This is a genomic window from Roseococcus sp. YIM B11640 (assembly GCF_049727625.1).
GTDB lineage: Bacteria > Pseudomonadota > Alphaproteobacteria > Acetobacterales > Acetobacteraceae > Roseococcus.
This window is the reverse complement of the sequence record NZ_JBBJOZ010000002.1, coordinates 1,161,378-1,274,296: the sequence shown is the minus strand read 5'-3', so window position 1 is coordinate 1,274,296 and position 112,919 is coordinate 1,161,378. Positions and strand designations below refer to the sequence as shown.

Genomic DNA, 112,919 nt, shown 5'->3' with positions numbered 1-112,919 from the left:
AAATGGCGACCGGCGAGGACCACCTCGCGCAGGCCCGCATCCTGCGGTCCCGGATCCGGCAACATGGCGCCGAGTTCCGCCACATCGCCTCCTTTCGAACCAGCCTCAGGCCTTCTGCGGGATACGCGCGACCATCCGCATGGAGGTCGTGAGCTCTTCCAGCTGCAGCCAGGGGCGCAGATAGGCGACCGCGTTGTAGGAGCCGGGGCGGCCCGGAATCTCCTTCACCTCGATCTTGGCCTCGCGCAGCGGGTACTTCGCACGCGCTTCCTGGCCCGCGCCCTCCATCGGGTTCACGTAGTTCTGGATCCAGCGATTCAGCCACTGCTCGCAATCCGTCGCCTCCATGAAGGAGCCGATCTTGTCGCGCGCCATCACCTTGAGGAAATGGGCGAAGCGGCTGGTCGCCATGATGTAGGGCAGGCGGGCCGAGATGGCGGCGTTGGCCGTTGCCTCGGGGCGGTCGTACTTCTTCGGCTTCTGGGTGGTCTGCGCGCCGAAGAAGACCGAGTAGTCGGTGTTCTTGTAATGGCAGAGCGGCAGGAAGCCGTTGTTGGACAACTCGGCCTCGCGGCGGTCGGTGATGCCGATCTCCGTGGGGCACTTGGTGTCCATGTCGCCGTCGTCCGAGGTGAAGACGTGCGTTGGCAGGTTGGTCACCATGCCGCCGCCCTCGGCGCCGCGGATGGCGGTGCACCAGCCGTACTGGGCGAAGGCGTCCGTCAGGCGCGTGGCGTGCACGTAGGCCGCGTTCATCCAGCAGTACTCGTTGTGCTCCATCGCCTTGGCGCTGCCGTCGGCGTTGAAGGGCGCTTCCTCATAGGCGAACTCGTCGATCGGCTTCGTGTTCGCGCCATAGGGCAGGCGGGCGATCACGCGCGGCAGGACGAGGGTGACGAAACGGCTGTCCTCGCTGTCGCGGAAGGAGCGCCACTTGGCGTATTCCTGCGTCTCGAAGATCTTCGAGAGGTCGCGCGGCTTCGACAGCTCCCGGTAGTCGGAGAAGCCGAACATGCCGGGGCCGGCTGCCGAGATGAAGGGGGCAAAGGCCGCCGCCGCCACGTTGGAGACGAGGCGGAGCGTCTCGACGTCATCGGGGTGGTTGGTCCACTCGTAGTCGCCGATGAGCGCGCCGTAGGGCTCGCCGCCCGGGGTGCCGAACTCGTTCTCGTAGATCTTCTTGAAGAGGCCGCTCTGGTCGAACTCCACCGCGCGGGTCAGGTCGCGGTTCAGCTCGCGCTTGGAGGCCTGCAGCAGGCGGATCTTCAGACTGGTACCCGTCTCGCTGTTCATGACGAGATGGTTCAGCCCGCGCCAGGAGCCCTCGAGCTTGAGGAACTTCTCGTTGTGGATGATTGCGTTCAGCTGCTCGGACAGCTTGCGGTCGATCTCGGCGATGGCGCGGTTGAAGGTCTGCGTCAGGTTGCGGCTGTAGGTGACGGTGCCCTTCAGCGCTTCCTCGGTCAGGGCCTTGATGAGGTCCTGCGCGCGGTCGCGCTCGGTCTGGCGGGTGGCGCCGATCACCTGGTCGAGGAAGGAAGCCTCGCCTTCGGTGGTCGTCGTGCTGCCGGCGGCGCCGGGCTGGGTCTGGGTTCCGCTCATCGCTCAGCCCTCCTTGCCGATGCCAAGCTGTTCGGAGAGGGCCTTGAGCTTGGCCTCGTCCTGCAGGACCTCGTCCAGCAGCTCCTCCAGCTTGTCGGAATTGTCCACCTTGCTCATCAGGTCGCGCAGCTTGGCGCGGGTTTCCATCAGGGCCTTCAGCGCGGGCACCTGCTCGGCCACCTTGGCCGGGTCGAAATCGTCCATGCTGCGGAACTTGAGGTTGACCGCCATCTGGCTGCCGTCGCCGGCCAGGGTGTTGTCCACCTTCATGTTCAGGCCCGGGGCGATGCGGGCCATGACGTCGTTGAAGTTGTCACGGTCGATCTGGGTGAACTTGCGCTCCGCCAGCGGCTTCAGGGGCTCGCTGGGGTCGCCGGCGAAATCGCCCATGACGCCGACGATGAAGGGCAGCTCTCGCTCGATCGCCGCGCCTTCGGTCTCGACCTCATAAGTGATATGGACCCGCGGCTTCCGCACGCGGTTCAGTTTGTCATGAACGCTGGCCATATCTTCTCTCCCAGGCGCGTCAGCGCCAAATGAAACGGCGCGCGAGCGCCCAATAAACCGAGTAATCCTCGGAGCTTGTTCTGCTCCGTTCGGGGCCGGAGCCTATGCCGGGCCCAAATGGAGCGTCAACGCGACAGGGTCATCATCTCAATCAAAAGTTGTATTCCTTGGAATTTTCCATGTCATTGCTCATCCAGCCCGCCGGGCCTGATCCCGAGGGCCGTCAGCATCGCCGTCCGGGCCGTCTCGTCCTGGAGCACCTCCGCCAGCAATTCAGGCAGCGGCATGCGTCCGCGGCGAGCTGCATCGGATAAGGTATAGGCCAGGAACGAGTGCGGCTCGGTCTTCTGGAAGAATTCCGCAAGATTTTCCAGTGTCTTGAGCGCCTGCTCCCGCGTCGCGATCGCATTTGCCGGAATCGCGATGCCCGCGGCCCCAGCCGCCGGGGCCACGCCAGCTGCAGGCGCCATGCCTGTGGTCTCGGCCACCCCGGGGACGGCGGCATCCTCGGCGGAGGCCGGGGCGCCGCCCAGCAGGGTCGCGACCTGGGCCATGCGGTCCAGGACCTCGGCCACACGGCGGGTGGGGGGTGAATCCATGCCGAAGCGGGCGTCGAGCTGATCCTGGAATTCCTGCCACGCAGAGCGGGCGGCCAGGGCCGCCGCGGCCACCTGCTGCAGGCTCGCCCGGTCGAACTTCGCCTCGGTTTCGAGCGTTTCCAGCGGGATCACGCCCTGGCCGTAGCGCTGCTCCTTCCGGGTCTCATCGGCTAGGCCCGCCGTGTCGGAAGACGCTTCATACTGATAAAGGCTGACCGTTTCCCCCGAGGGGCGGCGGAACAGCGCGGTCCGCCGCAGCGGCTGCATGATCGTGCCGTCGCTGTCCCCGCCGGCCAGGCCGCCGAGCGGGGCTGCGCGGTCCTCCAGGCCTTCGTCCTCGAGTTGAGGAAAGCCCGCATCCCAATGATTTTCCAGCAGTCCGGCCAGAGTTCGGGAGCCGGCGGCGAGGCCGGAGAGCCCTTCCTGACGGACCAGCGCCTCGACCAGCCAGGCCGCGATCTCGAAATCCTTGCTGCGATCGGAAAGGGCTTCGACGGCCAGTCGCCGGACCTGGCGCCAACCTTCGACGGGGGGGCCTTCGCTGTCGCCCTGGCTATCGCGCGCGCGTTCCTCGGCCCGGGCCTCGGCACGGGCGTCGCGCAGGCGCTGATAGATCGAGGTCGCGGAATAATCCTGTCGCAGATCCTCGCCGGCTCCATTCTCGCCGACGGCTGCCACCAGGGCTCCCACATCCACCACGTCGTCCGCCATCAGTCCCCCAGATCGCTTCCCGGCCCGTCTGCACGGGAAGAATGATGATAGAACATGAACATCCGCCTACGGAACGCCAGCGCATTTTCGTCGCGTGTGTCTCACTCGATGTTCTCGCATCAATTTGTCGAGATTGTTGAAATTATGAATTTCAGTGTGAAATTTGAGGCGCGTGCCTGCCTTGCTTAGGAATTATTCACCGGTTTCATGGTTCTCCGCTGGACAGTCGGCGAAGGCCCCCCCTAGCTTCCCGGCCAAGAAAATCCTGGTCCTTTTGAGCAGTGTCGGAGGCGTCGGCTACATGGTCGCTATTGATCTGAAATCCCTCGTGGCCCGCATGACCGAACTCGGACGGCGGCAACTGGAAGCGGCAGCGGGCCTGACCTTGTCCCGAAGCCATTACAACGTCGAAATCGAGCATCTTCTTGTGAAGCTGATCGAGACGCCGGGTTCCGATGTCTCGATGATTCTTCGCCATGCCGAGGTCGATGCTGGGCGAGTACTTTCCGAACTGACGCGTGCGCTCGACAAGATGCGCACCGGCAACGCCCGCGCCCCCGGCCTCTCGCCCGATATCGTGACCTGGCTGCGCGAGGCCTGGCTGATCGCGAGCCTCGAGGGCAACCAGGGCAAGATCCGCACGGGTCACCTGCTGGCAGCCCTGCTGAGCGACGAGGCGCTGGGCCGCACCGTGAAGGAGAGCGCGCCCACCCTGCTCAACATTCCCATCGACGGGCTGCGGAAGAATCTCGAAGGCCTGACCAAGGGCAGCGAGGAGGAGGCGCAGGCCTCCGTCGCGCCCGCGCCGGGCGGCGCCGCCGCGGCGGCCGAAGGCGGCGCGCCCCGCGCGGGCGGCCCGCTGGACCAGTTCTGCACGGACCTCACGGCCCAGGCCAAGGCGGGCAAGATCGACCCCATCCTCGGCCGCGATGCCGAGATCCGGCAGATGATCGACATCCTGACGCGCCGCCGCCAGAACAACCCGATCCTCACGGGCGAAGCGGGCGTGGGCAAGACGGCCGTCGTCGAGGGCCTCGCGCTGCGAATCGCCTCGGGCGACGTGCCGGAAGCCCTCGCGAAAGTCCGCCTCATGTCGCTCGACCTCGGCATGCTGCAGGCGGGCGCCGGCATGAAGGGCGAGTTTGAGAATCGCCTCAAGGGGGTGATCGACGGCGCCAAGGCCTCGCCCCAGCCCGTCGTCATGTTCATCGACGAGGCGCATACGCTCATCGGCGCCGGCGGTCAGGCCGGGCAGAACGATGCCGCCAACCTGCTCAAGCCCGCGCTGGCGCGCGGCGAGCTGCGCTGCATCGCGGCCACCACCTGGGCCGAGTACAAGAAGTACTTCGAGAAGGACGCGGCCCTCACCCGCCGCTTCCAGGTCGTGAAGGTCGAGGAGCCGGCGCTGCCGCTGGCCAATGCCATGCTGCGCGGCTTGGTCGCGACGCTGGAGAAGCACCACGGCGTGCGAATCCTCGATGAGGCGGTGACGGAGACGGTGCGCCTTTCGGCTCGCTACATCCCGGCGCGCCAGCTTCCCGACAAGGGCGTCTCCCTGCTCGATACCGCCTGCGCGCGCGTCTCGATGAGCCAGGCCGCGATTCCCGCGCCCATCGAGGACCGCACGCGTCGTCTCGCGCTCATCGAAACCGAGCTGGCGGCGCTGGGCCGCGAGGCGGCGACCGGCGGCGACCATGAGAAGCGCACCGGCGCGCTGGTCATGGAGAAGGCCGAGGTCGAGGCGGAGCTCGCCAAGCTCAAGGAGCGCTGGGAGCAGGAGAAGGGCTTCGTCACCCAGATCCGCGAGCTGCGCGAGAAGCTGGAGAATCCGCCCGAAGGCCAGGACACGGTCGCCGCTCTCGCCGAATTGACGAAGGCCACGGCCGATCTGCGCGCGCTTCAGGGCGAGGAGCCGCTGGTGCATCCCGTGGTGGACGGGCAGGCCGTCGCAGAGGTCGTGGCCACCTGGACCGGCATTCCGCTCGGCCGCATGGCGGGCGACGAGATCAAGGCGGTGATGCAGCTCCAGGAACGGCTGGAGGAGCGCGTCGTGGGCCAGAGCCACGCGCTCGCGGCCATCGCGCAGGCCATCCGCACGAATCGCGCGGGCCTTGCCGATCCGCGCAAGCCGATCGGCGTCTTCATGATGGCCGGCACCTCCGGCGTCGGTAAGACGGAGACGGCGCTGGCAGTTGCGGACCTGCTGTATGGCGGCGAGCAGAACCTCACCACCATCAACATGAGCGAGTTCAAGGAGGAGCATAAGGTCGCGACGCTGATGGGCAGCCCGCCCGGCTATGTCGGCTACGGCGAGGGCGGCGTCCTGACGGAAGCGGTGCGCCGGCGTCCCTATTCGGTGATCCTGCTCGACGAGATGGAGAAGGCGCATCCCGGCGTCCAGGACGTGTTCTACCAGGTCTTCGACAAGGGCAACATGAAGGACGGCGAAGGCCGCGACATCGACTTCAAGAACTGCGTCATCATCATGACGTCGAACGCGGGCACCGACACCATCGCGAAGCTCTGCGCCGATCCCGACACGGCACCCGACCCGGAGGCGCTGGCGGAAGCGCTGCGGCCGGATCTGCTGAAATCCTTCAAGCCGGCCTTCCTCGGCCGCTGCAACGTCGTGATCTACTACCCGCTCGCCGACCATGTGCTGAAGCAGATCATCGGGCTGAAGCTTCGCAGCATTGGCAAGCGCGTGCGCGAATCCTATGACGCGGCGTTCGAGGTGGATTCCTCTGTGATCGACGCGATCGTGGAGCGCTGCCGCGAGGTGGAAAGTGGTGCGCGCAATATCGAGAACATCCTCAACAGGACGCTGCTGCCGGAGCTTTCCGCGCTGGTTCTCGAGCGGCTCTCCGAAGGTCAACCGATCAGCAATGTGCGCGTGAGTATGAACGATGAGGGCGCGTTCAGTTACGCGCTTTCGTGAACGCGACAGACGCGAACAATATGCCGTTGCAGGGAAGCCGCTTGGACGTGCATGAAATACTCGGAAACGGGCCTTCGACCTGACTTTCAGCCCCATCGAGGGTGCGTCGGAGGAGGCTCCAATTTGGCGGCGGGGTGGTCCCGCCGTCACCCAAACCGGCCAGGCCGCCGCCGCGGCGCCAGGTTGGACATAGTCCGCGGCAGTGGAGTGGAGAAGCGATGGCCATCTTCCTGAAATACGGCTCGATCAAGGGTGAGACGACCCAGCAGGCCCACAAGGACTGGATCGAGATCAACTCCATGCAGTTCGGCATGGGCCGCAGCATCACCGCGTCGCAGGGCGGTGCGTCCAAGCGCGAGTCCACGGCGCCTTCGATCAGCGAGATCGTGCTGACGAAGTCCATGGACATCTCCTCGCCGCTTCTCTTCAAGGAGGCGCTCGGCGGCAAGGCGGTCGAAGTGAAGATCGAGCTGACCCAGACCGACAACAACGGCAAGCACATCCCCTATCAGAAGTACGTGCTGAGCGATGCCGTGATCGCGAGCTACAGCATCTCCAGCGGCGGCGACCGCCCGATGGAGAGCCTGAGCCTCAACTTCATGAAGGTCGACAGCGAATATCTGAACATCGACGACAAGTTCGCGTCGAAGACGACCGGCCACGTGGTCTACGACGTGGGCGAGCAGAAGCTCACCTGAGAACCGGTTCACGGTTCCACACGGCAGGCCGGGCGCGCATGGCGCGCCCGGCTTTTTTATTGCCCCCAGATGCCGGGTGCGCGCTTCGCGCGCCTGCCTTCGCGCCTTGCCCTGGCGTGCTGGGTCGGATCGGCATCTGGGGCGCGGCCGCGCTTCGCGCTCGCGGCCTGCGGCTAACCTCTGGCCGGACTGTACGGCGGGATGCCGGCCTAGCCGTCGACCAGCACCACGCTCACATTGTCGCGGCCGCCGGCTTCCACGGCGCAGCGCACGAGCTCCGCCGCATCCGCGCCGCCGGCCAGCAGCTCCGCGATCCGCGCTTCCGGCAGCTCCTTGAACACGCCGTCGCTGCACAGCATGAAACGGTCGCCCGGCAGCATGCGGTCGGCCGCCTTGTCGAGCTCCAGCTCGCCCTCGGCGCCCACGGCGCGCGTGATGATGTTGGCTTGTGGATGAGCCTCCGCGGCCTCGGGGTCGAGGTCCCCGGCGTCCACCATTTCCTGCACCAGGCTGTGGTCGCGCGTCAGGCGCAGCAGTTGGCGATCGCGCAGCAGGTAGATCCGGCTGTCGCCCGCCCAGAGCGCGGCGTAGTACCCGCCGCGCGCTAACAGCACGACGATGGTGGAGGCGATGACGCCTCCCGTCCCCCGGGCCAGCGCCTTGGCCTTCAGCTCGCCATGCACGCCCGCGAGCCGCAGGCGGACCTGGGCCAGCATCTCCGCCGCGTTCAGGCCGGGCGGGATGCTGCCCAGCGCATCGGCGATGGCCGCGCTCGCGACGTCGCCGGAGCCATGGCCGCCCGCGCCGTCCGCAACGGCCCAGAGGCCGAGGTCGGGCCGGTCGACGAGGTTGTCTTCATTGCGGGGGCGAACGGCGCCGGGATGAGTCGCGGCGCTTGAGCGGAGGATAGTCGCGCTCATGGCTCCTCGGGCTCCAGCAGGAAGCGGAAATCGGCGGCGGCCGGCATGCCGCGCGGCGGACGGCCCGCGGCCCAGAAGATGCTGCGGCCGTCCAGGGTCGCGTCTGTCTCGTCGGGGGGCGGCTCAGGCAGGGCGGCCGCCAAGGCATCCGCGTCGAGGTCGCCGGCGCGGCCCTGAAGCACGGCGGCCTCGAGCGCATCGTACCATTCGGGCGGTGGAGCGAGCCCGGCCATGGGCATCACCACCGCGGCCGTCAGCGGAAAGCGGCGGCCCACCGTATCGGCCGAGGTCGCGACCACGCCGAAGGCGGCATCCGGTCCGCAGGCGCCCGGCGCGAGGCGGAAGCGCCAGACCGGCGCGGCGGCCCAGGCGGTCTCCCAGGCCTCGTCGCCCAGGCTCTCTCGGGCCTGGGCCATTCCCTCGCTCAGCCAGGCGTCCCACGGGGCGACGAAGCTGCGGGGCAGGGCACGCCGGACGAAGTCCCCATGGGCGGGGAGCTTGCCGAAGAGCCCGGGGCGGACTTCGTCCATGGCGTTAGTTCTGCGGCGGCTGGAAGGTCGGGCAGCGGAACTCCAGAAGCTCCCTCAGGCCGAAGGGATTGATGCTGCTTCCCGCCTGCACCAGGAACTCGGCCGTGCGGTCGCCCTGCGTCACCGTGAGCCGGAAGCGGTCCGGCTGGTTGGTGCCGAGAAGGCGGTGCAGGAAGACGAGCCGGAGCGTCGCCCAGGCGCCGTCATAGGCGAGGTCTCCCCGGCTGGAGGGCGGGTCGAAGCTCAGCGTCACCGGCTGCAATGCGGGCCAGGTCACGTCGATCGGCCGCCCGCCGCCGCCCGGCGTCAGCGCATTGCGCGCGCCCGAGGCCTCCAGCGTGCCGGAGGAAGCGGCGGCGGAGATGCCCTGCGGGATGAGCTGGAAGCGGAAGCCATTGGCCACGCCCGCGGGGAAGAAGGCCTCGCGGATCGCCTGGGCCCGCTGGAACTGCAGCAGGTCCGAGGCCGAGATGGGCGGGGGCAGCCCTTCGGTCGCGACCGGGCGCCAGGGGCGCTGAGTCGTATCGGCGTAGGGGCGCAGGTGCTGCGTGAAGAAACTGTCGAACACGCCGCCCGGCGCGAAGAGGCGGATGAAGTCGTCCACCGGCATGTCGGGCGCGTTCTGCTGGCGCCGGAATGGGAAGCGCGTCTCGATGCTGCGGCAGAGCGAGAGCAGCGCACCGCCGCCACCCCCACCACCACCGCCGCCGCCGCCCCCGCCCGCGGCCGCCGCGATGGCCGCCTGGGCGCCACCGGCGCGGGCGCGGCCCGTGGCCTGGGCGAGGGCCGTCATCCAGCTCCGCAGGGGCTCCGGCTGGCGCTGGGCCTCCGCCAGCAGGCGCTGGCCGGGGTCGAGGCCGGCCGTCTGGGGCATCACCGTGCCGGGCGGGGCGTTGGCCAGCCGCGCCACCTGCACATAGAGGTCGTTGAGGATGGCGAGCACGCCGTCCAGCGGCTGGCCTGACGCCTCGCGAAGCCCCTGGAAGTGGCGTTCGACGGCCTCGGCGACCGGGGCCGCGCTGTTGCCGCCCGTGGCGCCCACGGCCGCCGCCACGCGGCTCGCCGCCGCCGCGGTGGCCGAGCCCGTGGCCTGTGCCACCGCCGCCACCGCGCCGGCCGCCGCGCTGCCCACCGTCTCCGGTGCCGTGCCCGGCGAGAGCTGGCGCGCGATGGAGCGCAGCAGGTCCTTCATGGGCGAGTTGGGGGCGCCGAGGAGGTTCAACGCCTCGGCCGAGGCGTTGAGGCCCACCACCGGCGGCAGCACCAGGTCGTTCAGCATCGCCTCCCAGGCGCGGATGTAGTCGGCCGCGTAGAGGGCGAGAACGTCCGCCTCCAGCCGGCGCGGATCGCCCGCGGCAGTGGCGGCCTCGGGGCCCAGCACCCAGGATTCGCTGGCCGCTTCCAGCGCGGCCTGCGGCAGGCGCGGCAGCACGGCGCGGTAGAGCCCTTCCACGGTGAAGAAGCCGGGCACGCCCTCGGTCATGGGCCGCCCGCTGGCGCGGGCGAAGTAGCGCTGCCCGGCGGCGCCGAGCGGCTGCCCCGGCGTCCAGGCCGGCGTGTTGTCCGCCAGCGAGCGCAGGCGGGCATAGACGCGCTGCGCCATGGGCAGGCGCGAGAAGACGCGCCGCGCCTGGTCCACCAGCGCGCCATCCAGCGGATAGGTGGCGAGCGACCCCGCCAGCAGCGCTTCGAGATGCCGGCCCAGCGCCTCGCGGCCCGGCTGGTTCACGGCGCCCGGGAAGGCGGCCTGCCAGTCGAGCGCGAACCACTCCTTGATCAGGTTGCGGTCCAGCGGCCCCTGCTTGCCGAGCATCAGGTAGACGCGCACGGCCTCGTAGAGATAGTCGGGCCGCTGGATGCCCTCCCGGATCTGCACTTCCAGCCGGGCGAGCAGGCGCGGCAGCAGCACGCGGTTGAGCGCGCGGCTGTAGGCGCTTTCGGCGCCCTGCTTCAGCATCTCCTCCTGGCTCAGCCCGAAGCCGGGGCCCTCGCCGGCGGCTGCCGGCGGCAGCGCGCGCGCAGCCTCCAGATAGCCGAGCACGGGCGCCAGATCGGGGCTGCGGACGCGGTCGAGCGGGGTGGCGCCGCCCGCCTGTTCCGCGCCCGTGACGGCGGCGGCGAGGCGCTCGCTGCGCCCGGCCTCGCTGTTGAGCGCGGACCAGCCCAGCGCGCCGCCGGCCAGAACCAGCAGCAGCGCCGCGGCCCAGGAGCCGATCTGCACGATGCGCTGGCGCGATTCCAGGCCGCGGTCATTTGCCGCCAGCCGTGCCTCGTTGAACACCACGTCCTTCAGGACGCGCGCCAGGAAGTAGGCGCGGCCCTTCTGGCCCATGACGTTCGCCGGCCGGCTCGGATCCAGCCCGAAGGAGCGCGAGAGCGCGCCGGCCAGGCGGTCGAGCGGCGTGCCCTCCTGCGTGCCGGAGGTGAAGTAGACGCCGCGCAGGAAGGGCGCGGGGTCGAGCTTGGAGCCGCCGAAGGCCGCCTGCGCGAATTCCTGCAGCGGCGCCTGCAGCGAGGCGAACTGCGCCGGGAAGCCCGCGATGGCGGCGCGCTGGGCGGGGCCGCGCTCCGTCTGCAGGCGCTCGAACTCGCGGTCCAGCAGGCGGGCCTTCAGGGCGTCGAACTCGGCGTTGAACTGCGTGACGCTGCCTTCCGGCGCCGCCTTCACGGGGAAGGTGAAGCCCCAGGCCTGCTCGCGCTGGTTCTTGTCGAGATCGTCGAAGAATTCCAGGAAGCCGGGCAGCAGGTCCGCCTTGGTGACGAGGAAATAGACCGGCAGCTTCTGCCCGAGCCGCGTCTCCAGCTCCTTGATTCGGCGGCGGACGTTGCGCGCATGCGCCTCCCGCTGCGTCGCATCGAGCCGCGAGAGCATGTCCACGCCGAAGGCCACCAGCACGCCGTTCAGCGGCTGGCGCGGGCGGTTCTTCTTCAGCAGGTCGAGGAAGCGCTCCCACCCCGCCTTGTCCGTTTCCGCGTCGCTGTCCTGTGTCGTGTAGCGGCCGGCGGTGTCGATCAGCACCGCGCGCTCGGTCAGCCACCAGTCGCAGAAGCGCGTGCCGCCGACGCCCGCCACGCGGCCCTCGGCCAGCGGGAACTCCAGGCCGGAATTGAGCAGGGCCGTCGTCTTGCCCGAGCCGGGCGGGCCGATGATCGCGTACCAGGGCAGGTCGTAGAGGTAGGTGCCCTTGCCGCCGGTCGCGGATTTCAGCTTGGCCAGCGCATCCGTGAGCTTGGCGCGCAGCTCGGCCTCCTCCTCGGCCGCGGCCTCGTCCTTCTTGACCTGCGGGTCGGGCGCGGCGGCGGCTTCGACCAATCCCGCGTCACGTGCCTCGCGCTTGCGGCCGATCAGGAAGAAGACGAGGAACCAGATGAGCACCGGGATGGCGACGAGGATCCCGCGCATCCACAGGGGATCGAACATCTCGCCCAGCAGCGGCGCGAAGATCCAGAAGACGACGTCCAGCAGCAGGACGCCCAGCAGGGCGCCCAGCGCGGGGATGGTGAAGAGGCCGCGCATCACGAACCCTCCCGGTTCAGGATCACCTCGATGCGGCGATTCTGCTCGCGGCCTTCGGGGGTGGTGTTGGGGGCGATGGGCTCGGCGTCGGCGCGGCCCTCGACGGCGAAGCGCGCGGGCATGCCGTTGGCGGCGATGATCATGTTCGCCGCCTCCTGCGCCCGCGCCTGGGACAGCGCGAAGTTGGACGGGAAGCGCACGGTGCGGATGGGCTGGTTGTCCGAGTGGCCCTGCACCTGCACGCGCCCGGGCTCGATCTTCAGTGCCTCGCCGATACGGCGCATCAGGTCGTTGTACCGGGGGTCCAGCGTCGCGGAGCCCGAGGGGAACATGCCGCGATTGCGGATGCGGACCAGGATGCGCTGCGCGTCGCCTTCCACGGTCACCAGGCCCTCGCGGATCTCGGGTGCGAGGAATTGCCGCAGGCTCGGCAGCGCATCCGGCTTGGGCGGGACGTTGGGCGGCGGCGGCGGCGGCGGGGCGGGCGGCACGGGCGGCGCCGTGCGGTCGATGGAGGGCAGGGCGCCGGGCGGAAGCGCGGCCATGCGCTCATAGAGCCCATCGGCCTGCGCGCCGAGATTGTTGGAGACGTAGTACCAGCCACCCCCCAGCAGCGCGAGCGCCAGCGCGAAGGCGACCCAGGCCGGGACGCTGCGGCTCATGCCGCGATGCGGCGCGTCCACGCCGCGCCAATGCGGCGAGAGTTCGCGCTCGTAATTGCCGCGCAACTGCACCAGCAGCTGGTAGAGCCCCTCGCGCACGCGATCCAGCTCGGCCGTGCCGCGCGGCATGAGGCGGTACTTGCCCTGCAGGCCGAGCGAGAGGGCGAGGTAGGTGATCTCCAGCGCGCCCTTGTAGCGGCCGGGATCCTTCTGCATGCCCGAGAGCAGGTCGAAGACGCGCTCGCCCGAGCGGACCTCCTGGTGGAAGGTGGAGACGAGCGACTTCTGCGCCCAGGAGGATTGCGCCCCCCAGGGCATGCTCAGCACCACATCGTCGAGCGCGGAGCAGAGCACGTAATGCGCGGCGCGGATTTCCTCGGCCGTCGCGCCGATGTCGCGCGCATCGGCCTCGAAGGTCCGCAGCGCGCGCAGCGAGCGCTCGCGCAGCTCCTCCACCGGCGGCTGGCTCGCGATGCCGGCATTGGCGAGGCGCGCGAGGATTTCCAGCAGCGGCGAGGCGGCCGCCGCCAGCGGGCCGGGCCCGACCTTGGGCAAGGCCTCCGCCTCGCCCGCCAGGCGCGGGGCCGCGCCGCCGGAGGAGGCTGGCGGCGCGGAGACCGGCTGCATCGGGGCGCTGGCCACGGGCCGCGGCTGCGCGCCCCGGCCGACCACCGTGCGGTCGGCATCGTCGGGTTCGCCGAAAGGATTGTCGCTCATGCTCGTATCGCCCACAGGCTGAGACGCAGGTTCGGGAAATCACCGGAGACGTGGATCGCGAAGCCGCCGCTGCTCTGCATCTGCTGCCAATGCGGCGAGCCGCGATCGAGCTCGAAATAGACGGCGCCCGCGTGGAACGGGATCTGGCGCGGGGCGACGGGAAGCGGGCGCACGATGATGCCGGGCAGCGCCACGTTCACCAGCTCGCGGATATGCTCCACGGCGCCGATCTTCACCTGGTTGGGGAACTGGCGGCGGACGGTCTCGCCCGGCATGTCCGCCATCACGGTCATCACGAACTGGCCGGCGCGCAGCAGGTTGCGGTCCAGGATGGGGCCGACGCGCACGCCGTGGCTGCGCTCCTGCAGCGGGATCTCGACGGCATTGGTCTCCAGCACCGCGGAGAGGCTGCGGCGGAGGTCCGCGATCACGGGCGCGAAGCTGCGCTGCAGGTCGTCATGCCGGTAGGCGGGATAGGTGCTGGCCTTCTTGTCGGGCGCCGTGAAGGTCGCGAGCTCGCCCGCGATCTGCACCAACGTCGCGAAGAGCGCCTCGGGGTGGATGTTCCCCGCATCGGCGAAATGCGCGAGCAGCGGCAGGCAGCGGTTCACCGTCTGCAGCAGCAGGAAGTCCGCGACCTCGGCGACGCCCCGCGCGCCAGGCTGCGAGAGGCGGGCGCCCAGCGCCTCGGCGCGCTGGTTCAGCATGCCCACCAGCTCGCCCAGCACGTTCGACAGCGGGGAGACGGCGGAGACGCGCAGGCAGGGCGGGATGTAGCGCTCGTCGATCACGACGCGTCGGTCGGCCTGCACCTCCACGATGCGGGCGAGGCCGAGGCAGGAGAAGCCCGCGCGCTCCTCGCTTTCCAGCATGTAGCGCAGTCGCGGGCGGCCGACGGCGATCTCGGCCGGGAGCGTGGCGTCCGAATGCGTGTCATAGGCCTCGAAGGCGCGCAGGCCGTAGCGCGCGGCGGCGCCTTCGGGCCCATCGGTCGCCGTCACCTCTGGGCTGCCGGGCTGGCGGACGGGCAGGGCCAGGTAAACGATCTGGTTGCGCGTGCCCTCCAGCAGATCGAGCGGGGTGGGCTGGTCCGCCGTGCCGGGGATGGAGAAGGGCGTGCCGTCCTCCATCACGCCCGCGATGTTGGAGAGCGCGAACTTGCCCGCGCCCAGCAGGTCCCGGTCGAGGCTGATGTCGGTCACGCCCCAGGGATGCGGGCGCAGCGGCGCGGTCCTCGCCTGGAGCAGGGTTTCGAAATAGCGGTCCTGCTGCTGGTAGTGCTGGGCGCGAAGGAACATGCCTTCCTGCCAGACGACCTTGTCGTTCCAAGCCATGCCGCTTTCTGTCTCCCAAAAACCGTGAGCGCCGTTCAGCCGCCCTTGCGTGCCGCGTCCTCGTAGGCACGGGCGAAGGCCTTGCCGAAGGCACTGTCGAAATCATCCTCGAACTGGTCGCTGACCTGCTGGTGGAGGCGCCGGTAGGCGTCCCACAGCTTCTTCTCTCGCGCGCCGGGCATCAGGCCGCCGCTCGTGATCTCGGTCTCCAGCGGCACGGGCGAAAGCCGCGTGAGCAGGGCCTTGGCGGCCGCCTGCGTCGCTGCCAGCGTCGCCACCTGATGCGCGGTGAGGTCCTGCACCGTCTCCTGGATCGCGGCCGGGCCGCCGCCCTGGGGGCCGAGCATGGCCAGCACCGCCTGGTCGTCGGTGGCGGCGAACTTCACGGGGTTGTTGCCGGCGGCGCGCAGCATGGTCTGCTCGATGCGGAACTCGCGCTTCACATCCGCGCGGGCGATGAGCAGCGCGCGCATGCCCGAGACAGCGGCGCGCAGCGCGGCGCCGGCGGCGGCCAGGGCCGCGGCGGGGTCGGTGCCGGGCGGCGGCGCGGGCAGGCCGGCGGCCTGGAAGAGCAGCGCGACGGCGCTCTGCATGTCGCCCGAAGGCGCGGGTGCTGCCGCGGGCGTCACCGCGACTGCGACGCTGACCACCGGCGGAGGCGGTGCCGCGGGCGGGGGCGCCGGAACGTCGAGGAAGGGATCGCGCGCGGCAGGCGCCACCGGCGCCACTGGCGGCGGCGAAAAGGCGGGCGGCGGCACGGGCGCCAGATCGGCGAAGGGATCGGGCGTGGCGGCGGCCGGGGTTTGCGGCGCGGCCGGCGGCGCGAAATCCGCGAAGGGGTCGAGCCCAGCGGCGGGCGGGGGCGCGGCCGGGGGCGCCGGAGGCGACGCGGCGAAGGCCTGGCCGGGCGGCGCATCCGCGAAGGGATCCGGCAGATGCGCGAAGGGATCGGCCGAGGGCGCGGATGGGGCAGCGGGCTTCGGCGCGGGCGCCGCGTTCCAGTCGCCCGGCAGCAGGTCCGGCATGGTGGCACGCGGCGGGGTGAAGACGTCGTTCGTGCTCGGTTGGTGGTCCGGCATCACGGGGCCGGGGTCCTCGGGCGCGAAGGGGTCGAAATCGGCCGGCAACAGGGGAGCGGCCCCGCCGGGCGGGCCACCCGCCGGCGAGAGGCCGGGCAGGGGAGCCGAGAAGATGTCCGAGGCCGGGGCGGCAGGGGGCGCCATCGGGTCGGGGATGGCGCTGGCCGATTGCCATCGCCCGCTGCCGATCGATTCCTCCTCGACCCGGCATTCGATCTCGTAGGCGCCGAGCCGCAAGCGGTCGCCGTCGCGCAGGACGCGCACCTGGTCGCGCCCCACGGGGTCGGAGGCGCCGTTGACGAAGGTGCCGTTGGTCGAGAGGTCGCGCACCTGCCAGGCGCCGGAGAGGTATTCGACGGCGCAATGCCGCTTGGAGAGCACGCGGTCGGGATCCATCAGCGGCCAGCTGCAATCCGCTCCGCGGCCCAGCACATACTCGCCGCCGGGCACGCGCCGCTGTTCAGGGATCGCCTGTTCAGGACAACGCAGCACGGACAGCACCAGGACCATTGCGACTTCTCACCCCGCCGGTGCGCCCCCGGATGGGGCGCTTCTCTCAGGACCGCCGCAGCATGGGCGGTCCGCCTTTCCAACGCGTCAAGCGCGCGTCACCCGCCGATCATCACGGTCGGCATCCCCACGATCAGCACGCCGCCATGCGCCGTGTTGTCGCCGATGCGCGCCGCCGGCAGGCCACCGACCAGCACCGTCGTGCTGCCCTTCACGATCACGTCGGGCGGGCCCACGCAGGTGCACATGTCCGTCACGCGCGCCTGCGGGATGCCGCCGGTCAGCACGGTGGGCATGCCCATCACCACCGGCCCGCCGACATGCGGGATGGGCGGCAGGCCGGGCGTGACGAAGGGGCAGAGGTGCATGTCGCCGATGCGCGAGGCCGGGGGCATGTCAGGGCTCCTCCGGCGGCAGGCGTCCCGCGCCGCCGCTCGCGATGTCGCGTGCCGAGGCGAGGAAGTTCATGAAGCGCTGGTCGGCGCGCTGCGGCAGATGGCGCGCGGCGGCGAGCATGATGGCGCCCGCGACGGCGACGCCGGTCAGGTGCTCGGCGGGCGGCACGACGGGCTGGCCCTCGGGCGCCATGCTGCCGCCGGACCAGAAGGCCGCGACGGCGGCCCAGGCCTCGGGGCTGCGGAAGCCGCCGCGCTGCGCGACCTCCATGGCGCCGCGGCGCGTGGCCTCGTCCGGCTTGCGGACCCAGGCCTCCGCGGCGTTCAGCGCCTCGAGGTCGAGCGGCACGGGCTCCAGCGCAGGGACCGCGCGGGCGCACATGCAGGCCCACCAGACGGCCTCGCGCTTCGGCAGGGCGTGGGCGAGGAGGCGCATGGCATCCGGCATGCGGCCGGCCTCGGCCAGGCGCGCGACGCCGCCGCCGGCATCGGCGAGGCCCGTGAGCAGCGCCGCGCAATCGGAGTCGAGCTCCAGGCGCGGAAGGAGCGGTTCGAGCGCCGCACTGAGTTTGTTGGCTTGCGCGCTCATCAGTTGATCATCACCAGGCCGCCCTTCACGACCATCATGGCGTTGCCCTTATGCGTGCTCATCAGGCCCTCGGTGTTGAGCGCGAGCTGGGCCTTCACGTCGATCTGCATCGCCTCGAGGCTGATGCCGACCGGCGTGATGTGCAGCTTGCTCGTACCCACCGTGAGGGTGATCGACTGCATGGCTTCGATTTCGATCTTTCCCAGCGAGGCCTTCTCGGTGATGTTCCCGAGCTTCACCAGGGTATCCATGTTGCCCATTTCTACCGTGAGCTTCTCGTTACCTTGGCTCACCGTGGCGGTCCGGTCCAGCTTCACCGTCTCGGTGTGCTTGCCGTCCACCGTCTCCGTGCGGTTGTTGCGAACCGTCTCCGTCCGGTCGTTCTTGATGAGAAGGGTCATGTCCTTCTCGGCCTGGATATGGATCTCCTCGCTGCCCTTCTTGTCCTCGAAGCGGAGCTCGTTGAAGTTCGACGCGCCGCCGCCCTTGCTGGACCGCGTCTTGATGCCGGACTGCGTCTTGTTGGCGGGGAGCTGGTAGATCGGCTTCTGCTCGGAATTGTAGACGCTGCCGATGATGACCGGGCGGTCCGGATCGCCGTCCACGAAGGCGACCAGCACCTCGTCGCCCACGCGAGGCAGCGTCCAGGAACCGCCCCACTTGCCCGAGAAGCTCTGCCCCACCCGCACCCAGCAGGAGGAAGTGTCGTCCCGCTTGCCCGCGCGGTCCCAGAGGAAATGGACCTTGACGCGGCCATACTCGTCGCAGTGGATCTCCTCGCCGTTCGGGCCCGTCACGATCGCGCTGTGCACGCCGTTCATCGGCGGGCGCGGCCGTGGCTCGGGCGGGCGCCAGGGGCGATCGGCCGCGATGAGCATCAGCGCATTGGTGTAGCCGGCGCTGCCGCCGCGCACGAGGTGCGTCTCGTCATAAGCCTCGTGCCGCACGGAGCTCACGAGCCAGGTGACGGGCGGCGGATTGTCCAGGCCCGGTCGCACCTTGAGCCGCCCGCCAGCGAAGATCGTGGGATCGTTGCCCGTGGCCTGCACGCGGTCGGCGCCGGCCTCGAAGCCTTCCATGTTCAGCTTGGAGAGATCGCCCTCAGGCCGCACGGTCTGGCCCGAGGGCCAGTGGAAGACCTCGTAGGCCGAGGCGTTGGGCGTGCCCAGGATGGTGCTCGACTGCTTGTTCAGCAGGGTGTTCGGCTTCAGCCCGTCGAAATCCTGCGAGACGATCTTGCCCGGCTGCAGCGCCGTCACAGGCTGCCATTCGGTGAGCGAGCCGTGGATGTCGCGCTCGTTGCGCACCACCTGCGGCTCGCCCGGGATCTGCGGGTAATCGGCATTGGCGCCGCAGATGACCATCGTATGGTCGTTCTGCTTGTGCTCGAAATAGTAGCCGCTGCCGATCTCGTCGAGCAGGCGCTGGGTGAACTCCAGGTCGGTCTCGTTGAACTGGACGCAGTAGGTGCGCTGGCCGCTGGCGACGGAGCCGCCCCAGCGCACCGGCGCGACACCACCCTCCTGCAGCACGGTCGAGACGATGTCCTTGACCGATTTCTCCTGGAAGATGCGGCAATCGGCCGTGCGCGAGAGTTGCCAGAGCCGCGGCACCGCTTCCAGCCGGTAGGCCGCGAAGCCGCGCCCATAGGGACCGATCCGGGTGAAGGCGCGCACGATGCCGTGGAAGTAGCGCGGCTCCACATGGCCCGTGCGGATCGCGCAGGTGATGGGCTTGCCGATGAGCGCCGACGGCTTCAGGTCCATCTCCGCGCTCAGCACTTCCGCCGTGATGGCGAAAGGACGGCCGATGGCCTCCTGCACCGAGAGCCGCCGAAGGACGAGGACGCCATCACCCAGTGGTGACGAGATGTCCAGCAGCCGCTCCGTTTGCGCGAGATTTAGCGACTCACTCAACTGCGTTCCCCGAAACCTGAAGCGCGAACCTAGGCGCCGTCCCGCCGCTTCGGAAGAAGTTCCGTGTCATGTTCATCGCGCGATGGCCCCGAGCGGGAAGGAGCGCAGATCGCGTTGCGCCGTGCGGAACACGGCATCCTGCTGATGGTGCTTCTGTGCCGCGAGCTGCGGCACGCGGCGCGTGACCCACTCGCCGAGCGCGAGCGCCGAAACCCGGCCCTCGCCATCCGTCGCGGCGCGGCCGCCCATGCCCTCGCGCACCGCATAGGCGAAGACGCCGTTGCGGTCGTCGTAGCTGTCCAGCGCCTCCTGCACGCTGGTGCTGGCGGCGAGCAGGAAGCGCCCCGTCTCGTTGCCGAGCGCGGCCAGGCTGTCGATCGTGACCTGCCCCGCATGGCAGGTATCGATGAAGAGGAAGCCGTCGCGCGCGCGGATGCGCGCGAGCGCGGCGACCAGCGTGCCCTCGTCCAGCGCGCTGCGGCGCAGCGCGTCCCAATTCGTGGTGCTCGCCTCGTGCGGCAGGAAGAGGAAGCGCCGGTCACCCTCGGCCCGCACGCCATGGCCGGCGAGGTAGAGGACGAAGGTATCCTCGGGCCGCGTCACCTGTGCCGCCTGGTTCAGCGCGGCGATGATGTTGGCGCGCGTCGCCTCGCGATTGGTGAGCACGGTCGTGATCACCTCGCGGAAGACGCGGTCGGCGCGGCTGCGCAGGGATTCGGCGACGGTGCGCGCGTCGGCCACGGCGTAGCGCAGGCTGAGATCGGTCTGTGCGTACTGATCCACGCCGATCGCCACGATGACGAGGCGCCCAGCACCCGGCGGCGGCGGTGCCTCGCCCGGCCGGCGCAGGTCGAGCGAGGGGGCCTCGGCGAAGAGGCTCCGGTCGTCGGCGTAGAGGCGCGCGGAAATGCGGTTGGCGCCGGGGTCGAGCGGCACCTCCACTGCATTGGCGCCCGGCACCGCCGCGCCGCGATAGGCGATGCGGTCGTTCACCATGACGTCGAGCGGCCCGAGGCCCAGCCCGCGGTCGGTCGTGTTGAAGGTCAGGCGCAGCGCGCTGGCGCCCTCCGGCAGTTCGGAACTGCCCCAGGCGACGGGGCTGCACGCCCCCTCGATCACGGCGCAGGCCTGGCCGGCCGCCAGCGCGGGCAGGCGGCCGATGCGGCCGCGCACCTCACCCAGCTCGTTCATGCGGGCCTGGGCGGGGCCGTTGTCGCCACGCAGGCGCGCGCGCAGCTCCGCCGGGGCGTAGAGCGCGCGATAGGCCTGCTGGAAGCTGGCCCATTCGGGCGTCTGCGCGCGACCGTTGTTGAGATGGACGCCGACCAGCTCCTGCCCGCCCTGCGGCGAGTGGTCGAAGAGGCCCTGCGGTGTCCAGGACACCCAGCGCCGCGTCTCGGCATGCACGAAGAGCGCGCCCCGCTCCACGAGGCGCGGCTCGGTCTGGTACCAGCGGATGGTGCCGTCACCGAGCGCCGCCACCGCCACCCCGTCGCCCGCCACCACGCCCCAGACCGCACCGGGGGTCGGGACCTGGTCGAGCACCCGGCCGGTCCGGTCGAAGAGGCTGAGCTGGGAATCGCTGCCGAGGAGAAAGCGCTCCTCGCCCGGCAGGATGGCGAGGCTGCGGCTGAACTCGCCCTCGCCGATGCGCAGGGGCTGCCCGTTCACGCGCGGCCGGTCGCGGTTCTGCCAGTCGGTGACGTTGATCCTGGGCGATTGCTGCCGCGCGGAGGCGAGGTCGCGCGCTTCCTCGGCAGAGAGCTGGCCGGTCTGCGCGTCGAAGACCAGCGGCGGCGTGCCGGGCCGCAGCACGAAGCGCACGCGCTGCCCGTCGGCGCTGGCCGCGAGCCATTCGGCGGTGTTGCGGAAATCCCCGCCCGGCGGCGTGGGCGCCTGCACCAGCGAGCCATCGGGCGCGAGGCGTCCCCAGCCCGGGTCGGCGGCCGCGAAGGCCAGCCCGCCCTGGGGCAGGGGCAGAAGCTGGGAAATGGCGTCGCGGGCCGCCGGGATGTCCCGCGCGGGCCCGAGGCCGAAATCCGACCAGCGCCGGATCACGAAATTGGCGGCGCCCGGCGTGCCGCCCTGCCGGCGCGCATAGCCCGAGGCATAGAGCTGCACGCCGCCCCGCCCGTCCGAGGCCCAGGCGACGGCCGGCAGCCCCTCGCCCTGGAGCCAGGTGGCGTCGGGCACCAGCACGGTGCGCAGGTCATTGGCGGCCAGGACCTCGACGCGCAGGCGGTCCTCGAAGCCCACCGCGATCAGGGCGCCATCGGGCGACCAGGCGAGGCCGTAGGGGCGGCCGCCCTGGACCGGGGCGCGCTCCGCCACCTTGCGGCCATTGGCGTCGTAGACGCGGACCCGCCCGTCGGCCGAGGTCGCGGCTAGGCGACCCTGCGCGTCGAAGGCGACCATGCGGGCCGCGCCGGCCCAGCCCTGGCTGTCCTCGGCCACGGGCTTGCCGTCCCGCGCGTCCCAGATGCGGATGCCTGCCCGCCCGCCGAGCGCCGCCGCCAGCCGCGTGCCGTCGGGCGAGATGGCGAGGTGCTGGGCCGGCGCCGGCAGGCCCGGCAGCCGTGCCAGCAGCCGACCCGTCGCCGTCTCGAAGAGGTAGATGGAGAAGCCGTTCTCCCAGCTCCGCCCGGTGAAGCCGGCCGCGAAGGCCCGGCTGCCGTCCGGCGTCAGCGCGACGGCGTAGAGCTCGCCTTCCGAACGGTCCCCGATGGGCGGGCGCAGGACCGCCAGCGGCGTGCCGTCCGGCAGCGACCAGAGGCGGAGCGTCTTGTCGTCCGAGACGCTGGCCAGCACGCGCCCCGCCGCATCGGTGGCGAGGCGCGAGACGGGCGCGATATGCGCCGCCGCCTCGATGCGAAGGATGGGGGCCTGGGGGGGCTCCTGCGCCCTGGCGATGGGCGCCAGGGCCAGCAGGCCGAGCGTCAGAACCAGGCGGCGCAAGCGCCGCACGGCCTCAGCTCGCCAGTTCGAAGCCGCCGCCGCCGGCCTGCGCCAGGCGCTCGGCATTGCTCACGCTCTCCGAGAAATTGTCGCGGCGGGAGATGTTGGTGGCCGCCAGCGAGCGGACATCGCCGCCCGAGGGCGGGGCCGCCGCCTGCTGCCGGGGCGCGCCCTGCAGCGCGTCATTGGGCACGTAGCCGCGCACGCCCGAGGAGGTCTCGACCTGGGCATAGCCGGCTGGGCCGGGCCGGACGGAGACGACGTCGCGCGCGTTGATCTGCGCGATCTCGGCGCTGCCGGCATCCGGGCGGAACTTCACCGCGACGGCGCGGCGCACCGTCGCGCGGGCGGCGGCGGGCGGCCGGTAGGAGGCGACGACGGCATTCTTGCCGCCGGGGATCGTGTTCTCGATCGCCGTGTCGAACTGGGCGCCGCGCTGGCCGATGCTGGCGTTGATGCGCTGGGCGACCTGGATGTCGTTCTGCACGCGCGCGCGGATCTCGGCCATCTGGGCGAGGCCGGTCTGGCGGTCGAGGCGGCCGCTCTTCACAGCCTCGCGCACGCGCTGGGCAACGGAGAGGCGGCAGTCCATCAGCTGGTCCCAGGCGATCTGGGTGCGGTCGAGCTGCGCGTTCTCGCGCGCCAGGTCGCTGCTCATCTGCGCGAAGATGGCCTGCTGGTCGCGGGCCTGGCGCTGGAGGGCGGTGTAGTAGCCGACGGCCGCGCCGGTCGCGCCACCGACCGCCGCGCCGATCAGCGCGCCCTGCCAGTTGCCGCTCGCGAGGCCGCCCACCAGGGCGCCGCCGAGGGCGCCGACGGCGGCGCCGGTCAGGATGTCCTCGCCGTAGAAATCGCCGGTGCTGTCGAGGGCCACCAGCTGCTGGCGGCACACGTCGCGGCCATCATCCGCGCCGATACGGCCGGTCTGCGTTGTCACGCAGCCGGCCAGCATGAGGGATGCCGTCAGGGCGGCGGTCGCGCGATGGAGCGGCCTGCGAGACATGGTCGTATCTTCCCGGAAACTGGACGTAAAGTCATGATAATCCCGGGAATAGAATCGCGGCTAGGCCGATTCTGTCGCGTGTGTCGCGGGAGGGTGGCGAGAGCCCTCAGCCCTTCAGCGGATGCGGCCGGTCCCGGAAATAGGGAACCACCGTTCCCTGCACCTTCATCGTGAGCGGCAGGCCGTTGCGCCCCACGGACTTGCCCATGACGAGCCGCACCCAGCCCTCGCTGACGCAGTACTCGTCCACATTGGTCTTCTCGACGCCCTTGAAGATGATGCCCACCCCGCGTTCCAGCGCGGCGGCATCGTGATAGGGGCTGCGCGGGTCGCTCGCGAGGCGGTCGGGAGGCGTGTCGGGGAGCTGATCTTCGGACATGGGGCGGCTTCCTAGCCCAGATGGCCCGCCGGGGCCAATCGGCGTTGGCGCGGCGCCGATCCCTGTCCATGATCCGCGCTTCAACCATCGGTGCCCCGCATGTCCCAGAGCCGCTTCCGCAATGCCCCCGCCATCCGCGCCCCCCGTGGGCTCGAGATCACCTGCCGGCAATGGACCACCGAGGCGGCGATGCGGATGCTCATGAACAACCTCGACGACGAGGTGGCCGAGAACCCGGGCGAACTCGTGGTCTATGGCGGCATCGGCCGCGCCGCGCGCGACTGGGACAGCTACGAGCGGATCGTGGCCGCGCTGCGGAAGCTGGAGGGCGACCAGACGCTGCTGGTGCAGTCGGGCAAGCCGGTGGGCATCTTCCGCACCCACGGCGACGCGCCGCGCGTGCTGATCGCCAATTCCAATCTCGTGCCGGCCTGGGCGAACTGGCAGCACTTCAACGAGCTCGATCGCAAGGGACTCATGATGTACGGCCAGATGACGGCCGGTTCCTGGATCTACATCGGCAGCCAGGGGATCGTGCAGGGCACCTACGAGACCTTCGCCGAGGCCGGTCGGCAGCATTTCGGCGGCTCGCTGGCCGGGCGCTGGATTCTCACCGGCGGCCTGGGCGGGATGGGCGGCGCGCAGCCGCTGGCGGGCGTCTTCGCGGGCGCCTGCGTGCTGGCGGTGGAATGCCAGCCCAGCCGGATCGAGAAGCGGCTGGAGACGCGCTACCTGGACTATCGCGCCGACGATCTCGACCAGGCGCTGGAGATGATCCGCAAGGCGACGGCCGAAAAGAAGGCCATCAGCGTCGGGCTGCTGGGCAATGCGGCGGAGATCTTCCCCGAGCTGGTGCGCCGCGGCGTGGTGCCGGACATCGTCACCGACCAGACCAGCGCGCACGACCCCGGTAACGGCTACCTGCCCGCCGGCTGGACGCTGGAGGACTGGGCGGCGAAGCGCGAGAGCGACCCCGCGGCCGTGGCCGCCGCCGCGAAGAAGTCCATGGTGGCCCATGTGCAGGCCATGCTGGACTTCCAGAAGATGGGCTCGGCCGTGCTCGACTACGGCAACAACATCCGCCAGATGGCGAAGGACGAGGGGCTGGCCAACGCCTTCGACTTCCCGGGTTTCGTGCCGGCCTATATCCGCCCGCTCTTCTGCCGCGGCGTGGGGCCGTTCCGCTGGGCCGCGCTATCGGGCAATCCGGAAGACATCGCCAAGACCGACGCCAAGGTGCGGGAACTGATGCCCCGCGACACGCATCTTCACCGCTGGCTCGACATGGCGCAGCAGCGCATCGCCTTCCAGGGCCTGCCGGCGCGAATCTGCTGGGTCGGCCTCGGCGACCGGGACCGAATCGGCCTCGCCTTCAACGAGATGGTCGCACGCGGCGAGATCGGCCCGATCGTGATCGGGCGCGACCATCTGGACAGCGGCAGCGTGGCCAGCCCGAACCGCGAGACGGAGGCCATGCAGGATGGCACGGACGCCGTTTCCGACTGGCCGCTGCTCAACGCGCTGCTGAACACGGCGAGTGGCGCGACCTGGGTCTCGCTGCATCATGGCGGCGGGGTGGGCATGGGCTACAGCCAGCATGCCGGCATGGTCATCGTGGCCGACGGCACGCCCGAGGCCGGGGCGCGCCTGGCGCGGGTTCTGTGGAACGACCCGGCCACCGGCGTGATGCGCCACGCCGACGCGGGCTACGACATCGCGCTGGACTGCGCGCGGGAGAAGGGGCTGGAGCTGCCCGCCATCCTGCGCTGAGGCAGGCGGAATCCTGGATTTCCGGGGGATTTCCAGCTAGGATGGCGGGGCCAAGGGGCGAGTTGCGCCCTTTGACCGCCGCGCATCGGTAAGATAGTAAGATAGTAAGGCGGCTGGCGGTCAGGTCGCGGCGGGCAGCGCCCAGATTTCCTCGAGCAACTCGTATCGCGAGGGCTGCGCCACCCCGGCGCGGCGGCGCATGAAGATGCCGGTCAGCTTCACCAACTCCTGCCCGAACCGGCCGGACACCCGCGGATGCTGCGGCGCGGCACGGCGAAGCACCAGCCCCGAGCTGTCGAGCAGGTCCACGATGTCGCCGAGCAGCTTCTGCTTGCGGTAGACGGGGTAGAGATAAAGCTGCGTCTCGACGGCGAGCACCTTGTCCAGCACGTCGCCGAAGCCGCGCAGCGCATTGTATTCCATGCCTTGCGCCTCTAGCCGGATCACGTCGGGCGCGGGCGCGGCGCCCTGCTTCACCAGCGTGTCGTAGCGGCAGGTCTCGACCTTGTGCTCGCCCGTCAGCGCGAAGTCGGCGGCGGCGGGATACGCCTTCAGCCGCGCACCGTCCGGCTTGAGGATGGAGCCATGGCCCGCGACCTTCGTCGTGAGGAAGCTGCTGGTGCCGTTGCGGTCGCTCAGCACCTTCTGCGCCGTGCCCTCGCCCGTGCCGAAGGCGATGACGTTCAGCCCCTCGGCGAAGGGCAGCCAGGCGGGCTCCGCGAGGGTGTTGACCCCGCTCTGGACGATGACGAGCGGATCGGTGGCGGAGGGCGTCCAGCGCGGCTTGATGACCTCGACTTCCAGATCCTTCAGCTCGAACTGGGGCTTGCCCGCGCCGGCGAAGCGGCTGGTCGGCCGTCCGAGGCCCAGGACGATGGACGGCGCGACGTTGAAGTATTCCAGGTCCACCCGCAGCCAGCCCGACCCACCATCCTGCACGGACAGGCTCGTGGCCTTCCCTTCGACAGGCTGCGCTTCGCCCTCGCGGCTGATGCGCGCGACCTCGGCTCCGATCGCCTCATGGATGGAGAAGCTGGTCTCGCCCTCTGCGGCGGGCCGGATGGCGAAACGAAGACGAACGGTGGCGCGGGCCACATCGCGATTGGGCAGTTCGAACACCTGCCAACCGGCAGCGGTGGTATCGGACAGAACGAAGGCTCCATCGGAGCCGGGGGAGAGGCGGGCCCGGTGCCGCTGGAGCGCGGCGCCGATGTCGGATGGGAGCTTCATGAAAGGCCTCCAAAACTCTGACGGGCCACTGAAATCGCCTGTGGTGGTGCCGTCAATTGAATGCCGTTCGATTAATTGTGAATTTTGTCGAAGGCGGGGCACGTCGCCCCGGATCTGCCATCTGAATGGTCAGGTGCTGCGCGAAACGGTCACAAATCCGGAGCCGCCAACGAAAAGCCCGCCGCCGGGACCGGCGACGGGCTTTCCAGAGGACCGGCCGCCGAAGCGGCCGGAACGGGTGGTCATCAGACCGAGTAGTACATCTCGAACTCGACCGGGTGCGGGGTGTGCTCGAAGCGGTACACCTCGCCCCACTTCAGCTCGATGTAGCTCTCGATCTGGTCCTTCGAGAACACGTCGCCGGCCAGCAGGTAGTCGTGGTCGGCCTCGAGCGCGCCCAGCGCCTCGCGGAGCGAGCCGCACACCGTCGGGATGTCCTTCAGCTCCTCGGGCGGCAGGTCGTACAGATCCTTGTCCATCGGGTCGCCCGGGTGGATCTTGTTCTTGATGCCGTCGAGGCCGGCCATCAGCATCGCCGCGAAGGCGAGGTACGGATTGGCAGTCGGGTCGGGGAAGCGGACCTCGACGCGCTTGGCCTTCGGGTTCGTCGCATACGGGATGCGGCAGGAAGCCGAGCGGTTGCGGGCCGAGTAGGCCAGCAGCACGGGGGCCTCGAAGCCGGGGATCAGGCGCTTGTAGGAGTTGGTCGAGGCGTTGGTGAAGGCGTTCAGCGACTTGGCGTGCTTGATGATGCCGCCGATGTAGTAGAGCGCCGTCTCCGACAGGTCCGCATAGCCGTTGCCGGCGAAGACGGGCTTGCCCTCGTTCCAGATCGACTGGTGCACGTGCATGCCCGAGCCGTTGTCGCCGTAGATCGGCTTCGGCATGAACGTGGCCGACTTGCCGTAGCTGTGGGCCACGTTGTGGATCACGTACTTGTAGATCTGCATGTGGTCGGCCTGGGTGACCAGCGTGCCGAACTTCGTGCCGAGCTCATGCTGCGACTGCGCCACCTCGTGGTGGTGCTTCTCGCCGACGACGCCCATCTCGATCATGGTCGAGAGCATTTCGGCGCGCAGATCGACTTCGCTGTCGACCGGGTTCACCGGGAAGTAGCCGCCCTTGACGCCCGGGCGGTGGCCCATGTTGCCCTCGGGGAAGTCCTTCATCGAGGCGCCGGGGCCCTCGATGCTGTCCAGCGAGTAGTGGCCGAAATTGCCGCCCGTGCCGAACTTCACGTTGTCGAACACGAAGAACTCGGCCTCGGGTCCGAAGAAGGCCTTGTCGCCGAGACCCGTGCTCTTCAGGTACTCCTCGGCCTTCTTGGCGGTCGAGCGCGGGTCGCGGTTGTAGCGCTGGCCGGTCGAGGGCTCATAGATGTCGCAGAACAGGATCAGCTGCGGCTTGGCGCTGAACGGGTCCATGCAAGCCGAAGCCGCGTCCGGCATCAGGATCATGTCGGACTCGTTGATCGCCTTCCAGCCGGCGATCGACGAGCCGTCGAACATGATGCCTTCCTCGAAGGTCTCTTCCTCGACCGTCGAGACGTGCTGGGCCGTGTGCTGCCACTTGCCGCGCGGGTCCGTGAACCGGAAGTCCACGTACTCGACGCTGTTCTCCTTGATCATTTCCATGACCTTGGAGACGGCTTCGGGGGAATTCATCGCCATGTCGTTGTCCTGTTGCCTGCGTCCCTATTGAAACTTGCGCGCGGAAGCCGCGCAGCCGCCGGACCGCCAGCCAGGGACGCCCCCAAGGCCAGCGCTCGACGAAACCCGTGGGGCCCTGACGGCCCCTTCTAAATCAGACCGCGTCCTCGCCGCGTTCGCCGGTGCGGATGCGGATGACCTCGGAAATGTCGGAGACGAAGATCTTGCCGTCGCCGATACGGCCCGTGCGGGCGGCGGCCTGAATGGCTTCCACCGCGCGCTCCAGCATGTCGTCGGCGCAGATGACCTCGATCTTCACCTTCGGGAGGAAGTCCACGACGTACTCGGCGCCGCGATAGAGCTCCGTATGGCCCTTCTGGCGCCCGAATCCCTTGGCCTCGAGCACGGTCAGGCCCTGGAGGCCGATCTCGTGCAGGGCGTCCTTCACCTCGTCGAGCTTGAAGGGCTTAATGATGGCCTCGATCTTCTTCATCGTATCCGTCACGTTCTGGCGCGGGCTGGTGGGCTGCCCGCGGCGTTTCCCCGACGGCCTCGGGGCGCCGCAGCTTGCCGCCGATGCCCGTCGAGCCGCCTCTGTTTTGCACGCGCGGCGCCGGGGGCGCAATCGCCACCTGCCCCAGGTTATTGAGGTTTTCCGCGGGGGTGGCGCCTCAAAGGCGGGCATGATGCACGCGTTCCAGGCATGTCATGCCCCGCGCCATTGCACGTCCCGCGACAGGGGCTCATGCTAAATCACGCCCAGCCCAGCAACCCGAAGGTTCCGTTGCCGATGAAGCCCATGAACGACCTCCTCTCCGCCACGGGGACGACGATCTTCACCGTCATGTCCGCCCTTGCGGTGCAGCATGGGGCGATCAACCTCGGTCAGGGCTTTCCGGACTATGACGGCCCGCCGGATGTCGTGAAGGCGGCCGCCGACGCGCTGATGGACGGGCGCAACCAGTATCCGCCCCTGACCGGCGTGCCCGAGCTGCGCCAGGCCGTCGCCGCGGCCAACCAGCGCTTTTATGGGATCGAGGTGGACCCCAACGCCGAGGTCGTCGTCACCTCGGGCGCCACCGAGGCCATCACGGCCGCGCTGATGGCCGTGCTGAACCCCGGCGACGAATGCGTGCTGATCGAGCCGCTCTACGACACCTATCTTCCGGTGGTGAAGCTGCTGGGCGCCGTGCCGAAGCTGGTTCGCCTCAGCCCGCCCAAGTGGGAGCTGCCGCGCGCCGAACTGGCCGCGGCCTTCGGGCCGAAGACCAAGGCGATCCTGTTCAACACGCCGATGAATCCCACGGGCAAGGTCTTCACGGCCGCCGAGCTCGCCTTCATCGCGGATCTGGTTCAGCGCCACGACTGCTACGCCGTCTGCGACGAGGTCTACGAGCACCTGACCTATGACGGTTGGAAGCACATCCCGCTGATGACGCTGCCGGGTATGCGCGAGCGTTGCCTGCGCATCGGGAGCGCCGGCAAGACCTTCAACCTGACGGGCTGGAAGGTCGGCTACGTGACCTGCGACCGCTCTCTGGCTCCCAACGTCGCCAAGGCGCACCAGAACCTCACCTTCACCACGGCCCCCAATCTGCAGCGGGCGGTCGCGGTCGGGCTGGCCAAGGACGACGCCTATTTCGCGTCCCTTTCCGGCGAGCTGGCGGCCAAGCGGGATTTCCTGGCCGCGGGGCTGTCGGAGCTGGGCTTCCAGGTCCTGCCGGCCCAGGGCAGCTATTTCGTGACCGCCGATATCCGCTCGATCGGCTTCACGGGCGATGACGTGGCCTTCTGCCGCACGCTGACCGAGGAAGCGAAGGTCACGGCGATTCCCGTCACCGCCTTCTATGCCGGCGAGAATCCCCCCAGCCACTATGCCCGCTTCGCCTTCTGCAAGAACGAGAGCGTGCTGCGGGAGGCGCTGGGCCGGATCTCGGCCTGGATGGCCGCCCGGAAGGGCACGCAGCGGGAGGCGGGCTGACCCGCTTCCCCCTTGGGTTGACGCCTGAGCGCCGCTGGGACTATCCAGCGCGCCGTGCGGCGGTCGTAGCTCAGATGGTAGAGCGCCAGGTTGTGGTCTTGGATGTCGCGGGTTCGAGTCCCGTCGATCGCCCCACCGCATTTCTTTCAGGACCAATTGACGCGCGGAGTGCTTGACCCGATTCCGGGGCTTGCGGCCAATCTCGGCCGCGGACCGATGGGGTGAGGTTTGTCAGGCGAGGCCCAGCAACGGCAAAGGCGGCCCTACGGCTTGCGCGGGCACCTCGCGCGGCTCGCCCTCGCTATGCTGCTGCCGGGCGTGCTGCTGGGCGGGGGGTTCACCTGGGCCCTCGCCAATCGCGCGTGGGAGACCGCGCTGGGTGAGCTGCGGGCCAATGCCCATTCGGCGGCCCTCAAGATCTGCGCGGAGCTCGAGGCCTCTGTCAGCCTTCTGAACGCGCTGGCGAGCTCCCCCTACCTGGACCCGGAAAACCGGCAGCTCGAAGCTTTCCGCCGGCAGGCGCGCGACGCGGTGGCGCCCATTGAGGGCTATGTCGTCTTCTTCGGGGCCGAGAACCCCCGCTTGCCCCTGGTCAGCACGTCCGTACCCGCCGGGCAGCAGATCGCCGCCCCGCCGCGCGGCGTCGGCATTGAGGCGGCGCTGCAGAGCGGCAAGCCGGTCTTCGTCGGGCCGGTCTACATCCCGTCGCTGGACCGCTCGCTCGCCTCCATCCTGGTCCCGGTGTTGCGCGGCGGCCGGGCGATCGGGGTGCTGGGCATGCCGCTCATGTGGAACCGGCTTCAGGAGCCGTTTCGCTCGGCGCCCGGGACGTTGGGTTCCTCGGCCTTCCTTCTCACGCCCGACAATCGCCTGATCGCCCGCGACCCCGATCCGGAACGCGTCCTGGCGCGGACCGTCACGCCCTGGATCATCCCCGCGATCGGCGACCAGACGCTCGGGATCCTGCGCGGCGAGGGGCTGGATGGCGACCCCGCGGTGATGGCCTTCGAGCGCCTCCCCCTCAGTGGCTGGTTTGTGGTGGTGAGTGCGACGGAGGAAGAGATGCGGGCCCGCTGGCTGCCGGCCCTGCTGGAGGCCGTGGCCCTCATCGCCGCCGTGCTGATCCCGGCCGGCATTCTGGGCTGGGCTATGATCCAGCGGCTGATGCGACCCATGTCCGGTCTTCTCGACGGCGCTGCCGTGCCGGAGACCGGGCCGCGCGTCCTGGAATTCGAGGCCCTGGCCGCCGCCGTGATCGCCGCGCAGAACGCACCGCGCCGCGAGGCCGAGGTGGCGCGCCGCGCGGCGCTGGAGAACCTGCAGCTCGCCAGGGAGGCGGAGGATGAGCGCCGGCTTCTGAAATCGGTCGTGCAATCGGTCCCCGAGGCCATCTTCGTGAAGGACACGGAGCTGCGCTACGTGCTGGTGAACAGGGCAGGGGCCGGCGCCCTCGGCCGTACCGAGGACGAGGTGCTGGGCCGCACCGACGGCGACCTGACCAGCCCCGAACTGGCCCGCGAGCTGGAGATGTCCGACCGCGCCATGATGAATACGGGCATCACCCAGGAATACGAGAACCGCATGATGCTGCCAGGCCATGGCGGGGAGGCGCGGACCTACCTGACCGTGAAGGGGCCCTGGCGCGATTCGATGGGACGCATCGCAGGCCTCGTGAGCGTGGCGCGTGACGTCACGCTGCGGCGCACCACGGAGGAACGGCTGCGCGCGGCCGAGGAGGCGATGCGACGGATCGCCCGTGCCGACACGCTGGCCGCCATGGGCGTGGGCGTGGCGCATGAGCTCAATCAGCCATTGACGGCCATGGCCAACTTCCTGCGTGCCGGCATGCGCTGGCTCCAGGAGGATTCGCCTGACCCCGCCCGAATCGCAGCCGCGCGGGAAGCCATGCAGGAGGCCGCGGCCCAGGCACTGCGCGCGGGCGAGATCGTCCGCCGCCTGCGCGACTTCATCGGCCGCGGCGAGACGGAGCAGAAGATCGTCTCGCTCGGGCCGCTCGTGGCGGACGGCGTCGCGCTCACTTGCGCCGCGCATGGCGAGGAATCCTTGCCGATCGCGCTGGACCTCGCCATCTCGGGTTGCGTGGTGCGGGCGGATGAGGTTCAGCTTCAGCAGGTCTTCGTCAACCTGCTGCGCAACGCGATCGAGGCGACGGAGGGCCAGGAGGATCGTGGCCTGTCCGTGAGCCTGAAGCGCGAAGACGGAAACGCGGTGCTGCTTTTCACCGATGCGGGGCCCGGATTTTCCCCCGAGGTCAGGGAGCGGCTGTTCCAGCCCTTCGTCTCGACCAAGGAGGGTGGCATGGGCATCGGCCTCGCCATCTGCCGCACGATCATCGAGGCCCATTCGGGGCAGATCGAGATCCTGCCGCGCGAAGGCCGGGGCACGGTGATCCGGATCGAGCTTCCGCTGGTTGCGGCGAAGGAGGACGCCTGATGGATAGCACGGTGCATGTGGTGGACGACGACAATGCCGTGCGTCGCTCGCTCGCGATGCTGCTGCGTTCCTCGGGGCATGTCGTGGAGACCTATCCCAATGCCGCGATGCTCCTGCAGGCGGCGGAGAAGCCGGCTGGCCTTACGCCGGGCTGCATCGTGCTCGACGTGCGCATGCCCGGCATGGACGGCCTCTCGCTGATGGAGACGCTGTCGCGCCGCAACGTGCAACTGCCCGTCGTGATCGTCACGGGACACGGCGACATCCCGTTGGCCGTTCGCGCGATGCGCGCCGGAGCGAGCGACTTCGTCGAGAAGCCCTATGCCGAGGACCGCATCCTGGAGGCCGTGAGCGCCGCTCTCCAATCCTCGCGCGACGCGGATCGGCAGCGGCTCCAGTCGGTACAGGCGCAGGCCAAGGTCCAGGCGCTGTCCCCGCGGGAGCGCGAGGTGCTGGGCGCGTTGGTCGAGGGCAAGGCGAACAAGGTGATCGGCTTCGAACTCGGCATCTCGCCGCGCACGGTGGAGGTGCATCGCGCTAATCTCATGGAGAAGCTGGGAGTCAGAAGCCTGCCCGAGGCTGTTCGGATCGGGATCGCGGCGGGATTCGCGCGGCACTGACTTGCCGAGGCGCGGAGCGCGGGTCAGCATCGCCCTACATGAAGGAGAGCCCATGACCGCGACCTTGCCCGCCGCCAGCGGCGGTTTCCGCTTCGTGCCCGGCGTCTATCAATACTCAGCGGGCGTGGCCGCCGAGCCGGGCTTCCGGATCGAGCGCGTGCGCTTCGCCGATCCTCTTTCGATGGCCGAGGGATTTGCCCGCATCGCCGCCGCGCTGGAAGCGGCTGGCCGTCCCAAGGCGGCCTTCTGTGCCTGCGAGCTGCGATCGCCCGCGCCCTTTACCGAGGACGGCTTCGCCGCGTTCAACCGCGAATACGGGGCGGTGCTGACGGAGTGGGGCATCTTCCTCGATGGAAAGAATCCCGTGGCGCGCAGCAATGTCTGTCCGGAGATCGCGCCGCCCGCGACGCCGTCCTTCCACGCCTTCAGCTACACCGTGCCCGACGCGAATGCCGCGCCGAGCTTCGTCGTCGCGGGCAGCGGCGAGTCGGCGGAGGGCAAGTCGAGCTATCGCGAGCATACGGTCGCGCTGGGCGATCTCTCGCCGGCGGGGATGCTCAAGAAGGGGCAGTACGTCCTGGGCGAGATGGAGCGGCGCATGCAGGCGCTGGGCTTTGCGTGGAAGGATACGACTGGCGTGCAGGTCTACACGGTGCACGACCTGTACCCCTTCCTCGGCAGTGAGATCGTGAAGCGCGGCGCCGCCCGCCACGGCCTGACCTGGCAATTCTGCCGCCCGCCCGTGCGCGATCTGGAATACGAGATGGACTGCCGGGGCGTGGCGATCGAACGGGTGCTTCCCGCGGCGTGAGTGTTGCGCGCTTCCTGGGCAAAGCTCGCTTGGATAGCGAATTTCAGGAAGTGTTTTACTCTTGATCCTACGGTGTGCTGGGAGAGCATCGCATCTCCCAAAGCCCAGGAAGACGCGCATGTCCCATCTTCGCCTGACTCGCCGCGCCATGGCCCTCACGCTCGCGGCGCCCGCCCTCGTTCGCGCCCAGACGCGCTGGTCGCCCAGCCAGCCGGTGCGCGTGATCATTCCCTTCACGCCTGGCGGGACGATGGACCCGGTCGTGCGGCTCTCGCAGAACTTCCTGGCGCAGGAGCTCGGGCAGCCGGTGGTGATCGAGTACAAGCCGGGCGGCGCCACGGTGGTGGGCACGCAGGAGCTTGTGAGGGCGCCCGCGGATGGACACAGCATGATCATGGTGGCCAACAGCTTCGCGGCCAATGTCACGCTGCGCCCGAGCATGCCCTACAATCCGGTGCGGGATTTCGCGCCGCTGGTGATGTGCACGGTGGTGCCGCATGTGCTGTGCGTGCATCCCTCCGTGGCGCGCGATTTCGCGGGCTTCCTGGAGGCCGGGCGCAAGCCGGGGGCGGGGCTTTCCTTCGGCTCCTATGGGATCGGCACCTCGAACCATCTGGGCGGCGAGCAATTCCGCGAGCTTTCGCGCATCGACGCCACGCATGTGCCCTATAGCGGCGCGGCCCAGGCCAATACCGACCTTATCGGCGGGCGGTTGCAGTTCATGTTCGCGAACCTGCCCGACATGATCCAGCCGGTGCAGGCCGGCCAGCTCCGCGCCATCGCCATTTCCGCCGAGCAGCGAGCGAAGGAGCTGCCGGACGTGCCGACCATGGCGGAGCTGGGCTTTCCGTTGGTGCTCTCCGACAGCTGGTTCGGCCTGCTCATGCGCGCGAACGTCCCCGATGCGGCGCGGGCGCGGCTGGAGGCGGCCTGGATCGCAGCCCTCAACCGGCCTGAGATCAAGGGACGCCTGGAGGAGACGGGCTTCACCGTTCTGGCAAAGCCGTCGGCGCAGTTCGGCGAGGAGATCAAGCGCTACACCGACACCTACGCGCAGGTGATTCGCGCGAACAACATCCGGGTCGAGTAGCCCGGGATATCAGGAAGGACGATCATGACGCCGCTCGAACACATCTTCCCCGAGGGCCAGTTCAAGGTGAAGGCGCCGCTCTCACCGGCCGTGAAGGTCGGCAACCTGCTCTACGTCTCGGGCATCCCGGCCTATGACGCCGAGGGTAAGCTCGCCGTCGGCGATTTCCCCGCGCAGATGAAGCAGGTGATGGAGACCATCACGGGCATCCTGAAGACCGCCGGCGGCGACTGGAGTCGCGTCGCCAAGGTCAACGTGCTGCTGACCCGCCGAGAGGATTTCGAGGAGATGAACCGCATCTACGCGAGCTACTTCCCCGACGGGAACTACCCCGCGCGCACGACGGCAATCGTCTACTCCCTGCCGCGCCCGAACTTCCTGCTGGAGATCGAGTGCGTGGCGGTGCTCAGCTAGTCACGGCGACCTTGCCTTCCCACCGGCATCGCTTTCCCGAACTGTGGAAGACGATGCCGGAGAGAAGCTCCACCTGGCATGCCGCGTTGCGTGCCAGGATGGGGCCCGTGCCCTCCAGTGCGTTCGGGCCCAGCTCGACCATGAGCCTCGCCTGACCCGAGGCCTCGGGCCGCACGAAGCGGACGGTGCCAGGGCCTCCCGCGCGCACGCGCAATTCGTGCGGGCGGACGAAGAGATCGGCTTCGCCATCCGGCAGGTCCAGCCGCAACTCGCCCAGGCCCTCGATGCGCGCGATGCCGGCTTCGATCCGGATCGGCAGTCGCGTCGCCTCGCCGAGAAAGCCGGCGACGAAGTCTGAGGCCGGCGCATCCAGCAGGCGTTGCGGCGTATCGAACTGGATCAGCCTTCCGCGTTCCAGCACGGCCACACGGTCGGCCATCTCCATGGCCTCCTCCTGGTCATGCGTCACGAGGATGGAGGTGATGCCGAGCTGCTCGTGCAGGTTCCGCACCCAGCGGCGGACGTCCTTGCGCACGAGTGCGTCGAGCGCGCCGAAGGGCTCGTCCAGCAGAAGCAACTGCGGCTCGATCGCCAGCGCGCGGGCGAGCGCTACGCGCTGCCTCTGGCCGCCCGATATCTCGTCTGGATGGCGGGCGGCGAGCTCAGGGATCTGCACGAGCTCCAGCAACTCACGAACCCGGCGCTGGATTTCCGCTTCGTGAGGCCTTTGCGAGCGCCGCCGGACGCGTAGGCCGAAGGCGACGTTCTCGCCCACCGTCATGTGGCGGAACAGCGCATAGTGCTGGAAGACGACGCCGATCCCCCGCTCGCGCGCTGGCACGCCTGCGACGTCGCGGCCGCCGATCCTCACCTGGCCCGCATCGGGGAAGTCGAGCCCGGCGAGGATGCGCAACAGCGTCGTCTTGCCCGAGCCCGAGGGGCCGAGCAGCGCCGCAAATTCTCCGGGACGGAGCGAGAGGTTCACGCCCTCGAGAGCGGCGATGGCGCCGAAGCGGCGCTCTAGGTTCACGACTTCGACCGTCACGCCACATATCCCACCCGGCGCCGGGCCAGGACCTCGAGCATGGTCTTGGCACCGAGCGTGAGGAGGCCGAGCAGCGCGAGGAGCGATGCCACGGCGAAGGCGCCGACGAACATGTATTCGTTGTAGAGGATTTCGACATGCAACGGCATCGTGTTGGTCATTCCCCGGATATGGCCGGAGACGACTGCCACCGCACCGAACTCGCCCATCGCCCGGGCATTGCAGAGCAGGACGCCGCTGAGCAGCGCCCATTTGATGTTGGGAAGCGTCACGCGGCGGAAGATGGACCACCCGCCCGCGCCGAGCGTGGCGGCGGCCTCCTCCTCATCGCGGCCCTGCTCGTCCATGAGCGGGATGAGGGTGCGCGCGACGAAGGGGAAGGTGACGAAGATCGTGGCGAGCACCATGCCCGGCAGCGCGAAGATGATCTGGATGTCGTTCGCCGCGAGCCAGGGACCCAGATAGCCCTGCGCGCCGAAGAGCAGCACGAAGACCAGGCCGGATATGACAGGCGAGACGGAGAACGGCAGCTCGATGAAGGTGACGAGCAGCCGCCGTCCGGGGAAGTCGAACTTCGCGATGGCCCAGGCGGCCGCCACGCCGCCGATGGTGTTCACGGGCACGGCGATGGCGGCGACGAGAAGCGTCAGGCGGATCGCGGCGCGCGTATCCTGGTCTTGCAGGGCTTCCCAGGCGGGTTCCCATCCGCGCCGCAGGGCTTCGGTGAAGACCGCGGCCAGCGGCAGCACCAGGATCAGGACGGCGACCAGGAGCGCGGCCAGGATCGCCAGCCACCGCGCCCAGGCGGGTTCGGTGGTCGCCCTCATCGGGTCTGCCGCCGCAGCCTGCGCTGCCAGAGATTGAGGCCGAGGAGAATCAGGAAGGCCAGGACCAGCATGGCAAGGCCGATGGCCGCGGCGCCGGCATAGTCGAATTCCTCGAGGCGCACAACGATGAGCAGGGGCAGGATCTCGCTGACCATCGGCACGTTGCCGGCGATGAAGATAATGCTGCCGTACTCGCCGACCGCACGCGCGAAGCCGAGGCCGAAGCCCGTCACCAGCGCAGGCGCCAGGGCAGGCAGAACGACGCGCGCCAGGGTCTGTACACGGGTGGCGCCGAGGGTCGCGGCGGCTTCCTCGGCATCGAGCGGCAGGTCGCGCAGCACGGGCTCGACCGTGCGGGCGATGAAGGGGAGTGCGACGAAGATCAGCGCGATGACCACGCCTAAGGGGGTGTAGGCGACCTTGACGTCGAGCTCGTCGAGCGGCGCGCCGAGCCATCCGTTCGGCGCGAAGAGGGCCGTCAGCGCGAGCCCTGCCACTGCCGTCGGTAGCGCGAAAGGCAGATCCACCAGCGCGTCCAGCACGCGCCGGCCCGGAAAACGATATCGCGTGATGACCCAGGCCAGCAGCAGGCCCAGTGGCACGGCGATCGCGGAGGCAAGCAGCGCGGCCCCGAAGGAGAGGCGGAACGCCGCCAACACCCGCGGGTCCATCATCAGCCGACCGATGCCGCCGAGGCCGAGCTCCCAGGGGCGGATCGCCAATGCCGCGAGCGGCACCAGCACGATCAGTCCCAGCCAGGCGAGGGTGAAGCCCAGGGAGAGACCAAAGCCCGGCAGAGCGTGGCGTCGCCGGAAGAAAGGGGCGGCGGCGCTCGCGCTCATCGCTTCATCGCCCAGGCCGGTAGATGCGGTCGAAGACGCCGCCATCGGCGAAATGCGTCCGTTGGGCTTCAGCCCAGCCGTTGAAGACCTGGTCGATGGTCACGAGCTCGATATTCGGGAAGCGCTCGCCCTGGGCGCGGAGGATCGCCTGGTCGCGCGGTCGGTAGAAGTGCTTGGCGGCGATGCTCTGACCCTCCTCGGTGTACAGGTGGCGCAAATAGGCTTCCGACAACGTGCGCGTGCCGCGGCGCTCCACATTCTGGTCCACGACCGCGACCGGCGGTTCGGCCAGGATGGAGAGGGAAGGATAGACGATCTCGAGCCCCGAGCGGCCGAATTCCTGCAGGGCCAGATGCGCCTCGTTCTCCCAGGCCAGCAGCACGTCGCCCTGGGCGCGCTGCACGAAGGTGGTGGTGGATCCGCGCGCACCGGTGTCCAGTACGGGCACCTGACGGAAGAGTTGCGCCACCGTCTCTTCAGCCTTGGCCGCATTGCCGCCGGGCTGCCGCAGCGCCCAGGCCCAAAGCGCGAGGTAGTTCCATCGCGCTCCGCCTGAGGTCTTGGGATTGGGCGTGATGACGGCGACGCCCGGCTTCAGCAGATCGCCCCAGTCGCGGATCTGCTTGGGGTTCCCGCGCCGCACCAGGAAGACGATGGTGCTGGTATAGGGGCTGGAGTTCTGCGGCAGGCGCTGCTGCCAGTCGCGCGCCAGCAATCCCCGCTCGGCGATCGCGTCGATGTCGTAGGCCAGGGCCAGTGTCACCACATCGGCCGCGAGGCCGTCGATGACGCTGCGCGCCTGCCGGCCCGATCCGCCATGGGAGGTGTTGATGGAAGGACGAGGATGGCCTTGTCCGGACCAGTGGCGCGTAAAGGCGGTGTTGAACTCGCGGTAGAACTCACGCGTCGGATCGTAGCTGACGTTGAGCAGGCCGGTGGCGCCCTGCGCCTGCGCCAAGCCCGGAAGGGCCGCGGCGGAACCCGCGGCGAGAAGGGTCCTGCGGGAAAGAGGCACGACGTTCATGTCCGATGTCTCCTATGAATCGAAAGTTGGGGGGATGAGGCCGGGTTGCAACCCATGGAGAGGTTCTAAGCGTCCGGCTTGAGACCGACCGCGCCCGCGACTGCCGCGAACCGCGCAACCGTCTCTTGCAGCAGCGCGCCGAAGGGTGCGGGCCCGAGGCCCGGCGTGGAGAAACCCTGTCCGTTGAGCCGCCTCGTCACGCCCGGTTCGCGCAGGGCGGTGAGGCTCGCGGCATGCAAGGCGGCCAGGATGGGCTCGGGCGTCCCCGCGGGCGCCAGGATACCCATCCAGGTCTCGATGTCGAAGCCGGGTGCGATCGTCTCGGCGAAGGTGGGGATCTCGGGCGCCGCGGGGCTGCGCCCGCCGCCGGTGGTTCCGAGGGCGAGCAGCCGGCCGTCGCGGATGTGGTCGATTGCGGCGTTGAGCGTGACCATGCCGCCATCCAGCGTGCCGGACAGAACATCCACGATGAGCGGACCGCCGCCGCGATAGGCGACATGCTCCGCGCGGCCGCCCAGCGCCTGGCCCAGGAGCTCGCTCGCGAAATGCTGCGCGCTGCCGAGACCCGGCACGCCGATGTTGGGCGGCCTGCCAGAACGCAGCCGCGCCGCGTAGGTGGACGCATCAGGGATGCCGGCGCGCGGATTCACCACGAGCGCATGCGGCGCGGAAACACCGAGCAGGACGGGCGCCAGCCCCGCCACGAGGGATCCCGTTCCGGGGATGGGGAGGGCCTCGACGGCGGCAAGGGTGTCGTTGGTGATGAGGATCGTATGGCCATCGGCCGGGGCCCGCAGAACGGAGACGGTGCCGAGGCGCGAGGATGCGCCCCCCAGATTCTCGATCACCACGCCCTGGCCCAGCGTGGCGGAGAGGGCAGGCGCGACGGCGCGCGCGAAGGCGTCGACGCCGCCACCCGCCGGGAAGGGGACGACCGCGCGGATCGGGCGCGAGGGGTAGCTCTGCGCACGGACCGCGGGTGCCGCGAGGATGGTGGCGGCCAGCAGGCCGCGTCGGGGAATCCGGATCATGGGTTCAACCTCTGGGCGAGCGGTCGGCGATGGCTCGAATGACCGGGGCCGCCTGCGCGCTGGAAAGCGCCGCGCGCTGGCGGAAGGCGTCCGGGGCCAGGGCCGTGATGGCGAAGCCCAGGCCGCGCAGCCGCTCGGCCACGGCGAGTTCCGCGAGCGTAGCCGCGAAGGTCTCGTGCAGCGCGGCTACGATGGGGGAGGGCGTCCGGGCCGGGGCGAGGATGCCCTGCCAGGAATCCACGTCGAAGCCCGGTGCTACGGTCTCGGCGAAGCTCGGCACATCGGGCAGGGCGGGGTCGCGCGAGGCCGTGCTCACGGCCAGCGGCACGATGGTGCCCTGGCGCACATATTCCGTGACCGCGGGGAGCGTGATGACCAGCGCATCGGTGTTGCGGGCGATGAGGTCCGTCGCGGCCGGGCCGCCGCCCCGGTAGGATACGAATTCCACACGAAGGCCGCCGAGCTGGGCTCCCAGCAGCTCATGCACCACCTGCGCGATGCCGGCCTGGGAGGGGATTCCGACATTGAGCCCGCCCGGCCGGGCACGCACGGCGGCGACGTAGGCGCCGACATCCCGGATGCCCGTGCCAGGATGGGTCACGAGGATCTGGGCAGCGCGCACGGCCTGGATGACGGGCGCGAAGCTGTCGAAGGAGATACCGGCTCGCGGCTCCGCCAGGGCGGCGAGAATGATGGCGTCGCCCGTCAGGAGCAGAGTGTGTCCGTCGGGCTCGGCCCGAGCCACCTGCTGCGCGGCGAGGAGCCCGTTCGCACCGCCCTGGTTTTCCACCACGACCGGCTGGCCGAAACGGGCCGAGAGGGATGGGGAGAGGATGCGGGCCAGGGCGTCGAGGCTGGCACCAGGGGCGGAGGAGACGACGAGCCGAATTGGTCGTTGGGGAAAGGCGTCGAGCGCATGGGCGGGGCGGGCGGCGAGCAAGGCGCTGCCGGCCAGGATATGGCGGCGATGAATCACGGGAACGGCTCCGTCGGGGAAGGGAATGAAGGGCTTAGGCAGGAAGGCCTGGAGCCCGACATCGAGCGAAGCCGAGGGAGAAGTTCGCTTGAGACGGAAAGGGTCTGATCCCGTGGGCCATGCCCCGAGTATGGCGCGATAAATGATGGTGAAAAGAGAATTATACATAAACTATCGATATTTTTGCCCCGTCGGCGCCAAGAGCTGCCGCGGCAAACGGCGAGCCTCAAGAAAAGGTCGTTTTAAAATAATATGTTAAGTAGACTCCTCAGAACCACATTCAAAAAATGCTATATAGGTTGACATGCGAATTCTGATCGGGATATAAGATCAGCATGAGCATGTCGCTGAAACCCCCCGCTGTGGGCCAACGGAAGTGTTGTCGGGGCTGATCCGTTTCGACCCGATCCGCCCACCCGTCCGGAATTCGCCATGCCGCTCACCGAAATCGCCCAGATCGCCGGCTTCGCGTCCATTTTTCTGGTCTTCGCCTCTGTCGCGGCGGCCGGAATGGCACTGCAGGTCGCCTATCCGCCCTCCGACCCGGAGATCGAGGAGACGCTGATCGCGGCTCTGCTCGTCTTCTGAACCCTCTCCGCCTGTCGCCGGCGGAGCGGCCATCCCGGCCGTCTCATGGCGATGCCTTGCTGTGCGTTTCCTCCCAAGACTTTGGGGCCGGACCATGGAGTTCCGGCCCCACTTTTTTCAACGAAATGTGAAACTTTTCGGCGTTTGTGAATTCCATGTCTCAAGCCTTGAACTCGGGCGGAGCCGTCCGAGATGCCGGGCAACCGTTCACATCGACGGAGAGAAAACTTATGTGCCAAGTCCACTTCTCCCGCGCCCGCGGGTGTCCTCCCTGTTGCGGCTGACGTTGCGACTTTTTCCGCCTTCAGGAGTTCGACACCGGACGCGCCGCTCCGGCGCAGGAGACCATGATGCGACTTTCCGTTCCTGTGACTGAGCAGGGTTCTTTGATTGCCGTTGCCGCCGAAACCCAGGAGACCGGCTGGTTCCTCATTGCCATCGACACCCGGCTCGGCGAGCTAGATCGCCTCAGCTTCCGTAGTGCCGAGGAAATCGAGCGCGTCGCCCGAGCCCATCTTCGCCGGAAGCAAAGCGACGCGACCCATTGATCGTGAGGCGCCGCGCCCCTAAGGGCGCGGCGTCAGATTTCGGAGTTCACCTTGATGTATCGCCGTTCCCTTCTCGCCCTTCCTGCCCTGCTGTCAAGCGTGAGCCTCGCCCAGCAGGCGGAGCTGGGCACCGCCGCACGCCCCGTCCGCGTCGGCGTGACGCAGGGCGTCCATGCCCAGACCTTCGAGAAGGTGCGTGATATCCTCGCGCGCGATGGCTTCATCGCCCGCTCGATCGAGTTCGGCGATTTCATCCAGCCTAATGCGGCGCTGGCCGGGGGGGACCTCGACGCCAACGCCTATCAGCATCTGCCCTTCCTTGAGGCCCAGATCGCCCAGCGCGGTTTCGACTTCGTCCCGGTCGGCAAGACGGTGTTGACCCTGATGGGTGTTTTCTCGCGCAAGCACCGCAGCCTGGACGCGCTGCCCAACGGCGCGCGCGTCGCCATCCCCAACGATCCGACCAATGGGGGCCGCGCCTTGCTTCTCCTGGCGCAGAGTGGCGTGTTCAAGCTCCGCGATGGCGCCGATCATCGCGCGACCATCGCGGATATCGAGGCGAATCCGAAGCGCGTCCGCATCGTGGAGCTGGAGGCTGCTTCCATCGTGCGCGCGCTGGAGGATGTGGATGCCGCCGCCATCACGGGCAACTTCGCCGTGCCCGCGGGGCTCAACCCGCTGCGCGACGCCCTGGCGCGCGAGACGGAGCAGAGCGTCTACACCTGCCTCGTCGTCGTCCGCCGCGCCAATCGCGAGGCGGCCTGGGCGCGGCGGATCGCCGATGGCTACAAGCACCCCGAGGTACGCGCCTTCGTGGAAAGCACTTTCGGCGGCGCGGTGATCGTCGGAGCCTGACCTCTTAGCGCGCCAGCTCGGCGCTGCGCTCCTGGCGAAGAAGGCCTGGCAGCGGGGTCGCCTCCAGGACTTCCTGGAGGCGGCGTAGCGCGTGGTCGAGCCGGATGCCATCCCCCGTGAGGCTGTAGCGGACCTTTCGGAGCGCGTCGTTCTCTTGGCGGCGCGCGACGAGGCCGAGTGACTGAAGCTCCTTCAGCCTTGCCGTCAGCATGCGCGCGGAAACGCCCGGGGGAAGCGCACGGCGCAGTGCGCCGAAATGCAGTTCCCCCGAATCGCCGAGAGCGCGGATGACGTGCGCGAGCCACTCCCGGGCCAGAAATTTCAGCACCTGCCCCATCGAGCATTTGTCGCGCGAACCGTCCCGGTCCGTGTCGATGCCGACGTCCATCCCTGGGGCTCCCTAGTTACACGGCGATAACGAGTTGCGCCGGACCGTGGTGCGGGCCCAACTGCCGGCCAGGACCCATCATGCCATGAATCGAGGAACGAGATGACGCCGAAAGCCGTGCCTGTCCCCGGGAAGCTGCTTCTGACGCCGGCCGACCATATGCTGATCATGATCGACTTCCAGTCGCAGATGGCTTTCGCGACCAAGTCCATCGACGCCGTCCTGCTGCGCAACAACGCAGCCCTTGTGGCGCATGCCGCCAAGGGCTTCGGCGTTCCCACCATCCTGACGACCGTGGCCGAGAAGACCTTCTCGGGGCCGATGTTCGACGAGATCACCGCGGCTTTTCCCGGCCAGGCGATGCTGGATCGCACCAGCATGAACACCTGGGAGGATACAGCCGTCATCGCTGAGGTGAACCGGATCGCCAAGCCGCGCGTCGTTCTTTGCGGGCTCTGGACCTCGGTCTGCATCGTCGGGCCGGCTCTCTCCGCGCTCGACCAGGGTTTCGAGGTCTATGTCATCGCGGATGCCTGCGGCGATGTCTCCACCGAGGCGCATGAGCGGGCGATGGATCGTATGGTGCAGGCTGGCGCGCGGCCGATGACAGCGGTGCAGTACATGCTGGAGCTGCAGCGCGACTGGGCGCGCGGCGAGACCTATGAGCTCACCACCGGGATCGCCAGGAACTTCGCCGGCGCCTACGGCCTGGGCATCATCTATGCCAAGACCATGTTCGGCGGCGGCGAAGGCCACTGAGGCCATGAGTGAGCCGAGCGCGCCCGACCTCATCCTCACCAACGGCCGCTTCACGACGCTGGACCGGGCCAACCCCCAGCCGGAAGTGGTCGCCATCACAGGCGGCCGCTTCTCCGCGGTGGGGGAGGCACGGGCGATCCTGCCGACGGCGGGGCCCGATACCCAGGTCATCGACCTCAAGGGACGGCGCGCGATTCCGGGGTTGATCGACAGCCACACGCACATCGTCCGCGGCGGCCTTAACTACAATATGGAGCTGCGCTGGGACGGCGTCCGCTCCCTCTCCGACGCGATGGCGATGTTGCGCCGGCAGGTGGAGATCACGCCGCCGCCGCAATGGGTGCGCGTGGTCGGCGGCTTCACCGAGCACCAGTTCGCCGAGAAGCGATTGCCGACCCTCGACGAGCTCAACGCGGTCGCGCCGGATACGCCGGTCTTCATCCTGCATCTCTATGACCGCGCGCTGCTCAACAAGGCCGCACTCCGCGCGGTGGGATACACGAAGGACACGCCCAACCCGCCGGGCGGGGAAATCCTGCGCGATCCGTCGGGCGAGCCGACGGGGCTTCTGCTGGCGCGGCCCAGTGCCGCGATCCTCTACTCGACGCTCTCGCGTGGCCCGAAGCTGCCGCCGGAATACCAGCTCAATTCCACGCGCCACTTCATGCGCGAGTTGAATCGGCTCGGCGTCACCAGCGTCATCGACGCGGGCGGTGGCGCGCAGAACTATCCCGAGGACTACCAGGTCATCGACAAGCTGCATGCGGACGGCAAGATGACGCTTCGCGTCGCCTACAACCTCTTCACGCAGAAGCCAGGCGCGGAGCTCCAGGACTTCACGGACTGGGGCGCGATGGTCCGGCCCGGCCAGGGCGACGATACCTACCGCCACAATGGCGCGGGCGAGATGCTCGTCTACACCGCCGCGGATTTCGAGGATTTCCGCCAGCCGCGCCCCGAGATGCCGCCGGAGATGGAGCCGCAGCTCGAGGCGGTCGTCCGCAAGCTCGCCGAGAACCGCTGGCCCTGGCGCCTGCACGCGACCTATGACGAGACCATAGGCCGAGCGCTGGACGTCTACGAGAAGATCGCGCGCGACATGCCGCTTGCCGGTCTCAACTGGTTCTTCGACCATGCCGAGACGATCAGCGACCGCAACATCGACCGGATCGCGGCACTCGGCGGAGGCATCGCCGTGCAGCACCGCATGACCTACCAGGGCGAATATTTCGTGGAACGGTATGGCGCGCGCGCTGCCGAACGCACGCCACCCATTCGCCGTATGCTTTCGGTCGGCGTGAAGGTGGGCGCGGGGACGGATGCGACGCGCGTCGCCTCCTACAACCCTTGGGTTTCGCTCTCCTGGCTGGTGACCGGCGTGACGGTCGGCGGTCTGCGCATCTATCCCCCGCAGAACCGGCTGGACCGCGAGGAGGCCCTGCGCCTTTGGACCCAAGCCAATACCTGGTTCTCTACGGAGGAAGGCAAGAAGGGACAGATCCAGGAAGGTCAGTTCGCCGACCTGGCCGTGCTGTCGGAGGATTATTTTGCCGTGCCGGAAGACGGGATCCAGGACATCGAGTCCGTGCTGACCTTGCTCGGGGGAAGGGTAGTCTTCGGCGCGGGCGATTTCGGCCCGCTTGCTCCACCCGTGCCGCCCGTTCTGCCGGAATGGTCGCCGGTACGCAGGTTCGGAGGCTACCAGCGCCGTGGCGCGGCTTTCACGGCCGAGGCCGTGACGGAGGCCAGCCGGGTGGCTTGCGGCTGCACCGCCGGTTGCGGCGTCCATGGGCATGACCACGCTTCGGCCTGGGCCGCTTCCCTGCCGGTCTCCGATCTGGCGCGCTTCTGGGGCGGTCTCGGCTGTTCCTGCTGGGCCGTCTGAGGAGCTAACGTCATGAGCACGACCGCACCAGGCCTCAGCCTGACGAATACCGCGCTGCTCGCCGGCATCGCAGGCTTCGTGGACACGGCCACCTTTGTCGCGCTGCATGGGGTTTTTGCCGCGCATGTCACCGGGAACTTCGTGCTGATCGGGGCGGCGCTGGCCCTGGGAACGGGCGGGCTGATCGCCAAGCTCGCGACGTTTCCGGTCTTCATGATCTCGGTCGTGCTCACCCGCCACATGGCGCGGCGCTGGGAAAGGCCTGCGCGAAAGCTGCTCACGGCGAAGCTGGTGCTTCTGGCGGCTTTCTGGCTCGGGACCTGCTACTTCGGCCCCTTCGAGCAGGCCGACAGTCCTGAGCTGATCCTGGTGGCGAGCCTCGCAGTGGCGGCCATGGCGGTCCAGAACGGCATGATGCGGATTGCCTTTCCGTCCGCCACGCCGACCACCATCATGACCGGCAACACCACCGGGGCCATGATCGACACGGCGGATTGGATGGTGGGGCGGCTGGCGCCCGAGGGGCTCGGCCGTCTGAGGCGTGTCGGCCTCGTGCTGCTGGGTTTCGCGGGCGGCTGTGCGGCCGGGGCGGCGGCCCTGACCTGGGTCGGCCCGATGGGCCTGGTCCTGCCCGTCCTGGCGACGGTCTGGCTGCTGTTCCGCCTTCCCTGATTTTCACTTGCGGCCTGCGGATATTTAATGGACTATCCGTCCACTAAATATCCGCAGGAGCTGCCATGGCTGATCCCGAGGTCTTCGAGGCCGGCGATGTCGCGCTGCAATCGGGCGCGGTCTTCCCCGGCATGCGGCTCAGCTACAAGTGCTTCGGCGAGCTCAATGCGGCGGGGGATAACGCGATCCTCTACCCGACCTCCTTCGCCGCACAGCACACGGACATCGAATGGCTTGTGCGGCCGGGTGGCGCGCTGGATCCGGATCGGTACTTCATCGTCATCGCGGATCTGCTGGGGAACGGGCTTTCCTCATCCCCCTCGAACACGCCGGGCACGTTTCCGGCCGTCACCTATCATGACGCGGTGGCGGTCCAGCGCCGCTTGCTGACTGAACAGCTGCGGGTGAAGCGGCTGGCGCTGGTCTATGGCTGGTCGATGGGGGGCATGCAGGCCTATCACTGGGCCGCCTGCCATGCGGACATGGTGGAGCGCGCGGCGGTCGTCTGCGGGAGCGCGCACTGCTCGCCGTACAACCGCGTGTTCCTCGAAGGCGTGAAGACAGCGCTGATGGCGGACCCCGCCTTCCAGAATGGGCGCTTCGTTTGCAAGCCCGAGGCCGGGTTGCGCGCCATGGGGCGTATCTATGCCGGCTGGGCCATGTCGCATGGCTTCTATCGCGACGAGCTCTGGCGGGCGGGCGGCTTCACCTCGCTGGAGGACTATCTGGCGCGTTCCTGGGACGTCGCCTTCGCGCATCGCGACGCGAACAATCTGCTGGCGCAGATCGCGATATGGCAGGCAGGCGACATCAGCGCCTGCGCCGAGTTCGGCGGCGATCTGGACCGCGCACTGGCGGCAGTGCGGGCGCATGTCCTGCTCATGCCAGGTGCGACGGATCGGTACTTCGACCCGCGCGACAACGAGGCGGAGTTGCCTCGGCTCGTGAACGCGAAATCGGCCGTGCTGCGGCCGATCCCGTCGGATTACGGCCACCGCGCCGGCAACCCCTTCGCGATCCCAAAGGATCGCGCGTTCCTGGAGGCCGAGGTCTCGGCCCTGCTCGCGAGGTGACCATGGAAAGCTTTACCGCCAACCGGCGCCCCCTGGATCACGCGGTCCTGCGCGCGCTTTCGGCCAAGTCCGACCTGCCGGGCCTGGTCCGGGCGGGGAGTCATTTCGGCATGATCCTGCTTCTCGGCTGGCTGATCTGGCTCGTGTCCTCGCGCCATGGGCTGCTTTGGGCGCTTCCCCTGATGGTGGCTCAGGGCTTCTTCGTCGCCTTCCTCTTCGTCGCAATGCACGAATGCGCGCACAAGACGGCGTTCCGCACGCGGTGGCTGAACACCGCCTGCGGCCAGCTCGCGGCGGTGCTGATCGCCCAGCCCTTCGAGTACTACATCCTTTTCCATTGGGAGCATCATCGCCACACTCAGGATCCCGACCGCGATCCGGAATTGCTCGTGGCCGTCCCGACCAACTCCGAAACGCGGATCGCGATTGCCTATACGGGGCTGATTCAGGTGGCAGCCCGCCTTCGGCTGATGGCCCGGCATGCGATGGGGGATGTTTTCTTCCCCTGGGTTCCGGCGGGGAAGAAGAAGCTCGTCGTGCGCGAGGCGCGTATCTATCTCGGAATCTACGCACTGGCCCTGCTCGGATCGATTGCAGCGGGCAGCGCTGTCCTTCTCTGGGCCTGGGTTCTTCCCTGGTTGATGGGGCAGTTCATGCTGCGCCCCTATCTCTACGCCGAGCACGTCGGCTGCGAGGAGACGCGCAGCGCCTTCGAGAATACCCGCACGACCCGTACCAACGCCTTCCTGCGCTGGTTCGCCTGGAACATGCCCTACCATGTCGAGCACCATGCCTATCCGTCGGTGCCCTTCCACGCGCTGCCCGCGTTGCACCGCGCGGTGGAGCAAGAGATCACCTTCCACGGGAAGGGCTATCCACAGGTGACGCGCGAAACCTGGTCCTGGTTCCGTTCCCGTCAGCGGGGCGAGAGTGCGAGCTCTGTCAACTCGCGCGCATAAGCCGGCGTGAGAGGCTCGATCGCGAAGGCCGAGCGGTAGAAGAGCGCGCCATAGATCGCATCGTAGAGCGTCTCGGCATCGGCGGTGGCGGCGATGCTGCCTTCCACCTGCCCAGCCGTGATGATGGCGACGATAGCGGTGCGGCGGCGGCCGAGATACCGCGCATTGAACTCCTCGGCCGAACCGCTGGCGGTGATGCATTCGGCGATGACGGCGAGTTGCACGCGTCCAAACTCACCTGCAAGCGCCGTGGCATAGCGCTCCGCATGGGCGCGGATGCGCTGGATGGCGCTGCCGCGTCCTTTCAGCGGCAGCATCGTTTCCGCATGGTGCAGGAAGGCATCGATGAGCAATGCCTCACGCGTCGGCCACCACTTGTAGATGGTCATCTTGGACGCGCCGCAGTCGCGAGCGATGGCCTCGATGCTGGCGGCACCGGCGCCGGATGTCGCCATCAGCCGGTAAGCGCTTTCGAGAATGGCGCGGCTGGCCGTCGCCGAGCGCGGGCGGCCTCGGCGCGCGGGCGCTTCCGGTTCGGTGACCTGATCCTCCATCGCGGTGGATTGTGCCGCCGCGAGGAGCCGCAGGCTAGTCTTTAGGCCGAGGCGCGATCCAGCCAGTCGCGGAACTTGTACCAGGTGCCCACGACCGGAAGGAACCAGGGGTTGCCGAAGTAGAGCGGCTTGGTCGGGAAGTCCTGCCCGTCGAAGGAGGGCACGCGGTTGGCCTGGCCGAGGATCTTCTTGCCGACCTCCGCCCCCAGATACGACAGGATCCCGACGCCCGAGCCATTGCAGCCGAGCGCGTAGTGAAGGCCCTTATCGGTCCGGCCCATATGCGGAAGGTAGTCGAATGCGAAGGCCACATTGCCCGTCCAGGCATGGGTGACGCGCACGCCTTTCAGCTGCGGCCAGCGCTGCAGCATCATTCCATGCAGCAGCGGCGCCGAGACCTCGGGCGAGACCTGGGTGAACTTGGCGCGGCCGCCGAAGAGGACGCGCTTCCCGTCCGGCGACATCCGGTAATAGCAGAGCACCCGCTTGCTGTCGGCCAGCGTCCGCTTCTTCGGGATGAGGCTCGCGGCGAGCTCCGGATCCAGTTCCTCCGTCGCGATGATGTGGGACGCGATCGGCATCATCCGGCGCTTGAGGTCCGGTGTCAGGTCTCCGGTATAGCCATTGGTCGCGATGACCACCTCGCGCGCCTCGATGGGGCCGCGGGTTGTGTCGACGCGCCAGCCATCCGCGATCTTCGTCAGCTTCCCCGCGCGGGTGTGGCCAACTAGGGTGGCGCCGTGACGCTCGGCCGCCTGCATGAGGCCCCAGTGGTAGAGGGCTGGATGGATCTTGCCGGTCCGGTTGATGACCATGCCGCCGTAATAGTAGTCGGAGGCCATCTCCTCTCGCTGCCGCTCGCGCGGAACCATATGGGCATCGGCCATGGCGAGCTCGTTGAGCTGCGCCATCTTCCCTTCCATTCCCTGGTAGTGCTTGGGGGTGAAGGCGCCGATGAAGCGGCCGGTGCGCTCGTAGAAGCAGTCGATCTTCTCGCGAGCGACGATGGCCTCGACGTGGTTCAGCCCTTCGACGGCATCGCCGATCATGGCCTTCACCAGCTCGTCGGCGCTGCCGCCGGAGCGGCCCTTGGCGCCAGAAAGCCCCTTGCCGATGGTATTGCCGCCGGAGACGCCGCCGCCATTGCGGGTCGAGGCGCCATAGCCGAGCTTCTCGCCATCCAGCACCACTGGCCTCGCGCCGCCGCGGCCCAGCTCGATGGCACAGTTCAGCCCCGTGAGGCCGCCGCCGATGATCACCACATCGGCACGCGCCGGCAGTTCGGCCTGGGGCCATTCCTCGTCCGGCAGGGCCTCCCACCAATAGGGCCGCGCCTTGAACTCGGGATGGAAGAGCTTGGTGTCCATGCGTCTATCCTCAGCGCGACATGGTGGTGGCCAGCGCGCCCTTGCCGAAAAGGGTGGTGAGGCCGAGGCAGACTGCGACAAGCAGGATCTGCGTGACCGATACGGCGGCGATGGTGGGGTCGATTTCCATCATGATGTTGTCGAACATCTTCTTCGGCAGGGTCTTTTCCGCGCCGGCGAGAAACATCGCCACCACGAGCTCGTCGAAGGAAGAAATGAAGGCGAGGAATCCGGCCGAGATCAGGCTGGGCCGTAGCTGCGGCAGCGTCACGCGCCAGATTGCCATGGGCCATGAGGCGCCGAGGCCGATGGCCGCCTGCTCCTGCGATTCATCGAACCCACGCAGGCCCGCGCTGACCAGGATCACGACGAAAGGCAGCGCCAGAACGGTATGCGCGATGGCGATGCCGTACCACGCGCCGATCAGCCGGAGCTGCGCGAAGATGCTGTAGATCGCGATCGACAGGATGATGGTCGGCACGATGATCGGCGCGGCCGCCAGCCGGTCCAGGATCCAGATCCCCCGTCGGCGCGAGCGGACCAGCAGGAAGGAGAGCGGCACGCCCAGCGCCATCGAAAGCGCCGTGCAGACGCCGGCGATCTGGAAGCTGCGGATCGTGGCGTCGATCCAGTCCGGATCACCGAAGTAGCGCTCGTACCACTGCCAGGAGAAGCCCGGTGGCGGAAATTGGAGGTAGGACGCCGACGAAAGCGAGATCGGGAAGACTACCAGCAGCGGCAGCATGAGGAAGGCGAAGATGAGCAGGACGAATCCCGTTAGCAGCCAGTGCCCGAGGCGCGGCCCTGTGTTACGGCGAGGCAAGGCGCGACCCCTTTGTCAGCCGATTGATGGCGGCATAGATCGCGAGCGTCACGACGAGCAGCACCAGCGATAGCGCCGCTGCGAAGGGCCAGTCCAGCAGCTCGCGCACCTGCTGTTCGATCAGCATCGAGATCATGATGACGCGGCCGCCGCCCAGGAGCGCCGGGGTGATGAAGAAGCCCAGCGACAGCACGAAGACCAGCGCGCATCCCGCGGCGACGCCGGGCAGGGAGAGCGGAAGCGTCACGCGGCGGAAGATGGCGGTGCGGGAGGCGCCAAGCCCCTCGGCGGCACGGGGCAGGTCAGGATCTATGCGCAGAAGCGAGGCGTAGATCGGGAAGACCATGTAGGCCAGCAGCACATGCACCATGCCGATCAGCACGCCGCCGAGATTATGCAGGAGCGGAAGCGGGTATTCGATCAGGCCCCAGTCCCGCAGCAGGCGGTTGATAACCCCGCTGCGCCCGAGCAGCACCATCCAGGCATAGGTTCGCACCAACACGCTGGTCCAGAAGGGCAACAGCAATGCGAACATCCCGAGCGCAAACCCGAAGCGCCCCGCCCGGGTGAGCCAGAGCGCGAGCGGATAGGCGAGCACAAGGCAGATCGCGGTTACCAAGCCCGCGATCTTCAGGCTCTCGAACAATACCTCGACGTAGAGCTCATCGAGCACCGCGCGGTGGAGATGCTCCAGCGATCCGTCGCTCACTGCCATGGAGAGCAGGCGCAGCACCGGCCAGGCGAAGATGGCGCCGAGCAGCAGCAGCGCGGGCAGGCCCATCAGCGCCAGCGCGGCCTCTCGCCGGCGGGCCGGCTGGACGCGGTCAGCCGCGCGGGACGACATGGATGTCCTCCGGCCGGAAGCCTATGCCGATGCGCGAGCCCTCGGCCGGGGGCGGCGGGTCGGAGGGACGGAGAGGCATGCGAGCCAACATCTCGGGCACGTCCGTGGTTTTCAGCCGGAATTTTACTGAAAGGCCGAGGAAGACAGTTTCCAGGACCGTCGCTTCCGCGCGACAGGGTGTCTGCTCGGCATCCGCGCCAATGCGAAGTGCCTCGGGCCTGAGGAGCAGCGTCACAGGGCCGGGCGGGGCGATGAGCGGGAAATTCCCGAAGCCCGGCAGCGAGACCATGCCACCCGACGCGGTGCCATCAAGCAGGTTCGACTCCCCGATGAAGTTCGCCACGAAGCGCGTCACCGGATAGTCGTAAATCTCGCCCGGCGTGCCGAGCTGCTGGATGCGCCCCTGGTCCATGACCGCGATGCGGTCGGACATGATGAGCGCTTCCTCCTGGTCATGCGTGATGAACAGGGTGGTGAGCTTGAGCCGGCGCTGCAGCCGCCGCACCTCGAGCTGCAGGGTCTCGCGCAGCTTGCGGTCCAGCGCGCCGAAGGGCTCGTCGAGCAGCAGCAGGGAAGGGTTGAAGATGATGGCGCGCGCCAGGGCCACGCGCTGCTGCTGCCCGCCTGAGAGCTGGCGGGGCAGGCGCTCGCTGAAGGTCTCGAGCTCCACCAGGGCGAGGACTTCCTTTACGCGCCGGGCGATCTCGGCCTTGCCGACGCCGCGCATCTCGAGCGGAAAGGCCAAGTTTCCCGCCACCGTCATGTGCGGAAAGAGCGCATAGTTCTGGAAGACCATGCCGACATTGCGGCTGCGTGCGGGGGCCAGCGTCACGTCGCGATCGCCTAGGAGGACGATTCCCTCGTCCGGCACCTCGAAGCCCGCGACGGATTTCAGCAGGGTCGTCTTGCCTGAGCCGGAAGGGCCCAGGATGGTCAGGAACTCGCCTTCCTCGACCGTGAGATCCACGCCGTTCAGGGCGGTGACCGAACCGAAGCGTTTGACGATGCCTTGGACCGAGAGCTTCACGCCATCACCGCCGCAGCATCCAGCGGTTCCAGCGTTCCTGGGCACGCGCGCCATTCTCGGTCCACCAGGCCACGTTCATCCAGAACTGCCTCGCCAGGTTCTCGGGCGCGGCGGGCAGAAGCGGGCGGATGTCCTCCGGCACGTAATTGATGGTGTCGGGATGCAGGCCGGCATAGGAAAGCTCGGTCGCGTAGGCCGCCTGCAGCCTCGGATTGGTGAAGGTCTGGAGGAGCTGCTGGCCCCAATAGGCGTTGCGCGTTCCGCGCGGGATACCCCAGGCGCTGCTGCGCAGCGACCCTTGCGCGAACTCCGTGGCAACCGGCGCGCCGCGGCGCGTGAGCTCGAAGAAGCGGCCGTTCCAGCCGCTGGTCAGCACCACTTCGCGGTCCACGAGCATCTGCGCTGGCTGCGCGCCCGTGCTCCACCATACCGCGATATGGGAACGGATCTCCTCCAGCTTGCGGAACGCGCGGTCCATGTCGAGCGGATAGAGCTGGTCCATCGGCACGCCGTCCGCGAGCAGCGCGAACTCCAGGTTGTCCACCGGGTGGTTCCGCAGTGAGCGGGGGCCGGGGAAGCGGCGCACATTCCAGAAATCGGCCCAACCCTTGGGCTGCGTCCCATCGGGGAACACGTCCGTCCGGTAGCCGAGCGCCGTGGAGGATGTCGCACCGACGAATATGTGCGACTGCCGGCCGATCGCGGGATAACGAGAGAGATCGACAATGCTGGTGTCGATCGGCTCAAGCAGATTGAGCTCCTTCGCACGATCGCCGTCCTGTCCGCCGATTTCCGTCACCGTCCATTCCGGGTTTCCGCTGTTCACCATGGCGCGCAGCTTGCCGAAATCCACGGGGGAGGAATCGATGATGCGGATACCGTGCTCTCTCTCAAACTCATTGAAATAGAAGCGGCGGAGGTTGTTGGTCATGGAGCCGCCCGAAGCGTTGACCACGATGCGGTCAGGTTTCGGCGGCACGGCCCGTTGGGCGAGGGCAGGGCGTGCGAGCGAACCGGTTGCCAGGCCGCTTGCGGCGATGAGGATGTTTCGGCGGCTCGTCGTCATCGCAATGGGCTCCCGTGCTGGCATTGGACGGGAATTTCTGCTTGTCCGAACCGCTTAAACGCGGTGGCCACAGGAAATTCTCGTTTGCCATCCCAAATTGTGCCATATTGTGATCACGAAAAATGAGGCCATGCAAGACGCTCTTGAACCCGGTCAGCCTTCGCTTGAGGAGGCCACGTATCGGCGACTCCGCCTGGGACTGATGGAGGGCGCTTTTGCGCCCGGCCAAAAGCTGTCCATTCGCCGCATCGCGGCGGCCTTGGGAACAAGCCCCATGCCGGCTCGGACCGCGCTGCGCCGATTGGCAACCGAGCAGGCGGTGGATGTGCTGCCGTCTGGCACGGCGATCGTGCCACGCCTGACGCGTGCTGCGTTTCAGGAACTCGGAGCTATTCGTGCCGAACTGGAGCCGCTGGCCGTACGTCTGGCTGCGCCGCATCTGACGCCCGCGCTCCTCGATGAGCTCGAGGCGATCATCCGCTCCAACCGAAAGGCGCGCGAGGAGAACAACGCGGAGGAGGTGCTGCGGGCCGACCGCGATTTCCTGTTCGGACTCTACAGGGCCGCGGCGGCTCCGATGCTGCTCGGCGTCATCGAGGCGCTATGGATGCGGCGTGGCCCGCATTTCTGGGAAGCGCGCTGGATCATCATCGGCCGCGTTCCCGCCGAGAACCGCCATGCGGAAATCCTGGCGTCCCTGCGCGCCGGACGCCACGAGGTGGCATCGCTCGACTTGAAGGGCGAGATCGAAAGCACGACTGCCTATCTGCTCGAGAAGATGCGCTTCCCGGATGACCCGGTCCCGGAGGATGGGGGGCTTGACCGGATCGGGCGCAAGTAGCGGCTAGCGGCGCAACATCCAGCGGTTCCATCGCTCCTGCGCCGCGGCGGCATTGGCCGTCCACCACTCGACGCTGAGCCAGAATTGCTTTTCGATATTGCCGGGCGCCGTGCACATCAGGGGGTGCAACTCACGCGGTACGTGGTTCATCGTATCCCGGTTGAGACCGGGATAGCCCATCTCGGTCGTATAGACGGCCTGCAACTCGGGGCGGGTCATGACCGAGAAGAAGCGCTGCCCCCAATAGGACTGCCGCGTTCCGCGCGGGATGCCGAAGGCACCGCTCTTGAGGCTGCCCTGGGTGAACTCGGTCGCGACCGGGGCGCCCCGGCGCGTGAGCTCGTAGAACCGGCCGTTCCAGCCCGAGGCGAGGATGACCTCCCGGTCCACCAGAAGCTGCGCGGGCTGCGCGCCGGTGCTCCACCAGACGGTGATGTGGGGACGGATGCGGTCCAGGCTGCGAAATGCGCGGTCCATGTCGATGGGGTAGAGCTGGTCCATCGGCACGCCGTCGGCCAGCAAGGCAAATTCCAGATTGTCGGTCGGGTGATTGCGGAGGGACCGCGGCCCCGGAAACCGCCGCACATCCCAGAACTCGGCCCAGCCTTTAGGTTGGCTGTTGTTGGGAAACACATCGGTGCGGTAGCCCAGCGCCGTGGAATAAGCCGAGGCGAGAAGGACGTGAGAATCCTTCGCCACTTCGGGGTAGTTGGATCGATCCACCACGGTGTTGTCGATCGGTTCGAGCAGGTTGAGTTCCTTGGCGCGGACCGCGTCCTGTGCGCCGATCTCAGTACAGGTCCATTCAGGATTCCCGGACTCCACCATCGCGCGCAGCTTTCCGAAATCAACCGGCGAAGTGTCGACGACGCGAATGCCGAACTCGCGCTCGAAGGCGGCGAAATAGCTGCGGCGGAAGATCGAGTTCATCGCGCCGCCAGAAGCGTTGACGACGATGCGGTCCGGCTTCGGGGGTGTGGTCTGCGCGCTGACGATGGCGGGAAGCGCGAGGCCGCCACTGGCGAGCAGGAGGGGGCGACGTCCGGTCACGAGGCTCATGCAGCAGCTCCTTCGTCGCCGCGGCCAGCGCGGCGCCCACATTAAAGTCCACAAGGATTTGCGGGCGCAATCGGGTCGAAGTGCCGGCCGCCGCCGCTAACCCTTGATCCGGCGCTTGCGGATCCATCGGGCCGCGGATCCCCATAGCCTGTGCATCGCGCTTTTTCCCGTGGCAGTAAGGCGCAGCTTGGCGCGGGAGGCCCAGTTCCGTGTGGCGTTCCACGCGGGAATGCGCTGCAGGGTGCTGTGTCCGAGCTCCAAGAGCCAGATCACCGCCCCATAGATGCGCGCGAACCAGCGCACCTGCATCATCTTGGGCTTGGCGATGGCGAAGACGCGCGTCGAGAAGGCGACGCCGATCACCTTGCTCAGCAGAATGAAGGCCACGGCCGAGACGTAGTGACGATTGGCCAGCAACCACAGTTCCACCAACTTAAGGAGCGGCACCAGCGGCACGAACGGAATCATGAAGACGGCCACTACCCAGCCTGGGCTCAGCCGCGCGACGAGCCTCTCCAGCGCCGCGAAGATCGGGATGCGTGCCAGAACCTTGCCTACGGCCGAAAGCCACCGCCAAAGCGTGACATCCAGCAGAGCCCAGACCACCGCCAGGGCGATGACAGGCGGTGCGAGGATCCGGCGCAGGAGGCGCCGGGCGAGATGAGGCTGAAGCCGCATCCGGTGAACCTAACTCCTCAGGGGGTATCCGCCCAGGAGCTGTTCTGTGGCATGCGGTCGATCTGGGCGCGCTGGCGTGGCAGCGCCTGCGGATGCTCGGTCTGGAGCCAGGCGATCATCTTCTCCCGCACTTCGCAACGGAGATCGAAAGTGCGCGGAGCGGTGCTGGCCGAGATCAGCATGCGGACCTCCATCACGTCCGGCTTGAAGTCGGTCACCTGCATGTTGACCACCTGCCGGTCCCAGAGCCGAGAGGCGCGGGCGATTTCCTCGAGCTTGGCTCGCATGTCCACGACCGGTGCCGTGTAGTCCACATAGAGCATGACCGTGCCGATCAACGAGGCATTCTCACGCGTCCAGTTCTGGAAGGGCTTCTCGATGAAATAGGTCAGAGGCAGAACCATGCGCCGCCAGTCCCAGAGCCGGACGACGACATAGGTCGCGGTGATCTCCTCCACATTGCCCCATTCGCCTTCCACGATCACGGCGTCGTCAAGCCGGATGGGCTGTGTCACGGCGAGCTGCACGCCGGAGATGAGGTTGCGCAGCACGGGCTGCAGCGCCAAGCCGAAGACGATGCCGGCGGCACCGGCCGAGGCGAGCAGCGAGACGCCATACTGGCGCACGCCATCGAAGGTCATCAGCACGACGGAGGCGGTGATGATCACGATCATGATCCCCGCCACGCGCTGCAGGATGCGCGACTGGGTGACGTGCTTGCGGGCGAGGAGATTGTCCTCGGAATCCAGCTTGAAGCGCCGCAGATAGACGGTGGTCCAGATGTGCAGCGTCGTCATCGCCACCCAGCCGACGAGACAGACGAAGCAGATGGCCAGGATGTGGCGCATCAGTGCCGCCTCATCGAAGGTGAAGGGCGCCAGGCTTGCGCCGACGCTGAGCCCCACCACTACGAAGGCAAGCCGCGTCGGCCCCTCGATGCGCTGCACGAGCGATCGCCAGAACAGATCTCGCTGTTCCACGAGCCGGGTAATGATCCGGAAAAGCGCGCGATGAGCCATCAACGCCAGGACCAGCATGGTGGCCAGCACCGCCACGCTCACCAGCCAGGACGGCGCCCAGCTTGCCGAGGCGATGATATCGCGCGCCGTGTGGTCGATCTGTTCCAGCAAACCTCTCTCCACAGCAAGCCGTGAAGGCTTAACCGTGTGGACAGAGCTGGGTTTCCGGGGCGCGGCGCCGTGACGGCCCACGCTTGAAAGTCAGTCGAGCGTGAAGGCCTCGTGGACGGCGGATTGCACCATGCCGCCCAGCACCGCGCCGCCTCCGGCGACATAGATCCAGTCGCCGATGGCGGTGGCCGCGACGGCATGGCGCGGCGTCAGCATGGGCGCGTGGTGCTGCCAGCTATCCGTCGCTGGATCATAGCTCTCCATCTGGCCGAAGACCTTCGCATCGCGCGGCACGCCGCGCTCCAGGATTCCGCCTTCGCCACCCATGCAATAGAAGCGCCCGCGATAGACGACCATCCCGTGGCCGGAGCGCTCGGTGGGGAGGGGGGCCGCGACCTCCCACGCGTCGCGGCGCGGATCGTACACGTGATGCAGGCCGGTGTTGTACTGAAAGGTGTTGAAGCGGCCGCCGACCACGTGGATCAAGCCGTTATGGGCTACGCAACCGACATGATCGCGCGCGCCGGGCAGGGGGCGACGGCGCTCCCACCGGTTGGTGGCCGGATCGTAGACCTCGTGCCAGCCGATGCTCGCGCGTTCGTCCGATGGGTCCGTCGCGCCGCCGATGAGGTGGACCTTGCCGTCGAGCACGACGGCTGCGGAGGCCGCTCGCGCGCGCGGCAGGCGCGCCATCTCGCTCCAGCGATTGGTCGCGACGTCATAGACGAAAGCCAGGTCGTCGCAGGCGCGGTTCTGTTCGACAAAGCCGCCCAGCGCGTAGACCTTCCCGGCATCGGCGACGACAGCGACATGGTTCGCCCCGCGCGGAAGGGGCGCGGCCTCTAGCCAGCGGTCGGCGGCGGGATCGTAGATGGTGTGATAGGCCTGGTTGAACTTCCCTTCGCCATATCCGCCCACGACATGCATTCGCCCGCCCCAGGCGGTGGCCCAGGCCATCTCGCTTCGGGGGATGGGCATATCGGCGCGAGCGACCCATCGGCCTTGCGGCCCCGCGGGGGCGGGGCTGCCCGTCACGCGCTGCGCTTCCTGCTGCGGGGTGATGTGATGCGGCGCTCCGCCCTGGAAGACATTGGCATAAGGATTGGCGGAGGGCGCCAGCGGCCGCAGCTCCGGCGTGTCATGCCGATGGTGCTGGGTCTGCGCCAGCGCCGGCGCGGCAAGCAAGGCGGCGCTGGCGCTGAGGTAACTGCGACGGTTCATGGGCGTGTTTCCCTGGATGACGCAGGAGCCTAACGCGAATGCAATGACGTTGGGTACTTAGCGCGACAAAGCCGTAGCGGTTCCCAAATCCAGGCTGGCATTGCCACGAAGCTTGCCTATTCTGTCCGGCAAAAGACGATAGGGAGGCAACCAAGTTGCAGTTATCCGACCGGACCACCGGCGGCGTGCTGGCCGCCTTAGGCGCCGCGGCCGCTTGGGGTGGATCCCGATTGCCGGCGGTGCCTGGCCAGGATGTGGGCCCTGCCGCCTTTCCCATGCTGATCGGCTTCGGCCTTATTATCTGCGGTGCGCTGATTGCCCTCGGTATTGGCCGCAGCTTCGAGGTTCCGGAGGAGGCAGAGGAGAATTCCGGCAGCTTCGCTTCGCGCTGGGGGCTTCGGGTCCTGGCGCCACCCGGTCTTCTGCTCTTCTATGTCCTGGCGGTGGATGCGCTGGGCTTCCTGCTGACGGGCGGCATCATAGTGTTCCTCGGAGCCATCGCGTTACGCGCGAGCTGGAGGCTGGCGCTGCCACTGGCGATCGTCGCGCCCCTCCTGGTGCATCTGGCCTTCTACAAGCTGCTGAGGGTTCCCTTGCCGGACGGCATCCTGGGAGCGCCCTGGTAGATGGACGCCCTTCTCGAAGGCTTCCGCCTGGTCGCCGCGCCCGACGTCATCATCGCCATCTTCGCCTCGGCCGTCTACGGCCTAGTGGTTGGCTCCTTGCCCGGCCTTTCCGCCACGATGGCCACTGCATTGCTGGTGCCTGTTACCTTCTGGCTCTCGCCCATCGCGGCCGTCGCCACGATCATCACGGCCTCGGCCATGGCGATCTTCTCGGGCGACATCCCCGGCGCGCTGCTGCGTATCCCCGGCACGCCGGCCTCTGCCGCCTATACCGACGAGGCCTATGCTTGTACGCGCAAGGGGCAGCCGGAACTGGCGCTGGGCGCCGGCCTCTGGTTCAGCGCCATTGGCGGCATCGTGGGCACGCTCTCCCTGATGCTTCTCGCGCCGGCGCTGGCCGAGATCGCGCTTTCCTTCTCGACCTACGAGTATTTCTGGCTCGCGCTGCTGGGTCTGATGTGCGCGACGCTGGTGGCGCGGTCCTCGCCGATCAAGGCCATCGCCTCGATGCTGCTGGGCCTGCTGATCGCCTGCATCGGGATGGAGAACCCGGCCGGCACGCCGCGCTTCACCTTCGGCGTCCCCGATCTGTTGGGCGGCATCGAGCCCATTCCCGCGCTGGTCGGTGTCTTTGCCGTGAGCGAGGTGATGCGCGCCATGGGCAGCCCCGAGCCGCCAAAGATGCCCCATCGCAGGTTTGGCTCGATCCTGGCCAACCAGTGGCAGCTGACCAAGAAGTACCAGTGGCCCATGTGGCGCGGGAACTTTGTCGGGATCGTCATCGGCGTTCTCCCCGGTGCCGGTGCCGATATGGCGGCCTGGGTCAGCTACGCCATGTCGAAGAAGTTCTCCAAGACGCCGGAGCTCTTCGGAACGGGGCATCCGGAAGGGCTGGTGGAGGCGGGTGCCTCGAACAACGCCTCCCTCGCCTCGGGCTGGGTACCGAGCCTGCTCTTCGGCATTCCGGGTGACACGATCACCGCCATTGCGATCGGTGTTCTGTACATGAAGGGATTGAACCCGGGCCCGACACTGTTCACCGAGCGCGCGGGGAGCATGTACGCGCTCTACATCATCTTCATCCTGGCCAATATCATCATGATCCCGCTCGGCATCATCATGATCCGCTTGGCGTCGAGAGTTCTGCAGGCGCCGCGCGCGTCGGTGATGCCGGTCATCCTGCTGCTCTGCGCGGTCGGAGCCTTCGCCACGGGAAGCAACCTCTTCTCCGTGCTGATGGTCGGTGCCTTCGGCTGCCTCGGCTATGTGATGGAGAAGAACGGCTATCCGGTTGCGGCGCTCGTCCTGGGCATCGTGATGGGAAGCATGGTGGAGCAGAACTTCATCACCAGCCTCATCAAGTCGGATGGAGATGTGCTGCCCTTCTTCGAGCGGCCCGTTTCCTCGGTCCTAGCCGCCTTTACCTTCGGCGCGCTGCTTTGGCCGCTCGCCGTCTGGCTGCGCGACCGGATTTCGCCAAGGCGTCCCGAACGCACCGCGACCAGCTAGCTCATCCACACAACAAGACAGGGAGACAAAACATGATCCAAGCAAAGCGACGGACACTTCTGACCGGCACTGCTGCCATCCTAGCGGCCCCGGCCTTCGGTCAGGCGCGCTGGCCGCAGCGGCCGTTGCAGCTCCTTTGCCCATGGGCGGCTGGCGGAGGAACGGATGCGGTGGTCCGCATAATCGCCACGTTGTTGGAGAAGGAACTGGGCCAGCCCGTCAACGTGGTGAACCGCACGGGTGGCTCTGGCGTCGTGGGCCATGCCGCGATCGCCCAGGCGGCGCCCGATGGCTACACGCTGGGCATCATCACGGCCGAGATCTGCATGTTGCATTGGCAAGGACTGACCGAGGTCACCTACCGCAACTACACGCCGCTCGCGCTCATGAACAACGACCCGCCTGGCATCCAGGTGGCGAGCAATGCGCGCTACCAGAATATCCGTGAGCTGGCGGAGGCGGTGAAGGCTTCCCGCCCGGGACAGATGAAGGCAAGCGGTACGGGGCAGGGTGGCATCTGGCATCTCGCCCTGGCTGGCTGGCTCATGGCGCTTGGCTTGCCGGCGGCGCATGTCCGTTGGGTACCATCGAATGGCGCGGCACCGGCCATGCAGGATCTCGTGGCCGGCGGGCTCGACTTCACGACCAATTCCGTCGTGGAAGCCCGCGCCATGCTGGATGCCGGACGCGCGCGGAGCCTCGCCGTCATGGCTAACGAGCGGCTTGGCGCCTTCCCGAACATCCCGACGCTCAAGGAGGCGATGGGCGTCGAATATGCGACGGGCGCTTGGCGAGGCATCGCTGGGCCGGCCAACCTCCCCGCCGAGGTACGAACGGTGATGAATGCCGCGCTCGGGCGGGTTTTCCGGTCCGAAGAGTATGTGAACTTCATGAACCAGCGAGGCTTCGGCCTGACCTACGAAGACGCCGACGGTTTCGGTCGCTATATGGCCGCCGCCGATACCTCACTGGGCGACGCGATGAAGGCCGCCGGATTGGCGCGCAGCTGATCCGTTACGGGCGGGTGCCTTACGACGCCCGCCCGTTGGCGGTATGAGGGCTGATGCCCGTCGAGATCGAGCGCAGGTTCCTGGTGACGAGCGCGGCGTGGCGCGTTGCCGCGCTCGGCGAAGCCGTGCCGATCCGGCAGGGCTACGTGGCGGACGGGACCGAGGCAGGCATGTCGGTCCGGGTGCGTCTTTCCGGCGAGCGGGCCTGGATCACTTTGAGGTCGCGAGGCCTGCTGACCCGCGCGGAATTCGAATACCCGATTCCAGTCACCGATGCGGAGGCGCTGCTCGCCGGGCATTGTGTCACTCCTCCGCTCGCCAAGCGCCGGACGCGTGTGCACCACGCAGGGCTTATCTGGGAAGTGGACGAGTTCGAGGGCCATCTCTCCGGCCTGGTCCTGGCCGAGGTGGAACTCGCCGACGCCGCGCAGAATGTCGCGCTTCCTTCCTGGGTGGGCATCGAGGTGACACAGGATCCGCGCTTCCAGAACACTGCCCTGGCCCGCGCCGCTGCGGTGCCGGATCCACTGCCGCCCTGAGCGGCCGCGAGAGGTTTCATCGAAGGGTCATGCGGGGACGAGTTGTCCCCGGGTAGCCCGCCGCTACACGAAAGCCGAGGTCCGAGGCCCCGTTCGCCGGGAGGGAGTTGGATGGAATACGCCCGCCGTTTCAAGGTTCTGGTCTGTGCGCCGAATTTCGATGAGTCGGACCTGGAGGGTGCCCGGCTACGCGACATCCTCCGCGAGGTCGAAGAGATGGGCTACGCCGTGCTCCGCGCCCGCCGCGACGACGATGCGGAGCTGGTGATCCGGACGGACAGCGCCATCGGTACGGTGCTGGTGGACTGGGGGAAGAAGGGCCTTCAGGGCAAGGCAGCGCCTCTGATCCAGCAAATCCGCAAGCGCGGCCTCGACGTGCCGATCATCCTGCTCGTGAGACGCCGCCGGCTCGAGGACATTCCGGTGGATGTGCTGGACGATGTGGACGGCTTTGTCTTCCTGGCTGAGGAGACGCCGGAATTCATCGCGAAGAACCTCGTCTCCCGCCTCCGCCAATATGCCGAAACGCTGAAAACGCCCTTCTTCGGCGCGCTGGTGGATTATGCCGAAGCGGGCAACATGCTCTGGACCTGCCCGGGGCATAATGGCGGGATGTTCTACAGCCGCAGCCCGGTAGGGCGCATTTTCGTGGAACACCTGGGCGAGGCGGTCTTCCGCGACGATCTCGATAATTCGGTGCTCGATCTCGGCGACCTTCTGACCCACGAGGGACCGGCGCTGAAGGCGCAGATGGAGGCGGCGAAGATCTTCGGGGCCGAGCGCACCTACTTTGTCCTGAACGGTACCTCCACATCCAACAAGATCGTTCTCCAGTCGATCCTGGCCGAGGATGACCTCGTCCTGTTCGACCGGAACAACCACAAGGCGGCGCATCATGGCGCGCTGTTCCTGGGTGGTGCCACGCCGATTTTCGTCGAGACGGCGCGCAACCCGCATGGGCTGATCGGCCCGATGAACCTGGCCGCGCTGGACGAGGACAGGCTGCGCCACGCCATCCGCGACAATCCCCTGGTGAAGGACCCCGGGGCCTGGAAGAAGCCACGCCCTTTCCGCGCGGCAGTCGTCGAGCAATGCACCTATGACGGCACGATCTATTCGGCAGAGGAAGTGCTGAAGCGCCTCGGGCACCTGTGCGACTACATTCTCTTCGACGAGGCATGGGCGGGCTTCCTGAAATTCCATCCCCTGTTTCGCGGCCGCTTCGGGATGGGGCTCCAGCCGCTGGGTCCTGATTCACCGGGCATCTTCGTGACCCAGAGCACGCACAAGCAACTCGCGAGCTTTTCGCAAGCCTCGCAGATCCACGTGCGGGACAACCACATCAAGGGACAGCACCGGCGCGTGGAGCACCGCCGGTTCAACGAAATCTTCCTGCTGCACGCCTCGACCAGCCCCTTCTATCCCCTCTTCGCCTCGCTCGACGTCGGCGCGCAGATGATGAAGGGCCGATCCGGGGAGATTCTGTGGGATGATACGATCCGCCTGGGTATCGAGATGAGGAAGAAGCTGCGCCTCATGGCGCGTGAATTCGCCGAACGGGAGGTGGACCCCGCGAACCAGTGGTTCTTCGAGCCCTTCGTGCCGAAGACGACCGAGGTGGAAGGCGAGACCATGCGCTGGGAGGACGTGCCGACCGATCTTCTTGCCTCCGATCCCCGGCATTGGGAGCTGTCGCCCGGCGCGGATTGGCATGGCTTCGGCGAAGTGCCCTCGGGCTGGGCGATGACCGACCCGAACAAGCTGACGGTGCTTACCCCCGGCTTCTGCGACGGCGCCTATGATTCGCACGGGGTGCCGGCGCCGATCGTGGCGGAGTATCTGCGGCAGAACCGCATCGTGCCCGAGAAGAACGACCTCAATAGCCTCCTCTTCCTGCTGACCCCGGGCAGCGAGAGCAGCAAGGCCGGCACGCTGCTCTCGCATCTCGTTACCTTCAAGAAGCTGCACGACCGCAATGCGCCGCTCGAGGAGGTTATTCCGGCATTCGTCTCTCGCCGCCCCGCGCGGTACCGTGGCGTGCGGCTCCGCGACCTGTGCGGGGAGATGCAGTCCTTCTACCGCCACGAGAATGTCAGCGCGCTCCAAGCGGCGCAGTTCCGTGCCGAGCATTTCCCGGAAATGGTGATGGCGCCGCACGCGGCCGTGCGGGAAATGGTGCGAAACAACGTGGATTTCGTGCCGCTCGAGGAGACGGATGGGCGCATCGCCGCGACGCTCTGGCTTGTCTATCCGCCGGGCATCGCGACGGTGATCCCGGGCGAGCGGCTGGGCCAGCGCTCACGCCCGATGATCGCGTATCTCAAGGCTTTCGAGCGCGCGGCGAATCTCTTCCCGGGCTTCGACAACGAGATCCAGGGCGTCTATCGCCAAAAGCAGGAGGACGGCTCCGTCCGCTTCCTCACCTACGTTGTGAGGGAAAGCTAGTCCACAGGGCCGGTCGCGCCCAGCGGGTGGTGATGGTCAGTCCGCCCGCGGATCCAGCTGCCCGGCTACCGCCTCCACCGCCGTTTTCGGCAGCAACTTCATTGTCAGGATGAAGGCGGCCAACGCGAGGCAAATGCCGTTGGTGATGATCAGCGGCTATTGCCCAAGCAGAATGCCGTAGATCAGCCAGAGGGCGAAGCCGAAGGTGGTGAGAGCGTAAGTTGGGGCGGAGAGGCTTCTCGTGTTGCGCGTCGCGATGACTTTCCAGGCCTGCGGCACAAAGCTGGCGACCGAAGCGAGCGAGGCCAGCCCACCGATCATGAGTGCGGCACCCATCAGCGCGGAGCCGAAAAGAGCTCGGCATCCGGGTCGGGAAGACCGAGGATGGCGCGCTGGATCAGCTGTGCGGCAATGGCGCTGAAGGTGAGGCCGTTGCCGCCGAAGCCGAGCACGCGGAAGCAGCGCTCGGCGCCGGCTATCGGGCCGATGAGCGGCAAGCCGTCTGGGCTTTCGCCAAAGCAACCGGTCCAAGCGTAGTCCGGCGCCGCCTCGATGCCGGGGATCAATGCCGCGAGCTTCCGGCGCAGGACCTCGACCTTCCGAGGCAGCAGCCGGTCGCGGTGGTCCTCGTCCTTGAATCCCTCATCCTCGCCGCCGACCATCACGCGACCGTCGGTCGTCGTGCGGATGTAGAGGTAAGGGGAAGCGGCTTCCCAGATCAGGCAGCGGCTTGGCCAAAGCTTGTCGGGCTGCGGAGCGGTGGCATACGCCCAGGTGGAGGTGATCTTGTAACCCCGCTGGCGCGCCAAAGGCGAAAGCTCGTAACCGGTGGCAAGCGCGACATACTTGGCTTCGATGGTGAAGCCCTCGCTCGTGGTCAACAGCACTCGCCGCGGACCGGGATCGATATCCACCACGTCGCACGGCGCGTGCAACCGGGCACCGCGCCGGACGGCGGCGCGCCAGAGGCCCAGCGCCAGTGCACGGGGATCGACTTCGGCGGCCCCGGCCGAAAGGATCGCCCCATCGCGCTCGATCCCCGTGAGCCGGCGCAGCTCCTCGCCGTCGATCAGATGAGAGCGCAGCCCCACCCGGGCGCGCGTTTCCGCTTCCTTCCGGAGCCCCGCGAGGTCCAGCACATTGCCGGGCAGATAGATCGCCTGGCGTGACCGGAAGCTGCAGGGAATGCGGAGATCCGAAATCCGGGCGTGGACATGCTCGACGGCCGTGGCGGAGCGCCACCAGGCCCGCACGGCGCGGGCCCGGCCCAGGCGGCCGATCAGCTCGGTCAAAGGCTGGTCGATCTCGAATTGCAGGAGCGCCGTGCTCGCGCTGGTAGAGCCCACGGCTGGCCCGCGCCGGTCCAGCGCCAGGACCTCTCGTCCCGCCTCGACCAGCGCATCGGCGACCAGCGCGCCGCTGACGCCGCAGCCGATGACGACGACGTCCGCCTTGCCGCTCTCTAGCAACGGCCGGTGCGGAGGGTCGGTACGGCTTCTGGCGTTCCAGATCGGCTGGCCGGTATGGAGGTCGAGGTCGGGCGTGGCCTGCAAAGTGCTGCATCCTTGTGGGCGGGGCGCCTGCATCAACGTAGGAAGACGGTCTGCGTTACAGGAAACCCGGCGGAGCAGGATCGCGTTCTCGCCGCATGTCTCCCTCTCCTGTCGAACTGGCTGGCCTGCGCTACGTCTCCGATGGGGAACCGGGCATCAGGCGTGAGGGAGATCCTGGCGCTTTCGTCTATCGCGATGCGCAAGGACGGCGGATCCGCAGCAAGGCGGTGCTCGACCGGATTCGCCTGCTCGCTATTCCACCCGCCTATGTGGACGTCTGGATCTGCGCGACGGCGGATGGCCATTTGCAGGCCGTGGGCAGGGACGCCCGAGGGCGCAAGCAGTATCGGTACCATCCGCAATGGCGGGCGGTGCGCGACAGCAACAAGTTCGAACGCCTCGTGCGCTTCGCTCGCGGGCTGCCCGCCTTGCGCCAGCGTGTCCTGGCCGATGTCGCCAGGCCCGGCCTTCCCCGTGAGAAGGTTCTGGCCACAGTCGTTTGGCTTCTGGAGGCCACGCTCGCCCGCGTCGGGAACGAGGAGTACGCGCGCCTCAATAAGAGCTTCGGGCTGACCACGCTGCGCAATCGCCATGTGCAGGTGAAGGGCGGCGAGATGCGATTCCACTTCCGGGGCAAGGGAGGAAAGCTTTGGCGTCTCCGGCTGGAGGACCGCCGGATCGCCCGCATCTTGCGGACGTGCCAGGAATTGCCCGGCCAGTCGCTCTTCCAGTACCGGGATGACGAAGGCGAGCTGCAAACGATCGGCTCGGCCGATGTGAATGCCTATCTTCGGGACATCACCGGCGAGGACGTGACGGCCAAGGATTTCCGGACCTGGGCAGGGACCGTCCTGGCGGCGCTGGAACTGGCTGCGATGCCGGCGGTGACGACCCAGGGCATGACGAAGGCCCAGGTCAAGGAGGCCGTTGCCCGGACCTCCGCGCGCCTCGGCAATACGCCGGCGATCTGCCGCAAGTGTTACGTCCACCCTGCCGTCTTCGAGCGGCATGCGGCTGGCGCGCTCGATATCCGGCTACGCCCGCCCCGCGGGGAGGGACCGAGCCTGCGGGTCGAGGAGGCGGCGGTACTGAGCTTTCTGCGACGCTGTGCACGGGATGCCGCCACGCGGCCTGGCTGAGATCGCGACTGTCGCCCAGGCCTTCCCATTATGTTGACAGTGACAACATTGGATCTATGTTGACGATGAACACATGGCCGGGACAACCGGCCGGAGGAGTCAACTCCGATGATGTTTTTCGCCTTCCTGGTCTTGGGTAGCGTCATCGCAGCCGTCGCGAGCCGCGTGGGGCTTCCAGGCCTAGCGGACTGGACCAGCCGCATGCGGTGGGCGATGGCTGTCGCGCTGCTGTTTTTTGGCCTCGACCACTTGCTGGTGCCCGGAAGGTATCTGCCCATGTTGCCTTCGGCCCTGCCGGCGCCCGAGGCGTTGGTGCTCTTTACGGGGTTGTGCGAAATCGGCGGCGGCCTGGGTCTTCTCATACCGAGACTGCGACGTCTCGCGGCCATCATGCTGAGCATCTATTTCGTCTGCGTCTTTCCCGCGAACGTCCGCAATGCCTTGGGCGGCTTGTCCGTCTCGGGGCTACCGGACGCTCAATGGTATTACTGGCTGCGGCTCCCATTTCAGCCGCTGGCGATTTGGTGGGCGCTCTACGCCGGCGAGGTCATCACCTGGCCTCAGCGCCAGCGAGATCCCGGCGGGTCGTGCCGGGTTTAACGATCAATTCGCCCTCTGCATCAGCAGCGGGCCAGCCATAGCGCCGAGCGCTGTCACGACCAGCACGGCCAAGCCGTGCCAGACCAGCACCATGACCGAGGCGTTCAACTCGTGCACAAGGGTCAAGCCCAGGCTGGCGAAGGCCGCGGCAGACAGGCCGCCCAAAGTCGCGACGGGCAGGGGCCGCAGCAGGGCCGCGTGGCGTGTCAGCCAGACCATGCCCAGCGTCATGGGCACGCCCAGGCCGAGGATGAACCCCAGGCAGGGGAGGCTCGTCGTCAATCTCAGGCCTTCCGCACCGAGGCGCGTGAAGTCCGCGAGGCAGCCCCAGCCCATCGTCGCGAGCCAAGCCGCGATGGCTGGAAGCGGCAGTAAGGCCCACCGCCTATCGCGGTCGGGCAGGGCGAGCTGAAAGGCCGCGAAGCCGGAGAACAGCGCGACAAGACCGGCCGTGGCCATGTGCCAGAAGTCGATACGCGCCAGGCCGTCCTCCATCACGTCCTTCCGCATGCCCAGCATCCACAGCGCGGCGAGGATCACGAGGGTGCAGAAGCCAGTCCAGAGGCAGAGCATGACGCTCGGCGAGGGCAGGCGCCGAACCGGCCGGAGGTCGCTGGCCAGCCGGGTAACCAGATCTTCGGTCTTCATCGCTTGCCCTCCGCGCCGAGGCGCCGCCGGAGGGACTGGATGGCGCGATGGGTGGCGACCTTGAGCGCGCCTACGGACATGCCCGAGCGCGAGCTGGCCTCCGCCAGGGAAAGATCCTCGATCTTGGTGAGCTGCAGAGCTGTGCGTTGCGACGCGGGGAGTTGCTGCACGGCGGCCCGCAGGTCGGCGGCCTCGATCTGACTTTCGGCGACGGCCTCGACCGCTGCGAATTCCGCCGCGTCGAGCGCGGTCTCCCGGCCCGTTCGCCGAGAAAGGCCGCGCCCCCGATCCAGCGCTCGCCGCTCCGCGATGGCCGAGAGCCAGGGGCGGAAGGGCCGCGATGGATCGTAAGTGTGCCGAACGCGGTGCAAAGTCAGCAGCGTGTCCTGCGCCGCGTCTTCGGCTTCGGCCGGATTACGGAGAATCCGGCGGCAGATAGCGCGGATCAGCGGCAGGCATTCGCGCAGAAGGGTCGCATAGGCCGCGGCATCGCCCCCTTGCGCCATGCTCATGAGGGCGGACCAGTGGCGATCCTGCTCCAGCCGGCCTTCGTTCGGACCGCTCATGGAAAAGGCCCGGCCAGATAAGGGGAGACAGGCAAGCGCCATGTGGACTCCAGTTTAAAAACGCCGCTGAGCCAGGACGGGCCCCGGCCGGCTCGATCTTCCGGTTTCGGCGCCACAGGCACGAAGGTTACGATGGGAGCCTCCAAGGGCCGGAGCGAGCGCCATGTCGCCTGCGAAAGGCTGGCCTGCCCTCGATCGGACTTCAAGTCGGGACGGGGTTCTTGCCGACGGGCGCCTCAACCCCTATGGAAGCGCCGACCGGATGGGTGGCCGAGTGGTCGAAGGCGCGCGCCTGGAAAGTGCGTATAGGTCAAAAGCCTATCGTGGGTTCGAATCCCACCTCATCCGCCATCTCCCGGCATTCCGTTCCGTCATTCCCCTCTCGCTGGATCAGCTTTCGGGCGACCTCTGTTCGCGAATGGGTGCTGCGCCGGCAGTCACCTTGCCATCGCGCCGCTCATCGAAGTGGCAGCGGTCCGTCGTTCTTTACTTCCTCCATCACCGCGTAGGTCCGTGTCTCCTTGACGCCGGGCAAGGTCAGCAGCACCTGGCCGAGGAAATGGCGGTACGCGGCCATGTCCTTCACTCGCGACTTCACCAGGTAATCGAAGCCGCCCGCAACCATATGGCACTCCAGAACCTCAGGCGCGCGGTTCACCGCCTCGGCGAAGAGGTGAAAGACGTCCGGCGTCGTCTTGTCCAGCAGGACCTCCACGAAGACCAGCAGCCCGAGGCCGAGCTTGTGCGGATCCAGCCGAGCGGCGAATCCTGTAACGAAGCCTTCCTTGATGAGGCGGCGCGTCCGCTCGCTGGTCGCGGTGGGCGAGAGTCGCACCTTCTCGGAAAGCTCGAGATTAGTGATGCGCCCGTCGCTCTGGAGAATATTCAGGATCTGTCGGTCGATCTGGTCAATTTCGTGCATCATTCACGCCGAAAGTAGGAATACTCCGTGAACTGTACGCTGAATCGACGGTTATGGGCTATATTGATCCACATGACCTCTGCTTAGCCTGGCGTGAGTCACGAGAGGCCCCGCCATGTCCCCATACCCTCGCCCCTTTGAGGCGCTGGCAGCTGAAGTTTGGCCGCGCACCGGCCTGCGCGCGGCCGTCACCGCGGCTTATCGCAGGCGCGAGGAAGATTGCGTTCCGCCCCTTATCCGCGCCGCGGAATTGACGCCCGAGCAGGCGGCGGCCACGGAGGGGCTGGCCCGGCGTCTGGTCGTGGCGCTTCGGGCGAAAGGCAATCCTGGCGGTGTGGGCGCCCTGGTGCAGGAGTTCTCGTTGTCGAGCCAGGAGGGAGTCGCCCTCATGTGCCTGGCGGAAGCCCTGCTTCGCATCCCCGATACCGCCACGCGCGATGCGCTTATCCGGGACAAGATCTCAGGCGGCGACTGGCAAGCCCATGTCGGCCGCTCGCCCTCGCTCTTCGTGAACGCCGCTACCTGGGGTCTCGTCGTCACCGGTAGGCTAACGTCCACCAACAGTGAGGACCGTCTTGGCGCGGCGCTGACGCGGCTGATAGCGCGCGCCGGCGAGCCAATTATCCGCCGCGGTGTGGACCTCGCCATGCGGATGATGGGCGAGCAGTTCGTGACCGGGCAGACCATCGACGAGGCTCTGGAGCGAAGCCGGCTCATGGAGGCGAAGGGCTTTCTCTACTCCTTCGACATGTTGGGCGAGGCCGCGACCACGGCCGCCGACGCTGCCCGCTATCTGGAGGAATATGAGCGCGCGATCCACGCCATCGGCCGTGCCTCGGCCGGACGCGGGATCCAGGCCGGGCCCGGTATCTCCATCAAGCTCTCTGCGCTGCATCCTCGATATAGCCGCGCCCAGCGCGGGCGTGCGATGTCCGAGCTTCTTCCCCGTGTGGCACACCTCGCGGCTTTGGCGCGCGGCTACGACATCGGTCTCAACATCGATGCGGAGGAGGCCGATCGCCTGGAGCTTTCACTGGACCTGCTTGAGGCCCTTTGCCACGACGACCGCCTCGCCGGCTGGAATGGCGTGGGTTTCGTGGTTCAGGCCTATCAGCGCCGGGCGCCCTTCGTCCTCGATTTCGTGATCGACCTCGCCCGGCGCACCGGGCGGCGCATGATGGTCCGCCTCGTGAAGGGCGCCTATTGGGACAGCGAGATCAAGCGCGCGCAGGTTGATGGGCTCGAGGGCTTTCCCGTCTTCACGCGCAAGATCCACACGGACGTGTCCTACCTCGCCTGTGCGCGGAAGCTGCTGGGGGCGCCCGATGCGGTCTTCCCCCAATTCGCGACGCACAACGCCCACACTCTCGCCGCCATCCACGCCCTGGCGGGGGAGGACTACGTGCCAGGCCAGTACGAGTTTCAGTGCCTGCACGGGATGGGCGAACCGCTCTACGAGGAGGTCGTCGGCACCGACAAGCTGAACCGCCCCTGCCGGATCTACGCGCCCGTCGGCACGCATGAGACGCTTTTGGCCTATCTGGTGCGCCGGCTGCTGGAGAACGGCGCGAACTCCTCATTCGTCAACCGCATCAATGACCCTTCCGTGCCGGTCGACGCGCTGATCGCCGACCCGGTGGTGGAAGCCGCACGGCTTTGGCCCCTCGGCCGGCCACATGACGCCATCGCGCAGCCGCGCCATCTCTTCGGAACGGCGCGACGTAATTCGGCGGGCATCGACCTGTCCAACGACGATCGCATCGCGGGCCTTTCCGGCACGCTGTCTTTGGCGCCCCCCTTACGGGCGGTGCCTTGGCTCGGCGACGGCCCGGTCGAGGGGCCCATGCGTGACATCCACAATCCGGCCGACCGGCGGGATCTGGTCGGGCGCGTCTTCGAATCCACGCCCGCCATCGTGGAGGCTGCCTTGGCAAAGGCCCACGCCGCGGCTCCTGCCTGGGCCGCCATGAGCGGGGCCGCGCGCTCCGCCTGCCTCGAGCGTGCGGCGGATCTGATGGAGGAGCGCATGCCCGCCCTCCTGGGGCCTATCGTGCGCGAAGCCGGAAAATCCCTGCCCAACGCCGTCGGCGAGGTTCGCGAAGCGGTGGATTTCCTTCGCTACTACGCGGGGCAGGCACGCGGATTCACGGTGGACACGCATCGCCCGCTGGGGCCCATCGCCTGCATTTCGCCCTGGAACTTTCCACTCGCGATCTTCACTGGCCAGGTGGCGGCGGCGCTGGCGGCCGGCAACCCCGTGCTGGCCAAGCCGGCCGAGGAGGTTCCCGTCATCGCCTCGCTCGGCGCGGAACTTCTCCGCGAGGCCGGAGTTCCTCCCGCCTGCATCCAGCTTCTGCCCGGCGACGGTGCCGTGGGCGCGGCGCTGGTGGCCGATCCACGTGTTCAAGGCGTGATGTTCACTGGTTCGAACGAGGTCTCGCGCATCATCCAGCGGCAACTCGCGCAGCGGTTGGGCGAGGGTGACAGACCAGTTCCCTTCATCGCGGAGACGGGCGGACAGAATGCGATGGTGGTGGACAGCTCGGCCCTCGCCGAGCAGGTGGTGGCGGATGTCCTCGCATCCGCTTTCGACAGCGCCGGCCAGCGATGCTCGGCGCTGCGTGTCCTCTGCCTGCAGGCGGATGTCGCGGACCGCATCCTCGACATGCTCAAGGGAGCTATGGCGGAACTCGCGGTAGGGATTCCGGACCGCCTGGCGACCGATATCGGCCCCGTCATCACCGAGGAAGCGCGGGACGGCATCCAGCGGCACGTCGAGGCGATGCGCGCGAAGGGCCGTCTCGTCCACGCGCTGCCGCTCCCCGCATCGTGCGAGCACGGCAGCTTCGTTCCGCCGACGCTCATCGAGATTGGCAGTCTCCAGGAGCTGCAACGGGAGGTCTTCGGGCCTGTGCTGCATGTCCTGCGCTTCGAGCGTGAGGCGATGAATGCCCTGATGGAGGAGATCAACGGCACCGGATTCGGCCTGACCTTCGGCATCCACTCCCGCATTGACGAAACGATCGGGCAGCTCACTTCCCGTTCCGGCGCGGGCAACATCTATGTGAACCGCAACATGATCGGCGCGGTGGTGGGAGTGCAGCCCTTCGGCGGCCACGGCCTGTCCGGGACCGGACCCAAGGCGGGCGGGCCGCTCTATCTGCGGCGCCTCCTCGCATCCGGCTCGGATCTGCCGTCCACCACCGCGGCCGACCTGCCCGGCCCGGCCGGCGAGCACAATCTCTACAGCGTGCATCCTCGCGGCAAGGCGCTTTGTCTCGCGGCGACCGGGGAGGAACTGGCTGCGCAGATGGCGGCCGCGCGCTCGGCGGGGAATACCATCGCGGACGAGCGTGACCTCGCTGGCTGCGACGTCATCCTCTTCGATGGTCCGCGGGAGGCGTTGCTTGCCCTGCAGCAGGAGGTCGCGGCGCTGGACGGTCCCATCCGGCCAATCCTGACCGCGCCCTACGCGCAGGAAATGCTCGTTCTTGAACGCAGTGTCAGCGTCAACACGGCCGCGGCCGGCGGAAACGCAAGCCTGATGAGCATCGGCTGAGGCCGCGCTGCCATGGCGCATGCGGCGGATGCCGCTATGGTGCGCCCCGAATAGGAGGGCACCCATGGATCTGCCGCTTGAAGGTATTGTTGTCATCGAAGTGGGCCAGGCGCTGGCCGGGCCGCTGGCCGGCGCGGTGCTGGCCGATATGGGCGCCGACGTCATCAAGGTCGAGAAGCCCGATGGTGGCGACGATGCTCGCGGCTGGGGCCCGCCTTATGGGCCGGACGGCGTTACCTCGCTGTATTTCCATGGGCAGAACCGCAGCAAGCGTTCCATCACCCTCGACCTGAAGAAGGCCGAGGATGTCGAGGCGCTGCACAAGCTTTGCGAGACGGCCGATATCCTGATCCAGAACCTGCGACCGGGCGTGGTGGATGAGATCGGGATCGGGCCGGAGCAGATGCTCGCGCGCCATCCGCGCCTGATCTACTGCTCCATCTGGGCCTTCGGCTTTGAGGGGCCCATGAAGATGAAGCCTGGCTTCGACCCACTGCTGCAGGCCTATGGCGGCATGATGAGCGTGACGGGCCAGGCAGATGGGCCGCCGACGTTTGCCGGTGCTTCGATCAACGACAAGGCGACCGGGCTCTTCACCACCATCGGCGCGCTGGCCGCGCTTCGCTGGCGCGACAAGACGGGCAGGGGGTGCCTGGTGGATGCCTCGCTCTTCGAGACGGCGGCCTTCTGGGTCGAGGGCCAGATCAACAACTACATCGCCACGGGCGATATCCCAAAGCGCCACGGAACCGGCGCCGCGGTTATCGTGCCCTACCAGGTGTTCCAGACGGCGGACCGCCCGCTCTGCCTCGCCGCGGGCAATGACCGTCTGTTCCAGCGCGCCTGCCGCGTGCTCGGGCATCCGGAATGGTCAGAGGATCCACGCTTCGCCCGGGGTGGCGACCGCGTGCGGAACAAGGAGGCGCTGGTTCCGCTGATCCAGGAGGTCTTCCTGACCAACACGCGTGACCATTGGCTGGCTGGGCTGGACAAGGTCGGTGTGCCGAGCGGCCCCGTGAACGACATCGGCGAGGTGACGGAGAGCGAGCAGATGGCTGCTGTCGGCCTGCTGCGCGATCTGCCGGAAGGCGGCCCGAAGATCGTGAGCCTGCCGATTTCCTTCAACCGGAAGCGGCCCTTCCCGCGAAGGGCCTCGCCCCGGCTGGGCCAGCACAATCGCGAAGTGCTGGGCCGGGATTGACCTGGCCGCGGTCCGAGGCTGTGCCTCGGGCCGCAAGCTTGCCGCGCGAGCACATCATCACTGCGGTTCGATCCCTGCCGCGCGCACCACGGTCGCCCAACGTTCCACCTCGGCGCGGACCAGGCGCGAGAGTGCCTCCGGCCCCTGCTGGTCGGGCGCGGCCGGGATGGAGCCCAGGCCCTCGATGCGCTGGCGGATCGCCGGATCAGCCAGCGCGGCCCGCAGCGCGGCGTCCAGCCGCGCGACCACGGGCTGCGGCGTTCCGCGCGGCGCGAAGATCGCGTTCCAGCCCTGGAAGATGTAATCGGGCAGCCCAGCTTCGACGGCGGAAGGCACGTCGGCGCTGCGCGAGGTCGCCGCGATCAGCAGGCCCCGCATGGTGCCGGCCTGGATCTGGGGCACGGCAGCGGGCGCCAGGACGCAGGCGCTGTCCACCTGCTGCGCCACGATGTCGTTCACGGCCGGCCCTTCGCCGCGATAGGGAATGTTGTTGAACTGCACCCCCGCCACATGTGCGAAGAGCGCGCAGGCCAGGTGGTTGGTCGAGCCGATGCCGGCATGGCCATTGGTGACGCGGCCGGGATTCTCGCGCACATGTGCCAGGAACTCGGTCATGTTCCGGGCCGGGAAGCCGTTCCGCACGACGAAGTAGAGCGGCGTGCCGGCGATGAGCCCGATGGGCTGCAGCTCGCGGGGGTCGTAGGCGATGTTGCGGTAGATGGACGGCGCGGCGGAATGGCTGCCGAGGCTGCCGACCGTCAGCGTATAGCCATCCGGTGCCGCCTGGGCGCCGCGCCCGCCGCCGATGGTTCCGCCGGCGCCCGACACATTCTCGACCACCACGCTGCGGCCCAGCGTGCGTGACATGTGGTCGGCGGCGATGCGTGCCAGCACGTCGGTGGCACCGCCCGGGGCGAAGACCACGATCATGTTGATCTGGCGGGTCGGGAATTCCTGCGCAGGGGCGGGCAATCCCGCGGCTAACAGCAGGGCCGCGGTGGCGGCGATCAGACGCTTCATCCTTGTGTGTCTCCCCAGCTGACGGCTTGGCGCCGCCTTCGTTTCGCATATCGAAACGCTTTTCATATTTCCTCGTCAAGTGTATCTGAAAGTGAGAGCGCATTTCGACAAGCAAAGCGAAAGGACGTCCACCATGGCTCGTTCAGGGCAGCCAGCACAGGAAGGCGGCCGGAATCCGTACCTTCTCGCCTCGCTGCATCGCGGGCTGGAGGTGCTCGACTGTTTCGCCACGCGAAACTCCTGGGGGCTGGCCGACCTCGCCAGCCATCTGGGGCAGAGCAAGCCCACCATCTTCCGCGTGCTCCATACGCTCGAGCAGTTCGGCTACATCACCAAGGAGGCCGCCTCCGGGCGCTACGTGCCGGGCCTGCGGCTACACGCGCTCGGCTCCGCCGCCGTGCGCCACGAGCAACTGCGCTGGCAGGCGCTGCCGCCCCTGCAGGATCTGGCGGAAAGCACGGGCGAGACGGTGCATGTCGGCATCCTGCACGACGGTGTGATCGTTACCGTGCAGATCGTCGAGGGCACGCGAGCGGTCCGCATGCACTCCTCCGTCGGCAAGCGCAGCCCCGCCCATGCGAGCGCGTTGGGGAAGGTGCTGATGGCTTACCTACCCGATGCGGAGGTCGATGCTGTCGTCGCCGCGCACGGCCTGACGCGCTTCACCGCACGAACGATCACCACGCCAGAAGCCCTGCGGGAGACGCTGCACCGCGTGCGGCTCGACGGTTACGCCCAGGATGAGGAGGAGATCGAGGTCGGCCTGCGCTGCCTCTCCGCGCCCATCACCGACCATGCCGGCCGGCCCACCGCCGCGTTGGCCATCTCCGCGCCTGCCTCCCGCATGGATCCCGAGCGCGTCACGGCGCTGATCCCGCAGGTGAAGGCCACGGCGCTCCGCATCTCCAGAATGCTCGGCAGTCCCTCGATGGTGGCTGCCTGACCAGGAACTTCTTCAACGGGAGACAGAACGCCCCATGAATGGCAGCAACAGGCAGGTGCTGATGAACGGCGCCGACATCATCGTGGATCACCTGGTGAAGCAGAAGGTGCCCTATCTCTTCGGCCTCTGCGGCCATGGGATCACCGGCTTCATGGACGCCGCCTTCAAGGCGCAGAACCGCATCAAGACCATCTCCACCCATCATGAGCAGACGGCCGGCCACATGGCCGACGCCTACTACAAGGTGCGCGGCCAGCCGGTCGCGACCTTCACCTCCTGCGGGCCGGGCTCGGCCAACATGGTGATGGCGCTGGCGGCGGCCATGATGGATTCCTCGGCCTTCCTCGCCATCACCGGCAACGTGCCCACGGGGCAGTTCAACCGCGGCCCCTTCCAGGAAACGGGACGGCATTTCCAGGGCGATTTCCCTTCGGTGGTGCGGCCCTATGTGAAGCGTTCCTTCCAGCCGACGCGGGCGGACATGGTGCCGCTCGCGGTCACGCAGGCCTGGGATCTGTTGACCTCCGGTCGCCCTGGCCCCGTGAATCTCGATGTCCCGCTCAATGTTTTCGTCGAGGAGACGAGCGTGAGGGCGCATGGCGCGACAAGCCGCGTCATCAATGGGGCGCCGGGCAACCCGAGGGAGCTTTCGGCGGCGCTCGACCTGCTGCTCGCGGCGAAGCAGCCCGTGATCATCGCTGGGCAGGGGGTGCTGCTCGGCGATGCCTGCGATGCGCTCGTGGGCTTCGCCGAGCTCACCGGCATTCCGGTCGTCACCAGCCCGAACGGCAAAGGGGCGATCCCGGACCGCCATGCCCTGGCCTTCGGCGCGATCGGCCGCAACGGGGCCTATGCGGCCAATGACGCGACGAAAAATGCCGATGTCATCCTGGCCATCGGCTTCTCCTTCGACGACCGCGCGACCAGCGCCTGGCTAGACGGTTACACGCTTTCGGTGCCGCCCTCGCGCCTCATTCAGATCGACATCGACCCCAGCGAGATCGGCCGCAACTACCCGGCCGAGTACGGCATCCTCGGCGACGCGCGGGCGAGCCTGGAATTCCTGGCCGAGGCCGCGCGGGGCCGCCTCAACGGCGGCCGCAGCCTGGCAGGCTGGATCGCGCGGCTGGAGAAGGGAAGGCAGGTCTGGCGCGAATACCAGGACGGCCTCGCCGCCAGCGACCAGATGCCGCTGCGGCCGGAGCGTCTGATGAAGGCGCTCTCCCGTGCCATTCCGGAGAACGCGGTCGTCGCCTCGGATGTGGGCGTGCACCACAACTGGATCATCCAGCTGATGGACACGATGCGGCCGCGCCACCTGATCCACTCTTGGGGCTTCGCGGCGATGGGCTTTGCGACCTCCGGCATCCTGGGCGCCAAGCTTGCGGCGCCCGACCGGCCCTGCGTTGCCGTGGTGGGCGACGGGTCGTTCCTGATGACGCCGCACGCGCTGGCGACGGCTGTGGAGTACGACATCCCGGTTGTCTGGGTGGTGTGGAACAACAACGGGTTCTGCTCGATCCGTGACATCCAGCACGGAATGTTCGGTGGCCGGGAGATGGCAACGGGCTTCGAGATCCAGCGCACCGGCCAGCTCTACAGCCCGGACTTCGCGATGATGGCGAAATCCTATGGCGTGCCCTCGCATCGGGTCACGCATGCCGGCGAGGTCGAGGACGCGATCCAGACGGCGATCCGTGCCAACCGGCCCTACCTGGTGGAAGTGCCTGTGGACCGGGAAATCCGGCCGATCGGCACGGGCTCGTGGGACCTGCCGCCGCTGCCGCATCCCGAGCCCAACTTCCTCAAGGCGCTGGAGGCGCGAGGCATCGCCTTCTGACGGTCAGATCACCGTCAGGAAGCTCACGAACAGCATCGCCGCGATCAGGATGGACATAGCGCGGATGGCGGCCAGCCAGCCGTCGAAGCCGCGCCGTTCTTCCTGAGCGCGGGCGCTCTCGTCGTAATGGCGGGCATAGGCGTTGTTCGCCACGTTAATGAGCGCTTCGCGCATGGTCATCTCCAACGATCTGTTGGGGCGCAACATGAAGCGCCTTCGTCACAGACGGATCACACGCGATGCCTGGATTGTCGCATTTGTCGCGCGGGTGGATGCTTTGTCCTGAAGAAGGAAGGAGCGCCCGCCCATGAGCTACTCGCCCAAGGAATTCCGTGCACTCACCTGGCACGACGCGACGCCCGCCTTTTCAAGCGGCGCCGACTCGCCGCGCGCCTATCTGGAGCGCTGCCTCTCGACCATTGCGGAGCGTGAGCCGGTGGTGCGGGCCTGGGTCACGATCAACGAGACCGGCGCTCGGGAGGCCGCCGATGCCAGTACGCTGCGCTGGAAGGCGGGCCGGCCCCTCTCACCCATCGACGGCATGCCGGTCGGCATCAAGGACCTGCTCGAGACCCGGGACATGCCGACGCAGATGGGCTGCCCGGCCTACCAGGGTAACTTCCCGAAGCGCGACAATGCCGCCGTTTGGGCACTGCGAGAGGCGGGCGCGGTGGTACTGGGCAAGACCGTGACGACGGAGCTCGGCGGCGCGCATCCAGGGCCCACGACCAACCCTTTCAACCCGGCGCATACGCCGGGCGGCTCTTCCTCGGGCTCTGCGGCGGCCGTGGCCGCGCGGATGGTGCCGGTGGCGATCGGCTCGCAGGTCGGCGGCTCCATCATTCGCCCGGCCAGCTACTGCGGTAATTTCGCGCTGAAGCCGACACAGGGCGCCATTAACCGTGGCGAGCGGCAGGCGACGAGCATGAGCACGCACGGTCCGCACGCGGGATCGGCCGAGGATATGTGGCAGGTGGCGATCGAGATCGCGAAGCGAGCGGGTGGCGATCCCGGCCGGTTGGGCCTCTTCGGTCCTTCCACCCTGCCGGAGCCCCGCAAGCCCGCGACGCTCGCCGTGATGGAGGCGGAGGGCTGGGCTCTGCTGGATGGACCAAGCAGAGAGGGATTCGAGCGCCTGGTGGAAGCGCTGCGCGCGCAGGGTGTCGTTGTGCTGCGGCGCGGCGACCATGCACTGCTGGACGCCTTCGAGGATTCCCTGCAGGGCGTGCAGGCGATGACCAATGCCATCACGGGCTGGGAGAACCACTGGAACATCCGCAATCTGATCGCGAGCATGGGTCCCGACGCAGTGAGCGACCGGACGAAGAATGTGCTGGCCGGCGCGGAGAAGATGACGCCCGAGGACTACCGTGTCGCGATTCTCCGGCGCGAGGAGTTGCGCCTACGCCACGCGGCGCTGGCGCCGTTCGTGGACGCCCTGATCGCGCCGGCTTCGCCCGGCCCTGCGCCTGTCTGGGCGGGGGACGTTCCGGGCCAGCCGCTCGTGAGAAGGCCGACCGGCGATGCGGTCTACAACGTCCCGAGCTCCGGCCTGGGCGCGCCGGTCGTCACCGTTCCGCTGATGGCGGTCGGTGGGCTGCCGGTGGGTGTGCAACTCATGGGCCAGCCCCATGCGGACGCCGCTATGACAGCGATCGCGCATTGGATGACGGAAGCAATCGCGCCCGTGGAAGCATGAGGAAACTTTCATTCGTGCAATCCGGCTGCTATTGCAGTTGCCATGTCGGCCGCCGGACAGAATCGCACTGGGATCGCGCTTCTCGCACCAGATGAGGCGGCGCTGTCGCTCGGCGAGCGCGCCTATCGTCAGCTCCGTGAATCCATCGTGCGAGGTGAGCTCCCGCCCGGCCGTAAGATCTCCGAGCGTGGCCTTGCGACTGCGCTCGGCATTTCCGCGCAGCCGGTGCGCGAGGCGCTGCGCCGGTTGGAACAGGATGGAATGGTCGTCACCCTGCCTCGCAGCGGCTCGGTCGTGGCGGAGGTGGCCGGGCAGCTGGGCGAGCTGGGTCGTATCCGCGCGGCGCTGGAGGGCGTGGCTGCCGCCCTCGCTGCGGAACGGCTGGATACCGCGGCCTACGCGACGTTGGGACACCTGCTCCAGCGCATGAAGGCGGGAACCGCCGCAGCTGATCGGGAAGCTCTTGATGAGGCGAATGAGGAGTTCCATGCCCTCATTCATCGCGCCACCGGCAATCCCTTCCTGATCCGTTCGCTCTCCTCACTGCGGGCCTACGACCATCTGGGCCGCCACCGTGCGGTCGGCAGCACGCCGCGGGATCTGCCGAAGGCCTTGCGCGAGCACCAGGGCATCGTCGCCGCGCTTAAGCGCCGGGATCCGGCCCTGGCCGAGGCGCGGATGCGCCATCACATCCTGCGCTCTCTGGTCACCAATGGCGTGCTCCTGCCGCCCCCGCGGGCGCCTCGACGCGACCGTTGACGCCGCCCTTCAGGCGGGAGCAGACTGAATAACTGCTATTGCAGTTTCGGGAAATCAGCCCGCACAGACGGGCAAGGAGACTTCCATGACCCATCTCGTGACCGCCCGTCGCGCGTTGCTGCTCGGTTCGCTCGCCGCCCCCTGGATCGCCGGGCGTGCCTCGGCCCAGACCATCACGCTCCGCTCCGCCGACACCCATCCGGACGGCTATCCGACGGTGGAGGCCGTGAAGTTCATGGGGCGCCTCGTCGAGGAGCGTTCGGGCGGCCGGCTTAAGGTCCAGGTCTTCCATTCTCGCCAGCTCGGCGAGGAACGCGAGACGCTGGAGCAGACACGCTTCGGCGTCATCGACCTCAACCGCGTGAATTTCGGCCCGCTGAACAACCTGGTGCCCGAGACCTTGGTGCCCGGCCTACCCTTCGTCTTCCGGGACGAGGCGCATATGCGGCGCGTGATGGATGGCGCGATCGGCGACGAGATCATCGCGGGTGCGGACCGGCATGGCTTCGTCGGGCTCTGCTACTACGATAGCGGCGCGCGCAGCTTCTATACCCGCGCTCGGGCAGTCCGCACGCCGGACGACATGCGCGGCCTCAAGATCCGCGTGCAGCAATCCGATCTTTGGGTCGCGATCATGCGGGCGGTCGGCGCGAATGCCACCCCGCTGCCGTTCGGCGAGGTCTATTCGGCGCTGCAGACGGGCGTGGTGGACGGCGCGGAGAACAACTGGCCCTCCTATCACTCCACCCGCCATTTCGAGGTGGCCAAGCATTACTCCATCTCCGAGCACTCGATGTCGCCGGAGATCCTGGTGGCTTCCAAGCGCAGCTTCGACCGCTTGCCGCGCGACCTGCAGGCGATCCTGCGCCAAGCCGCGAAGGACAGCGTACCGGAAATGCGCCGCCTCTGGGATGCGCAAACCGCCGCGTCGCGCGCCGCCGTCACGGCCGCCGGCTCGCAGGTGAACGAGGTCGACAAGGAGGCCTTCGCCCGCGCGATGGCACCCGTCTACAGCCAGTTCGCGCGCGACGAGAAGCTGCGCGGGCTGGTCAGCCGCATTCGCGAGAGCGCCTGAGCGTGCCGGTGTTGACCACGGCCCTTGACCGGGCATGTCGCGCGGCGCTGGCCCTGGCCGGTGTCGCCCTCGTAGCCATGGTCGGGATCGTGGGTTGGGCGGTCTTCGGCCGCTTCGTGCTGAACGACACGCCTGCCTGGGCCGAGCAGGTGGCGATGCTCCTGCTCGGATGGGTGATCCTCGGCGCCGCGGCTGCCGGTGTGAGGGAGGGAACGCATATGGGCTTTGACACGCTGCGCGGCGTCATGCCCGCGCCGCTCGCCCGGCTGTGCGAATTGATCTCGGACCTGGTCATCATGGTTTTTGGCATCGGGATGACCTGGTTTGGAACCGAGCTCGCGGCCGGGGTCTGGGACGCGACCCTTCCGACCACGGGTCTGCCCGGCGGCGTGGAGTACATGCCTGTCGTGCTGGGCGGCGGCCTGATCGCACTCTTCGGGCTCGAGCGGTTCGCGGCGGGAATGCGTGGGCTGCCCGCACCTGGTTCCTCGGCCGAGATGCCGCTGGTGAGCGACGCCTGACATGGAAGTCGTGATCCTGATGGGCGCCTTCGGCGCGCTGCTGCTGATCGGCACGCCGGTCGCCTTCGCCTTGGGCGCGGCGGCCCTGGCGACGGTCCTCTACATGGACCTGCCGGCAGTCGTCGTGTTCCAGCAGCTCTCCTCCGGCATGAACGTCTTCTCCATGCTGGCGATTCCCTTCTTCATCTTCGCTGGCGACCTGATGCTGCGCGGTCGCATCGCTGACCGGCTCGTATCGCTGGCGGCCGCGATGGTCGGGCACATGCGGGGCGGTCTTGGCCAGGTGAACATCATCGCCGCCACACTTTTCGGCGGCGTCTCCGGCTCGGCGGTCGCGGATGCGAGCGCGGTGGGCGGGGTGATGATCCCGCAGATGGTCAAGCGCGGCTACGCTCGCGACTACGCGGTGAACGTGACGGCCAACGCGGCGCTGATCGACCTGCTGATCCCGCCCAGCCACAACATGATCCTCTACGTGATCGCCGCTGGTGGCGTGCTCAGCGTGGCGGACCTCTTCACCGCCGGCATCATTCCCGGCCTGCTGCTGATGGTGGCGCTGATGTTTGCCGCCTGGGTCGTGGCGGTGCGCCGGGGCTATCCGCGCGAGGCCTTTCCCGGCTGGTGGGTGCTGGCGCGGCTGTTCGCGGCGGCGCTGCCGGGGCTCATGCTCATCGTCATCATCTTCGCGGGCGTCCGCAGCGGCATCTTCACCGCGACGGAGAGCGCCTGCGTCGCGGTGATCTATGCGCTGCTGGTGACGGTCCTGGTCTATCGTAGCCTCGACCGAGCGGGTTTTCGCGAGGCGGTGCTGGGCGCGGTGCGAACCACGGGCATGGTGATGCTCATCATCGGCACGGCGACGGCCTTCGGCTGGCTGATGGCGCTTCTGCAGGTGCCGGCCGCCACGGTGACGATGATGCGCGGCATCACCGAGGATCCGATCCTGACGCTGCTGCTCATTAACCTGATCCTGCTCGTGCTCGGCACCTTCATGGACATGGCGCCGCTGATCATGATTGGCACGCCCATCTTCCTGCCGGTGGTGAAGGCTTTGGGGATGGACCCGGTGCAATTCGGCATCGTTCTCATCCTTAACCTCGGCATCGGCCTGATCACGCCGCCGGTGGGGCCGGTGCTCTTCGTTGCCTGCGCCGTCGGCAAGGTCTCCATGTGGGAGGCGACGAAGACGAGCCTGCCTTTCTACATGGCAGGTGTTACGGTGCTGTTGCTCGTCACCTACATCCCGGCGCTGTCGCTCTGGCTGCCGCGGCTCTTTCACTAGGGATCATCGATGACCGCACCGACCAAGCCCGTCCTGCTGACGGGCGCCTCCGGCAATCTCGGCCGGCAACTCGCCAAGGGTCTGTCCGCGTTGGGGTGGAAGCTGCGCCTGACCGATATCACGCCCTTCCCGGACCCGTTGCCCGATGGCGCCAGCTTCGTGAAGGCGGATCTCGGCGAGGGGCTGGCCATCGTGCGCCAGGCCGAAGGCTGCGGTGCCATCCTGCATTTCGGCGGCGTCTCCGTGGAGCGCCCTTTCGAGGAGATTCTGGGTCCCAACCTGCGCGGCCTCTATCACATTTATGAGGCGGCGCGCCGCGAAGGCGCGCGCGTGGTCTTCGCCTCCTCCAACCATGCCATCGGCTTTCATGAGCGGCCCCAGGGCAACCAGGACAAGCTCGATTTCGACTGCGAGTTCCGGCCGGACGGCTATTATGGCCTCGCCAAGGCCTATGGCGAGCTCATGGGTCGCATGTATTGGGACAAGCACGGGGTGGAGAATGTGAACCTCCGCATCGGATCCAGCTTCCCCAAGCCCGTGGACCGGCGGATGCTCTCCACCTGGCTATCCTTCGGCGATCTCACGCGCCTCGTGGAGCGCTGCGTGGTCGCGGAGCGGGTGGGACATGCCGTGATCTGGGGCAGCTCCGCCAACCCCTCGAGCTTCTGGGGACGAGATCATCGCGAACGCATCGGCTGGGCGCCGCAGGACAGTTCCGAACCCTTCCGCCCCGAGGTGGAGCACATCACCGCCGACCCCGTGACTGAGCGTTACCAGGGCGGCGGTTATACGCTCATCGAGTATTCCCGCAGCGTACCGTCGCCGCGCAACGCTTTCACGCTCGAGGACTAGCGCCTCCCGGGCGGAGGCGAATAGGGAGTGACGAACGCCGGCCCGCTCGGCGCGTTCCTCTCCCATGACGCATCGACGGGGCGACATTCGCATCGGCATATCGGGTTGGACCTACGCCCCTTGGCGTGGAGTCTTCTACCCGAAAGGGCTCTCGCAGCGACGTGAGTTGGCCTATGCCGCGCAACGATTTGGCGCGATCGAGATCAATGGCACTTTCTACGGCCTCCAGAAGCCCGACGCCTTCGCCCGTTGGCGCGACGAGACGCCGGAAGGCTTCGTCTTCGCGCTGAAGGGGTCGCGGTACATCACGCACATGCGTCGGCTGCGCGACGTGGAGACGCCACTGGCGAACTTCCTGGCCTCCGGCCTGCTTCGCCTGGGACCCAAGCTCGGACCCATTCTTTGGCAGTTCCCCCCACGGCAGGCCTTTGATGCCGAACGCATGGACAGCTTTCTGAGGCTGTTGCCTCGAAGCACGGGTGAGGCAGCTTGTCTGGCGCGTCGCCACGACGCGCGGGTGGAAGGGCGGCAGTGGACCGAGTCCGAAGGCGACATGCCTTTGCGCCATGCCGTCGAGATCCGCCACGATAGCTTCCGCGCTCCTGAATTCATTGCTCTGCTGCGGCAGCATCAAGTCGCGTTGGTCTGTGCCGATACGGTCGAGTGGCCTCGGCTGATGGATATGACGGCGGACTTCGCCTATGTGCGGCTGCACGGTTCTACGAAGCTTTACGAGAGCGGCTACAGCCCTGCGGCGCTGAAGAAGTGGGCCGAGCGCATTCAGAATTGGGCGAGCGGCGGAGAGGCAGAAGGCGAGCACGCCGGTCCGCCCGGGGCCCATCCGCCCAAGACGCGCGACGTCTACGTATTCTTCGATAATGACATCAAGGTGAAGGCGCCCGCGAATGCCGCGGCGCTGCAAAGGCGCCTCGGCATTCGCGATGCGACCTGACTCGGCGCCGCTTCAGGCCGCGTGGCGTTTGCGCGTCGCCGCAGCCTTCTTCGCCGAGGCGGAGCGGGCGCTTGCCGGGCGCGCCGCCGCGGCTTTGCCGCCGGCCTCGCCGCCCTTGTGCGCCGCGGGGTGCCCCGTGTGCTTGCCGCGCCCCGAGCCTCCCTCCTTCTTCCCGCCGCCGTCATCCTTGTTGACGGTGGCCCAAGCCCGCCGCTCGGCCTCCTTCTCCGGAACGCCACGCTTCTCGTAGCCTTCCGCGATGTGGTCTGCCTTGCGTTCCTGCTTGTCGGTGTATTTGGATTTGTCGCCGCGTGGCATGGTGGGGCCTCCTGTGATGCAGCCATGAAAAAACCCCGGGCGATGGCCCGGGGTTTCCACGCGGTGATCGATTTTCCGAACTGTCAGCGTACTTCGACGGTCGTGAGATCCTGGAACCAGGACTGCGCCGAGACGAAGCCATGCACACGCCGGCTCATCGCCCGCGGATTGGTGTCGTGCACGATGTAGAGCCAGGGCGCGCCGTCCACGAGCCGCTCATGCGCGCGCCGCGTTGCGGCCACGATGGCCTCGGGCGTGCGCGCGGTTTCGATCTCCGTCATCGCCGCGTCGAACTCGGCGTCGCGCCAGTGGCCGGAATTGCTGCCGCGGGGCGACGCGTTGGCGCCTAGGAACCAGCGCGCCATCTGGAACGGGTCGGAGGACGTCAGGCTGACATTCGTGGCATCGGCGCCGAGCCACCCGGGTTGCGTCGGCTCCGCGCGCAGCGTGCCGAGCAGCACGTTCCATTCCACCACTTCGAAGTTCACCTGCACGCCGCAATTCTCGCGCAGGTTCTGCTGGATCGCCTCGTTCATCGGAAGCGGCTGCATCTGGCCCGAACCGGAGTTGGAGATCGCGACCTTCAGCCGCAGCGGGCGCTGGGCCGTGTAGCCCGCTTCGGCCAGCAAAGCGCGGCCGCGCTGCACGTCCAGGCGATAGCGGTTCTGCGGATTGCCGAAGAGCGGATTGCTCGCCAAGTAGAAGCCGACGGAAGGCTCCGCGATGCCCTGCAGCATGCCGACCAGGCCTTCCCGATCCAGACAGTAATTCAGCGCCTGACGCACGCGCACGTCAGCCACCGGGCTGTCCGGCCTGCCAGCGGCGAAGGTCCACGGCCAGACATGAGGGTAGGAATTCGTCACGACCTGGAAGTTGGCCGAGCGGAGCGGGCCCATCGCGTCAGGCGGCGGCGCTTCGATCCAGTCCACCTGGCCGGAACGCAGCGCGGCGACGCGCGTGTTGGCATCGGGCACCGGCAGCAGGATCACGCGATTGAGCTTCGCGCGGCGACCCGTGTCCCAGTAGTTGTCGTTGCGAGAGAGTTCCACCGACTGGCGCGGCGAGAATCGCGTGACGCGGAACGGGCCCGTGCCCGCCGGGGCGTTACCCACGCGTGCCCAGTCGCGGCCCGCGGATTCCCATGCGCGCGGCGAGGAAAAGAGGATGTACGGGACGATATAGGGGAAGTAGCTCAGCGGCCGGTCGCTGGTCATCTCGATCGTCATGTCGTCGATCTTGCGATAACCGGCGACGCCAGCCGTGCGCGGCCTCGTCAACGCCGAGCCCTGGGGATCGTAGTTCGGCGCGTCATTGCGGTAGAAGCGGTCGAGGCCCCAGATCGCTGCATCGGCATTCCATGGCGTGCCGTCATGGAAGGTCACGCCCGCACGAAGGCGAAAACGCCAAATTTTCGGATCTGTGGCATCCTGCTCCCAGGATTCCGCGAGGCCGGGGCGGACGCCTGCCAGGACATCGGCGCGCGACAGGTCCCACAGCACCAGGGATTCGAAGACCGGATAGCCGAGGAAGCGCATGCCCTCATAGCCGTTGTTGGGCTGGCCGTTCGTCGTCGGGATATCGGATGCGGTCATGGCGATGCGCAGCGTCCCGGCTTCCTGAGCTCGGGCAGCGCCCGAAATTCCGGCGGCAAGCAGCAAGGCCGCGCCGAAGCGAGTGACGTGATGGATCATGAATTCTCCCGTTGAACCCTGTTGCTCAGCGGATTTCGGCCGCGGACGCCAGGGATACTTACCTCTTCGCTCGCCGATGCCCAGTGCTTTCGTCGCCAGGGATTAGGCCGCGGATTCCGTGACTTGCTGTGCCCGCGCTCACTGGCGCCTCGATCCTGGGCAAGACGGTGCGCTTGCCGCGGTTACGCTGCACCGCCACATTGCAGGCGAGAAGCCAAGGAAGCCTTTAGATGGACATCAACTGCCCGCCCCTCGCCACGAAACCCGAGGCGCTGACGTTGCGCTACGGCGCGGATGCGATCCCCGCCGCCGGTCCTTGGAACGAGCATATCGCCCTGCTTCTCTCTCACCGCTCGGTTCGCGGCTTCCGCCCGGATGCCCTGCCTGAGGGCACGTTGGAGACGATGGTCGCCGCCGCGCAGTCCGCCGCCACAAGCTCCAACATGCAGACCTGGTCCGTCGTCGCCGTGGATGATCCGGCGGTCCGGGCGGAGTTCGCGCGCATCGCGGGCGGACAGAAGCACATCGAGCAATGCCCGCTCTTCCTCCTCTGGCTTGCCGACCTCTCGCGCAACGAGCGGGTTGCTGCTGCCCAGGGCGCGGAGCTGGAGGCGCTGCCCTATCTTGAGACCTTCGTCGTCGCGGCGATCGATGCAGCGTTAGCCGCGCAGAACGCGGTGGTCGCGGCCGAATCGCTGGGCCTTTCGACGGTCTATATCGGTGCCATGCGGAATGACCCGGCTCGCGTCGCCGAGTTGCTCAAGCTCCCGGCGGGGGTCGTGGGCGTGTTCGGGCTGTGTGTGGGATACGCGGCATCCGGTGTCACCAACGAGGTGAAGCCTCGCCTGCCGCAGGAGGCGATCCTGCATCGCGGCACTTATGGCGCTGTCGATGAGCCCGCCATGGTGGCCAGCTATGACGCCAAGCTCGACGGCTTTTCCAGCCGCTACGAGGCCTCGGCCACGACCTGGAGCGGGCGCGTGATCAACCGCATGGGCCGGATCAAAGCCATGGCGGGACGCGACCGCCTCAGCGAGATCCTGAAGGGCCTCGGCTTCCCACTTCGCTGAGGGGCGGTTGGCTGAAACCCTATTGCATGGCATGGGTTGAAGCTTGACTGGAACTGCGTGCCCAAGGCGCGTCGGGAGAGGAGAGATGCTTGCCCTCCGGGATCTCGCGCGGCTGGCCTGTGCTGGCCCTTCTGCTTTGCCCGCCTTTGCTCGCCCCTCGCGCGCAGGATGCCCCGGCTGTGCCTGCCGCATCCCCCGATGCTCCTGACCTCCCGTATCGCACGACCGTCCAGCCCACCGGCAACGATGTGCTGGATGGACTTCTGCGAGGTGCCTCGGGCCTAATTTCCCTGCAGGAGCGCGCTCCGACCGACGCCGAGGGGCTGGTGTCGCGGATCAGTGCCGAGCCCGCCCGCCTTCGCCCGGCCCTGGAGAGCGAAGGCTATTGGGCCGGCAGGGTCGAGGTGGTGGCTAAGTCCGGGGCGGCGATCGACGCCGCCGCCCTGGCGGCGGCCCCCCATCCGGTCGAACTCGAGATCCGGGCCGTGCTCGGCCCTCGCTACACCTATCGCCATATCCAGACACTCGGCGGCGGTCCGCCCGTGGCCATCACACCGGGCGCCCCGGCGCGGGCGGTGGAGGTGATCGCCGCGCAGGAGGCCGCCTGGACCGCGATGCGCGAGGACGGGCGCCCGCTCGCCCGCATCGAGCGCGCGGTGACCGTGGACCATGGCGCGCAGGCCATGGACATCACCTTCACGGAGACGCCAGGACCCCGCGCCGATTTCGCCATGCCGGCGGTCGAGGGGACCGAACGCGTCAATCCCGAGGTCGTGCGGCGCGTCGCCGCCCTTCGCCTCGCCGAGCGCAGCTTTACTCCTGGGCGGCTTGCGGCCGCGCGCGGGGATGTCTCGGCGCTGGGCCCTTTCTCCTCGGTCCGGATCGATCAGGGGACGGAGCTGGATGCCGATGGTCGCCTGCCCGTGATGATCAGGGTCCGAGAGCGCCCTTTCCGCGCCTTCAGTATTTCCGCTGCCTATGAGACCAATTACGGCCTCGCCCTGCGCGGCTCCTGGGAACATCGGAACCTGTTCGGCGGCGCGGAGAACCTGCGTCTCGAGCTCGAGGCGAGCCGTCTCGGCAACGAGCTGGACCGCATGAACGCCCGCGCCGGCGTGACGTACCGGCAACCCCTCCCTTTCGGGTTCAACGGCTCGCTGGTGACCAGCCTGGCCTTCGTCCGCGAGCGCCTGGACAGCTACGATCGCGATGCGGGCATCTTCAGCATGCTCTACGAGCGCCGCCTGACCGATCGGTGGACGGTCTCAGCCGGGCCCGTCGGCGAGGCAGGCCAGGCCGCGCCATCTGGCGAGCCGCTCAAGCCCTATCAGATTGCCGGCGTCACGGGCCGCTTCACCTATGACAGCACGGATAGCCGCCTCGACCCGCGGCGCGGCATCCGGGCTCAGGGAAGCGTCACGCCGTCCTACGCCTTCTCGGAGAGCAGCTTCTACGTGCCGGTGAAACTCGGGGCTTCGACTTATTTCGACCTCTCGGGAAATGGACGCAGCATCCTGGCCCTGCGCGGCGCGCTGGGGAGCCTCCTGAATGCGACGGCGCCCGATGTGCCGCCCAGCCAGCGCTTCTATGCCGGCGGCGGCGGCTCTATCCGCGGTTATGACTACCAATCGGTGGGGCCCCGCGACGCGCGGGGGAGGCCCGCGGGCGGCGCCAGCCTCATCGAGACATCGGTTGAATTTCGTCAGCGCTTCGGTTCGAGCTACGGCGCGGTCGCTTTCGTCGATGCGGGTGGGGTCGGCACCAGCGCCAGCGCGCCGACCGATGAGCTGCGCGTGGGCGCCGGCGTCGGGGCGCGATACTATACCGCCATCGGGCCCATCCGCGCCGATGTTGCGATCCCGCTCGTGCGGCAGCAGGGCAGCGGTTCCTTCGGCTTCTACATCGGCATCGGGCATGCCTTCTGATGCGCTGGCTCTTCTACATCCTGGGCGTCCTGATCCTTCTGCCGGTGGCGCTGATCGCCTTCCTTTTCACGCCCTGGGGCCTGAACGCGGCCGCGGGTCTGGCCACACGCTTCGTCGACGGGCTGGAGATCGAAGGCGTGAGCGGTCCCCTGCCGGGACGTCTGGCCGTGGCACGCCTCGCGATGCGCGACGCGCAGGGGGCCTGGGTGGAGGTCGAGGACGCGCGGATCGAGCTCGCATGGCGTGAGCTCCTCGATCGCCGCGTGTCCCTGACGGCGGTGGCCGCGAAGCGCATCGCCCTGCATCGGCTGCCGCCCTCCGAGCCGTCGCCGCCGGCGGCGGAGCCCACGCGCATCGAGATCCCCGCTCTCCCGGACCTCCCTGTGGCGATCCGCATCGATGCCTTGCAACTGGACCGGATCGAGTTGGGCGAGGCCCTGGCCGGGCAGGCTGCCGTCCTCTCCCTGGCGGGCGCCGCCCGATACGAGGCGCGGCGGCTCGAGACGCAGCTTGTGGCGAACCGCCTGGACCGGCCCGGCGAAATGCGGGTGAATGTCGCGCTGCACGAGCAGAGCCTGATGGCCGAAGTCCATGCGTCGGAGCCGCCGCAGGGTTTGGTGGCGACGCTTGCGGGCCAGCCCGCCGCACCGTTCCAAGTGGCCATGTCGATGAACGGCCCGGCCAGCGGGGCGGACTGGACGTTGCGCGCTGCCTTGGGCGAGACCTCCGCCGATGTGCATGGGCGGCTCTCGGTCTCCCCGGAAGGCGCCGCGGCTCTGACGCTCGACGGCATGGTTCAACCTGGGCCCTTCGTGCCCGAGGCGCAGCGCGCGTTGGCGGACCGGGTCGTGCCCAGCCTGGCCGTGCGCCGTGCGGCGGACGGCGCCATCGCGGTCGAGCACTTCCGGGTGGAGCTTCCGGCCGGGCGGCTCGAGTCCAGCGGTTCGCTATCCGCGGCCCAGGAAGTTGCCGCGCGCTTTCGCCTCGATCCGGCCCCGCCGGCCACCTTCGCGGCACTTTTGCCTCCCGGCCTGAGCTGGACGGCGCTAACCGCGGAAGGCGAGGTGGGCGGGACGGTAGCGGTTCCGGCGTTGGATCTTCGCCTCCAGGCTCGCGGGCTGACGGGCGCGGGCGCCGCGGACGAGATGCTGGGCGAAAGCGTGACGTTCACGGCCTCGCTCCGGGGCGCGGAGCGCCGGGTGGAAGCGACGGTTGAAGCGGAGCGCCTCAAGGCCACTGTCAGCGGCCCGGCGGCCTCGCCCTTCGATCTGGCTTTCACGCTGGAAGCGCGCGACGCGCCGCAGACGGAAGGCACCATCCTTGCCGCGGGCCGTCTCACGGGCACCGCTGACGATCCGCGCCTGGAGGCCCGTATTCGCACCGACCGGCTGGCGGCGGCGGGCCATGTGGTCGAGGCGATGAGCCTCAATGCCCGGGCGTCCTTGCAGGCCGTAACGGCGGATGCCGAGGGGCAGGTGGATGCGAAGCCGCTTCGCATCGCGCTCCGGGCTGCCCGCCATGGTGAGAACGGTGTGCGCCTGGAGGAATTGCGCGGCAGCTGGTCGGGGCTGGGCTTCGAAGGGCACGGGGAAGGCGCGCTGCCGCAAGGGCCTGTCACGGGCGAACTGAAGCTAGATGCGCCGGACCTCGCGCCGCTGGGCGCGGGGCTGGCGGGCAGCCTGCGGGCACAGCTCTCCGCCTGGGCCGTCGAGGGCCAGACGGGGCGGGCGGCGCAGGGCGTGCGGCTGAGCCTCGACGGCACTGGCGTCGGTATCGGCGCCAACCGCGCGGCCGTCCAAGCGCGGTTGGAGGGCACGCTCGCGGCGCTCGGCTTCGACATGAGGCTGACGGCGCCACAATACGGCCTCGACCTCGCCGGGCGCGTCGGGCAGGAGGCCCCGCAGACAGTCATCACCATGACCCGTCTGGAGGCTCGGGCTCTGCAGGACGCGCTGCGTCTGGCTGCGCCCGCGCGAATCCTGGTCAGCGATGCCGGCGAGCTGACGCTGGAGCAGGCTAGGCTCAACAGCCGGCGTGGCGGCAGCCTCCAGCTTCAGGGACGGCTGGTTGGCGGTCAGTTGAATGGGCGGGCCGATATCCAGGCGGTTCCGCTGGCCCCGCTCAGCGGCGGCTTCGTGACAGGTACCGTGTCCGGCCAGGTGACGGCGGCGGGGCCCAGCGCGGCGCCGCAGGTGGATGCCACGCTGCGTGTGGCGGGCCTTCGCGCGACCGATCCTTCCCTCGCGTCGATCCCTGCCGCCCAGGTCGCCGCGACAGCTCGTATGCAGGGGACCTCGTTCAGGGCGCAGGCCCAGGTCACCGCGGGCCCCGCAGTCCAGCTGAACCTGGAGGCCGCCCAGGCCAATGGGCTCGGCCCCGCCGCGCCCTTCACGGCGGCGGTTCGCGGGCGGCTCGACCTCGGGCAGCTTGCGCGTCCTTTCCTGGCGGGCGGCGCCGACCGCTTCGCCGGGCGCGCCACGCTGGACCTGCGGGCCAGCGGCACGGTGGCCGAGCCGAGCCTGGCGGGTACCGTCATGATCTCCGACGCGAGCTATGCGAACCCCCTTTACGGGCTACGGATCGACGCGATCGCGGCCCGGCTCTCCGCGCAGGGGCAGCGGCTCGTCGTGGACTCCTTCTCGGGCCGCACCGTCGGTGGCGGCACGATCTCGGCCCAGGGCTGGGTGGAGCCCCTCGGCACCGGCATACCGGCCGAGCTGCGCTTGACGGCGAGCCGGGCTCGGCCCGTGACCGGCGAAACGGGCGATGCCACCATCGATGCCGATATCGCCTTGCGCGGCCCCTTGACCGAAGGTGGTAGCCTTTCCGGCCGCATCGATATCCGGCGCGCTGAGCTCCGGATCCCCGAAAACCTTGGAGGCAGCGTGCCGAGCCTCGGCCAGGTGCGGGAGGTCGGGCCCTTTCCCCCGGGCCGCTCCCCGCCTGCGCCGCCACGCCCGGCGCGGGCCGCGCCGCCATCGGTGCCCATGGCGCTCAACCTCACCATTTCGGCGCCGCGCGCGGTCTTCCTGCGCGGCCGCGGCATCGAGGCGGAACTGGCGGGCGACATCACGATTGGCGGCACGGTCGCCGCGCCCGTTCCCTCCGGCGGGCTGCGCATGCGTCGCGGCAGCTTCGACCTCGCGGGACGGCAACTCAATTTCACGCGGGGCAATATCGGCTTCGACGCGGGCACCTTCATGCCGACGCTCGATTTCCTCGCGACGGCACGCGCGCGCACGCACACGATCAACGTGACGGTGACCGGCACGCCCGCGGCGCCAGAACTCAAGGTGACCTCCGACCCTGAATTGCCCCAGGACGACGCGCTGGCTCGTCTGTTCTTCGATCGCGAGACCAGCAACCTCTCTCCTTTCCAGCTCGCGACCATCGCCCAGGCCGTGGCGCAGCTTGCGGGCGTCGGCCCCTCCGGGCCGGGGGTTCTGGACCGGCTCCGCAGCGCCGCCGGGCTCGATCGGCTTGGCGTCGGCAGTGACTCGTCCGGAGGCGCGGCGGTCGAGGCCGGACGATACGTGGCACCCGGCGTCTATGTCGGCGTCCGGCAGGGTACGAGCGGAGGTACACCGGGCGTTGGGGTCCAGGTGGAACTCACGCCTTCCATCAGGCTGGATGCGGAAACGGCGACGGGCCCGGGGGGCGATCGCGTCGGCGTGACGTGGCAATTCGAGTATTGAAAATCCGGGATATTGCGCTGCGGCGAATTGCAATTAACTCGCAATTACGGCTATCTGCGCGAATGCCGGCCCCTGGGTGCCGTGCCCACTTCAACCAAGGACGGGCGCGCAGCCGCGTGCCGCCGGAGGATCGACAGCATGCTTCGCGGGTGTCTCATCGGTGGTTTCCTCCTTCTGGCGGGCCTTTCCCCGCTCCAGGCACAGAACGCGCCCGCGCCGCTCCGCATCGAGCTGAACCGGCTCGAGCCGCGCGACAACGCTTGCCGCGTATGGATGGTGCTGAACAACAGCGGCGGCGAAGCGCTGGATCCGCTGCGGCTCGACCTAGTGCTTTTCGGCAAGGACGGCGTGGTCTCGCGCCGATTGGCGGTGGATGCGCCCGTTCCCGCCAACCGCACGGTGGTCCGTCTCTTCGACGTCGCGGGACAATCCTGCGACGGGCTGGGCAGCGTGCTGCTGAACGACGTGCTCGCCTGCGGCAGCCAGGAAGCAGATGCGCGCAATGCCTGCGTGGCGCGGCTGACCCTCGCCTCGCGGGTCAGCGGCGTGACCTTCGACAAGTGATGCGGCGCCGATGAACCCCGTCCCGCACGACTTTACGCCGCTTGGTCTCTTCCTCGCGGCGGATCCGATCGTGAAGGCCGTCATGATCGGCCTCGCCCTGGCCTCGGTCGCCTGCTGGGCGGTGATCATCGAGAAGACCTTCGCGCTCGGGCGGCTCCGCAAGCAGACGCGCGACCTTCAGCGGGCCTCGGCATCGGCCCAGGTCGCCGAGCCGCGCGAGGAAGACCTCACCGCCATCGCGCTCCAGGCCGGGCTGCCCGAGTGGCGGCTGGGGCAGGGCGTGCAGGAGACGGATGGCGAGTTCCGCGCCCGCATCGAGACCGCCATGCGAAAGGCCGTGCTGAAGGCCGTGCGCCGCTCGGAGCCCGGGCTGCAATTGCTCGCCACCACCGGCTCGGTCGCGCCCTTCGTCGGCCTCTTCGGCACCGTCTGGGGCATCATGAACAGCTTCACCGGCATCGCGGCCAGCAATGACACGAGCCTCGCGGTCGTGGCACCGGGCATTGCCGAGGCGCTGTTCGCCACCGCCATCGGGCTTGTCGCGGCCATTCCCGCTGTCATGGCCTACAACCGCTTCGTCGGCGGGCTGGCCGGCGCCCGGCAGGAGGCGCTGAGCGCGGCGTCCGATCTCGCGCTGCGCCTCAGCCGACTGCCGCGCGCCCAGGCCGCGGAGTAGCGCGCCGTGGCGATGAGCACGTCCGGCCCCTCGGGCGACGATGAGGAGGACGGGGGTGGCATCCCGATGTCCGACATCAACGTCACGCCCTTCGTGGACGTGATGCTGGTCCTGCTCATCATCTTCATGGTTGCGGCGCCCATGATGATGGTCGGCGTGCCCGTTCAGCTGCCGCGTACGGCCGCAGCCAGGGTCGCCCAAACGGCGCCGCCCGTGGTGGTGAGCGTGGCTCGCGACGGCCAGGTGTTCCTGAGGTCAGAGCCCGTCGCCGAGGCGGACCTCGCCGACCGCATCCGCGCGTTGCGGGAGGCCGAGGCGAACGACGCGCCCGTCTATGTCCGCGGCGACCGCACCGTCCCCTATGGCGACGTGATGCGCGTGATGGGCAAGGTGACGGCGGCAGGCGTTTCGCGGGTCTCCCTGATCGCCGAGGCCGAGCCGGGCGGCGCCGCGGTCCAGGCCCGCTGACATGCCCGATTTCTCGGCCCAGCTGAGGCTGCCCGAGGAAGCGGATGATCTTCCGCCGCCGAAGAGTCATGCGCGCCGGTTCGCGCTGCCCACAGCGGCCGCCATTGTGCTCCATGCGGCCGTGATCGGGCCGCTGGTCTGGTTCGAACAGCCGAAGCCGGCGGAGACCTCGGCCACCGAGGTCGAGATGACGATGGCCGAGCCGGCGCCGGTAACGCCCCAGGAGCCGACCGAGGTAACCGAGACGGCGCCCAGCGCCGAACCGGAGCAAGTCACCGCAGAAACGCCGCCGGAAGCCGCGCCGCCACCGCCGCCGGAGGCCGTCCAGCCCTTGCAGCCCGACAGCGCGGAGCCGCCCCCGCCTGACGACACGCCGCCGCCTCCGCCCGACGCGGCCCCTCCGCCCCCCGAGGACGCGCCGCCACCGGAGCCCCCACCAGAGCAGTCTCCGCTGGTTGCCCCGCTGATCGCCGAGCCCCTGGAGGCGGAAGAGGTCGTGCCCCCGCCCCCGGAGGAGGTGCGCGAGATCCAGCCCCCGCCGCCCGCACCCTTGGCCGAGCCGCTGGAGACCGTGCGCGCCATCGCGCCACCGCCCCCGCCGCGGCCGCAAGCCCAACGCCCGCCGACACCACGCCCGCCGTCGCCTGAGCCGCCTGCTCCCGCACCGGCCGCTCCCGCTCCCGCCGCCGCCCCGGCAGCTCCCCCACGCCCGCCGGCCAGCTATGTCGGGCAATTGATGGCGGCGCTGGAGCGCCACAAGGACTACCCGCAATCGGCGCGCTACCGCCGGGCGGAGGGCGTGGTGGTGCTGCGCTTCGGTCTGCGGCGCGACGGCAGCGTCGCCTCCTGGCGCATCGAACGCAGCTCCGGTCATGAGGATCTGGATGCGGCCGTGGCCCTGATGATACGGCGCGCTTCCCCGCTGCCGGCGCCGCCGCCCGAACTGCCGGGCGATCCGGTCGAGCTTGTGGTGCCGGTGCGGTTCACCCTGCGCTAGACCGGCTGTCCGCGCCTAGAGCCGGACCCGTTCCGCCAGGAAGTCGATGAAGGCGCGCACGCGCGCCGGCAAGGGGCCGCCCTGGCCCATATAGACAGCATGAAGGTCTTCCTCGTCGCCCGGATTCAGCCCTTCCAGCACGGGGATCAGGCGCCCGGCCTCGATGTCCTCGGAGACGTGGAACAGGCCGAGCCGCGCCAGCCCGACGCCGCCCACGGCCAGGGCGCGCGCCGTCTCGCCGTCGCTGGCGCGGGCCTGGGTCGGCGGCGCGGCCCATACGCCGCCCTTGAACGGCCAGGTCGTCCGCATGCGCTGAAATGTCCAACCGATGCCCCGGTGGCGGGGGAGGTCCTCGATAGACAGGGGCGTGCCGTGCCGGGCCAGATAGGCCGGGGAAGCGACGACCGAGAGGCGGCTGGTCCCGATCTTGCGCGCGATCAGGCCTGAATCGCGCAGAGGGCCGACACGGATGGCGACGTCCGCGCGCTCCCGCATCAGGTCCACCACCGTGTCGGTGAGGACGAGGTCGAGCGTGATCCCGGGATACGCGGCGAGAAATGCCGGCAGGAGGGGCAAGAGGTGCAGCCGCCCGAAGGGGATATTGCTGTTGACGCGCAAGTGCCCGCGGGGCGCGGCCCCAGCGGAAGCCTCGCGCTCAGCTTCGGTGATCTCGGCGAGGATCCGGACGGCGCGGTCATAGAAGGCCTTGCCCTCGGGCGTCAGTTCGAGGCGCCTGGTGGAACGGTTGAGAAGCCGCGCCGAAAGTCGCGCTTCCAACCGGGCCACCAACTTCGAAACCGCCGAGGGAGTCATCCCGAATTCGGATGCGGCGGCGCTGAAGCCGCCCAGATCCACCGCGCGGACGAACACCTCCATTTCCGCTGAGCGGTTGATATCCATGCGGGGCATCGTGAATTCATCTCATAGATGAATGGAGTTCCGGAAGACTAACTCACCTGCTGCGGCGCACCATTCTTCAACGGCACAAAACCCTTGCCGGAGATGAGAGGCCATGCCTATCGCCGTCCTTGCCCTGACCGCCGGTGCCTTCGGCATCGGCACCACCGAATTCATCATCATGGGCTTGCTACTGCAGGTCGCGGAGGAGATGCGGGTCAGCGTTTCCATGGCGGGCCTGCTCATCTCGGGCTACGCGCTCGGCGTCTTCGTCGGCGCGCCCGTGCTGACGCTGGCGACCCGGCGCATGCCCCGCAAGCTCGTGCTGGTGGCGCTCATGGGCATCTTTACGCTCGGCAACATCGCCTGCGCCATCGCGCCGGACTACGCCACGCTCATGGCCGCGCGCGTGCTCACTTCGCTCGCGCACGGGACGTTCTTCGGCGTGGGCTCGGTGGTGGCGACGAGCCTGGTGCCGGCCGACAAGCGGGCCTTGGCGATCGCGACCATGTTCGTCGGGCTGACGGCGGCGACGCTCCTGGGCGTGCCCTTCGGCGCCTGGCTGGGCCTGGCCTTCGGCTGGCGCGCTACCTTCTGGGCGGTCGCGGCCATCGGCATCGTGGCGATGCTCGTGCTCGTGGCCTTCGTGCCCGGCCATGTGGGGCGCCAGGATTCCGCCGTCTCGCTGCGCGACGAGCTGGCCGCGATCTTCAAGCCGCAGGTGCAGCTCGGCTTTGCCATGACGGTGCTGGGCTTCGCCGGCGTCTTCACGGTCTTCACCTATGTGCAGCCGATCCTGACGCGGGTGACCGGCTTCTCGGATGCCGCCGTGTCGCCGATCCTGTTGGTCTTCGGTGCGGGGCTGGCCATCGGCAATATCTGGGGCGGCAAGCTGGCTGACCGCGGTCTCGGGCGCGCGCTGATGCTGACCCTTGCCGGGCTCGCGGCAGTGCTGGTGGTGCTGGCCCCGGCGCTGGTCTCGCCGGTCGCGGTCGTGGCGCTGCTCTTCGCTCTGGGCGTCGCCGCCTTCGCGACTGTCGCACCGCTGCAGCTTCGCGTGCTGGAGAAGGCGGGGCCGGAGGGGCAGAACCTGGCCTCCAGCCTCAACATCGCGGCCTTCAACCTCGGCAACGCGCTGGGCGCCTGGGTGGGCGGCCTGACCATCGACCACGGCCCGGGCCTCGCCGCCCTGCCGCTGGCCGCGGCTGGGCTGACGGGCGCCGGGCTGGTGCTGGCCGCGATCAGCCTGCGGATGGACCGGCGCCGCGTGCTGGCGCCGGTATGAGGCTTAAGCGTCCGAGGACAGCTTCATCAGAACGAGCCCCGAGAAGATGAGGACGGCGGCCGCGATCCGCATCGCATTCGCCGCCTCGCCCAGGACCAGGATACCGACCAGGAAGGCGCCCAGCGCGCCGATCCCGGTCCAGACCGCATAGGCCGTGCCGAGCGGCAGGACGCGCATGGAGATGGTCAGCAGTCCGACGCTGCCGACCATCGCCACGATCATGACGACGGTGGGCATCAGGCGCGTGAAGCCGTGGGACTGCTTCATGGCGAAAGCCCAGACGATCTCGAGAATTCCGGCGATGAGGAGATAGACCCAGGCCATGTCGCGGCCCTCCAAGAAAGGGCCGGGCCGTCCCGGTCGATGCTGCCCATGATGGGGGAGGCCGTCCTCCTGCCAGGGCCATATAGGACAAGTACCGGCAGAGGCAAGGCATCAGGCCTGCGCCTTCCAGCGCCCGAGAACGGTGTACCCCTGGCCCTTGAGGCTATCGATCAGCTGGAACTCGCGCACCATCATCTGCATCGGCTGGACCTCGACCGGATAGGTGAGGGGCCGTGCGTAGGCCAAGGTGATGTGTGGCGTGCCGCTCACGCCATGGGGCGAGAGGCCTCTCAGGCGAAGTGCGTGGCCCAGGCGCCGGTTCAGCGCCGTCAACGCGACATGGCCGCCGTCGCCGCGCAGGACGAGCGCCTTGGAAGGCAGAAAGACTTCGATCCTGTCGAAGGCAAGGGGGAAGGGGTCGAACCTCACGAGCGAAGCGGCCTCGCGAGCCGCCTCGATGATCCGTTCCGGGATCGCCTCGTCGCTGGTGAACGCAACCTGCAAGGTGACGTGAAATCGCTCGGGCGGCCGCGGTGTGTGCCGCCAGCGGAAGATGCGCTTCGCCCAATCGTATCGGGCGAGCGTCGCGGCTCGCGAGTGATCGTCCAGCAGGACGGCGAAGAAGAGGAGATGGTCGCGCCGCTCTCCGCCGCGCTTCGGCGAAGGCACCTCCCGTGCCAGTTCCAGGAAACCCTCCAGATAGGGTTGCGATGCGCTGCCGGCCATCCGTCTCATCTGGCGTGGGACTAGGCCCATGTCATCGCCTTCTGGCCGAACCGATGGCCCCGCCCATATCCGCCCCGCAACCCTTCTACGAGGCTCCTGAATGACCGACCTTTCCGCCTTCCCCATTACGAAGCGCTGGCCGGCGAAGCACCCGGACCGCATCCAGCTCTACTCGCTGCCCACGCCCAATGGCGTGAAGGCCTCCATCGTTCTCGAGGAACTCGGCCTGCCTTACGAGCCGCATCTCGTAGACATCACGAAGAACGAGAGCTGGACGTCGGAATTCCTCTCGCTCAACCCCAACGGCAAGATTCCCGCGATCATCGATCCCGACGGGCCCGGCGGAAAGCCGCTCGCGCTCTTCGAGTCCGGCGCCATCCTGCTCTACCTCGCGGAGAAGACCGGGACGCTCATCCCCGCCGACGCGGCCGGCCGTTGGGAGACGGTGCAATGGGTCATGTTCCAGATGGCCGCCATCGGCCCGATGTTCGGCCAGCTCGGCTTCTTTCATAAGTTCGCGGGCCGCGAATACGAGGACAAGCGCCCACTCGCCCGCTACCGCGACGAGAGCAAGCGTCTGCTTGGCGTGATCGAGACCCGGCTGGAAGGCCGCGACTGGATCATGGGCCAGGAGTATACCATTGCCGATATCTCGATGCTCGGCTGGGTGCGGAACCTGATAGGCTTCTATGAGGCGCGCGACATCGTGGAGTTCGACGCATTGAAGCGCGTCCCGGCCTGGCTGGAGCGCGGTCTCGCGCGCCCGGGTGTCCAACGAGGGCTGGCGATCCCGGCGAGGGGTTAGCGGCGGCGCCTGGCAGGCTTCGACCGGTTGAGCTCTGCCGCCGCCCGGATGAGCGCCTTGAATGCGCCCCCATCCGGCGTCTCGCCCTCACGGATATCGATGGCGCGGCGGGCGTTTCCCTCGAGGCTCGCGTTGAATAGGCCAGTAGGGTCCTCCAGCGACGCGCCCTTGGCGAAGGTCAGCTTCACCACGGCCTTGTAGGTCTCGCCGGTGCAGATGATGCCGCCATGCTCCCAGACGGGAACGCCGCGCCACTTCCATTCCTCGACCACCCCAGGGATGGCTTCGTGGATGAGGGCGCGGACGCGCGCGAGCGCCTCGCCCCGCCAATCGCCGAGCTCCTTGATGCGTGCGTCGATCAGGCGGGGAGCGTCCATGGCTCCATCCTAGCCCGGGAATCGGTGCCAGTCCTTCGGTCAAAAACTTAGTTATTGACCTAAGTATTGGATCCGGTCAGGTTGGCGGCAATGTCGCTTCACGCCCCTTCGCCTTCCTCGCCACCGCCCGCGGTCATCGACCAGGTCTTCCGGGCCCTGTCGGACCCGACCCGCCGCGACGTGATCGAACGGCTGACGCGGGGGCACGCCTCGGTAAGCCAACTGGCCGCGCCCTACGGCATGGCGCTTCCCTCCTTCGTCGCGCACCTGCGCGTGCTCGAGGGCTGCGGGCTCGTCACGTCGCGGAAGCAGGGGCGGGTGCGGACCTACAGCCTCGCCCCCCAGCAGCTGAAGTTCGCCGAGGACTGGCTCGGCCGGCAGCGGAACCTCTGGGAGGCCCGCCTCGATCGCCTCGATGCCTATTTGCTGAAAATGAAGGAAGAGAAACCCCAATGAGCCTGATCAAGATCGACCCGAGCCTGGACCTCGTTCTGGAGCGCGAGATCGACGTCCCCGTCGAACTGGTGTGGACCGCCTGGACGACGCCGCATCACCTCAAGGAATGGTTCGTTCCCAAGCCCTGGACCATCACCAGCTGCGAGATCGACCTGCGGCCAGGTGGCGCGTTCCGCACGACGATGCGCTCGCCCGAGGGCCAGGAATTTCCCAATGATGGCTGTTTCCTCGAGATCGTGGAGCATCGGCGGCTGGTCTTCACCGACACGCTTCTCCCGGGCTTCCGCCCCTCGGCGAAGCCCTTCTTCACCGCGGCCCTGCTGCTGGAGCCGGCCGGGCTCGGCACGAAGTACACCGCGATCGCGATCCACGGCTCCGAGGCGGGCCGCAAGACCCACGAGGAGATGGGTTTCCACGGCGGCTGGGGCACCGTTGCCGACCAGATGGTCGCCTATATCAAGGCGGGCAAGGTCGCGAACTGACGCGGGGCGGAGATCAGCTCGGCTGGAGCGCTATAGCGACGGCGTGATACGGCCGAATGCGCGCGTTCAGGGCATGCGCTTCGAGATCGTCAACGGCCCACCGTCCTTTGGGGACGGCTCAGGCCGCGGTCTGCAGCCGGGTTCTCGCGGCCTTCATGTCGCGCGCCGGGGGCGCGCCGAACATCCGGCCATATTCGCGGGTGAATTGCGGGATGCTCTCGTATCCCACCGCATAGGCGGCATGGCTGATGACCTGGCCTTCCGAGAGCATGAGGCGACGCGCCTCTATCAGCCTGAGCTGCTTTTGAAACTGCAGGGGCGAGAGCGAGGTCACGGCCCGGAAATGCTCATGGAAAGACGATGGGCTCATCCCCGCTGCGTCGGCCAACTGTTCAACCCTGAGCGGCCTGGCCAGATTCTCGCGGATCAGCGCGACGGCCCGGCCCACACGCTGGGCATGGCTTCCGGGGACGCCGAGGTTGCGGATTGCCCCTCCATGACGGCCCGACAGCAGCCAGAAGTGCAATTCGCGGATAAGCTGCTTCTGCAGGATCGGCACGGAAGCCGGCCGGTCGATAAGGCGCAGCAGGCGCGAGGCCGCGTCGGCAACTTCTGCGTCGGTAGGATCCACGCGAACGGGAGTGCCGTAGGGGAAGGGTGGTGGTCCCATTTCGACCGCCAGGCTCTCGATGACGGCGGAATCGAGATCCAGCACGAGCGAGATATACGGCGCACGGGCATTGGCCCGGATGATCTGGCTCACGGTGGGCACGTCTGCCGCGATCAGGAGCGACTCGCCGGCGCCGAAGTCGAAAGTGTCGTTTCCCATCGTGACCCGCTTCGCCCCCTGCAGCACCAGGGCGACCAGCGGCTTCGAGATCGCGTATTGCAGGGCGCTGGGAGAATTTTGCCGCACGATCGCGACACCTGAGAACGGCGTGACAGCGACCCCATCGGCATCCGCATGCGCCTCGGCGTAACGCTGGGCGGCATCGAGCAATGTCTGAGACATGGCATCAAGCTAAGCCCCGACAGCTGCACCCGCAATGATGAGGGAAGGATCGGGCAAGAGTGTGATGGTGAGCAAACTATCGGACTACGCAGTTTGAAGCGCACCTAGACTCCCGCCTCGCAGAAGCAGGCAACAATGCCGGAGGAACAGGCAACCCGGCTCCAGGGGCGCCAGCGATAGTGCGCATACCGCATCACCGACCCAGGAGCTTTCGATGACCACCATTTCAATCGTGACCGGCGCCAACCGGGGTCTTGGCCGCAACACTGCCGTCAGCATCGCTCGCCATGGCGGCGACGTGATCCTCACCTATCGCCACGGCGCCAGCCAGGCCCGGGAAGTCGTTGCGGAAATCCAGGCGCTCGGTCGCAAGGCGTTCGCGATCCAGCTCGACGTTTCCGACATTTCCGCGTTCGCCGGCTTCGCGGACCAGATCCGGGCCACGCTGAAGTCGTGGCGGCGCGAAACCTTCGACCACCTCGTGAACAATGCGGGGCATGGTGAGATGGCCAGTATCACCGAGACCACCGAGGCGCAGTTCGACCAGCTGTTCAACGTCCATGTGAAGGGTGTGTTCTTCCTTACCCAGACGCTGGTCCCGCTGATGGCCGATGGCGGCCGCATCGTGAACTTCTCATCGGGCCTGACCCGCGTTTCCTACCCAGGCTTCTCGGCCTATTCGGCGGCCAAGGGCGCGGTCGAGATCCTGACGCTCTACATGGCGAAGGAGCTTGGCGGCCGCGGCATCACGGCCAATACGATCGCGCCAGGCGCGATCGAGAGCGACTTCCTGGGTGGTGCCGTCCGCGACACCCCGGCCTACAACGAGGCATTCGCGGCGATGACCACGCTGGGCCGCGTCGGTTTGCCCGATGACATCGGACCGGCGGTCGCCAGCCTGCTCGGCCCGGACAACCGCTGGATAACGGCGCAGCGCATCGAAGTGTCGGGCGGCCAGAATATCTGAGGCTCGGCAAATCCGCCGCACGGCCATGCTCCGCGCGGCGGGATTCGTCCAAAGCGGGCTGGCGTCATGCTTGGTCAACGGGATCTGAGCTGGGCCAGATAAGGCGGCCAGGCGCCCCATCCTCTATGCGCGGTTCTCGGAAGAGGTGCTTGGCAGGACGCCGAGAAGATGGATTGCGCTGGCCTCGCTGCGCTAACCAAGATCCTGGACGGTCCTTCTGACGTGTCGCGCTACGCTTTCAGCAATCTGAGGCGCGAGATCGTCAGGGATCTCGTGCCCAACCCGATCCAAGACCATGAATCGAGCGCCGACAATTCCTTCAGCAAGTGCTTGCCCGTTGTCGATTGGAAGCACGGGATCTTCTGCTCCATGAACTACAAGCACCTTGCAGGAAATGTCGCGAAAGCGCCCCGTCCAATCTTCTCGCGTAGAAACCATCGCATGGTTGAACATGCTGGCTGGGCTATCGGTACGATCTAAAACTTCTTCAATCTTCGCTCTTGCTGCGGCCTCATCGAAAGTCTTGTACGTCCCAGCGCTGAGCCGATCGATTTCGAGCAGGAATTCGCCCACGGCCGTCCGATCGGACCAGTCAAGTGCGGATAACGCGCCAAAATGGTCGAGAATTCGCTGAGAGATATGCGGCAATGCCGGGCCGTCCCACCCCAGCGGTTCCGAACTGACAAGGACCAGTGCGTTCACCCGCTGCGAATGATCGAGCGCGACCATCTGCGCCACGTAGCCGCCCAAAGACATGCCCATGATCGTCGCATTCTGGAAACCGTAGGCGTCCATTATGGCGACGACATCATCGGCCATATCCTCGACTGAGTAAGTCGCTTCACCGGGTGGGTGCGTGATCGACCGGCCCGTATCGCGGTGATCGAACCGCACGACGTGAAAGCCTTGGTTCACCAAGGCAGCACAGAGTGCTTCCGGCCAACCAAGCATCGACGCCGTGGCACCCATGACGAGCAGCAGGGCAGGATCGCTCGCGGATCCGAAACTCTGGGTGGCTATCTTACCGCTTGGTGTTTCCACGAAACGCATCTCGCTGGCGCCCGAAGCCGTGACTTGAGCGATTGCGGGGCGAGACGCGCAAGAAGTGCCAGAGATGAGAACGGTCCGGCCGTCAATTCCTGATCGCGTCATATATAACCTTCCTGTCGGTTATATATGACGCGATGGTGATCACGTCAACCGTACCGGACGCGCCCGAGAGTCCAACGCAGGCGCTCCAGGATGAATTCGGACAGACCGATAGACCTATCCGTCACGATCCAATGCATCGATGCGCCGGCAATAACTGTGTGGAGATGTTGGGCGATCCTGGCTCTTTCGGGGACATCAGGCAGGCGAGCGGCAATCGCATCCTGCACGAGCGCGTATCGCTGGTACGCAAGCTCCCTCAAACCCGCATGACGCGCCTCAAGAGCCGCTAGCGTTACGCGGGCTGAAAAACCTTCACCGTCGCCCATGCCACCAACAATGGCCTCAAGAAATCGCCAAACACCGTCCCAGCCCACTTCGACGGGAAGGCCCGCCAACCAGTTGCGAGTGACCTCCGCCTCGTAGGTGGCGATCCGCAGGATGATCGCGTCACGATCCCCAAACCTCTGGATGAGCGTTGCGCGTGCCAATCCGATCTGGAGGGCAAGATCACTCAGGGTGAAGTCAGCACCTTTTTCCGCCAGCACTTCCAGCGCTGCCGCGAGCACGTCTTCATCTGAAATGGTCTTAGGCCGCGGCAACACGATCTCCCTTGTCGTCCCAGATCACCCCCAGTGGGCGACAGACGCGTGGAGGCCCGCCGATGGCTCTCGATAGGTCTCGTTGACTTGTTTTGTTTTCAGTTGGCCACGTCGTATTCCGGCGTAGCTTCGGGCACCCTCGGAGGGGCACAAATCACTCCCACTCGATCGTGCCGGGCGGCTTGCTCGTGATGTCGTAGGTCACGCGGTTGATGCCGCGCACCTCGTTCACGATGCGGTTCGCGACGCGGCCGAGGAAGCCCATGTCGAAGGGATAGAACTCCGCGGTCATGCCGTCCGTGCTCGTCACGGCGCGCAGCGCGCAGGCCTGGTCGTAGGTGCGGCCGTCGCCCATGACGCCCACCGTGCGGACCGGCAGCAGCACCGCGAAGGCCTGCCAGATCGCGTCGTAAAGGCCGGCGTTGCGGATCTCCTCCAGGTAGATGCTGTCCACCTTGCGCAGCAGGTCCGCCTTCTCGCGCGTCACCTCGCCGGGGATGCGGATGGCGAGGCCGGGGCCCGGGAAGGGGTGCCGGCCCACGATCTCCTCGGGAATGCCGAGTTCGCGGCCCAGCACCCGGACCTCGTCCTTGAAGAGGTCGCGCAGCGGCTCGACCAGCTGCATCCGCATGCCTTCGGGAAGCCCGCCGACATTGTGGTGCGACTTGATGGTGACGCTGGGGCCGCCCGTCGCCGAGACGCTCTCGATCACGTCCGGATACAGCGTGCCCTGCGCCAGGAAGTCGGCGCCGCCGAGCTTGTTCTGCTCCTCCTCGAAGACCTCGACAAAGAGGCGGCCGATGATCTTGCGCTTCTGCTCCGGGTCCGTGACGCCGGAGAGCTGGCCGAGGAACAGGTCGCTCGCGTCGCGGTGGATGAGTTTGATGTTGAAGCGGTCGCGGAAGGTCGCGACGACCTGCGCGCTCTCATTCGCGCGCATCAGCCCGTGGTCCACGTAGATGCAGGTCAGCTGGTCGCCGATCGCCTCGTGCAGCAGCACCGCGGCCACCGACGAATCCACGCCGCCCGAGAGACCGCAGACCACGCGGCCATTGCCCACCTGCCGGCGGATGCGCGCGATGGCCTCGTTGCGGAAGCCGGCCATGGTCCAGTCGCCGGTGCAGCCGCAGACGCCGTGGGTAAAGTTCTTCAGCAGGGCGGCGCCATGCGGCGTGTGCACCACCTCCGGGTGGAACATCGTGCCGTAGTAGCGGCGCTCCTCATCGGCGATGAGCGCGAAGGGCGCGCCCTCCGACTCGGCCACCACGCGGAAGCCGGGGGGCAGGACGGTGATCCGGTCGCCATGCGACATCCACACCGTTTCCTTGGCACCCTTGGCCCAGACACCCTGGGTCAGCGAGCACTCGCCCGTCACGGTGACAACGGCGCGGCCGAACTCCGCGGCGTGGCCGCCCTCGACCACGCCGCCGAGCTGCGCGGCCAGGGTCTGCTGGCCGTAGCAGATGCCCAGGATCGGCAGCTTCATGTCGAAGACCTCGGCGGGCGCGCGGGGCGAGGCGCCCTCGGTCACCGAGGCGGGGCCACCGGAGAAGATGATGCCCTTGGGATTGAAGGCACGGATGCGCTCGGCGGGGGAGGCGTTGAAGGGCCAGACCTCGCAATAGACGCCGCTCTCGCGGAGGCGGCGCGCGATGAGCTGCGTCACCTGGCTGCCGAAGTCGAGGATCAGGATGCGGTCGTGATTGCTCATGCGCGCTTGAAGTGGCGATTTCGGGCGCAGTCAAGCGCGAAGCACGCATGGCCCGATGACGCGCCGCCTTACTATCTTACTACCTTACTATCTTACCCGGTCAGCGAAGCGCGGGCCCCGGACAAACTCCTCCCGTTGGCGCTAATATCATAGGAAATTCATCCCAGAATCTCAACGGCCAAGACGGCGCAGAGGGCATCGCTGCCCTAAGGCACCAAGCAAATCTATCTTGGCAACTTCGTTGTCGCGGTGGCGGTCAGAAGCGTGTGGATGGGGTCCCAGGCGTAGGCCAGCTGCGTCGTCTTCTGATGGGCGAAGACCATCTCCTCCCGCGCCACCAGCTTCGCGCCCAGCCGCTCGTAGAACCAGCGCGACGGGTTATCCTGCAGCACCCAGGCGAAGGCGGATTGCGCGCCGAGCGAGGCGAGGTGCGAGGCCATGGCCCGCATCAGCCTTCGGCCGATTCCGCGCTCATGGAAATCATCCATCAGATAGAGCGTCTCGACCTCGCCCTCGGCGATCGAGGGGCGCCGGGACAGGCCGCCGGTGATGAAGCCCACCACGCCGCCGCCCGCGATTTCGAGATTGTCGGCCACGGCGACGAAGGCCGCATGGCCGCCGCGCCGTTCCTGGATGCCGATCTCATAGCCCCGCGCCTCGCGCAGCGGCGAGAGGCCGCTCAGATAGGATTCGGGGAGCACGCCCGCATAGGTCGTGCGCCAGCTCGCGACATGGACCTGCCCCATCGCGGTCGCATCGCCAGGCCGCGCTCGGCGGATGGTAACCATGGCACGCCGACCCTCAGGCCTGGCGTTCGAGGACGGCGCAGAAAAAGCCGTCGGTGCCATGGGCGCCGGGCGAGAGAAGAAGATGCGGAGCCTGCGACGGCGAAGCACCCGGCATGCCGGCCTCGGCCCAGGCCTGGGCGAGCGGGATGACGCGGAAGCCGGGCTGAGCCGTCAGGAAACGCTCGATCTGCAACTCGTCCTCCTCCGGCAGCAACGAACAGGTCGCGTAGACGAGCCTACCGCTGGGACGGACGAGATGGGAAGAAGTTACGAGAATTTCACGTTGTTTCTCGACGAGCTCCGCAAGGTCCTCGGCGCCCGTGCGAATCCGGGCATCGGGATTGCGGCGCCAGGTGCCGGTGCCGGTGCAGGGCGCATCCACCAGGACCCGGTCGAACTGCCCGGCGCGGCGCTTGGCCCAGCGGTCGCCCGACTCCAGCAGATGGGTCTCGGCATTGTGGACGCCGGCCCGGCGCAGCCGCCTGGCTGCCCCTTCGAGGCGCGGAGCCGAGACATCGCAGGCGGTGATCCGGCCCTGGTTGTCCATGGTCGCGGCCATGGCCAGCGTCTTGCCGGCCGCGCCCGCGCAGTAGTCGGCGACGCGCATGCCGGGACGCGCCCCGGCCAGGGCGGCGATGATCTGGCTTCCCTCGTCCTGCACCTCGATGAGGCCGGACTTGTAGGCGGCCGTGCCCGCGATGGGCGTGCGGCCGGGCAGGCGCAGACCCCAGGGGGAGAGCGGCGTCGGCTCGGCACGGATCCCCTCGGCGGCAAGCGCGGCCTGCGCGGCCTCGCGCGAGCCCTTCAGCAGGTTGGCGCGCAGGTCCAGCGGCGCGGGGCGCTCCATGGCCGCGGCTTCCTCGCCCAGCGTCTCGCCGAAGCGGGCGGCGAGGCCGGGCAGGGCCCATTCCGGCAGGTTCAGCCGGGCAGAGTCGGGCATCTCCTTGCCGGTCAGCGGCTTGCCCGAAAGGCGGTTCGCCACCTCGAACTCGCCGGCATCGAGCGGGCCTGCGGAATAGCGGCCGCCGTCGAAAAGCTTCGCGGCCTCGCCCGGCTTGCGCTTCTCGCCCAGGACGAGCCAGGCCAGCGCCAGCAGCCGGGGCGTGATCCGCGCGCCGGTCTGCGAGACCCACCATTCCAGCCGGAGCCGCTGGCGCAGCACGCTCCAGGCGAGGTCGGAGACGGCACGGCGATCGCCGCCGCCGATGTAGCGGCGATTGCGGAAGAAATCCGCCGCGATGGCATCGGCTGGGCGACGGGCCTGGTCGAAGACGTCGTAGAGCAGGTCGATCGCGGCCGAGAGGCGGCCCTCGGGCGTCATGGCAGGTGGTCCGGGACGGAGGAAAGGTCGGGCAGGCTCGGGACGCCCGCTGCGGCGAGACCGTATTCGTCGGGCGCGCCGTCGCGGTTCACGCGCAGGCAGCGGAAGCCGGCGGCCAGCGCCGCCTGCGTGTCCCAGGGATTGGCCGAGACGAAGATCATGCGCGAGGCCGGAAGGCCCAGCCGCTTCTCGGCCAGCGCATAGACGCGCGGGTCCGGCTTGAAGGTGCCGACCGCCTCCACCGAGAGCAGCGCGTCGATCAGCGTGCCGATTCCCGCATGCCCCAGCGCATCGGCCAGCATCATCGGCGTGCCGTTGGAGAGCACGGCCGTCGTGACGCGGCGCGCGCGCAGGGCGCGCAGCATGGCGGGCACTTCGGCATAGGTGCCGAGCAGCCGGTAGGCGTCGAGCAGATCCGCGATGAGCGCCGGGTCGTCCACGCCGTGGCGCGCGCAGACGTAGTGCAGCGCATCGCGCGTGCAGGCCATGAAGTCGCGGTGATGGGCGGCGCCGGTCAGGGTGCGGACCCAGGAATATTCGAGCTGCTTGACCCGCCACTCGCGCGAGATCGCGCTGGCATCCGGGCCAAGGCGCTCCGCATGGCGCGCCACGGCGGAGTGGATGTCGAGCAGCGTGCCGTAGGCGTCGAAGACCACGGCATCCGCCTCCCGGCCCGTGGGGGGCAGGGGGCGCCAGGGCTCGGAAGGATCAGGCATCGCGGTCAAGCCCGGCAGGACCCGGGGCCGCGCCCCGGGCGTGAGGCGTGAGGCGCGGCCGCACTNAGGCATCGCGGTCAAGCCCGGCAGGACCCGGGGCCGCGCCCCGGGCGTGAGGCGTGAGGCGCGGCCGCACTAATCATTCCGGTAGTTCGGGGCCTCGCGCGTCACGGCGACGTCGTGCACATGGCTCTCGCGCAGGCCGGCATTGGTGATGCGACGGAAGCGCGCGTTCTTCTGCAGGTCGGCGATGGTGGCGCTGCCCGTGTAGCCCATGGCCGCCTTGAGGCCGCCGACCAGCTGGTGGATCACGTTGCCCACCGGGCCCTTGTAGCCGACGCGGCCTTCCACGCCCTCGGGCACCAGCTTCAGCTGGTCGCGCACCTCGGCCTGGAAGTAGCGGTCGGCCGAGCCGCGCGCCATGGCGCCCAGCGAGCCCATGCCGCGATACGACTTGTAGGAGCGGCCCTGGTAGAGGAACACCTCGCCCGGCGCCTCGTCCGTGCCGGCGAAGAGGCTGCCCATCATCACGCATTCGGCGCCGGCCGCGATGGCCTTGGCGATGTCGCCCGAGCTGCGGATGCCGCCATCGGCGATGGCGGGCACGCCGGCCGCGCGCGCGGCGGCGGCGCATTCCATCACCGCCGTGAGCTGCGGCACGCCCACGCCCGCCACGATGCGGGTGGTGCAGATGGAGCCCGGGCCGATGCCGACCTTCACCGCATCCGCGCCCGCGTCGATCAGCGCCTGCGCGCCCTCGGGCGTCGCGACGTTGCCCGCGATGATCTGAACGGTGTTGGAGAGGCGCTTGATGCGCTCGATCGCGGCCAGCACGCCGCCCGAATGGCCATGCGCGGTATCGACCACGATGACGTCGGCCTCGGCCTCGACCAGCGCCTCGGCGCGCTTGATGCCGTCCTCGCCCACGCCGGTGGCGCCGGCCGCGCGCAGGCGGCCCATCGCGTCCTTCACGGC

At 68.1% G+C, this 112,919-nt stretch carries 105 protein-coding genes and 2 tRNA genes (2 of these 107 cut by a window edge); 50 read left to right on the top strand and 57 right to left on the bottom strand.

The features are described 5' to 3' along the window. The 4 genes from tssC (WJM96_RS13615) to tssA all read right to left on the bottom strand — a co-directional run. A protein-coding gene (tssC, locus tag WJM96_RS13615; protein ID WP_424813032.1) for a type VI secretion system contractile sheath large subunit crosses the window boundary here: on the bottom strand, positions 1-83 show its 5' end (the start). The gene continues 1,462 nt to the left of window position 1, outside the view; 83 of the gene's 1,545 nt are visible here — the first part of the coding sequence; it begins with the start codon at positions 81-83; its stop codon lies off the left edge, out of view. A gap of 22 nt (positions 84-105) precedes the next feature. Then, positions 106-1,602, bottom strand: coding sequence for a type VI secretion system contractile sheath large subunit (gene tssC, locus WJM96_RS13610; RefSeq protein WP_424813031.1), 1,497 nt, complete (start codon positions 1,600-1,602; stop codon positions 106-108). Between the two features lie 3 nt (positions 1,603-1,605). After that, complete coding sequence (gene tssB, locus WJM96_RS13605) at positions 1,606-2,109, bottom strand: type VI secretion system contractile sheath small subunit (protein ID WP_424813030.1); 504 nt, start codon at positions 2,107-2,109, stop codon at positions 1,606-1,608. A gap of 182 nt (positions 2,110-2,291) precedes the next feature. Next, positions 2,292-3,419, bottom strand: coding sequence for a type VI secretion system protein TssA (tssA, locus tag WJM96_RS13600; protein ID WP_424813029.1), 1,128 nt, complete (start codon positions 3,417-3,419; stop codon positions 2,292-2,294). Between the two features lie 301 nt (positions 3,420-3,720). Here tssA and tssH point away from each other — a divergent pair, with 301 nt between their 5' ends. Continuing rightward, positions 3,721-6,357, top strand: coding sequence for a type VI secretion system ATPase TssH (tssH, locus tag WJM96_RS13595; RefSeq protein ID WP_424813028.1), 2,637 nt, complete (start codon positions 3,721-3,723; stop codon positions 6,355-6,357). A 218-nt stretch (positions 6,358-6,575) separates the two neighbouring features. Continuing rightward, a complete protein-coding gene (locus WJM96_RS13590) occupies positions 6,576-7,055 on the top strand; it encodes an Hcp family type VI secretion system effector (protein ID WP_424813027.1) in 480 nt (159 codons plus the stop codon). Positions 7,056-7,264: 209 nt separating this feature from the next. On the opposite strand, the gene WJM96_RS13585 is transcribed toward WJM96_RS13590, so the two are convergent. The 12 genes from WJM96_RS13585 to WJM96_RS13530 form a co-directional block, all read right to left on the bottom strand. Beyond that, positions 7,265-7,975 (bottom strand): PP2C family protein-serine/threonine phosphatase, encoded by a 711-nt coding sequence (locus WJM96_RS13585; protein WP_424813026.1) that lies wholly within the window; start codon positions 7,973-7,975, stop codon positions 7,265-7,267. Next, on the bottom strand, positions 7,972-8,505 hold the full coding sequence (gene tagF / locus WJM96_RS13580) for a type VI secretion system-associated protein TagF (RefSeq protein ID WP_424813025.1): 534 nt from the start codon (positions 8,503-8,505) through the stop codon (positions 7,972-7,974). Before tagF ends, WJM96_RS13585 begins: the two co-directional genes overlap by 4 nt. A 4-nt stretch (positions 8,506-8,509) precedes the next feature. Beyond that, positions 8,510-12,022 (bottom strand): type VI secretion system membrane subunit TssM, encoded by a 3,513-nt coding sequence (tssM, locus tag WJM96_RS13575; RefSeq protein WP_424813024.1) that lies wholly within the window; start codon positions 12,020-12,022, stop codon positions 8,510-8,512. Further along, entirely contained in the window at positions 12,022-13,401 is a 1,380-nt protein-coding gene (gene tssL / locus WJM96_RS13570; RefSeq protein WP_424813023.1) for a type VI secretion system protein TssL, long form, read from the bottom strand. Before tssL ends, tssM begins: the two co-directional genes overlap by 1 nt. Then, complete coding sequence (gene tssK / locus WJM96_RS13565) at positions 13,398-14,735, bottom strand: type VI secretion system baseplate subunit TssK (RefSeq protein WP_424813022.1); 1,338 nt, start codon at positions 14,733-14,735, stop codon at positions 13,398-13,400. Before tssK ends, tssL begins: the two co-directional genes overlap by 4 nt. 35 nt (positions 14,736-14,770) lie before the next feature. Beyond that, complete coding sequence (gene tagH, locus WJM96_RS13560; RefSeq protein ID WP_424813021.1) at positions 14,771-16,324, bottom strand: type VI secretion system-associated FHA domain protein TagH; 1,554 nt, start codon at positions 16,322-16,324, stop codon at positions 14,771-14,773. 98 nt (positions 16,325-16,422) lie between these two features. After that, positions 16,423-16,719: a PAAR domain-containing protein gene (locus tag WJM96_RS13555; RefSeq protein WP_424813020.1), complete on the bottom strand. Its 297-nt coding sequence runs from the start codon at positions 16,717-16,719 to the stop codon at positions 16,423-16,425. Between the two features lies 1 nt (position 16,720). Next, positions 16,721-17,308, bottom strand: coding sequence for a DUF6931 family protein (locus tag WJM96_RS13550; protein ID WP_424813019.1), 588 nt, complete (start codon positions 17,306-17,308; stop codon positions 16,721-16,723). After that, complete coding sequence (locus tag WJM96_RS13545) at positions 17,308-19,224, bottom strand: type VI secretion system Vgr family protein (RefSeq protein ID WP_424813018.1); 1,917 nt, start codon at positions 19,222-19,224, stop codon at positions 17,308-17,310. The genes WJM96_RS13550 and WJM96_RS13545 overlap by 1 nt, the downstream gene beginning before the upstream one ends. A 72-nt stretch (positions 19,225-19,296) precedes the next feature. Then, the gene (locus WJM96_RS13540; RefSeq protein ID WP_424813017.1) at positions 19,297-22,188 is read right to left on the bottom strand and encodes a caspase family protein; all 2,892 of its coding nucleotides are present in this window, start codon (positions 22,186-22,188) and stop codon (positions 19,297-19,299) included. A 4-nt stretch (positions 22,189-22,192) separates the two neighbouring features. Next, a complete protein-coding gene (locus WJM96_RS13535; RefSeq protein ID WP_424813016.1) occupies positions 22,193-23,182 on the bottom strand; it encodes a YMGG-like glycine zipper-containing protein in 990 nt (329 codons plus the stop codon). 106 nt (positions 23,183-23,288) lie between these two features. Continuing rightward, complete coding sequence (locus tag WJM96_RS13530) at positions 23,289-23,561, bottom strand: DUF3297 family protein (RefSeq protein ID WP_424813015.1); 273 nt, start codon at positions 23,559-23,561, stop codon at positions 23,289-23,291. Positions 23,562-23,660: 99 nt separating this feature from the next. Here WJM96_RS13530 and hutU point away from each other — a divergent pair, with 99 nt between their 5' ends. Next, positions 23,661-25,331, top strand: a complete 1,671-nt coding sequence (hutU, locus tag WJM96_RS13525; protein ID WP_424813014.1) for a urocanate hydratase — start codon at positions 23,661-23,663, stop codon at positions 25,329-25,331. A 120-nt stretch (positions 25,332-25,451) separates the two neighbouring features. On the opposite strand, the gene WJM96_RS13520 is transcribed toward hutU, so the two are convergent. The 3 genes from WJM96_RS13520 to WJM96_RS13510 form a co-directional block, all read right to left on the bottom strand. Next, on the bottom strand, positions 25,452-26,561 hold the full coding sequence (locus tag WJM96_RS13520) for a hypothetical protein (protein WP_424813013.1): 1,110 nt from the start codon (positions 26,559-26,561) through the stop codon (positions 25,452-25,454). Between the two features lie 245 nt (positions 26,562-26,806). Next, on the bottom strand, positions 26,807-28,231 hold the full coding sequence (gene glnA / locus WJM96_RS13515; protein ID WP_424813012.1) for a type I glutamate--ammonia ligase: 1,425 nt from the start codon (positions 28,229-28,231) through the stop codon (positions 26,807-26,809). Between the two features lie 133 nt (positions 28,232-28,364). Beyond that, a complete protein-coding gene (locus tag WJM96_RS13510) occupies positions 28,365-28,703 on the bottom strand; it encodes a P-II family nitrogen regulator (protein ID WP_131546936.1) in 339 nt (112 codons plus the stop codon). A gap of 297 nt (positions 28,704-29,000) precedes the next feature. Between WJM96_RS13510 and WJM96_RS13505 the strand changes: the two genes are divergently transcribed. The 7 genes from WJM96_RS13505 to WJM96_RS13475 all read left to right on the top strand — a co-directional run bounded on the left by WJM96_RS13505 (position 29,001) and on the right by WJM96_RS13475 (position 35,580). Then, the gene (locus tag WJM96_RS13505) at positions 29,001-30,191 is read left to right on the top strand and encodes an aminotransferase (RefSeq protein ID WP_424813104.1); all 1,191 of its coding nucleotides are present in this window, start codon (positions 29,001-29,003) and stop codon (positions 30,189-30,191) included. Between the two features lie 59 nt (positions 30,192-30,250). Beyond that, positions 30,251-30,326, top strand: a tRNA-His gene (locus WJM96_RS13500). A gap of 135 nt (positions 30,327-30,461) precedes the next feature. Further along, positions 30,462-32,645 (top strand): sensor histidine kinase, encoded by a 2,184-nt coding sequence (locus tag WJM96_RS13495; RefSeq protein ID WP_424813011.1) that lies wholly within the window; start codon positions 30,462-30,464, stop codon positions 32,643-32,645. Then, positions 32,645-33,265 carry a response regulator transcription factor gene (locus WJM96_RS13490; RefSeq protein ID WP_424813010.1) on the top strand — a complete coding sequence of 207 codons (621 nt, stop codon included), beginning with the start codon at positions 32,645-32,647 and terminating at the stop codon, positions 33,263-33,265. Before WJM96_RS13495 ends, WJM96_RS13490 begins: the two co-directional genes overlap by 1 nt. Before the next feature lie 52 nt (positions 33,266-33,317). After that, positions 33,318-34,076 (top strand): 2-amino-5-chloromuconate deaminase CnbZ, encoded by a 759-nt coding sequence (gene cnbZ, locus WJM96_RS13485; RefSeq protein WP_424813009.1) that lies wholly within the window; start codon positions 33,318-33,320, stop codon positions 34,074-34,076. 118 nt (positions 34,077-34,194) lie between these two features. Beyond that, complete coding sequence (locus WJM96_RS13480; RefSeq protein ID WP_424813008.1) at positions 34,195-35,166, top strand: Bug family tripartite tricarboxylate transporter substrate binding protein; 972 nt, start codon at positions 34,195-34,197, stop codon at positions 35,164-35,166. A gap of 24 nt (positions 35,167-35,190) precedes the next feature. After that, positions 35,191-35,580 (top strand): RidA family protein, encoded by a 390-nt coding sequence (locus WJM96_RS13475; protein WP_424813007.1) that lies wholly within the window; start codon positions 35,191-35,193, stop codon positions 35,578-35,580. Here the strand turns inward: WJM96_RS13475 and WJM96_RS13470 are convergent. The 6 genes from WJM96_RS13470 to WJM96_RS13445 form a co-directional block, all read right to left on the bottom strand. Further along, positions 35,573-36,625, bottom strand: coding sequence for a sulfate/molybdate ABC transporter ATP-binding protein (locus WJM96_RS13470; RefSeq protein WP_424813006.1), 1,053 nt, complete (start codon positions 36,623-36,625; stop codon positions 35,573-35,575). The two genes, WJM96_RS13475 and WJM96_RS13470, sit on opposite strands and share 8 nt — an antisense overlap. Beyond that, positions 36,622-37,452, bottom strand: a complete 831-nt coding sequence (cysW, locus tag WJM96_RS13465; protein ID WP_424813005.1) for a sulfate ABC transporter permease subunit CysW — start codon at positions 37,450-37,452, stop codon at positions 36,622-36,624. Before cysW ends, WJM96_RS13470 begins: the two co-directional genes overlap by 4 nt. After that, positions 37,449-38,294, bottom strand: coding sequence for a sulfate ABC transporter permease subunit CysT (gene cysT / locus WJM96_RS13460; protein ID WP_424813004.1), 846 nt, complete (start codon positions 38,292-38,294; stop codon positions 37,449-37,451). Before cysT ends, cysW begins: the two co-directional genes overlap by 4 nt. A gap of 4 nt (positions 38,295-38,298) precedes the next feature. After that, positions 38,299-39,318, bottom strand: a complete 1,020-nt coding sequence (locus tag WJM96_RS13455) for a sulfate ABC transporter substrate-binding protein (RefSeq protein WP_424813003.1) — start codon at positions 39,316-39,318, stop codon at positions 38,299-38,301. 65 nt (positions 39,319-39,383) lie between these two features. Further along, entirely contained in the window at positions 39,384-40,349 is a 966-nt protein-coding gene (locus tag WJM96_RS13450; protein ID WP_424813002.1) for a Bug family tripartite tricarboxylate transporter substrate binding protein, read from the bottom strand. Between the two features lie 4 nt (positions 40,350-40,353). Next, positions 40,354-41,325: a Bug family tripartite tricarboxylate transporter substrate binding protein gene (locus tag WJM96_RS13445; RefSeq protein WP_424813001.1), complete on the bottom strand. Its 972-nt coding sequence runs from the start codon at positions 41,323-41,325 to the stop codon at positions 40,354-40,356. 432 nt (positions 41,326-41,757) lie between these two features. Here WJM96_RS13445 and WJM96_RS13440 point away from each other — a divergent pair, with 432 nt between their 5' ends. From WJM96_RS13440 to WJM96_RS13430, 3 genes are all read left to right on the top strand, one after another. Next, entirely contained in the window at positions 41,758-41,913 is a 156-nt protein-coding gene (locus WJM96_RS13440) for a hypothetical protein (protein ID WP_424813000.1), read from the top strand. 347 nt (positions 41,914-42,260) lie between these two features. After that, positions 42,261-42,461 carry a hypothetical protein gene (locus tag WJM96_RS13435; protein WP_424812999.1) on the top strand — a complete coding sequence of 67 codons (201 nt, stop codon included), beginning with the start codon at positions 42,261-42,263 and terminating at the stop codon, positions 42,459-42,461. A gap of 54 nt (positions 42,462-42,515) precedes the next feature. Further along, on the top strand, positions 42,516-43,316 hold the full coding sequence (locus WJM96_RS13430; RefSeq protein ID WP_424812998.1) for a MetQ/NlpA family ABC transporter substrate-binding protein: 801 nt from the start codon (positions 42,516-42,518) through the stop codon (positions 43,314-43,316). Between the two features lie 4 nt (positions 43,317-43,320). Here the strand turns inward: WJM96_RS13430 and WJM96_RS13425 are convergent, their stop codons facing one another. Continuing rightward, positions 43,321-43,704 carry a winged helix-turn-helix transcriptional regulator gene (locus WJM96_RS13425; protein WP_424812997.1) on the bottom strand — a complete coding sequence of 128 codons (384 nt, stop codon included), beginning with the start codon at positions 43,702-43,704 and terminating at the stop codon, positions 43,321-43,323. Positions 43,705-43,806: 102 nt separating this feature from the next. Here WJM96_RS13425 and WJM96_RS13420 point away from each other — a divergent pair, with 102 nt between their 5' ends. The 5 genes from WJM96_RS13420 (at position 43,807) to WJM96_RS13400 (ending at position 49,052) form a co-directional block, all read left to right on the top strand. Continuing rightward, positions 43,807-44,463, top strand: a complete 657-nt coding sequence (locus WJM96_RS13420; protein WP_424812996.1) for a hydrolase — start codon at positions 43,807-43,809, stop codon at positions 44,461-44,463. 4 nt (positions 44,464-44,467) lie between these two features. Continuing rightward, a complete protein-coding gene (locus tag WJM96_RS13415) occupies positions 44,468-46,348 on the top strand; it encodes an amidohydrolase (protein ID WP_424812995.1) in 1,881 nt (626 codons plus the stop codon). A gap of 12 nt (positions 46,349-46,360) precedes the next feature. Further along, the gene (locus tag WJM96_RS13410) at positions 46,361-47,020 is read left to right on the top strand and encodes a YoaK family protein (protein WP_424812994.1); all 660 of its coding nucleotides are present in this window, start codon (positions 46,361-46,363) and stop codon (positions 47,018-47,020) included. A 65-nt stretch (positions 47,021-47,085) separates the two neighbouring features. Then, positions 47,086-48,093 (top strand): alpha/beta fold hydrolase, encoded by a 1,008-nt coding sequence (locus tag WJM96_RS13405; RefSeq protein WP_424812993.1) that lies wholly within the window; start codon positions 47,086-47,088, stop codon positions 48,091-48,093. 2 nt (positions 48,094-48,095) lie between these two features. Beyond that, entirely contained in the window at positions 48,096-49,052 is a 957-nt protein-coding gene (locus WJM96_RS13400) for a fatty acid desaturase (RefSeq protein WP_424812992.1), read from the top strand. Here the strand turns inward: WJM96_RS13400 and WJM96_RS13395 are convergent. The 6 genes from WJM96_RS13395 to WJM96_RS13370 are packed head-to-tail and all read right to left on the bottom strand — an operon-like array spanning position 49,010 to position 54,733. Then, positions 49,010-49,606, bottom strand: coding sequence for a TetR/AcrR family transcriptional regulator (locus WJM96_RS13395; protein ID WP_424812991.1), 597 nt, complete (start codon positions 49,604-49,606; stop codon positions 49,010-49,012). The genes WJM96_RS13400 and WJM96_RS13395 overlap by 43 nt on opposite strands. Before the next feature lie 41 nt (positions 49,607-49,647). After that, a complete protein-coding gene (locus WJM96_RS13390) occupies positions 49,648-50,973 on the bottom strand; it encodes an NAD(P)/FAD-dependent oxidoreductase (RefSeq protein WP_424812990.1) in 1,326 nt (441 codons plus the stop codon). Positions 50,974-50,983: 10 nt separating this feature from the next. Next, positions 50,984-51,796, bottom strand: coding sequence for an ABC transporter permease (locus WJM96_RS13385; protein ID WP_424812989.1), 813 nt, complete (start codon positions 51,794-51,796; stop codon positions 50,984-50,986). Then, entirely contained in the window at positions 51,783-52,640 is an 858-nt protein-coding gene (locus tag WJM96_RS13380; protein ID WP_424812988.1) for an ABC transporter permease, read from the bottom strand. The genes WJM96_RS13385 and WJM96_RS13380 overlap by 14 nt, the downstream gene beginning before the upstream one ends. Then, positions 52,621-53,667 carry an ABC transporter ATP-binding protein gene (locus WJM96_RS13375; protein WP_424812987.1) on the bottom strand — a complete coding sequence of 349 codons (1,047 nt, stop codon included), beginning with the start codon at positions 53,665-53,667 and terminating at the stop codon, positions 52,621-52,623. The genes WJM96_RS13380 and WJM96_RS13375 overlap by 20 nt, the downstream gene beginning before the upstream one ends. Positions 53,668-53,671: 4 nt before the next feature. Continuing rightward, positions 53,672-54,733 carry an extracellular solute-binding protein gene (locus WJM96_RS13370; RefSeq protein ID WP_424812986.1) on the bottom strand — a complete coding sequence of 354 codons (1,062 nt, stop codon included), beginning with the start codon at positions 54,731-54,733 and terminating at the stop codon, positions 53,672-53,674. A gap of 130 nt (positions 54,734-54,863) precedes the next feature. Here WJM96_RS13370 and WJM96_RS13365 point away from each other — a divergent pair, with 130 nt between their 5' ends. After that, positions 54,864-55,574 (top strand): GntR family transcriptional regulator, encoded by a 711-nt coding sequence (locus WJM96_RS13365; RefSeq protein ID WP_424812985.1) that lies wholly within the window; start codon positions 54,864-54,866, stop codon positions 55,572-55,574. Positions 55,575-55,577: 3 nt separating this feature from the next. Here WJM96_RS13365 and WJM96_RS13360 read toward each other — a convergent pair whose 3' ends face one another. From WJM96_RS13360 to WJM96_RS13345, 4 genes are all read right to left on the bottom strand, one after another. Continuing rightward, positions 55,578-56,633, bottom strand: coding sequence for an ABC transporter substrate-binding protein (locus WJM96_RS13360; protein ID WP_424812984.1), 1,056 nt, complete (start codon positions 56,631-56,633; stop codon positions 55,578-55,580). A gap of 96 nt (positions 56,634-56,729) precedes the next feature. Next, positions 56,730-57,311 carry a hypothetical protein gene (locus WJM96_RS13355; RefSeq protein WP_424812983.1) on the bottom strand — a complete coding sequence of 194 codons (582 nt, stop codon included), beginning with the start codon at positions 57,309-57,311 and terminating at the stop codon, positions 56,730-56,732. Positions 57,312-57,328: 17 nt separating this feature from the next. Next, positions 57,329-58,441 (bottom strand): mechanosensitive ion channel family protein, encoded by a 1,113-nt coding sequence (locus WJM96_RS13350; RefSeq protein WP_424812982.1) that lies wholly within the window; start codon positions 58,439-58,441, stop codon positions 57,329-57,331. Between the two features lie 90 nt (positions 58,442-58,531). Next, positions 58,532-59,662, bottom strand: a complete 1,131-nt coding sequence (locus WJM96_RS13345) for a Kelch repeat-containing protein (RefSeq protein WP_424812981.1) — start codon at positions 59,660-59,662, stop codon at positions 58,532-58,534. Between the two features lie 185 nt (positions 59,663-59,847). On the opposite strand from WJM96_RS13345, the gene WJM96_RS13340 reads away from it, so the two are divergent. The 5 genes from WJM96_RS13340 to WJM96_RS13320 all read left to right on the top strand — a co-directional run bounded on the left by WJM96_RS13340 (position 59,848) and on the right by WJM96_RS13320 (position 65,791). Continuing rightward, positions 59,848-60,288, top strand: coding sequence for a tripartite tricarboxylate transporter TctB family protein (locus WJM96_RS13340; protein WP_424813103.1), 441 nt, complete (start codon positions 59,848-59,850; stop codon positions 60,286-60,288). After that, positions 60,289-61,797: a tripartite tricarboxylate transporter permease gene (locus WJM96_RS13335; protein WP_424812980.1), complete on the top strand. Its 1,509-nt coding sequence runs from the start codon at positions 60,289-60,291 to the stop codon at positions 61,795-61,797. It abuts the gene before it with no gap. Between the two features lie 170 nt (positions 61,798-61,967). Continuing rightward, positions 61,968-62,807, top strand: coding sequence for a tripartite tricarboxylate transporter substrate binding protein (locus WJM96_RS13330; protein ID WP_424812979.1), 840 nt, complete (start codon positions 61,968-61,970; stop codon positions 62,805-62,807). Positions 62,808-62,860: 53 nt separating this feature from the next. Continuing rightward, on the top strand, positions 62,861-63,346 hold the full coding sequence (locus WJM96_RS13325) for a CYTH domain-containing protein (protein ID WP_424812978.1): 486 nt from the start codon (positions 62,861-62,863) through the stop codon (positions 63,344-63,346). Between the two features lie 111 nt (positions 63,347-63,457). Beyond that, entirely contained in the window at positions 63,458-65,791 is a 2,334-nt protein-coding gene (locus WJM96_RS13320) for an Orn/Lys/Arg decarboxylase N-terminal domain-containing protein (RefSeq protein WP_424812977.1), read from the top strand. A gap of 156 nt (positions 65,792-65,947) precedes the next feature. Here the strand turns inward: WJM96_RS13320 and WJM96_RS13315 are convergent, their stop codons facing one another. Both WJM96_RS13315 and WJM96_RS13310 read right to left on the bottom strand, forming a co-directional pair. Further along, the gene (locus tag WJM96_RS13315; RefSeq protein ID WP_424812976.1) at positions 65,948-66,127 is read right to left on the bottom strand and encodes a SemiSWEET family sugar transporter; all 180 of its coding nucleotides are present in this window, start codon (positions 66,125-66,127) and stop codon (positions 65,948-65,950) included. Continuing rightward, positions 66,127-67,344, bottom strand: coding sequence for an NAD(P)/FAD-dependent oxidoreductase (locus tag WJM96_RS13310; protein WP_424812975.1), 1,218 nt, complete (start codon positions 67,342-67,344; stop codon positions 66,127-66,129). Before WJM96_RS13310 ends, WJM96_RS13315 begins: the two co-directional genes overlap by 1 nt. A gap of 95 nt (positions 67,345-67,439) precedes the next feature. Between WJM96_RS13310 and WJM96_RS13305 the strand changes: the two genes are divergently transcribed. Together WJM96_RS13305 and WJM96_RS13300 are read left to right on the top strand one after the other, a co-directional pair. Then, the gene (locus WJM96_RS13305) at positions 67,440-68,483 is read left to right on the top strand and encodes a DNA topoisomerase IB (protein ID WP_424812974.1); all 1,044 of its coding nucleotides are present in this window, start codon (positions 67,440-67,442) and stop codon (positions 68,481-68,483) included. Between the two features lie 108 nt (positions 68,484-68,591). After that, positions 68,592-69,083: a DoxX family protein gene (locus WJM96_RS13300; RefSeq protein WP_424812973.1), complete on the top strand. Its 492-nt coding sequence runs from the start codon at positions 68,592-68,594 to the stop codon at positions 69,081-69,083. Between the two features lie 3 nt (positions 69,084-69,086). On the opposite strand, the gene WJM96_RS13295 is transcribed toward WJM96_RS13300, so the two are convergent. Continuing rightward, positions 69,087-69,731 carry an NrsF family protein gene (locus tag WJM96_RS13295; RefSeq protein ID WP_424812972.1) on the bottom strand — a complete coding sequence of 215 codons (645 nt, stop codon included), beginning with the start codon at positions 69,729-69,731 and terminating at the stop codon, positions 69,087-69,089. Beyond that, complete coding sequence (locus WJM96_RS13290) at positions 69,728-70,297, bottom strand: RNA polymerase sigma factor (RefSeq protein ID WP_424812971.1); 570 nt, start codon at positions 70,295-70,297, stop codon at positions 69,728-69,730. Before WJM96_RS13290 ends, WJM96_RS13295 begins: the two co-directional genes overlap by 4 nt. Before the next feature lie 260 nt (positions 70,298-70,557). On the opposite strand from WJM96_RS13290, the gene WJM96_RS13285 reads away from it, so the two are divergent. After that, positions 70,558-70,648, top strand: a tRNA-Ser gene (locus WJM96_RS13285). 106 nt (positions 70,649-70,754) lie between these two features. Here WJM96_RS13285 and WJM96_RS13280 read toward each other — a convergent pair. After that, positions 70,755-71,222, bottom strand: a complete 468-nt coding sequence (locus WJM96_RS13280) for an Lrp/AsnC ligand binding domain-containing protein (protein ID WP_424812970.1) — start codon at positions 71,220-71,222, stop codon at positions 70,755-70,757. A gap of 112 nt (positions 71,223-71,334) precedes the next feature. Between WJM96_RS13280 and putA the strand changes: the two genes are divergently transcribed. Both putA and WJM96_RS13270 read left to right on the top strand, forming a co-directional pair. Then, positions 71,335-74,778, top strand: coding sequence for a trifunctional transcriptional regulator/proline dehydrogenase/L-glutamate gamma-semialdehyde dehydrogenase (gene putA, locus WJM96_RS13275; RefSeq protein WP_424812969.1), 3,444 nt, complete (start codon positions 71,335-71,337; stop codon positions 74,776-74,778). 64 nt (positions 74,779-74,842) lie between these two features. Beyond that, positions 74,843-75,979, top strand: a complete 1,137-nt coding sequence (locus tag WJM96_RS13270; RefSeq protein WP_424812968.1) for a CaiB/BaiF CoA transferase family protein — start codon at positions 74,843-74,845, stop codon at positions 75,977-75,979. Between the two features lie 57 nt (positions 75,980-76,036). Here WJM96_RS13270 and WJM96_RS13265 read toward each other — a convergent pair whose 3' ends face one another. Beyond that, positions 76,037-76,999: a Bug family tripartite tricarboxylate transporter substrate binding protein gene (locus WJM96_RS13265; RefSeq protein WP_424812967.1), complete on the bottom strand. Its 963-nt coding sequence runs from the start codon at positions 76,997-76,999 to the stop codon at positions 76,037-76,039. Between the two features lie 133 nt (positions 77,000-77,132). Between WJM96_RS13265 and WJM96_RS13260 the strand changes: the two genes are divergently transcribed. Beyond that, positions 77,133-77,942 carry an IclR family transcriptional regulator gene (locus tag WJM96_RS13260; RefSeq protein WP_424812966.1) on the top strand — a complete coding sequence of 270 codons (810 nt, stop codon included), beginning with the start codon at positions 77,133-77,135 and terminating at the stop codon, positions 77,940-77,942. 34 nt (positions 77,943-77,976) lie between these two features. Next, a complete protein-coding gene (locus tag WJM96_RS13255; protein WP_424812965.1) occupies positions 77,977-79,782 on the top strand; it encodes a thiamine pyrophosphate-binding protein in 1,806 nt (601 codons plus the stop codon). A gap of 3 nt (positions 79,783-79,785) precedes the next feature. Here WJM96_RS13255 and WJM96_RS13250 read toward each other — a convergent pair whose 3' ends face one another. Beyond that, complete coding sequence (locus tag WJM96_RS13250) at positions 79,786-79,956, bottom strand: hypothetical protein (RefSeq protein ID WP_424812964.1); 171 nt, start codon at positions 79,954-79,956, stop codon at positions 79,786-79,788. A gap of 133 nt (positions 79,957-80,089) precedes the next feature. Between WJM96_RS13250 and WJM96_RS13245 the strand changes: the two genes are divergently transcribed. The 7 genes from WJM96_RS13245 (at position 80,090) to WJM96_RS13215 (ending at position 86,922) form a co-directional block, all read left to right on the top strand. Beyond that, positions 80,090-81,481 (top strand): amidase, encoded by a 1,392-nt coding sequence (locus WJM96_RS13245; protein WP_424812963.1) that lies wholly within the window; start codon positions 80,090-80,092, stop codon positions 81,479-81,481. Between the two features lie 42 nt (positions 81,482-81,523). Then, complete coding sequence (locus tag WJM96_RS13240; protein ID WP_424812962.1) at positions 81,524-82,240, top strand: GntR family transcriptional regulator; 717 nt, start codon at positions 81,524-81,526, stop codon at positions 82,238-82,240. A gap of 85 nt (positions 82,241-82,325) precedes the next feature. Next, the gene (locus tag WJM96_RS13235; protein ID WP_424812961.1) at positions 82,326-83,315 is read left to right on the top strand and encodes a TRAP transporter substrate-binding protein; all 990 of its coding nucleotides are present in this window, start codon (positions 82,326-82,328) and stop codon (positions 83,313-83,315) included. Between the two features lie 11 nt (positions 83,316-83,326). Beyond that, entirely contained in the window at positions 83,327-83,836 is a 510-nt protein-coding gene (locus WJM96_RS13230) for a TRAP transporter small permease (RefSeq protein WP_424812960.1), read from the top strand. Between the two features lies 1 nt (position 83,837). Beyond that, complete coding sequence (locus WJM96_RS13225) at positions 83,838-85,118, top strand: TRAP transporter large permease (protein WP_424812959.1); 1,281 nt, start codon at positions 83,838-83,840, stop codon at positions 85,116-85,118. A 9-nt stretch (positions 85,119-85,127) separates the two neighbouring features. Next, complete coding sequence (locus tag WJM96_RS13220; RefSeq protein ID WP_424812958.1) at positions 85,128-85,970, top strand: NAD-dependent epimerase/dehydratase family protein; 843 nt, start codon at positions 85,128-85,130, stop codon at positions 85,968-85,970. Positions 85,971-86,034: 64 nt separating this feature from the next. After that, the gene (locus WJM96_RS13215) at positions 86,035-86,922 is read left to right on the top strand and encodes a DUF72 domain-containing protein (RefSeq protein ID WP_424812957.1); all 888 of its coding nucleotides are present in this window, start codon (positions 86,035-86,037) and stop codon (positions 86,920-86,922) included. Positions 86,923-86,934: 12 nt separating this feature from the next. Here WJM96_RS13215 and WJM96_RS13210 read toward each other — a convergent pair whose 3' ends face one another. Together WJM96_RS13210 and WJM96_RS13205 are read right to left on the bottom strand one after the other, a co-directional pair. Further along, positions 86,935-87,240 (bottom strand): plasmid stabilization protein, encoded by a 306-nt coding sequence (locus tag WJM96_RS13210; RefSeq protein ID WP_424812956.1) that lies wholly within the window; start codon positions 87,238-87,240, stop codon positions 86,935-86,937. A gap of 83 nt (positions 87,241-87,323) precedes the next feature. Next, complete coding sequence (locus tag WJM96_RS13205; protein WP_424812955.1) at positions 87,324-88,931, bottom strand: ABC transporter substrate-binding protein; 1,608 nt, start codon at positions 88,929-88,931, stop codon at positions 87,324-87,326. Between the two features lie 230 nt (positions 88,932-89,161). Between WJM96_RS13205 and WJM96_RS13200 the strand changes: the two genes are divergently transcribed. From WJM96_RS13200 to WJM96_RS13170, 7 genes are all read left to right on the top strand, one after another. After that, the gene (locus WJM96_RS13200) at positions 89,162-90,001 is read left to right on the top strand and encodes a nitroreductase family protein (RefSeq protein ID WP_424812954.1); all 840 of its coding nucleotides are present in this window, start codon (positions 89,162-89,164) and stop codon (positions 89,999-90,001) included. 179 nt (positions 90,002-90,180) lie between these two features. Then, positions 90,181-91,926, top strand: a complete 1,746-nt coding sequence (locus tag WJM96_RS13195) for an autotransporter assembly complex protein TamA (RefSeq protein WP_424812953.1) — start codon at positions 90,181-90,183, stop codon at positions 91,924-91,926. Beyond that, positions 91,926-95,621, top strand: coding sequence for a translocation/assembly module TamB domain-containing protein (locus tag WJM96_RS13190; protein WP_424812952.1), 3,696 nt, complete (start codon positions 91,926-91,928; stop codon positions 95,619-95,621). Before WJM96_RS13195 ends, WJM96_RS13190 begins: the two co-directional genes overlap by 1 nt. A gap of 138 nt (positions 95,622-95,759) precedes the next feature. After that, positions 95,760-96,185 (top strand): Tat pathway signal protein, encoded by a 426-nt coding sequence (locus WJM96_RS13185; protein ID WP_424812951.1) that lies wholly within the window; start codon positions 95,760-95,762, stop codon positions 96,183-96,185. A gap of 10 nt (positions 96,186-96,195) precedes the next feature. Further along, entirely contained in the window at positions 96,196-96,861 is a 666-nt protein-coding gene (locus tag WJM96_RS13180) for a MotA/TolQ/ExbB proton channel family protein (protein WP_424812950.1), read from the top strand. A 12-nt stretch (positions 96,862-96,873) separates the two neighbouring features. Then, entirely contained in the window at positions 96,874-97,329 is a 456-nt protein-coding gene (gene tolR / locus WJM96_RS13175; protein ID WP_424813102.1) for a protein TolR, read from the top strand. Position 97,330: 1 nt separating this feature from the next. Further along, the gene (locus WJM96_RS13170) at positions 97,331-98,326 is read left to right on the top strand and encodes an energy transducer TonB (RefSeq protein ID WP_424812949.1); all 996 of its coding nucleotides are present in this window, start codon (positions 97,331-97,333) and stop codon (positions 98,324-98,326) included. Positions 98,327-98,341: 15 nt separating this feature from the next. Here the strand turns inward: WJM96_RS13170 and WJM96_RS13165 are convergent, their stop codons facing one another. Beyond that, a complete protein-coding gene (locus tag WJM96_RS13165) occupies positions 98,342-99,235 on the bottom strand; it encodes a LysR family transcriptional regulator (RefSeq protein WP_424812948.1) in 894 nt (297 codons plus the stop codon). Between the two features lie 103 nt (positions 99,236-99,338). On the opposite strand from WJM96_RS13165, the gene WJM96_RS13160 reads away from it, so the two are divergent. Continuing rightward, positions 99,339-100,508 (top strand): MFS transporter, encoded by a 1,170-nt coding sequence (locus tag WJM96_RS13160; protein ID WP_424812947.1) that lies wholly within the window; start codon positions 99,339-99,341, stop codon positions 100,506-100,508. A 3-nt stretch (positions 100,509-100,511) separates the two neighbouring features. Here the strand turns inward: WJM96_RS13160 and WJM96_RS13155 are convergent, their stop codons facing one another. Together WJM96_RS13155 and WJM96_RS13150 are read right to left on the bottom strand one after the other, a co-directional pair. Then, positions 100,512-100,832, bottom strand: a complete 321-nt coding sequence (locus tag WJM96_RS13155) for a DMT family transporter (protein WP_424812946.1) — start codon at positions 100,830-100,832, stop codon at positions 100,512-100,514. A 111-nt stretch (positions 100,833-100,943) separates the two neighbouring features. Next, positions 100,944-101,558: a 2'-5' RNA ligase family protein gene (locus WJM96_RS13150; protein WP_424812945.1), complete on the bottom strand. Its 615-nt coding sequence runs from the start codon at positions 101,556-101,558 to the stop codon at positions 100,944-100,946. A gap of 100 nt (positions 101,559-101,658) precedes the next feature. On the opposite strand from WJM96_RS13150, the gene WJM96_RS13145 reads away from it, so the two are divergent. Further along, the gene (locus tag WJM96_RS13145) at positions 101,659-102,363 is read left to right on the top strand and encodes a glutathione S-transferase family protein (protein ID WP_424812944.1); all 705 of its coding nucleotides are present in this window, start codon (positions 101,659-101,661) and stop codon (positions 102,361-102,363) included. Here WJM96_RS13145 and WJM96_RS13140 read toward each other — a convergent pair. Next, entirely contained in the window at positions 102,360-102,740 is a 381-nt protein-coding gene (locus tag WJM96_RS13140; RefSeq protein ID WP_424812943.1) for a DUF1801 domain-containing protein, read from the bottom strand. The two genes, WJM96_RS13145 and WJM96_RS13140, sit on opposite strands and share 4 nt — an antisense overlap. Before the next feature lie 90 nt (positions 102,741-102,830). Between WJM96_RS13140 and WJM96_RS13135 the strand changes: the two genes are divergently transcribed. Next, positions 102,831-103,196: an ArsR/SmtB family transcription factor gene (locus WJM96_RS13135; protein WP_424812942.1), complete on the top strand. Its 366-nt coding sequence runs from the start codon at positions 102,831-102,833 to the stop codon at positions 103,194-103,196. Beyond that, positions 103,193-103,678, top strand: a complete 486-nt coding sequence (locus tag WJM96_RS13130) for an SRPBCC family protein (RefSeq protein WP_424812941.1) — start codon at positions 103,193-103,195, stop codon at positions 103,676-103,678. Before WJM96_RS13135 ends, WJM96_RS13130 begins: the two co-directional genes overlap by 4 nt. A gap of 118 nt (positions 103,679-103,796) precedes the next feature. Here the strand turns inward: WJM96_RS13130 and WJM96_RS13125 are convergent, their stop codons facing one another. After that, a complete protein-coding gene (locus WJM96_RS13125; protein ID WP_424812940.1) occupies positions 103,797-104,690 on the bottom strand; it encodes an AraC family transcriptional regulator N-terminal domain-containing protein in 894 nt (297 codons plus the stop codon). A gap of 232 nt (positions 104,691-104,922) precedes the next feature. Between WJM96_RS13125 and WJM96_RS13120 the strand changes: the two genes are divergently transcribed. Then, positions 104,923-105,657 (top strand): SDR family NAD(P)-dependent oxidoreductase, encoded by a 735-nt coding sequence (locus WJM96_RS13120; protein ID WP_424812939.1) that lies wholly within the window; start codon positions 104,923-104,925, stop codon positions 105,655-105,657. A gap of 192 nt (positions 105,658-105,849) precedes the next feature. Here WJM96_RS13120 and WJM96_RS13115 read toward each other — a convergent pair whose 3' ends face one another. The 7 genes from WJM96_RS13115 to guaB form a co-directional block, all read right to left on the bottom strand. Next, a complete protein-coding gene (locus tag WJM96_RS13115; RefSeq protein WP_424812938.1) occupies positions 105,850-106,707 on the bottom strand; it encodes an alpha/beta fold hydrolase in 858 nt (285 codons plus the stop codon). Positions 106,708-106,853: 146 nt separating this feature from the next. After that, the gene (locus WJM96_RS13110) at positions 106,854-107,408 is read right to left on the bottom strand and encodes a TetR/AcrR family transcriptional regulator (protein ID WP_424812937.1); all 555 of its coding nucleotides are present in this window, start codon (positions 107,406-107,408) and stop codon (positions 106,854-106,856) included. A 154-nt stretch (positions 107,409-107,562) separates the two neighbouring features. Next, positions 107,563-109,119 (bottom strand): glutamine-hydrolyzing GMP synthase, encoded by a 1,557-nt coding sequence (gene guaA, locus WJM96_RS13105; RefSeq protein WP_424812936.1) that lies wholly within the window; start codon positions 109,117-109,119, stop codon positions 107,563-107,565. Between the two features lie 224 nt (positions 109,120-109,343). Then, on the bottom strand, positions 109,344-109,907 hold the full coding sequence (locus WJM96_RS13100; protein WP_424812935.1) for an N-acetyltransferase family protein: 564 nt from the start codon (positions 109,905-109,907) through the stop codon (positions 109,344-109,346). Between the two features lie 13 nt (positions 109,908-109,920). Further along, positions 109,921-111,228, bottom strand: a complete 1,308-nt coding sequence (locus WJM96_RS13095) for an RsmB/NOP family class I SAM-dependent RNA methyltransferase (protein ID WP_424812934.1) — start codon at positions 111,226-111,228, stop codon at positions 109,921-109,923. Next, positions 111,225-111,944 (bottom strand): haloacid dehalogenase type II, encoded by a 720-nt coding sequence (locus WJM96_RS13090; RefSeq protein WP_424812933.1) that lies wholly within the window; start codon positions 111,942-111,944, stop codon positions 111,225-111,227. The genes WJM96_RS13095 and WJM96_RS13090 overlap by 4 nt, the downstream gene beginning before the upstream one ends. Before the next feature lie 135 nt (positions 111,945-112,079). Continuing rightward, positions 112,080-112,919 carry the 3' portion of an IMP dehydrogenase gene (guaB, locus tag WJM96_RS13085; RefSeq protein WP_424812932.1) on the bottom strand. 648 nt of this gene lie beyond the right edge of the window, so only the last 840 of its 1,488 coding nucleotides appear in the window; its start codon lies beyond the right edge, outside the window; the stop codon is at positions 112,080-112,082.

Bases quoted from the DNA above. Each gene is read 5' to 3' on its own strand.
- tssC (WP_424813031.1), bottom strand. From the start codon at position 1,602: ATGAGCGGAACCCAGACCCAGCCCGGCGCCGCCGGCAGCACGACGACC.
- tssB (WP_424813030.1), bottom strand. From the start codon at position 2,109: ATGGCCAGCGTTCATGACAAACTGAACCGCGTGCGGAAGCCGCGGGTC.
- tssA (WP_424813029.1), bottom strand. From the start codon at position 3,419: ATGGCGGACGACGTGGTGGATGTGGGAGCCCTGGTGGCAGCCGTCGGC.
- tssH (WP_424813028.1), top strand. From the start codon at position 3,721: ATGGTCGCTATTGATCTGAAATCCCTCGTGGCCCGCATGACCGAACTC.
- WJM96_RS13590 (WP_424813027.1), top strand. From the start codon at position 6,576: ATGGCCATCTTCCTGAAATACGGCTCGATCAAGGGTGAGACGACCCAG.
- WJM96_RS13585 (WP_424813026.1), bottom strand. From the start codon at position 7,975: ATGAGCGCGACTATCCTCCGCTCAAGCGCCGCGACTCATCCCGGCGCC.
- tagF (WP_424813025.1), bottom strand. From the start codon at position 8,505: ATGGACGAAGTCCGCCCCGGGCTCTTCGGCAAGCTCCCCGCCCATGGG.
- tssM (WP_424813024.1), bottom strand. From the start codon at position 12,022: ATGCGCGGCCTCTTCACCATCCCCGCGCTGGGCGCCCTGCTGGGCGTC.
- tssL (WP_424813023.1), bottom strand. From the start codon at position 13,401: ATGAGCGACAATCCTTTCGGCGAACCCGACGATGCCGACCGCACGGTG.
- tssK (WP_424813022.1), bottom strand. From the start codon at position 14,735: ATGGCTTGGAACGACAAGGTCGTCTGGCAGGAAGGCATGTTCCTTCGC.
- tagH (WP_424813021.1), bottom strand. From the start codon at position 16,324: ATGGTCCTGGTGCTGTCCGTGCTGCGTTGTCCTGAACAGGCGATCCCT.
- WJM96_RS13555 (WP_424813020.1), bottom strand. From the start codon at position 16,719: ATGCCCCCGGCCTCGCGCATCGGCGACATGCACCTCTGCCCCTTCGTC.
- WJM96_RS13550 (WP_424813019.1), bottom strand. From the start codon at position 17,308: ATGAGCGCGCAAGCCAACAAACTCAGTGCGGCGCTCGAACCGCTCCTT.
- WJM96_RS13535 (WP_424813016.1), bottom strand. From the start codon at position 23,182: ATGTCTCGCAGGCCGCTCCATCGCGCGACCGCCGCCCTGACGGCATCC.
- WJM96_RS13530 (WP_424813015.1), bottom strand. From the start codon at position 23,561: ATGTCCGAAGATCAGCTCCCCGACACGCCTCCCGACCGCCTCGCGAGC.
- hutU (WP_424813014.1), top strand. From the start codon at position 23,661: ATGTCCCAGAGCCGCTTCCGCAATGCCCCCGCCATCCGCGCCCCCCGT.
- WJM96_RS13520 (WP_424813013.1), bottom strand. From the start codon at position 26,561: ATGAAGCTCCCATCCGACATCGGCGCCGCGCTCCAGCGGCACCGGGCC.
- glnA (WP_424813012.1), bottom strand. From the start codon at position 28,231: ATGGCGATGAATTCCCCCGAAGCCGTCTCCAAGGTCATGGAAATGATC.
- WJM96_RS13510 (WP_131546936.1), bottom strand. From the start codon at position 28,703: ATGAAGAAGATCGAGGCCATCATTAAGCCCTTCAAGCTCGACGAGGTG.
- WJM96_RS13505 (WP_424813104.1), top strand. From the start codon at position 29,001: ATGAAGCCCATGAACGACCTCCTCTCCGCCACGGGGACGACGATCTTC.
- WJM96_RS13490 (WP_424813010.1), top strand. From the start codon at position 32,645: ATGGATAGCACGGTGCATGTGGTGGACGACGACAATGCCGTGCGTCGC.
- cnbZ (WP_424813009.1), top strand. From the start codon at position 33,318: ATGACCGCGACCTTGCCCGCCGCCAGCGGCGGTTTCCGCTTCGTGCCC.
- WJM96_RS13480 (WP_424813008.1), top strand. From the start codon at position 34,195: ATGTCCCATCTTCGCCTGACTCGCCGCGCCATGGCCCTCACGCTCGCG.
- WJM96_RS13475 (WP_424813007.1), top strand. From the start codon at position 35,191: ATGACGCCGCTCGAACACATCTTCCCCGAGGGCCAGTTCAAGGTGAAG.
- cysW (WP_424813005.1), bottom strand. From the start codon at position 37,452: ATGAGGGCGACCACCGAACCCGCCTGGGCGCGGTGGCTGGCGATCCTG.
- cysT (WP_424813004.1), bottom strand. From the start codon at position 38,294: ATGAGCGCGAGCGCCGCCGCCCCTTTCTTCCGGCGACGCCACGCTCTG.
- WJM96_RS13455 (WP_424813003.1), bottom strand. From the start codon at position 39,318: ATGAACGTCGTGCCTCTTTCCCGCAGGACCCTTCTCGCCGCGGGTTCC.
- WJM96_RS13450 (WP_424813002.1), bottom strand. From the start codon at position 40,349: ATGATCCGGATTCCCCGACGCGGCCTGCTGGCCGCCACCATCCTCGCG.
- WJM96_RS13440 (WP_424813000.1), top strand. From the start codon at position 41,758: ATGCCGCTCACCGAAATCGCCCAGATCGCCGGCTTCGCGTCCATTTTT.
- WJM96_RS13435 (WP_424812999.1), top strand. From the start codon at position 42,261: ATGATGCGACTTTCCGTTCCTGTGACTGAGCAGGGTTCTTTGATTGCC.
- WJM96_RS13430 (WP_424812998.1), top strand. From the start codon at position 42,516: ATGTATCGCCGTTCCCTTCTCGCCCTTCCTGCCCTGCTGTCAAGCGTG.
- WJM96_RS13425 (WP_424812997.1), bottom strand. From the start codon at position 43,704: ATGGACGTCGGCATCGACACGGACCGGGACGGTTCGCGCGACAAATGC.
- WJM96_RS13420 (WP_424812996.1), top strand. From the start codon at position 43,807: ATGACGCCGAAAGCCGTGCCTGTCCCCGGGAAGCTGCTTCTGACGCCG.
- WJM96_RS13415 (WP_424812995.1), top strand. From the start codon at position 44,468: ATGAGTGAGCCGAGCGCGCCCGACCTCATCCTCACCAACGGCCGCTTC.
- WJM96_RS13410 (WP_424812994.1), top strand. From the start codon at position 46,361: ATGAGCACGACCGCACCAGGCCTCAGCCTGACGAATACCGCGCTGCTC.
- WJM96_RS13405 (WP_424812993.1), top strand. From the start codon at position 47,086: ATGGCTGATCCCGAGGTCTTCGAGGCCGGCGATGTCGCGCTGCAATCG.
- WJM96_RS13400 (WP_424812992.1), top strand. From the start codon at position 48,096: ATGGAAAGCTTTACCGCCAACCGGCGCCCCCTGGATCACGCGGTCCTG.
- WJM96_RS13395 (WP_424812991.1), bottom strand. From the start codon at position 49,606: ATGGAGGATCAGGTCACCGAACCGGAAGCGCCCGCGCGCCGAGGCCGC.
- WJM96_RS13390 (WP_424812990.1), bottom strand. From the start codon at position 50,973: ATGGACACCAAGCTCTTCCATCCCGAGTTCAAGGCGCGGCCCTATTGG.
- WJM96_RS13380 (WP_424812988.1), bottom strand. From the start codon at position 52,640: ATGTCGTCCCGCGCGGCTGACCGCGTCCAGCCGGCCCGCCGGCGAGAG.
- WJM96_RS13370 (WP_424812986.1), bottom strand. From the start codon at position 54,733: ATGACGACGAGCCGCCGAAACATCCTCATCGCCGCAAGCGGCCTGGCA.
- WJM96_RS13365 (WP_424812985.1), top strand. From the start codon at position 54,864: ATGCAAGACGCTCTTGAACCCGGTCAGCCTTCGCTTGAGGAGGCCACG.
- WJM96_RS13360 (WP_424812984.1), bottom strand. From the start codon at position 56,633: ATGAGCCTCGTGACCGGACGTCGCCCCCTCCTGCTCGCCAGTGGCGGC.
- WJM96_RS13355 (WP_424812983.1), bottom strand. From the start codon at position 57,311: ATGCGGCTTCAGCCTCATCTCGCCCGGCGCCTCCTGCGCCGGATCCTC.
- WJM96_RS13345 (WP_424812981.1), bottom strand. From the start codon at position 59,662: ATGAACCGTCGCAGTTACCTCAGCGCCAGCGCCGCCTTGCTTGCCGCG.
- WJM96_RS13335 (WP_424812980.1), top strand. From the start codon at position 60,289: ATGGACGCCCTTCTCGAAGGCTTCCGCCTGGTCGCCGCGCCCGACGTC.
- WJM96_RS13325 (WP_424812978.1), top strand. From the start codon at position 62,861: ATGCCCGTCGAGATCGAGCGCAGGTTCCTGGTGACGAGCGCGGCGTGG.
- WJM96_RS13320 (WP_424812977.1), top strand. From the start codon at position 63,458: ATGGAATACGCCCGCCGTTTCAAGGTTCTGGTCTGTGCGCCGAATTTC.
- WJM96_RS13315 (WP_424812976.1), bottom strand. From the start codon at position 66,127: ATGGGTGCCGCACTCATGATCGGTGGGCTGGCCTCGCTCGCTTCGGTC.
- WJM96_RS13305 (WP_424812974.1), top strand. From the start codon at position 67,440: ATGTCTCCCTCTCCTGTCGAACTGGCTGGCCTGCGCTACGTCTCCGAT.
- WJM96_RS13300 (WP_424812973.1), top strand. From the start codon at position 68,592: ATGATGTTTTTCGCCTTCCTGGTCTTGGGTAGCGTCATCGCAGCCGTC.
- WJM96_RS13295 (WP_424812972.1), bottom strand. From the start codon at position 69,731: ATGAAGACCGAAGATCTGGTTACCCGGCTGGCCAGCGACCTCCGGCCG.
- WJM96_RS13290 (WP_424812971.1), bottom strand. From the start codon at position 70,297: ATGAGCGGTCCGAACGAAGGCCGGCTGGAGCAGGATCGCCACTGGTCC.
- WJM96_RS13280 (WP_424812970.1), bottom strand. From the start codon at position 71,222: ATGATGCACGAAATTGACCAGATCGACCGACAGATCCTGAATATTCTC.
- putA (WP_424812969.1), top strand. From the start codon at position 71,335: ATGTCCCCATACCCTCGCCCCTTTGAGGCGCTGGCAGCTGAAGTTTGG.
- WJM96_RS13270 (WP_424812968.1), top strand. From the start codon at position 74,843: ATGGATCTGCCGCTTGAAGGTATTGTTGTCATCGAAGTGGGCCAGGCG.
- WJM96_RS13265 (WP_424812967.1), bottom strand. From the start codon at position 76,999: ATGAAGCGTCTGATCGCCGCCACCGCGGCCCTGCTGTTAGCCGCGGGA.
- WJM96_RS13260 (WP_424812966.1), top strand. From the start codon at position 77,133: ATGGCTCGTTCAGGGCAGCCAGCACAGGAAGGCGGCCGGAATCCGTAC.
- WJM96_RS13255 (WP_424812965.1), top strand. From the start codon at position 77,977: ATGAATGGCAGCAACAGGCAGGTGCTGATGAACGGCGCCGACATCATC.
- WJM96_RS13250 (WP_424812964.1), bottom strand. From the start codon at position 79,956: ATGCGCGAAGCGCTCATTAACGTGGCGAACAACGCCTATGCCCGCCAT.
- WJM96_RS13245 (WP_424812963.1), top strand. From the start codon at position 80,090: ATGAGCTACTCGCCCAAGGAATTCCGTGCACTCACCTGGCACGACGCG.
- WJM96_RS13240 (WP_424812962.1), top strand. From the start codon at position 81,524: ATGTCGGCCGCCGGACAGAATCGCACTGGGATCGCGCTTCTCGCACCA.
- WJM96_RS13235 (WP_424812961.1), top strand. From the start codon at position 82,326: ATGACCCATCTCGTGACCGCCCGTCGCGCGTTGCTGCTCGGTTCGCTC.
- WJM96_RS13225 (WP_424812959.1), top strand. From the start codon at position 83,838: ATGGAAGTCGTGATCCTGATGGGCGCCTTCGGCGCGCTGCTGCTGATC.
- WJM96_RS13220 (WP_424812958.1), top strand. From the start codon at position 85,128: ATGACCGCACCGACCAAGCCCGTCCTGCTGACGGGCGCCTCCGGCAAT.
- WJM96_RS13215 (WP_424812957.1), top strand. From the start codon at position 86,035: ATGACGCATCGACGGGGCGACATTCGCATCGGCATATCGGGTTGGACC.
- WJM96_RS13210 (WP_424812956.1), bottom strand. From the start codon at position 87,240: ATGCCACGCGGCGACAAATCCAAATACACCGACAAGCAGGAACGCAAG.
- WJM96_RS13205 (WP_424812955.1), bottom strand. From the start codon at position 88,931: ATGATCCATCACGTCACTCGCTTCGGCGCGGCCTTGCTGCTTGCCGCC.
- WJM96_RS13200 (WP_424812954.1), top strand. From the start codon at position 89,162: ATGGACATCAACTGCCCGCCCCTCGCCACGAAACCCGAGGCGCTGACG.
- WJM96_RS13190 (WP_424812952.1), top strand. From the start codon at position 91,926: ATGCGCTGGCTCTTCTACATCCTGGGCGTCCTGATCCTTCTGCCGGTG.
- WJM96_RS13185 (WP_424812951.1), top strand. From the start codon at position 95,760: ATGCTTCGCGGGTGTCTCATCGGTGGTTTCCTCCTTCTGGCGGGCCTT.
- WJM96_RS13180 (WP_424812950.1), top strand. From the start codon at position 96,196: ATGAACCCCGTCCCGCACGACTTTACGCCGCTTGGTCTCTTCCTCGCG.
- tolR (WP_424813102.1), top strand. From the start codon at position 96,874: ATGAGCACGTCCGGCCCCTCGGGCGACGATGAGGAGGACGGGGGTGGC.
- WJM96_RS13170 (WP_424812949.1), top strand. From the start codon at position 97,331: ATGCCCGATTTCTCGGCCCAGCTGAGGCTGCCCGAGGAAGCGGATGAT.
- WJM96_RS13165 (WP_424812948.1), bottom strand. From the start codon at position 99,235: ATGCCCCGCATGGATATCAACCGCTCAGCGGAAATGGAGGTGTTCGTC.
- WJM96_RS13160 (WP_424812947.1), top strand. From the start codon at position 99,339: ATGCCTATCGCCGTCCTTGCCCTGACCGCCGGTGCCTTCGGCATCGGC.
- WJM96_RS13155 (WP_424812946.1), bottom strand. From the start codon at position 100,832: ATGGCCTGGGTCTATCTCCTCATCGCCGGAATTCTCGAGATCGTCTGG.
- WJM96_RS13150 (WP_424812945.1), bottom strand. From the start codon at position 101,558: ATGGCCGGCAGCGCATCGCAACCCTATCTGGAGGGTTTCCTGGAACTG.
- WJM96_RS13145 (WP_424812944.1), top strand. From the start codon at position 101,659: ATGACCGACCTTTCCGCCTTCCCCATTACGAAGCGCTGGCCGGCGAAG.
- WJM96_RS13140 (WP_424812943.1), bottom strand. From the start codon at position 102,740: ATGGACGCTCCCCGCCTGATCGACGCACGCATCAAGGAGCTCGGCGAT.
- WJM96_RS13135 (WP_424812942.1), top strand. From the start codon at position 102,831: ATGTCGCTTCACGCCCCTTCGCCTTCCTCGCCACCGCCCGCGGTCATC.
- WJM96_RS13130 (WP_424812941.1), top strand. From the start codon at position 103,193: ATGAGCCTGATCAAGATCGACCCGAGCCTGGACCTCGTTCTGGAGCGC.
- WJM96_RS13125 (WP_424812940.1), bottom strand. From the start codon at position 104,690: ATGTCTCAGACATTGCTCGATGCCGCCCAGCGTTACGCCGAGGCGCAT.
- WJM96_RS13115 (WP_424812938.1), bottom strand. From the start codon at position 106,707: ATGCGTTTCGTGGAAACACCAAGCGGTAAGATAGCCACCCAGAGTTTC.
- guaA (WP_424812936.1), bottom strand. From the start codon at position 109,119: ATGAGCAATCACGACCGCATCCTGATCCTCGACTTCGGCAGCCAGGTG.
- WJM96_RS13100 (WP_424812935.1), bottom strand. From the start codon at position 109,907: ATGGTTACCATCCGCCGAGCGCGGCCTGGCGATGCGACCGCGATGGGG.
- WJM96_RS13095 (WP_424812934.1), bottom strand. From the start codon at position 111,228: ATGACGCCCGAGGGCCGCCTCTCGGCCGCGATCGACCTGCTCTACGAC.
- WJM96_RS13090 (WP_424812933.1), bottom strand. From the start codon at position 111,944: ATGCCTGATCCTTCCGAGCCCTGGCGCCCCCTGCCCCCCACGGGCCGG.